A 112,683-nucleotide genomic window follows, 5' to 3' on the forward strand; every position below is an offset into this window, starting at 1 on the left:
CCCCTACAAGTGGGGGGATTACCTTCTGGCTCTCCATCCTCGGGCATGAAGCCGCGCAATTCGGTGTTGGTGCCTTGGTGTACTCGTCCGATGAACTGCGCACCGGTATCGTGAGATCATGGCCGCAGCTCCTGGTCGTATGCGCGGGGCCGGTTTTCACCATGCTGCTCATGACCATGAGTGTGCTGGGTGCGCGGTCGAGCCAGAACGCAACATGGAAGCTGGCGTGGTCGTCTCTGGTCGCAAGCGCAGCGTCGCGGATTGCGATCGTTGGCTACGGCACATTGCGTGGCACGGCAATCAACGACGAGCAAACGATTGGCCGCATCCTCGGGATGTCGCCCCGCGCAATATGGTGCGCGGAGGCTCTGGTGGCCGTGGCATGCATAGTACACGTGGCTCGCATGTGGTCGCCTAATGTGCGGCCGCAGATCCTGCAGTGGATAGCGGTGAGCGTTGTTGTCGGATGGGCCGTAACCTTGGTGGCCGGACCGCTCCTTGGTCTTCCGATATGACGGGCGGTCGGCCTTGCGTCAAATTGGACTGACGGACAACTGAAGTGGATGCTATGTTGGAACGCTGCGGAGCGCGCTCTGCATATGCGTGCGCTAAAGCGATACTTTCTTCCACAGTCGAATAGCGGCAATGCTACCCTTCTTCGAGCAGCCTGTCTGGAGCCTCGGTCCGCTAACCATCCACGCCTTCGGTGTTAGCGTCGCTGTTGCTGCGTGGTACGGGTTGATCGTTGGCCAACGGCGCTTTGGTCGTCTGGCGCTTGATGCTGGCCTTGGTCAGCAGCTTGCGAGTTGGATGCTGCTTGGTGGCATGATCGGGGCGCATCTCTTCTCAGTGCTCTTCTACTTCCCATCAAAGCTTCGGGAAGACCCTTGGCTGCTGCTCCGTTTGTGGGAGGACATCAGCTCGTTCGGCGGGATGGTGGGAGGGTTGGCCGGTGCGCTGCTGTTCTTCGCTACGCGGATGCGAGAGAGCACCTGGACACATCGTCTCGCTTACCTGGATGTCGTGGCGTTTGTCTTCCCTGGGTCACTCGCGATCGGGCGCATCGGCTGCGCACTTGCGCATGATCACCCGGGTTCAATCAGCGCCTTCCCGCTTGCCATCAGCCTTGAGAGCAGAGATGCTCAGGCGTTTTACGCGAGTAGTGGGAAATCACTGCCAGCTGATGCCGCACTGCTGGGCTTCCATGATCTCGGGCTCTACGAACTGCTGTACCTTTCGCTCGTCATACTGCCGCTGTTCTGGTACTTCGATCGCCGTTCCCGACCTGCCGGCTTCTATCTCGCAGCGTTCGGCGCACTTTACTTGCCCGTCCGGTTTGGGTTTGACATGCTTCGTGTTGCCGATGCGCGCTATGCCGGCTTGACGCCGGCGCAGTGGCTGGCGGCGCTTATGCTCTTTGCGCTGCCACTGGTGACCCTCGGCCGTCGCACGCTTGCGTATGCAATTGGCGGTACGGTGCTGCTTACTACGCTTTGGGCGTGCTGGAGCGGCTCCTAGTTCCGTCGCCGGTCTCTCGATCTTGCGGTTTGCCGCGCGCGGCCTCCAATTGAGGCCATCTCAGCAGAACGCCAATGTTCGGCAATTGGTCCCCCATAGATCGGAGCTACAGAGTGTCGTATTCAGCAGTGGCTTTACTCGTCGTGTCCTCGTTCTGGCCGCACACGTTACAGGATCCCCGGCCTTGCGCCAATACCGTCGTGGTGGAGACTGACACCACTGTTCAACGTGCTGGGTCTGACAAGGACACGTTGCTGAGATGGTCATCGGGCGGCACAGGGCCGGAGTATCCCACGCAGCTTCGGTCGCAAGGTCTCATGGGTCGCGTAGTGGCTCGATTTGCCGTGGATACGAACGGGCGGGTCATGCCGGGAACTGCGGCCATCGTCTCTGAAACGCACCGCGAGTTCGGTCAATCGGTGTGTCAGTTTCTCAAGCGAGCGCGGTTTCAACCGGTGCCTGTCGATGGCCGCAAGCGGACTGTGACGGTCGCTGCAGCCCCGTTCGAGTTCTCCATCAGGTAATCGCACGTCGGTCGTGTCGAGTCTGGCACCAACCTGCCCGCCGTATCTCTCCATTCAGCAGAGGATCACACAATGATTTCAGAATCCGTTACCCCCATGACCGAAGGCCGAGTCTTCCGCGTGACGCTCACGCATGGCGACCAGTTCGAGTCGTACCTCGGCGTGTACGTGCGTGTCGACATCGGCAACGGCGTGGTGCACATCTTCAGTCAGGACGCGCAGGCGCACTACCTGACCATCCCACTCGGCCATGCCATCATCGAATGGCAGGATCCCTCGGCGCTGGAGCCGCAACCTCGCGCCTCGCCCTACGGATCCAAAGCGTTCGACGCGATGGAGAAGCAGCTCGAGACCATGTCCAAGGCCATGAGCGAACGCTTTGGTTGACGCAGTGGCGGTAGCCCTCGCTACCGCGACCCCCCGCGCTCAAACACCACCCGCCCGCGCGACACGGTAAGCGCCACACCACCACGCAGCAGCGCGCGTGGCTCGACACGGAACGGATCCACATCCAGCACGGTGATGTCAGCACGCTTGCCAACCGCAATGGCGCCGGCCTCCTGTTCGTCAAACCCCGCCCAGGCGCTCCACACGGTGTAGCCACGCACGGCTTCTTCCGGCGTCATGCGCTGAGCGGGATACCAGCCACCCGGTGGTGCGCCGCTCGTATCCTGACGCGTGATGGCGCTGTACAGGCCGTAGAACGGGCTCCAATCGGAACCGGGCAAGTCCGACGAAAACACGAGCGGCGCGCCAGCCTGTCGCAGCGTGCGCCACGCATACGCACCAGCAATGCGTTCGCTCCCCACGCGAGTCTCCGCCCAGCCCTTGTCCTCCACAGCGTGCGGCGGCTGCACCGAGGCAATCACCCCGAGCGCGGCAAAGCGCGCCATGTCCGCCGGCGACACCACCTGCGCGTGCTCCACACGATGTCGCAGCTCGCGCGCCGAGGGCACCGCGCGTGTGACGGAATCGATGAAGTCGAGTGTCGCACGGTTGCCGGCATCGCCAATGGCATGAATGCCCGCCTGGAATCCGGCACGCATGGCATCGGCCACCAGCCGCTGATCAAAGCCATAGGTACCACCGCTTACGCCACGATGACCGGGGCGGTCCGCGTAGTCGGCCAGCAGTTGCGCACCGCGCGAGCCCAGCGCACCGTCGTAGTAGGCCTTCACGGCGCGCACGCTGAGCATGCCGTTGGCCGACGTGAACGGACCGCGTGCAATCCACTGGCGAACAAGCGCCGAGTCGCGCGCACTCAGCATGGCGTACACACGCAGCGGCAGTGCATCACGCTCGGCGAGCCTCTCGAAGCTGTCCATGACATCGGGCGGCACACCGGCTTCGTGTACGCCCGTGTAGCCGGACGCATTCATCACACGCAGCGCGCGCAGCACCTGTGAGTCGCGCTGCGCCGGCGTGGGCCGCGGCACCGCGTTGTCGAGCAGCGGCACCGCACGATTGAGCACGAGGCCGGTGGGTTCGCCACTCGCATCCTTGCGGATTTCTCCGCCGTTCGGCACGGGGGTGTCGCGGGTGATGCCGGCCAGCGCGAGCGCGCGCGTGTTGGCCCACGACGCGAAGCCATGCAGGCTGCGCAGCACGACGGGGTGATCGGGCACGCGTTCCGACAGCAGGCGCTTGTCGGGATAACGATTGGCCCACGCGCCCTCGTCCCAGCCATAGCCCAGAATCCACTCGCCCTTGGGTGTCTTCGCGGCGCGCTCGGCAATGATATTCACCGCCTCCACCTCGGTGGCGACGCCGGTGAGATTCACGCGCTCGAGCGACTCGCCCAACTCGGCCACGTGCGTGTGCGCGTCAACAAGGCCCGGCAGGACCACGCCGTCGGCGAGATCCACCACGCGTGTGCTCGGACCGCTCAGCGCGAGTGCGCCGGAGTCCGTGCCGACGTAGACAATGCGCCCCTCTCGCACGGCGATGGCCGTGGCGTCATGGTGCCAACCGCTGGCCGAGTCGTAGGGCGCCTCTGGTGAGGGGCGACCATCGGTGGACGGGTCGGGCCACGCGAGGGTGTACACGCGGCCGTGGTGCAAGACGAGGTCGGCTGCGGGCGTGGAGTCAGCACTGGGGGCGCAGGCGGCCAGCAGTGGCAGCGACAGGGCAGCCACGGCGCGTGCACAAAGGCGGGATTGCGTCATGGAACAAGTATAGGCCGTCTCGGCAAAGCCGTCTCGGTCAGGCCGTCTCGGCCTTCACAGCTCGTGCGTGGGTCAGTCGCAGCGCGCTGCGCGAAGCCGTCGGGCAATGTCCTCGGGTGACGGCGCCGCGGCCGGCGCGCGAAACACGGCGAGATACTCGCCGGGCTCCATCTCGATGCGACTCAGGGGCTCGTATCCGACGGCGCGCAGTTCGCAGGTGAGAAGGGTGATGGGTGTGCCGTGTGCATCAGTGGGCGCCTCGCGGTCGAGAATGGCAAGCCGCCCGCCGGGACGCATGGACGTGGACAGCCGCGCGAGGAGTGCAAATGGCTGCGCAATCTCGTGGTACATGTGGATCATGAGTGCCACATCCACCGCAGCAGCAGGAAGCCGCGGGTCATCCTCGGTGCCCAGGACAATTTGCACGTTGCGCCAGCCGGCCCGGCGTGCGCGATTGCGCAACAGGCCCAGGTAATCGTCGCGCACATCCTGACCGTAGATCACCCCGCTGTCGCCGAGCACGGGCACCAGACGCGCGACGTAATAGCCATCGCCGGCCCCAATGTCCGCCACCGCCATGCCGGGAGTGAGCTCGAGGTGTGCAAACACGCGGGTTGCCTCACCCTGCCGGTCCCGGATGCGCTCGTCGGTCCAGCGTGGGGCAACGATGTCGCTGACCGGTCGGCGCGGCGCGGGGTAGCCGGCACTGCTACCTGTCGCTCGTGATGTCTGCGGTGTCTGGGCCGCGCTGCTGCAGCCGGCAATGCCGCTGACCAAGGCGAGGTACGCCAGGCTGCGTGCCAGCAGTGCGGACGAACGCGGGCGGATGGTGTGTGGGCGAGGTGAGGGCATGGCGATACAACGCTCATGACCGGGTAGACTGTGCCCGGGCCCGTCAGCCGTGCCGACGCCGCGACCTACTGCCGCACCACCACCCAATCACCAACTCGCGCGCCCTCGCGCAGCGTCCACCCAGGGGCCAAGGTCAGGGTCCAGCTGCCATTCGAAAGTGACGGCCTGTCCGCTGCTGGTCCGGGCACTACCACTTCGCTGGGCACGCCAGCCCCCTGCTTGAGCAGCACGCCGTTTCGCGCCACACGCAGTGTGCCCCATACGTCGGTGAATTGCCCGCTGCCATACACGGTGCCGTGCCCTGCGAGCGGAAAGGCATCGTTCGGGTTGAACGAGTAGCTGAGACTGTCCGTGGTGGGAATGCGTACCACCGGCTGTTCGACGAGACGCACACGGTGACCACGCTCCGTCTCGGCGCGCCGGGCATCCATCTCGTTTTCTTCGGCGCGGATGAGCAGACCACCATGACGCTCACTGCGCTGCAGCATGCGCGTCGTGTCCACACGCACGGTGGGATAGGCCACACGCAGCAGCTCGGCGAGGTCGCTGCCTGCATTCAGCTGCGGTCGCCACGCCATGCCTGAGCCATCGAGCAGCACGCCGTAGGCCGGGCCCGACGCGTAGGCAAAGCTCCGCACCAGCGACTCTTGTCGTTCGCGCGCCAGCATGGCCAGGGCTACACGACGCGCGAGCAGTGAATCGGCCTCACCACTCGAAGCCCAGCCGTTGTACTCGGCGAGGCCTTCATTGAGTAACAACGCCTGTTCCTCGCTCTGCGCCTGTGGGTATGTGCGCAGGCGCATGGCGCGAAAGGCCAGCGCGTCGCTCAGCGCCTGTACGCGCTGCGTGCCACTCCGCAGCAGCGCTTCAGCCAGGGCGCGCCACTCCAGTCTCGTCCAGATTCGTGCTGCTGTCGTGCCGAGGTGCACGTTGGACGGATTGGCTGCCGGCAACCTCAGTTGGTCTTGCACACGATGAAAGGACTCATGCAACAGCAGACGAACCCGCGCGCCGCGATCGGCAGGCAATGGCCACATCAGCATGGCATAGCGCGTGCCGCCAAGTGTAACGGCCGTATTGGCAATCGGTAGCGCGTCGGGCAGCGTGCCGACAAACAACGCGCCCTGCGCTAAGAGTAGCCCCGCCGAATCGGCCTGGCTGGCAACCACCTGTCGCGTGCGTGGCTCGACAAAGAGCAGCGCCCCAAGGGTGCGGACCTTCCATAACGTGTCCGTGCGCGCGGCCAGTGCCCGCACCTCGCTCACGTACTCACGCGCAAGGGTCGTGTCGATGGCCGATTGTGCGGAAGCGGGGAGTGCCGCAACAAGAAGCGCGGCGACAGGCAGCGCGAGATCACACGTGGTGCGCCCGCGCTGCGAAAGCCGCGACGTACTCATCGCGGGCTGCGTCCCGACCACGCAATGCTATCGCGAGTCGGTACGTGAATGACCAGGTCTTTTCCGTGATTGGCACCGCGCAGCCAGATGCGGTCGTCGTCCTGCGCAATGCGATCAGCGGGCAGGGCCACGCCATCCACTGTGGCGGCGACCACACGGTGCCCGGCAAACTCGAGGGTGAACGCACCGGCTGCGTCGCTGGCCGAGATGGTGAGTGGGGCATGCGACGCCTGCACGCGGTTGATGAGCAGCGCGACAAGAAGCACGCTGGCCACGGTTGTGGTCACGGCAAACGTGCCCGCGCCCTGCCGCCGTCGTCTATGGCAACGCAGCACAACGGACACGAGATGTCGTGTGCTGCTCACACCGCGCTGCGCACGCAGCTCCTCGAGATCACCAAGGATCTCTTCGTGCCAGGCCGGCTCGCACAGCGTGCGGATCACACGCTCCGTCCAGATGCTCATGGCGTCCCCAATTGCGGCCGCAGTGACCAGAGTCGTGCGCGCACGGCGCGCGTCTGCTCGAGGGCACGCCGGCCATCGGCGGTGACACCGTACAGACGTTTGCGTCGTCCGCCGCGTTCCGGTGTGCCTTCGCCAAGGCGCGAGGTCACAAAGCCCTTGCGTTCGAGTCGGTCGAGCGTGGCATACACGGCGCCCAGCGCGACGGCACGTTCGCCCTCGCGCTCCAGCAGGGAGCCGATGGCCACGGCATAGCCCTCGGGGTGCAGAGAGTGCGCGGCGAGCAGCACGAGCTCCTCAAAGCCGCCCAAGCGGAAGTCGTCGTCACGGTCGGTGCGATCCATACAATAGCGAATATAGTGATTGATCCGATTCAGGCAAGACGGGGCGATCGAACCCCTTGGCGAGATGGCGCACCTTGCCAGTTTCCCCAGAGGCGTGGGCGTCACGTTCGCCCGAACGGGCATAACGCTTGCCGTTAATACCGCCTCGCGTTATCATTTCGCATGATCGGCAGCTTCAAGGATCGCGATACTGAGCGCTTGTTCGAGCGACAGCCGGTGCGGCGCTTTCCACCGACATTGCGGCCCCTGATGCTCCGGAAGCTCCTGCTGCTGGATGCGGTCGTCGCGCTCGAGGAACTGCGGGTGCCTCCTGGCAATCGACTGGAGAAGTTGAAGGGCGATCGGGCCGGGCAGTGGAGCATCAGGGTCAACCAGCAGTGGCGCGTCTGTTTTCGCTGGAAGGACGGCGCGGCACATGACGTCGAGATCGTGGACTTTCACTGAGCTGCGCATGGCAACCAAGCTCGCTCCAATCCATCCTGGCGAAATTCTCCTCGCTGAGTTTCTCGAGCCACTGTCGCTGTCGCAGTATCGGCTCGCACAGGACCTGTCGGTGCCGCCACGCCGCATCAATGAGATCGTTCATGGCAAGCGGGCGATCACGGCGGATACAGCCCTGCGGCTGGGGCGGTACTTTGGCACGTCAGCGCAGTTCTGGCTCAACCTGCAGACGCGATTTGATCTGGAAATCGAACGCGATCGATTGGGGCCGCGGCTCGGGGCAGAGGTCTCAGTCTACCAAGCGGCCAGTTGACGCTCTACGCGAATAACTTCAGCGCGCAGTGAGTGCCGGTGCCCTCAACTGGTGGCAGATCATTGCCCTGTTCGGTGTCGTGCAGGGGACCGTCGTGGCCCTCGCGCTCGCGGCCAGACGCCCGCGCCGCACCCCGAACCTCTTGCTCTCTGCGCTGGTGCTCGCCTTTGCGCTGCACCTCGCGTCGGTGGTCTACTACTCCGCCGATCTGGTAGAATGGCTGCCGCACTTTTTCGGTCTGACGCAGCCGCTGCCGCTGGCGTTCGGCCCCCTGCTGTATCTCTACGCCATCACGGCCAGCGGTCAGCAGCATGGATTGCGCCAACGTGACCTGTGGCACGCGCTCCCGTGTGTGGCCTTCTATGTATGGGGCCTGCCCATCTACCTCCAGGGCAGCGAGGGAAAGGTCGCTCTGTACCGCGCCATTCAGGCCGGACAATTGCCGCTGCAATCACGGGTGGCCATTCCGCTGGTGTTGCTCTCCGGTGTCGGCTACACGGTGGCCACACTGGTGGCACTGCGCCGACATCAGGGCGTGGTGGCCGAGAACTACTCGTCGCTCGAACGGGTGAACCTGCAGTGGTTGCGCTGGCTGGCACTCGCCAGCGCAGTGGTCTGGCTGATGGCGCTGCTGTTCGAGGCCGCCGGTTCAGCGCAGTGGGCCGTTTCGCTGCCCGGCGACCTCGTGGTGGCCGTGGGCATCACGCTGGTCATTCACGCGATCGGGTTCTGGGGACTCCGTCAACCGGAAATCTTCCGCTATGTCACGGCCGAACACCTCGTCGTGCCAGCATCGCCCGTGTCAGCATCGCCCGTGTCGGCATTGCCCGTGCAAGCGTCCGACCCGGCGCTACCGCGATACGAGCGCTCTGGCCTCCCGCCGCGGGAAGCCGAGACGCTCAAGGCGCGCCTGCTGGCCCTTATGGAGGAGGAACACCTCTATCGGAGCGCGGAGCTCACGCTTGGCGAACTCGCTGAGCGTTTGGGGACGACGCCCCATCGGCTGTCGGAGGTACTCAATGCCTCGCTTGAGCTGTCTTTCTACGACTTCATCAATGGCTATCGCGTGCGCGAGGTGCAGGCGCGACTGCTTGGGCCCGACGGCGCCAGACTCACCTATCTGGCGCTGGCCCTCGACGCCGGCTTTGCGTCCAAGTCCACGTTCAATGCGGTGTTCAAGAAGCACACGGGCATGACCCCGTCGGAGTACCGGCGCGCAGCACAGGTCTGAACGTCCCGGCCGGTCGGCTCGGACGTACTGCACGAACGGCCCGGTCGAAGCGCCTGCCATCCTCGGCTACGATGCGCCTCGACGCGGGCCGAACTCATCGGCTCCGTCGCGAAACCCGTATCGGAGCATTGGATGTTCGCACGTTGTGTGCTGGCCATGGGCGCCGCGGTCTTGATGGCCTGCGAACCGTGGTCGATGTCGGAGCCGGGGCATCTGGTTCCCCGTACAGTAACCGAAGACCCGAATCTGCCGTCCATCACCATCAACGGCTCGCGTCTTCACGCCGAGACGCGTGGCACGCCCGGCAAGCCGGTGATGATCATGCTGCATGGTGGGCCGGGTGCCGATTACCGCTCGCTCCTGGCGCTGGCCGGTCGCCATGCCGGCTACTCGCTGCCTGATCACTACTACATCGTGTTCTGGGATCAGCGCGGGGCTGGCCTGTCCGAGCGTCACGACCAGGACAAGCTGACCATCGACCAGTACGACGCCGACTTGCTGGCCATTGTGGACCGTTATGCGCCGGGCGGCCAGGTCACCCTGGTGGGGCAGTCGTGGGGCGGGATGTACGGCACTTCATTCATCAACCGGCATCCGACGCGAGTGAAGGAGGCCGTGTTCATTGAAACGGGGCCACTCAAGGGCAGTACGTTCGAGCGTATCAAGGGAGAGTTGTTTGACCTGCACCTGCTGCGCGAATGGCTCAACGACATGGCGTGGACGGCGCAGTTCTTTTCGCCCGACGATCACATCCGGATGGACTACCAGATGACGATCGGCGCGGAGGGATCACAGCCCCGCAACAACACGCGCAAGGGTCCGGGTGCAGAGCCCTTCTGGCGTTTGGGCGCGATGGCCAATCGCTACGTGCAGGAGGACGGACAGGACGCCAAGGGGCGCTTCACCTACGACTTCACCACCAACCTGCAGCAGTACACGGGCCGGGTGCTGCTGATTGCGGGTTCGCGGAGCGAGGTGCTCGGCGCGCCGCTGCAATTGGAGCAGCAGGCTCTGTACCGTCATGCCAGCGTGCAGGTCGTGCAAGGCGGCGGTCACGATGTACACTGGACTCATACGCCTGCGGTACTGGGGCTGATGCGCACGTTCCTCTCCGCCTCCGGCACAGGCGGTGCCCAATGAAGCGCGTGCTCCTGCTTGCTGTGCTGATGCTGCTCTCGGGCCATCAGCGTTTGGCCGCGCAGTGGAACCTGGCCCGTCTTGAACCCGGGGACGGGACCTGGCAGGTAAGCACGGCGCTTGATCCGGCCATCATCACCTCGATTGGTTATCGACAGATGCGGACAGTGTTCGGCGCGCCCACGCAGTTTGGTGTGGAAGCGGGTGTCGTGGCCGGCGACGCCGACCTGAGTGACTACCGAGCGCGAGTCGACGCAGGCGTGCAGGTCTTTCGCCGCGGAACTTTTCGTACCGTTGCCAGCGCGGCGTTCCTGACGCGCGGCACCAGCAACACCGTGTTTCGCGGCACCAACTTCGGTGCGGATATCGGACTCGTCGCCGGGATGTATCGCCCGCGCTGGTTCGTCGCGGCTGAGACGGGCTACGACAAACCCATCGTCACGCATCTGACGCACACCAGCGCGTATCGTTCGCAGTACTACGCCGACGCGCAGGACGGTTGGTACATCGACACGGGAGGAACGCGCCGACTCGGTGTTGTGACCGGCACATCGCTGCGCGGCGTGGAACTGATGCTGCGTGCGGGCGTGGCGCGCACGCGTGGTGGTGAAGCCCTGGTGGCGCCGGGGTATGCGACACTGGGGATGGGGTTTCGGTTCTGAGAGCGGGCAGGTGAAGATACGCTCACAACTAGAACGAAAAGGGAATTGATGGCGCTTTGCGCTCGTCCGCCGCATTGTTGACCGGCCCCGCCGCATGATGCGGCGGCGGCCTCTCATCACGCTGCAGCGCCACACATTCCATATGCCTCAGCCGACACGCGCCCGCCAGATCATTGCTGCTGCACTGCTGGTCGCCTCAGCCTGCGGTTCTCCTCCCGCTGACAAGGCGCCCGCCGAGCAGACCCCTGCTGCAACGCCGCCGGCGCCCACCGTGGAGAAGGGTGTGGTCGCCATCATTGGCACTGGCACTCTCGCCGGCGCGCTTGGGCCGGCGTTGGGTGCGCAGGGGTATCGCGTCATCTACGGCAGCCGCGACCCCAATCGTGAGACGGTGCGCGCGCTGGTGCAGCGCTCCGGGCCCAAGGCCTCGGCGGTCACGCAACCCGAGGCGGCGGCGCAGGCACCGGTGGTCGTGCTCGCGGTCCCCGGTGAAGTGGTGGTTGATGTCGCGGGCACACTCGGCGACTTGAGTGGCAAGGTGGTCATTGACGTGAGCGGTGGCGAAAAGAAGGTGGCGGCCGATGGCTACCAGGAACTCACGTCAGACAGCGCGCGCGCCGAGCTCATTCAGGCGCGGCATCCGACCATTCGCGTGGTGCGCATCAACCTGCCGAACATCGTCTACTTCATGGATCCGCTGCTCACGAAGACGCGGGCCACGGTGTTTGTTGCCGGCAACGACCCCAAGGCACGCGAGACCGTGGCGAACATGCTCTTCGACCTGGGTGTTGACCCATGGGACTCGGGGCCGGTGCGTTTTGCGCGTCTGTTCGACGCGTTCAACACGCTGGCGAATATTCCCGGCCAGCAGCGGCGCCCGGAGGGCTATCAGGTGGTGATGATGCCCACGGTGCCATTCTCGTGCTTCTTCGACATGGTGCAGTTCTTCGGATTTGGCGAGCCCACTGAACTCAAGCAGTTGCCGAAGTTCCCGCGGCGCGAGCCGGCGCCCACCTGCGAAGAATGGATGCGCCGACTTCCGCCCATGGGGGCACCACCACAGGCTCTGTAAGGGTGGCGCCATTCGTTACAGCTACTGCACCCACTCCACCTGTGGTGACGCGTAGAAGTTGATGCCGAGCAGTCGCCAGCGCGGCGCGTGTGCCGCAATGCGCGTGCGGAAGCCCTCCCAACTGCGCTGGGACTGCTCGCTCCACCCCACCTCGGCAATTGCCGGCAGTCGCGGCACGAGCAGATACTGCGCGGCGCCCAGGTTCTTGACGGTCTCGGTCCACAGCGGCGCTTCAACGCCGGCAATGTTGGCCTCGGTCAGCCCCGCGCTGTACGTGGCCGGGTCCCAGTCGTAGGCAGTGCGCAACTCAATGAGACCGGCCCAGCGCAGCCCGAGCTCGGTCTGCGCCGTGTATTTCATGTCGAGGTAGGCGCGCGGACCCGGTGACATGATGAGCTGATTGCCCTGCTTCACGGCCAGCAGCGCGGTGTCGCTGCGCCAGAGCTGCGCGAGGGAGCCGGGGCGCAGCCTGGCCTTGCCCACCTCCTCCCAGCCAATCATGGTCTTGCCGTACTTCTGCACGAGACGCTGCGCGCGCTCCACGAACTGCGCGTACTGCTCGTGGGACAGCACTTCAACCTCGTCGCCGCCAATGTGGATATACGGGCCAGGAGTCATGGCGGCGAGCTCGCGCACCACGTCTTCAACAAAGTGATAGGTGATGGGCTTGTCGGCGCAGAGGGCGCTCCATCCCACGCGAATGCCGGTGTACAATCCGGCGGGCTGCGAGTCAGGACCGAACAGGCTCGGTGTCGCGCGGCTGCATCCGAGCCGCGGATAGGCCGCAATGGCGGAGTTGGTGTGTCCCGGCATGTCCACCTCAGGCACCACGGTGATGTAGCGCGCCGCGGCGTACTGCACGATCTCCCGGTAGTCGGCCTTGGTGTAGAAACCACCCGATGCGCCGCCCACCTCGCTGCGCCCACCCACGGTGGTCAGCAGCGGCCACGACGCGATCTGGATGCGCCAGCCTTGATCGTCCGTCAGGTGCAGGTGCAGCCGGTTGAGCTTGTACAGCGCCATGAGGTCGATGTGCTGCTTCACTTCGTCCACCGTGAAGAAGTGCCGCGCGACATCGAGCATGGAACCGCGCCACGCGAAGCGCGGCGCGTCAACAATACGTCCGGCAGGCACCGATACGGCGGGCGCGTTGCGCGGCGCGCTGTGCTCCATCTCCACGGAGGCGGGCAGTAGCTGGCGCAGGGTTGTGGCGGCAAAAAACAGCCCGGCCGGTGTGCGCGCCACAAGACGTAGCGTGTCGGCCGAAATGTCGATGGTGTACGCCTCGGCGCCTTGCACGGTCATCGTGTCGAGCTGCAGCATGACCACATTGCCGCTGGCCGCCGCCGAGTCGCGTACTGCGCGCGGGCTGCGCGTTGCGCGCCGGTTGCTGACCGGTAACGGCACGGCCGCCGACTTGCGCAGGGTGCGCGCGAAGAACTCGGCGGTGCGTGTCACCTCGCCCGGGCCATCGGCCACGATGCGCGTGCCGGTAGTGAACACAAACGGCGCACCGTTCGACGCCGTGACGCGCGCCGGTAGCGGCACCACGCGATGCGCGTCCAGATTGGCCAGCGGAGAGAACATGGGCGGCGCAGCAGTCGGCGCTGTTTGTGCCAAGGCGGGGGCGGCGAGCAGCACCGCACACGCTGTGGCCAGTCCGCGGTGGAGTCGTGTCATGCGACGAGTTCCGGTGTGTATGCCAAGGTGATCTGATGCGCGGGCCATGAAGTGGCGGGCTGGGACTGTCGGGATTGTCATCGGCTTGTTGCGACGCAGCGAGATGCCGTGACAAAGGTGGCACGTCTCACCGCGTTGGGCGAGCGGTGTTCGTCTGGCGGGTTCGGGGGAATGCCGGTAACGTCATCTCCACGAGGCCGAGCGCGAGCGGCCGGCGGGTTCTCCTCACCAGACGCCAATGACCACGGTCATCAATCCGCTGGACCTGCTGCCGCATCGCTACCCCTTCTTGCTGCTCGATCGTGTCGAGGTGGTGACGCCTGGTCAGGAGGCCCGTGGATGCAAGCTGGTAACCGGATCGGAGTGGCACCTTGTTGGTTCGCGGGATGGCGTGTCGTCCATAGCGATGCCGCACGCGCTGATCGTCGAGGCGTTGGCGCGGGTTGGCGAGGCGGTGCTCGTGAAGGCGGTGCTTACCACGATTGTTCGTCCCGCGGCTGGGCTAAGGGCCTAGCGGCAAGCATCTGCTCATCTCTACAACACCATGATTGACCTGATCCAGTCCGCACTCAACGATAGCGCCAACGCTCTCGATGCCCTGCGGTGCGACGAAGCGGCCCTTGCGGCCATCGCTGCCGCCGGCGAGCTACTGGCCACGTCGCTCAAGGCCGGCGGGCGGGTGTTCAGCTGCGGCAATGGCGGCTCCATGTGTGACGCCATGCACTTCGCCGAGGAGCTCTCCGGTCGATACCGCGAAGACCGGCCTGCCCTCGCAGCGCAGGCCATCAGCGACCCCGGTCACCTGTCCTGCGTGGCCAACGACTACGGCTATGAGCGCGTGTTCGCGCGATATCTGGAGGCGCACGGACGGGCTGGTGACGTGCTGGTAGCCATAAGCACCAGTGGCAGCAGCGCCAATGTGATGCGCGCCGCTGAGGAGGCCCGTGCACGCGGGCTCCAGGTGATTGCGCTCACGGGGCGGTCTGGCTCGCCGACCGGGCGACTGGCGCACGTGGATGTCTGTACACCGGCTGGCCGTTATGCCGACCGGGTGCAGGAGCTGCACATCAAAGTGATCCACATTCTCATCGAGATCATTGAGCGGCGTTTGTTTGCTCAAGGCGTTGTGCCGAATGCTACCGTCCCATGACCTTACAACTTGAGCCGCACCAGTCGCGGGCGCAGCCATTCGGCAAGCGACGCTTCAGAAAGTGAGCCCGCCGCGAGCGCCGTTACCATCTGTACAACCTCTGCTTCTGTTGCGTCGAGGTCCTTGCCGTTCAACCCCAGAAAGATCATGGCCGCGAGAAAAGCGGTGCGCTTGTTGCCGTCGTTGAACGGGTGTGCCCGCGCCAGTCCGAACGCATACGCGGCAGCCAATGTCGCGAGGTCCGAGTCAGGTTCGTAGTGATGCTTCTGCTGGGGACGAGCGAGGGCCGCTTCCAACGCATTCTCATCACGAGTGCCAGGCAGGCCGCCGTGCTCGCGCAATTGATCGAGATGTACGGAGTCCAGTACGAGCCGAGGAACCCAGCGCGGCGTGGCCATGGGCTATTTCGCCAGTTCTCGCAGGGCGTTGCGGAACTTCCTGGCTGCGTGCGCGGCCACCGCAAGACCGGCTTCAACGTCCGGATCGTAGGGCGTCAGCAGAATGCCGCGATCTGTCTCGATGGCCAGTACACGGTCTCCGGCCTCGAGGTGCAGCCGATCAGCCATGTCCTTGGGGATAGTCGCCCCGATCGAGCCACCAACCTGACGCAGTGTGAGTTCGCGTACCATTGCAGCCTCCGTAGCACGGGTATGCTACAAATGTAATACTTTCGTGCTACGCGGCAAGCTGTCCCTGAGGATACATTCCGATGATCGGACAAAGGCGTTCTCCTCTCTGCTCTGACCGAGTCCACATGCGCACATTTCTTGTACTGCTTGCTGCGGCCTTTGCCCACCTGCTCGCGCCCGCCGCGTCTGCCCAGGAACGCGCGCTGCTGTCCGGTGTGGATTTCACCTTTGGTGTGGGCCGCGGTCTCGGTGGACCGCGCGCCAACGAGCGCAATCTGCCGTCGTTTGGCATCACGGCTGCCGTACCGGTGCTCAAGCGCGATCGCGGCATGATCGTGGCGGCGTTGCACGGGTCGCGCAACGGATGGTGGGAAGGCTATGGTTGCACGCTGCTCACGCCGCCCGATCGCTGCTACGGTTACCCCAATGACGAGTCGCTGTCACTGCTGGGAGGATGGGGGTCGCACCGCGGCGGCGGCAATGTGCTGCGCGTGATGCTGGGACCCGCAATCGCCCGCACCAGCGAGGACCGGCGTGGTGCGGCCATGGTGGCGCGCTTCGACATGTCGGCCATTCTCACCTCGCGCACGTCGATTCTGCTTTGGACGCAGTACAACACCATCCCGTCGCGCAACGGGGCGTTTCTCTCGGTGCTGTCGGCCGGCATTGGCATACGCGCGCACGGCGACGCGTCGCCACTCAAGCGATAACGTCGTCGTGGGCGGCTCGCGTCGCATGTACAGCCTGCACCATCAGCCCAAGCTGATGGCGCTGCGGTATGCGCGGCCGCCATGGGCTGACGACACACGCTTTCCGTTCTGCGTGCCGGCCATCGCGTCGCTGCGTGAACTGGACCTCGACGCGTCGGTGGTGTGTTTCGTGGGCGAAAACGGTTCCGGCAAGTCCACGCTGCTCGAGTCCATTGCCATTGCGGCGGCACTTCCCAGTGCAGGTGGGGCAGGGCGCGCCATGGACGATCCTACGCTCAGTGAACAGCGCTGGCTGGCACGAGCCATCAAACTCACGTGGCGCAGTCGCAACAACCGCGGACTGTTTCTGCGCGCCGAGGACTTCTTCAACTATCAGCAGCAACTGGCACGTGAACGCGCAGAGTTCGAAGACACACTCGCGCGCATGGAAGAGGAGTACGCGGATCGCTCGCCGCACGCCAAGGAACTGGCCATGGGACCGCTGCGCGCGAGTATGGCCGACATGGACCGTCGCTACGGCGCCAACCCCGACGCCAAGTCGCACGGCGAGGCGTTCCTCAACTTCTTCCAGGAACGCCTCGTGCCCGGTGGACTCTATCTGCTCGATGAGCCTGAGGCCGCACTCTCACCGCAGCGTCAGCTCACGCTGCTGGCGATGATGTTCGACTGCATTACCGAAGGCGCGCAGTTCATTCTTGCCACACATTCACCGCTGCTGCTGGCCTTCCCCAACGCTCGGCTCTACTCTTTTGACGGCGACGGCGTCGAACCCATTGCCTGGCAGGACACCGAGCACGTGCGTCTCACCCGCGACTTTCTGGCGGACCCGGAACGCTATCTGCGCAATCTGCGCGCGTAGGTCTGCGACGCCACCACCACTCCTGACTTGCATACGGCTGTCATGAAAACTGAGCCCAACCTGCTGCGCATTGCCGGTGCCCAGATTGCGCCGGTCTGGCTCGATCGCGAGGCGACCATCGACAAGGTGGTGGCGTGGGTGCGCAGTGCCGCTGCGAACGGCGCGGGTCTGGTGGCGTTTGGCGAGGCGCTGATTCCCGGCTATCCGTTCTGGATCGAACTCACTGACGGCGCGCGATTCGACAATCCCGTGCAGAAGGCACTGCATGCGCACTATCTCGAGCAGGCGGTGCAGATCGAAGCCGGCCATCTCGACAGGGTGTGTCAGGTGGCCGCCGAGTGCGGCGTGAGGGTGGTGGTGGGCTGCATCGAGCGGCCGCGTGATCGCGGTGGGCACAGTGTGTACGCCAGTCTGGTGCACATCGACGCGCAGGGCGTGATCGAGTCGGTGCATCGCAAGCTCATGCCCACGTACGAGGAGCGGCTCAGCTGGTCGCCCGGCGATGGGCACGGGCTTCGCACCCACGCCTGCGGCCCCTTCACGCTCGGTGCGCTCAACTGTTGGGAGAACTGGATGCCGCTCGCGCGTGCGGCGCTGTATGCCCAGGGCGAGAATCTGCATGTGGCCCTGTGGCCCGGCAGTGTGCGCAACACGGAGCACATCACGCGATTCATCGCGCGCGAGAGTCGCTCGTACGTGCTGTCGGTGTCGGGCCTGCTGCGCCGCACGGACATTGGCGCACACATCCCACACGCCGAGCGCATTCGTGAGGCGGCGCCGGAGATGCTGGCAAACGGCGGCACCGCCATCGCCGGCCCCGACGGCTCATGGATTGTGCCGCCGGTGGCCGACGTGGAGCAACTCGTGTTCGCGGACTGTGACTTGCGCCGAGTGCGTGAGGAACGGCAGAACTTCGACGTCATGGGGCACTATGCCCGGCCCGACGTGCTTCAGTTGCGCGTTGATCGCACGAGGCAGTCGGTGGTGACGTTCAACGACCAGACCAGCGACCCCCACTAGCCGCGGGCAGCGGGCCTGCCGCCCGATGCGATTATTTCGCGCTCGCGACCGCCGGCACCGTGCTGATGTAGGCCCACAAGGCCTGCATCTCGATGTCGGTCATGTTCTTTGCGTACTTGGGCATGAGTGCCATCGGCTCCCGCAGCTTCGTGCCGTCCTTGCGCACGCCTTCGCGCATGGCGCGCTCGAAGTCCGTGTACGTCCAGCCCACCAAGCCGGCGGGTGTGAGATTGGCGGCAGGCGGCCAGTCGGGTGGCCCGCCCACGATGGGGCCACCGGCGAGGCTCGGGAGATGACAGCCCGTACACACCTGGGCGAGGTGTTTGCCGAACTCGGCGTTCGGCGCTTCGGCCGGCGGCAGCACGGCGTGTGTGCCTTCGTGCGCGCTGGGATGCATGTCCGCCGAAAGTTTGAACTGCCCGGTGGCGAGGAGCATCTTGCCCACGGGGCCGAAGGTCGGTGCGGCGACCGTGTTGTCGACCGGTGGCAGCGAGCGAATGTAGGCGACGATATCGGACAGCTCGCGATCGCTCATGGCGAAGTAATCTTCCGACGGCATCACCGCCGGACGACCGTCGGGCTTCACGCCGTGTCGCACCATGCGGTCCCAGTCGACCGGTGTGTATTGCACGGTGCGTGAGCCTGCGCCCATTGTGAGATTGGGCCCAAGCAAGGTACCGATAGCGGGATCGTCGATCATCGTCCCGCCACCGAAGTTGGTGCTGTGGCACTCGACGCACACGTAACGCGCTTCCACGAGATGCTTGCCGCGCGCCACCGCGCTATCGCGCGCGACCTGCTCGCTCTCCGCACTGCGCAGCGAGTCGCTCGTTAGTGGCCAGGGCACGGGAAATGTGCTGGCCTTGATGGTGTAGGTCTTGTCCAGCTTGCTGGTGGCCGCGCTGCCGGCCCAGACATAGGTGCCCGCGCCCGCCACCACGAGTACGCCGATCAGGCCACCAAAGCCGATCGCGATCTTCTTCATGACGCCCATGCGTGCCCCCTCCCTGGTATGACGTCTTCGTATGGGATTAACCTGCGGCCTGGTTCGCGCCGTGTCGAGCGGGTGATTCAAATGGTATACGTACTGGAATGGCTGAACGACCGGCCTTTACCTCAGCGTCTCGCCCCTCGCTTCGCCGCCACGCGTGACGCCGCCATGACCTGCTGCAGCAGCCACGACCGTCCCTCGTCTTCGAGTGCGTCCGGTCGGTGTACCGCCACAAAGGAGAAGGGCGCCACTTCAAAGGGCAGGGCATGCACCGCGAGCTCTGGATCGGGCGCCTGTTCAGCAATGGTGCGTTCGGCAATGGTGAGCAGGAGGTCCGTGCCCAGCACGAGGCGCGGTGCGGGGAGAAAGTGCGGCCACACGGTCACCACGCGCCGTGTGCGACCGATGGCGGCGAGCGCGGTGTCGATCTCGTTCAGTGCATCGCCCCCGTCGAGTCCACGTACGGCCACGAGGGCATGCGGAGCGGCACAATAGCGAGCCAGCGTAAGGCCGCCACGAAAGGCACGATGTCTGCGGTCGCCCACACATACGAAGCGCTCCACGAAGAGGCGTGTGGCGACAACACCCGTGGGTATGACGGGGAAGACGCCGAGCGCCAGATCCAGCATGCCGTCCCGAACGCGCGCGGCCGCTGATTCGCGACTGAGTTGCACGACATCGAGCGTGACGTGGGGCGCCAGGCGACGCATCGCCCGCATCAGGCGAGGGAGCACAACGAGGGTGCCGTAGTCACTCATGGACACCCGGAAATGCCGTCGTGACTCCGACGGCTCGAAGGCCCCCTGGCCCACCACACGACGAGCCAGTGTCAGCGACTCGGTCAACACGGGAGCCAGCGCCACGGCACGCGGCGTCGGGCGCAGTCCACCGGCCGCCCGCTCCAGCAGCGGATCGCCAAGCAGCGTGCGCAAACGTGCGAGGGCGTGGCTGACGGCGGGCTGACTCATGGCCAGGCGCGTGGCCGCGCGGGTCACGTGGCGCTCGGCGAGCAGCGCCTCGAGGACCACCAGCAGGTTGAGATCGATGCCGCGCAGATTATTCATTCCATGCATGATATGCATGACAGGATCGAATTTCCAATAGCAGTTGGCATGGTGCAGAGTGCAGGGCGCAGTCTTCCCTCAGTCCTACAGAGAGCCCCTATGCCGCAATTCTCCACGCACCTGGCTCTGGCCTTCGCCATTGTGGCCGGCATGGTCATTCCCGTACAAGCCGGGGCCAATGGTCGCCTCGGCCGACTGGCCGGGCACCCGCTGTTTGCCGCGCTCACCTCGCTGGGCGTGAGTCTGGTGGTGCTGGCCGTGTTGGCGAGTGCCTTCGCGCCACGTCCCGATCTCACAGCCACTCGTAGCGCGCCACCCTGGGTATGGCTCGGCGGGTTCGCGGGAGCCATTTATGTGCTCACGGCCACCGCATTTGCCCCGCGTCTTGGTGCGGCCACGTTCACCGCGGCGGTAGTGGCGGGTCAGTTGGTGGCGGCGGCGGTGATCGATCACGGGGGGCTGTTCGGCTTCGCGGTCCGTCCTTTGTCCCTGGTGCGAGTGTTGGGTCTCGCGCTGGTGGCGGGTGGTGCTCTGGTGCTGCAGCAGTCGGCCACGAGCAAGTAGCGGACGCGCGCGCATGGCATGCGATGTGGCCCGTGCTACATTGATCCAAACTTCCCTGGAGTCTTGCTGCGCATGGTCGACCCATCATGTACCTTCTGTCGGATTGTGGCCGGCGAACTACCGGTAAGCGTGGTGGCCGACGAACCATTGGCGCTGGCGATCATGGATCTGCGGCAATTCCACGCGGGCCATGTCATCATTATTTCGCGCGCGCACGTGCATGACCTGCGCGACGCCGATGCCGAGACCGTGCGTGCAGTGTTTGATCTCACCGCGCGCATCGCACGCGCGGTTCAGCGCACATTTGACCCCGAAGGCCTCAGCGTATGGCACTCGGCGGGCGAGGCCGCCAATCAGGAAGTGCCGCACTTGCATGTGCATGTGCATCCGCGCGTGATGGGTGACATGGTGCTGGACGTGTATCCGTCACCACCACCGCTGCCGTCGCGCGATGCGTTGGACGCGCTGCGCGACCGGATTGTTGCGCAGGGTATCACGTCGTACCGGTGACGGGTATGTGTGCCACATCCAGATGGTCCGCACGAAGGATCTCGCCGTACCAGCAGCTCTTTTTCATGACAATTGCGATGGGATGGAGCACGCGCAGTCCGCGGATTCGATATCCCGAACTGATTGCCACCTACGGTGGCGATACGCTCTGGGCCGCCATGGTGTACTGGCTGCTCGCCTGGTGGCGTCCGCGCGTGCCATGGCCGGTTCGTGCTCCGGCCGCCCTGTGCATTGCCACGGCGGTGGAGTTCAGTCAGTTGTATCAGGCGCCGTGGATTGTAGCGCTACGCGACAATCCGGTCGCGGCCCTGGTACTGGGGCAGGGTTTTCTGTGGACGGACCTGGTGTGTTATGCCGTCGGCGTCGCCGGTGCGGCGCTTATTGATGCGCTGCTGCTGACGAAGCAGCCGCTTCCTGAGATGGAACACACGTGACAGCAGCACTGCATCGCTGTCATCGTGATGCGCGCGGTACGATGGGCACGAAGACCGTGCTGCCCGGGAAGTCAAACGCCTCATACGGCGCCATGCGCACGCGCAGCGCTAGCCCTTCTTCATTGGGCATGGTGAAGGCCACATCCAGCGTCATGCCGGCGCCAAAGCGTCGTGTGGCTTTGACGGTGCGCTGCTGATTGGCCGGCAGGTCGGCGCCGTCCACCGCGAGCAGTTGCCACTCCTGCACGGCCATCGTGGTGTCGGCACCCCGTTTCACCAGCGACACCTCCACTCGCTCGTTGCTGGGAATGCTCGCAAAGCGCAGACGGTGAGTGGCACCGACATCGAGTGTGAGAGGCTCCGGCTCATGCCTGCCGTTTACGGCCACGCGCCCCAAGTAGCCGGGGCCATGCGTGGCCAGCAGCACCACGTGATCGCGCCGCGGGTTGTACGTGGCGGGATTCTCGAGCACCAACATGGCGCTGTACAGGCCCGACGCCAGTTCATCGCCTGCTTCGTCGTGGGTATGAATCATGAAGGTGCCGGCGCGCGGCGGTGTGAAGCGCACCACAAACGAGTCGCGCGGCGCGATGGGCGCACGCAGGCGAGTGCCCATGCCGCTGAATGAACCCACACCATCGAACCAGCTCTCGAGTTCCATGCCGTGCCAATGCACCGACAGCGGCGACGTGATGCGGTTGTGTACGGCGATGCGCACCGGCTGTCCTCGCGCGAGCAGCAGCGGTTGACTGGGCACGGTGATGGAATCGCGCGCCGGTCGCTGTGCGCCGCGCTGCAGGACAAAGGCAAACCCCGGCGTGCTGTCGAACACGCCGGTGCGGGTCTGCGCAAACAGCGTCAGTCGGCGTTCGTTGGCCGGCGCTGCGCCACGACCCGCCGCGCGGGCTTCCTCGCGCGCCGCCAACGCACCGGGTGCGGCGCGCACCGTGATGCCCATGACGAGACCCGCCATGTTGTGCCCGGCCATACTGTGGCTGGTCATGGCATGCGGCGCCGCCTCGCGTCCGGCGTTGTTGGCCACCGGAAAATCCTGCACCGACGTCATGTGCCGCGTGAGATGACAATGAAACAGCCAGTTGCCCGGGCGCTCGGGCACCCAGGCCATGGTCATGGATTCCCCGGCGGTCAACAGCTCAGTGACCACATCATGCTGCTCGGCCTGCGGCACGTCGCGCCACGACGCCGGGTTGCCCTTGCCGGTAACACGGAAGTAGAACCCGTGCAAATGCATGGGATGCGATGTAAGCGAGGCATTGATGACACGCCATCGCACAGAATCGCCCACAGTGTAAGACAACGGCTCGGTGTTGGGGAAGCTGCCGCCGTTCATGGTGATCTTCCAATCGACCGTGTCCGTGAGGCCGGGCGCGTACTCATCGAGCCAGCGATTGATGACAAAAGTGCGTTCGCGCGGATCGGGGACCGTTCCCTTGGCATCCACCACCAGCGCGCCTAGGAAAGGTCCCTCTTCAGCTTCACCACTCCACATCCAGTCGGGAATGGGCGCCACACGATGCCGTACGGTGGGTGTGGTGCGTCCCCAGTAGAAATGCGCGCCCGGCGCGCCCACCGAGAAGGTGACGGTGGTGTCTCGGCCCGGCAGCACCGCGACCGAGTCTTCCAGGTTGCCCTGCGCACGCCCCGTAAGGCCACGCACCACCATGCGCTTCTCGAGCGTGTTGCGCAGTGTGAGGCGCACCACGCCTCCTTCCACATGTCTGAGCATGGGACCTGGCACTCGCGGTTCCACCCCGGGCTCGGCAAAGGTGAACGCTGCGACATCTGCGTGGCCCGTTCCCTGTGGCTGCCAGCGTACCAACCTCGACTCGAGCGTGACGACAAGCGTGTCGTTCACCACGTGCCCCGCGGCGCGGCGATACTGCTCCGGCGTCGCCAGCGGCACGTCGCTGCCCTTGTGCACCGCCGGACGGAGCGTGAGGTCCGCGTCAGACTGCAGGAGCGTCGTCAGCGCGAACAGGAGCAGAGCGGCCGGCTTGTGGAACATGGCGAAGCGCCTCGGAGTGGTGGTGGCGCGCGAATTTTGCAGGACCAAGCGCGCGCGTGCGTCAGATACTACGCGCAAAACCCGCGCGCCGCGAGCTGAACCGCTGTCCGCCCACTGGCCGGCGTGACGCGAGGCGACTATCCCTCCGCCATGTCTGCGCCGAGTGAGTCTGCGCCGCACCCAGCAGCAGGTGCTGCCCCTGCCACGGACACCGCCCCTCATGGTGGTGCGGGAGCGTCGGCATCGGCGTCGCTCGCCGCAGCGTTGGCCTGCATCTGCTTTGGTGCCTCGGTAGTAGCCACGCGGCACGTCGTGCCTCAGACCACGCCCGTCGTGCTGGCCTTCATGCGCTATGTAATTGGCAGCCTCTGCATGTTGGCTCTGCTCAGGCGTCGGGCACTGGCTCCCATGGCGCGACATGACCGGCTGCAGGTGTTGGCGCTCGGAGTCCTGTTCTTCGGACTCTTTCCGTGGAGCTTCAGCGCGTCGCTGACCTACCTGCCCGCTGCCACGGTTGCGCTGATCCTCGCCACCATTCCACTGGTGACGATGGCATTGTCGCTGCTGCGTGGCACGGAGCGGCCAAGCGTCGGTCTGGTCAGCGGGCAGTTGCTGGCCCTGTTTGGCATCGTGCTGGCCATCAGTCCGGCGTTGTTCGCATCACGAGAGGGAGCTGCGCCGGCGGCGGATACCCCGCACAGCCTGGTGGGATACCTTCTCGCCTTCACCACCGTGTGCTGCGGCGCGGTATACAACGTGTGGTCGCGACCCCTGTTGCTGCGCTATCCCTCGGCCACCATTACCTCATGGGCCATGGTGGCCGGTGCGCTGTCACTGGCGCCGCTGGCGCTGATGCAGGGACTTGCCGCGAACACACGCGACATCACGACAGACGGCTGGCTCACGGTGCTGTTCCTCGGCACGCTGGGTGGGGCCGTGGGATTTGGACTCTGGAGCTATGCGCTGCGCCGCTCCACGCCATCACGCGTGGCCGTGTTTCTCGCGCTCAATCCCATTTCGGCTATCACGCTGGGCGTGTTGCTGCTGGGTGAGCCGGTATCGGCGCGCTTGTTTGTCGCGTTGGCCGCGGTGCTGGCCGGCATTCAACTTGCCACGCGCAGCACGCGTCCCGTGCCATCGCCAGGTCGTTCTCCATTGCGCAGCGACCAGTAGCCGTTCACGACCACGTGCACAATGCCCACGGGATACTGGAACGGATTGGCAAAGGTAGCCGTGTCGGACACGGTGGCCGGATCAAAGACCACGATGTCCGCCGCCATGCCAACGGCCAACAGCCCCCGATCGCTGAGGCGCACACGCGATGCCGGACGTGCAGTCATACGGTGCACCGCCTGCTCCAGTGACAGCGCGCGACGCTCGCGCACATAGCGACCAAGCACGCGCGGAAAGGTGCCAGCGCCACGCGGATGCGGACTGCCACGACGCGTAGGTCCGTCAATGGCAAAGCCGCCGCCATCGGAACACACCATGGAGAACTCGTGTGCCAGCAGCCGGTCGAGATTGTCCTCGCTCATGGCGAAGCCCAGCATGCCGACATCGGTGTTGTTACGCCGCAGCAGTCCAACGACGGCTTCGTACGGGTCCTGCTGCTGCGCGGCGGCCCAGGTGCCCAATCGTTTGCCTTCAGCATCGCGGTCTTCAGCTCGGGCCACCCGTGAGATCTGCACATTGTCCCAGCCACCGATGAGCTCCACCTTGGCGAGCACCTCCTGACGAATGCGTGGGGCAGTCGCCGGGTCCGCGAGGCGCGCAAGAAAGGCGGCGTCACCGCCGTCTCTGGACCAGGTGGGAAAGAGGTTGGTGAGTCCGGTGGCGTAGGCCACATAGGGATACACGTCGAACCAGGCGGCAATGCCTTCGGCTCGCGCGGCGCGCAATCGCGCAAAGCAGGCGTCGATCTTGCTCCAGTTGCGTGTGCCTTGCTGCTTGAGATGTGATACCTGCAGGCCGCAGCGCGCGCCGCGGGCCACGGCAATGGACTCGTCGATGGACTCGAGCAGCTGATCGTCCTCGTTTCGCATGTGTGTGGCGTAACTCAAGCCACGCGCACTCAATGGACGACAGAGTGCCACCAACTCACTCTCGCTGGCAAACGCGCCCGGTGTGTACTCAAGGCCGGAGCTGGCGCCACAGGCGCCCTCGGACACTGCGCGTTCCACCATGGCGGTCATGCGCGCCATCTCGGATGCGCTGGCCCTGCGATCTGACTCGCCCACCACGGCACCACGCACGGTGCCGAGCCCGATCATGCTGGCGATGTTCACCGAGGGGCGCAGCGCGTTGGTGCGTGCTTCCCATGCGGCAAACGAGTTGCCGGCGTCACCGCTGAAACGCGAACTGCCGTCGGCGCCCACCACGATGCTGGTGATGCCCTGACGAATGACACTCTCCATGCGCGGGTCATCGCGCAGCCCACCGTCACCATGCGAATGGATGTCGATGAAGCCGGGCGCCACCGTCATGCCGCGTGCGTCGATTTCCTCGGTCCCGCGATCAGCGACGGCAGGCTGCATGGCCACGATGCGGCCGGCGGTGACGGCGATATCGAGACGACGCGCTGGGGTGCCGCTGCCATCGAGCACCGCACCTCCGCGCAATACGAGGTCGTACGCGCGTCGCGATGGCACGTAGGGCGCACCCGCCAGCAGGATGGATGGAGCTGAAAGCGATGCTGCAGCTATCGCGCCTGCCTTGAGCAGGTCACGGCGCGTGCGATTCGGTTCTGTGCTGCGTTTGTTCACGGCACAATCCTGAGCGGTTGTGCCAACCGGATGGCGCCAATGCCCAGGTCCCAGAGCTGGCGGTTGAGTGCCGGGATGTCGCGGCCAACCAAGGCATCCGATCGAGCCTTGAGTGATTGCCACGTGGTCTGCAGTTCGGTCAGCCGATCACGTGAGGATTGGTTGACGCGCGGCAAGTCGCTCTCGGTGGCATTGACCATGAACATCCAGTTGGCGGTGAACTGCTGTGCGTAGTTCTCCACGTCGTCATAGGCGCGGGTGCGGCGGCTGACCATGGCCGAGTCCCAGGCGGCGAGGCGCGCGGCGAGACTGTCGGCGCTGCGCCTGACACCGGTGTAGCGCTCTTCGGCGGGCAGGGCCGCCAGCATGGTCTTGAGCTGTGTGCGCACATCCTGCAGCCGGTTCACGGTGCTGTGCATGACCGCGAGTTCCGCTTCGGCTCGCGTCATGAACGCGTCGTATTCCGCATAAGTTGCCGCTTCCACGGCGTACAGCGGATTCGGGAGGATGGTGCCGTCCTTCTCAACGGTCTTGTCACCGTGCTTGAGCGTAAAGCGATAACGCCCCGGCACGGCCTTGTGGCCACGGTAGCTGGCCTCGATGTACACGCCCGGTACGCCGGGCAGTGTTTCGTGTCGCATATCCCACACGAAACGGTTGAGCCCCTTGGCTTTGGGCAGCGTGGACGGTGCCGGCGGACCGCCGGCCCAGCTCCTGGCGCTGCTGTCCTTGCGGGAGCTGATCGTACGAATCACACGCCCGGTCGCATCGCGGATTTCAAGTGTGATGTGATTGCTGTCGGGGAGCTCCGGCAACTGGTAGTACAGCACCACGCCATTGGCCGGATTGACACCGGCAAAGGTGTCGGCACCGGTGAAGTCCGCGGCCGGTGCATTGAGGGCGCTGCCGCCGTTCACCAGGTAGGCGTCGGCCGGCTGGTAGAGATGCAGGGCGGGCAGGTCGGGCTTGTGCTGCCGCAGCAGCGTGAGGTCGTCGAGAATCCAGAAGCTGCGTCCCGACGTGGCGGCGATGAGGTTGCCCTGATGCACGCGCAGGTCGGTAATGGGGGTGCGTGGCAGATTGAGCTGGAACGGAATCCAGTTCTTGCCGCCATCCCACGAGAGGAACAGTCCTCGTTCGGTTCCGGCGTACAGCAGGTCACGCCGCACGTCGTCTTCGCGCACCACCCGCGTGAAAGCCTCGGCGGGAATACCCTTGTCGATCTTTGTCCATGTCGCGCCATAATCGGTGGTCTTGTAGAGACCCGGCGCGTGATCGTGGAACTTGTAGCGGGTGGTGGCGATGTAGGCCGTGCCGCGGTCGTGCGGGGAGACCTCAATGGCGTTGATGAGCGTTTCGGGCAGCCCGCGTGGCGTGACGTTCTTCCACGTCGCGCCGTTGTCACGTGTGACGTGTACGAGTCCGTCGTCGCTGCCCGTCCAGATCACCCCGCGCTCGTGCGGCGACTCCATGACATACGACAGGGTGCCATAGTTTTCTGCACCGACTGCCTCGTTGGTGAAGGGCACGCCGGGCCGACCCTGCTTGTCTTTCTCGTTGCGGGTGAGGTCGGGCGAGACTTCGCGCCAGGTGCGACCCATGTCCTGGGTCTTGAGCAGCATCTGCGCCCCGTGATAGTAGGTGGTGGGCTCGTGCCGGCTCCAGATGATGGGCGCGTTCCAGTTGAAGCGGTACTTCATGTCCTTGGCGTCCATGCCCAGGTACTGGATGGGCGCGCCCATGATGCTGGTGGATGCTTTCGCTTCCGTGTCCACCACCTCAATGGTGCCCTGATAGCTGCCGCCCAACACGAAGCGTGGGTTGTCGGGGTCGAATGCCAGGAAGGCACTTTCACCGCCCGCCGAACGCGTCCAACTGGCCGGTGTGATGCTGCCGCTGCCCAGCTCGCGGCTGGCAATCATGACCGAGCTGTTGTCCTGCTGGCCGGCGTAGATGCGATACGGAAACGCATTGTCCACACTGATGCGATAGAGCTGCGCGGTGGGCATGTTGGCCTGCGTGCTCCAGCTCTGACCCTTGTCGAAGGTCACAACCGCGCCGCCATCGTCGGCCAGAATGAAGTTGCTGGAGTTGGCGGGGTTGATCCACATGTCGTGGTAGTCGCCATGCACACCGCGCACTTCACTCCAGGTTCGGCCCCCGTCATCCGAGCGCAGGGCGGGCGCACTCAGTACGTAGACCGTCTGCTCGTTCTGCGGATCGACAAAGAGTTCGATGTAGTACCAGGCGCGCTGCACCAGACGCGGCTCATCGGTGACCTTGGTCCACTTGTCCCCGGCATTCGTGGAAACATAGAGACCACGTTCGTCTTCGTTCGAGTCACTCTCGATGAGCGCGTACACGCGCTCACTGTTGGACCGACTGACGGCCACGGCCATCTTGCCCATCTTCTTGGGCAGACCCGTAGTCATCTTCGTCCAGGTTTCGCCCATGTCGGTGGATTTGTAGAGCGCGCTGCCCGGGCCACCGCTGATGACTTGCCACGGCTTCCGGCCATGCTCCCACATGGCAGCGTAGAGAATGCGCGGGTTGTTGGGGTCCATGGCCAGCTCGGACGCGCCAGTGCGCTCGTCCACGAACAGCACCCGCTTCCAGGTCGCGCCGCCGTCGACCGACTTGTACACGCCGCGCTCGCTGTTGGGGGCATACAGCGCGCCCTGCGCCGCCACCAGCAGCACATCGGGGTTCTTCGGATGCACCACAATGCGTGCAATGTGTCGCGTGGAATCGAGACCGATCTTCTTCCAGGTCTTGCCGGCGTCGGTGGAGCGATACATGCCGTCGCCCGAGTGTGTCATCACCCCGCGCACGGCGTGTTCGCCGCTGCCCACGTATACCACATTGACATCACTCTCGGCTACGGCAATGGCGCCGATGGTGGCGGTGGTGAAGAAGCCATCGGAGATGTTGCGCCAACTGATCCCCATGTTCTCGGTCTTCCACAGGCCGCCACCGGTGGTGCCCATGTAGTAGACCTTGTCGTTGCCCACCACGCCGGACGCGGCGACCGAGCGGCCGCCGCGGAAGGGTCCGATGGAGCGCCACTTGAGGGGCTGATAGGCACTGTCCAGCGCGGAGGGGGCCAGTTGGGCGGGAGCATCCTGCGCCGCGAGCAGGAGGAGGGACAACGGCAGCAGGTGGCGAAGTCGGCGACGGATCATGGCAGGAGGGGAAAGGAGTCGCCGCAAACGTATCCATTCGGTATGGTGACGCGATAGCCTGCGCGAGTCCCCCAGAGGGGCGCCGGCTGCGGCCGTTCCTCCGTCAGCCGGCGCCCCCGCGACACATTCTCAGAACAGGGTGTTCCAGTCGTCGTGCATCTGCTTGAGCAGTGACAGTGTGTCCGCGACGGCTTGCGCACCGATGTGTGTGCCATCCGCGCAGCCATTGGACACGTTCGTCATTGCGGCATACCCGTGATTCTGTCCGGGAAACACCCGCAGTTCGGCGCGACTGCGGCAGTTGTCGCCGTTGTGTTTCACGCAGAAGGAGGTTCCCGATCCCGTGCGTTCCCATCCTGCCCTGGTAAACGTTGATTCGCCGGCATCAGGTCGCTCATGCGACTGGCGCAGCGTGGCATCGTTCACCACCGATTTGGGTTTGCCCGACTCGCTGAGGTTGGCCGTGATGAACCGGGCCATATCTGCATGCGTGGTGTGCACCGCGCCAGCCGGACCGTGGGAGTGAAAGTTCTCCACCAGCTCGATGGCCGCAGCATCCGGTGTGATGACGCCGGTGCTGGGATTGCTGTTGTGTTCCCACACGCCGTCAGGTGTGCTGTTCGTTGCCAAGCGACCCACGCCGGAGCGTGACATGCCCAATGGCGTGAACACCTCATCCTGCATGAGCTGCTCGTATGACTTTCCGGTGAGACGCTCGGCCATGGCTGCGGCAATGATGCAGCCGCCTCCATACACGATGCTGGAGCCGGGAGAGGGCACGGGCTCGTCCTGTAGCGACGTCACCACGTAGTTGTACCGGCGCACGGCAAGCGAGTCCGCCGTCGCGTACTCGGTGCGGAACGCGTCAGAAAGTGCGGTGCGGTTTACCGTCATCTCGAACCCGTTGACGGGCGCGTATGGCAGGTCGGCGCTGTGCGACATGAGCTGCTCGAGCGTCTTGTCGAGATACGATTCCCTGATTCGGTAGCGTGTCCGGAAAGCCTCCGATGTCATTTCCGGAAAGACGTCGCGAATGCGCGTGGTCCAGGCGAAGTCGGACCGTTGCTGAACCAGACGCGCCATGAGATAGCCCGTGAAGGGCTTCGAGACCGATCCGATGCAGAAGCGGTCCGACTGCTGAACGACATTGGCGCTCAGCGTGGCAGCCAGGTCCGACCTTCGCTGGCCGACGGCCAGGCCGATGACGGTGTCACCGCCATCGCGCACGAGCACCGCGGCGAGTGCGGGGACGCCGTGCGTTGTGCGAATGTCGTCGAGTTTGCTGTTGAGATAGGCGGCCGGCGAAAGACGCGGGGTATTGTTGCGGCCGATGGGCGGGCGATTGGGGGTGCGGGAAGCCATGGTCAGTGCCTCATTCAAACGTGCGGTTGCCGATGGGCGACCACGCGACCGCCCAATCCTCACCGCGATTGTAGGATGCAGCCCACCACATACGGCGGTCGGTGCCGGCCCCCACGAGATAGAGCTCGCTGCCGTCCCAGTTAGTCGTAGCGGCTGGGCCGGTATTGAACACACCATGCGGAACCTGCTCCCAACCTCGCCACGTCTGCCCCGTGTCCGTGGAGCGATTCCACCAGCACTTGTTGTCCATGCCCCGTCCGACGACGTAACACGTGCTGCCGTCGGCGGAGAGGGCGACTGCCGGCGCAGACGAGAACGTTCCGGAGCCAATGGCCTCCCATGCGATCTCCCACACGTGTCCGCGGTTCCGGGAACGCGCAAGCCAGAATCGATTGTCGGTACCACGACCCACCACGATGAGGGTCTCGCCATCGGCACTCACGCCGGCGCTGCAGCCGGTTTCGAAGACGCCGGCGCCGATCGCGTTCCACGTCTTCTCCCAGCTGCAACCTTCGTTCTTCGAGCGCACAAACCAACACCGGTTGTCCTGGCCACGAACAAAGACATACAACAGTCGACCATCTCCCGAGCAGGCGATGGTTGGAGCGGAAGTGGCGACCGCGTTGCCGATCTTTCTCCACTCGATGTCCCAATCCTGCATGTAGTCGCAGCTTCGGGTGTAAAAGACACCGGCGTCGCCAAAGACTTCGGACGCGCGTGCGACGATGTGCATCAGGCGTCCGTCTGCCGAACCGCAGACGCCCGGCGAATGCGGGCCGCGTGCAAAGGCTGGCAGACTGGGGATCTTGTGCCAGTCACGCCATTCGGCGCCCCGTCGGTAGCTGGCTGCACGAAGCAGCGGCGCCCCCTGATCAAAGGCAAAGACGTCGAGACGACGCTCGAGCACGAGATGAACTGCAGGGCGAAGCGTCGGCATGCGTGAGTCTCCATGTGCAAGGCGAGTGGACCGGGATCGTGCGTGGGAAGGCGCCCGATATGGCGGACCGCTACACTAGGATTGAACCGCGCATTCGTAAATGCAGCACGTTCGCTGCAGGGGCGAACGACCTATGACAAGGTTTCTTCCGCCGAGTTCGTCGTGATGGTGTGCGACCGCACGGTGATAGATTCCGCCTCTCTCGCCGCATTCGCCGGGCTGCGACATCCGGCGGTGCTCATCTCACCTCTTGCTCGCGTATGAAGCTGTGATCATCGTTCTCAACGGCCCACTTGGTATTGGCAAATCCACACTCGCCGAGGCGCTGCACGAGCAGCTCGAGTCTTCCGTGATGCTCGACGGCGATCACGTCGTGGCGCTCAATCCGCCGCCAGACGACGAGGTGGCTTACCTGCATGACACGCTGGCCCTGCTGATCGCGCATCACCAACGTGCGGGCTACCGGCACGCGGTCATCAATCACTACTGGAGTGCGCCCGAGCAGTTGGACGATTTGCGGAGCCGACTGCGCAGGGTGGACGATGACGCCGAGCTGCGCTGCTTCCTGCTCACGCTGCCTGAAGCGGAGAACCTGCGCCGCATCGCGCGAAGGCAGCAGGCTCGCGCACTCGATGAGGTGGAATTCGAACGCGAAACCGTTGCCGCGGAACGTGCGGTCCTGTACGCACACGCAGGCTCGGGACTGGGCGAGCCGTTCGATGTGTCCGATCCGCCAGAGATGCTGGTGGCCAGACTGCTCGAACTGCTGAATCTGGGCTGACGCCACACGGCAGTTGCCCGCGGTTGCGGGGTGGATGATGTCTGACTAAAGTCAGCTATATGCTCACCCCCGAAGCCCGCTTCCGCCGATTTGCCCGCGCCGTGACCACCGAAGTCGGGGCGCTCGACCAATCCTTCCTTGGCCGTGGCCGCCCGCTGGGCGCCGCCCGCGTACTCAACGCGGTTGGCCACGGCCTCAAAGATGTGGCCGTGCTTCGACAGTATCTGCGCCTCGACTCAGGCCTCATGAGTCGTTTGCTGCGCAGTCTCGAGGATGAGGGTCTGGTTGCCGTAGTGGCCGATGCACAGGACGGTCGCCGGCGCACCGTGGCGCTCACTGCCGCCGGACGGCGCGAGTTCCGCGCCTATGAAACGCTGTCCAATGCCCGCGCGCGGGCCGCCCTCGCGCGCTATCCGCATCGCGAGCGCTTCCTTGCGGCGCTGGATCTGGTGGCGACCGTACTGGCTGCCGATCGGGTGGTCATCGAAACGGCGGATCCGGATGACGAGACGGCGCAATACTGTCTGGCGGAGTATTACGCCGAGGTCAACGCACGATTCGCAAACGGCTTTGATGTGGCGCAGTCCGTGCCGCCGTCCCGTGCGTCCCTCGTTGCGCCGCTGGGCACGTTTCTGGTGGCGATGTCCGACGGCCTGCCGCTCGGTTGTGTATGTGTTGTTGGAGACGGCGGTGCCACCGCGGAGATCAAGCGCCTCTGGGTGGCACCAGCGGCGCGCGGCCTTGGCCTCGGACGCCGTCTCATGGAGCAGGCCGAGGATGCCGCACGCACGCTGGGTATTCACACGCTGCGGCTCGACACCAACGAGGCACTCACCGAGGCCCGGGCGCTGTACGAGCGCAGCGGCTGGGTGCAGATCCCGCGCTACAACGAGAATCCGTACGCGCACTGGTTCTTCGAGAAGACGCTGGCGCGACGCAGTGCACGTCGGGCGAAATGACCGTGTTCAGCCGTTGGGAGCAAGCTCGACCAGCTCCTGCGCGTACTGGCGGAAGTCGCGTGGGGCACGGCCAAGCGCGCGCTGCACCCCGTCGGTCAACGAGGCGTTGCGCCCATCCAGCACGGTCGTGAAGAGATAGCGCATCAACTGACCCAGCTCACTCGGCAGGTTGTCGGCCAGCAAGACCTCTTCAAATGTCGTCATGGGGATGCTGGTGAAGGAAATGTCGCGCCCTGTGGCCTCGGCCAACTCCGAGATGGCGTTGCCGAAGGTGAGAAGACGCGGTCCGGTGAGTTCGTACACCTGGCCCGCATGCATTGACGGATGACGCAGTGTGGCGAGTGCCACATCCGCAATGTCTTCGCAGTCCACGAACGGCTCCTGCACGGCGCCAACGGGCAGATAGACCGCGCCAGCTTCCACCATCGGTGCGATGAAGCTCTCGCTGAAGTTCTGAAAGAACCAGCTGGCCCGCAGGACCGTCCAGGTCAGCCCCGATTGCTGCACCACCTGCTCACACGCCTCGGCTTCCACTTCACCACGTCCGGACAACAGCACCAGTTGCTCCACACCTGCCGAGCGCGCGAGTTCCACGAAGTGTGCGATGTCGCTCAGCGCACCCGGGACGGCCAGGTCCGGTTGATAGGCAATGTACGCGGCCCGCACCCCGGCGAGCGCGGCGGGCCAGGTGCTGCGGTCACTCCAATCGAAGGCCGGAGCGCTGCTGCGTGACGCAGCGCGAACGGGAATGCCTGCGTCCGTCAGACGCTCAGCGATTCGCCGGCCGGTCTTGCCTCGGGCGCTGGTGACCAGAATGGGACGAACGGCACGTTGTGACATGGTATGGGCTCCGTGTGGGGTTGGGATGGACCCCTGCACACTGCAAGGTGACGTAACGTCAACTGCAAGTCCCGCCCGTTTGGGTGCATGTTCCCACCATGTTCACTGTCGGCGAATTCTCCCGCATCGCGCGGGTCTCCAAGCGTCTGCTTCGCTAATACGATCAGATCGGCCTGTTCGAACCGGCGCACAGTGATGTGCGCACCGGACGACGGTTGTATCAGGCGGACCAGTTGTCGGCGCTCAACCGCATTCTCGCGCTCAAGGATCTGGGGCTGTCGCTCAGTGAAGTGCGCCGTCTGCTCGACGAGCGCATTGGCGTGGCGGCGTTGCACGACCTGCTGCAGCAGCGCAAAGCGGAGATCGAACGGCGCATCACGGAGGAGGCGCAGCGGGTGCGCCGCATTGAGGCGCGACTCGATGCCATTCGGGAGAGCGAGTCCGGTCGGCCGCTGCACGTCGTGGTGAAATCGCTGACGGCGCAGCCCGTGCTGGGGGCGCGGGTCACCGTGGCGACGTTCGAAGAGGGATTGTCGCTGCTGCTGCGCATCCGCGCCGCACTGCCAGAGGACCGCCAGCATGGTCTCTGCTACTGCATCTGTCATGCGGCCCACGACAGCCACCGCGCGCTCGATCTCGAGCTGGGCTGCCACACCAGTTCCCTCCGCACGGTCGAGACTGAACTCGCCGACGGTCTGCGACTTGTCCCGCGTCTTCTTCCCGCCGTGGACTCAGCAGCCACCACCGTGATGCGCGGTCCACTGGAGCGCATCATTCTCGGCTATGGGCAGATCGGCGAGTGGGCGGAGCGCAATGGTTATCGTACGCTGGACGGTGCGCGGGAAGTCTCCTTGCATCTTCCCACCGAGCCGGGCGCCGCGGACTACCTCACGGAGATCCAGCAGCCGGTGGAGCAACTGACGGCGACCATCTCGCGCAAACCGCGACGGCGCCGTAACGTGGACGCATGACTGACATCGTTCACTCACAGGCCGTTGACTTCCCGTACCACATGACCACCACGGGCTTTGACCTGCCCGGTTACAAGATCGTGGCGGTGCTCGGTGTGGTGCGTGGGGTGGTGGTGCGTTCACGCTCGGTGTTTGGCACCATCGGCGCGACCATTCAGACCCTGGCTGGCGGCAATATCACACTGTTCACGCAGCTGGCCGAGCGCACGCGGGCCGACGCCTTCAACACCATGTTGGTGCAGGCGGAGATGGCCAACGCCGATGCGGTGATCGGCATTCGCTATGACGCCACCGAGATCATGGGCGGTGTGACCGAGGTCATCTGCTACGGGACGGCGGTGCGGGTGAAGGCGCTGGACGCCGAGACGCACAGCGAGCCGCGGCAGGTCCGCTGAGGTCTACGCCGGAAAGATGCCCGTGCTCAGGTAGCGGTCACCGCGGTCACACACGATGAACACGATGGTGGCGTTCTCCACCTCGGCCGCCATGCGCAACGCAATCACGCAGGCGCCGGCGGCGGAGGGACCACAGAAAATGCCCTCTTCCGCGGCCAGGCGACGGGCCATGTCCTCGGCTTCGGCTTGCGACACCAGCTCGATGCGATCGACACCGGTGGCATCGTAGATCTTCGGCTGATAGGCCGCCGACCACTTGCGGATGCCGGCAATCTGCGAGCCTTCGCTGGGCTGCGCGCCGATGATGTGCACGCCGGCCCGCTGCTCGCGCAGGTACCGCCCCACGCCCATGATGGTGCCGGTGGTGCCCATGGCGCTCACGAAATGCGTGAGTCGCCCGCCGGTGTCGCGCCAGATCTCGGGGCCCGTGCTCTGATAGTGGGCGCGCGGATTGTCCGGGTTGGCAAACTGGTCCAGCACCCGTCCTTCGCCGCGCGCCTGCATCTGCATGGCGAGATCGCGCGCGTACTCCATGCCACCAGCCGACGCCGGTGTGAGAATGAGTTCGGCCCCATACGCCCGCATGGATGCGCGCCGCTCGGCGCTCAGGTTGTCGGGCATGATGAGCGTCATGCGGTAGCCCGTCATGGCCGCGATCATGGCCATGGCAATGCCCGTGTTGCCGCTGGTGGCTTCGATGAGCCGATCACCGGGCCGAATCTCGCCGCGCGCTTCGGCGCCACGAATCATGGACAGCACGGGGCGATCCTTGACGGAGCCGCCGGGGTTGTTGCCTTCAAGTTTGCCCAATACCACGGTGCCATGACCTGCACCGAAGGCAGCAGGGAGGCGCTGTAGTTGCACCAGGGGCGTGTTGCCGATGGTGTGGTCGATGGCCCGGTAGGACGCGGCATGCGGGTTCATGCCATGCACAACGCCATGGGAGCGCGATCCGTTCACAGGCCCTGTGCGGAGCGTGAACTCGCCAAGCGCAGGACGGCCGGATAGCATTGGACATGCCTCGGATCATGCCTTCCGCTCCCGTCATGCTGCTGGCCGTCGTGGCCGCATCAATTCTCGGCGCGCCACTCGCCGCACCGCTCGCCGCACAATCCACGCGACCGACCACTTCGAGCGACCGGCCGCGCCCGCAGTCTGCGCTGGCCCCGGCACTCGCGATGCGCGTGCCCGAGGCCGATGCGCTGCTGCCCTGGTCGGAGCAGATCGCGGTGCGCGAGAGCTGGTTGGGCAAGCGCCACGCGATGCTGCTTCCCATGATGCGGCGGCATGGCATTGCCATGTGGATTGTGGTCAACGAGGAGTTCCACGACGATCCGCTGGTGCATGCCGTGGCGCCGCCGCGCCCCTACACCGGCAATCGGGACATTTTCGTGTTCATCGATGCCGGTGCGCAGGGACTGCGCAAGTTTGCCATTACCGGCTACACCGAAGAGAATCTCGCGCGCTTCTTTGACGCACCGTTCACGGAGCCCCGGCCACCAGCCGCGACGCTGCGTGATCTCTACGCACAGTACCAGCCGGCCACCATTGGCCTCGGCATTCGCGGCACGCGCGGACAGACCCGCACGCTGGGCTACGATGCCTATCGCTTCCTGGCCGAGACGCTCGGACCGGACGCGGAGAAGCGCTTTGTGAGTGCGGGCGAGCTGGTGCAGGAGTATCTCGACACGCGTTTGCCCGAGGAGATGCCGCACTACACGACCGCGGTGCAGGTCACCGAAGCCATCGTGAAGCGGGCGCTTTCCAATGCCGTTATCACGCCGGGGAAGACCACGGTGGGTGATGTGCGGCGTGCATTGTTCGACATGCTCTGGGCGGCCGGTGTTCGCACCTGGTTCCAGCCCGACCTGCGTGTGCAGCGCGCCACGGGCGACGTGGCTACGTCGCGCGGCTTTTTGGCGGTGGCGCCCGAGGCCACCGTGATCCAGCGCGGTGATGTGGTACACATCGACTTTGGGATCAGTTACATGGGCTTCGACACCGACTGGCAGAAGATGGCCTATGTGCTCAAGCCCGGTGAACGCGACGTACCAGCGGGGCTCAAGCAGGCCATGGCCAATTCCAACACGCTGCAGGATGCGCTCATGCGGCGGCATGCTCGGCCCGGGCTGACTGGTGGTACGGTGTTCAACAATACGATGGCTGAGATGAAGGAGCGCGGCATCGAGGCGATGATCTATTCTCATCCCATCGGCAATCAGGGCCACGGTCTCGGCACGTCCATTGATTTCCGCAGCGGTCTGCGCAGCGATACGACAGCACAGAACTCGCGGCTTCGCCTTGGCTCCTATATGTCCATCGAACTCAACACGGCCACGGCCGTGCCGGAGTGGAACGGCAAGAAGGTGTTCGTGATGTTCGAGGATGACGCCTACCTGACCGAGGACGGCTATCGGTTCTTCCGTCCCCGGCAGGAGCAGTTCTACATCATCCGCTGAGGCGGCCGAACCGGGCGCACCTTACAGCGCGCGCACCGCAGCCGTCACGCGGCGCTCCATGTCGTCGAGTGCTGCGCGGTCCAGCCACTGACCGCGCAGCATGGTGCCCTGAATGCGGCGCGCGTTGCTGATATTCTCGAGTGGATTCGCGTCGAGCAGCACGAGGTCAGCCTGCTTGCCCACGGCGATGGTGCCCGTCACCGCGCCGCGCCCCAGATACGTGGCCGGCGTACGGGTGGCGGCCAACAGCGCCTGATAGGGCGTGAGACCGGCCTGCACGAGGGCTTCGAGTTCGCGGTGCAAACCGAAGCCAGGCACCATGAAGAACTGCGATCCGTCGCTGCCGGCCAGCAGCGGCACGCCATGCGCCTGAAGGCGTCGCACCATCATGTCGCGCACGGCGAGATAGCGCTCGCGCGCTGATGTGGGCAGCGGCTGCTGCAGCTGATTGCGGCGCTGCAGGGTCCACTGCTCGAGTGCCTGCCGCGGCGTGAACATGGTGTCAGGTCGCGCCCGGAGGCTCTCCGCTGTTTCGGTGCCGGCAAAGATGCGGAAGAGTGCGAGGGTAGGGCCGTGGTAAATGCCGCGCTGTGCCATGCGACGCGCCAGGGCATCAACGCGCGCGCTGTCCACCTGGGCCAGCACCGCTTCCTCGAAGACGAACTGACCGGGTGGCACCGCCGTGCCCGGCGGGACTGTCGCGGCAATCATGCCGTCGAGATGCTCGATCTGTTGTCCCGCTTCGATGGCGCGTTCGATGCCGAACTCCGGCGTGACGTGACCCGCCAGTGGCAGCTTGGCGGCCTGCGTGGCTTCGACCAGCGCCGTGTAGGGCTCGGGGGACTTCCACATGCCGTGCGTCTTGATGACGTCTGCGCCAAGTGACGCCATCTGCTTCACGAGCGCCGTGACCGCCTCCGGGGTGGCCGCTGACTGGCCATTGATGGACTGTCCGGTGATGAAGAGCTGCGGGCCGAGCAACTGCCCACTGTTCACACGGCGCTTGACCTCGAAGCCCGAGGGCGGCGCGGCGAGTGCGCGCACGGTGGTCACGCCGAAAGCGAGGTACACCGTGAGTTGACGCTGCGCCGCGTCCATGTTCTCACCCGTGCCTTGCGCGAGATGCGCGTGCATGTCGTGCAGGCCAGGCATGAGATACTTGCCGCGGGCATCGATGCGTGTGGCACCAGCGGGCACCTTGACCTGATTGCGGGAACCGATGGCCTCGATGCGCCCGTCGCGCACCAGCACCACCCGGTCGCGGTCGATGGCGTCGCGCTCCATGCTCACCACGTGCACGCCGTCGAAGACGACCGCGGCAGGTTGGACGGTGCGCGCTGACGATGGATCGGCTGTAGGCGACGCAATGGCGAGGCCAAGCAGCGGGACGAGGAGCGGCAGAGACGGCAGCATGCGAGCTCACGATTGATGATGGGAAGTGGTGCAGACTCCTTCCGGACACTGTGGATTCTACGCGCTGTGTCGTGCGTCTGCGCGATTAAATCAACGCAGGCTCGCGCGTTGGCACGCCCTCGTCTGCCGCGATTCTATTTGGTCCCCAATCAACGCGGTCCATCTCTGAGAACGGAGAGTTCGTCCCGCGAAACGGAGTCGCTGTGTGCTACTTCGCGGGCAGTGGCGTGGGCCAACTGAGGCCAATACCTGCCTGCTGCAGTTCCCGCTGATAGTCGGCGGTGTGCGTGGCGTTGGCGTGAATGGCCTCCGGCGTGCGCCGTGAGGTGATCGCGTGCGCCACCAGATGACCAACGGCTTCACCAGCGTTCCACTCGATGGGGTGCAGGCGATAGCAACCGTTGGTGAGGTGCGTGACACCAAAGTTCTTGCAGGCCGGCAGCAGGTTGCGCAGTCGAACGGGAACGAGCGCACCGAGTGGAATCTGAAACGGCACGGTATCGCCGTAGCCGCCACTGTCACCACGCGTGGTGCGGTGCAGGTCCATGGCGTAGTGGCCGATGCCCACGCTGTCGGCGAACGCCGTGGTCTCGGTGCCTGTCGGCAGCAGAGAACGCAGCACATCCTGCTCACGCACGGTTCGCCGCGTGAGCAAACGCCGGCTCTCGCGAACGTATGGCGTCATGGCCAAGCCGCTATCGGTACCCACGATGTCCGGGCGCAGCTTGAGCCCAGGCCATCCGGTGCCCCCGTCAGGGCGTGGGGCTTCGGTCTGCAGCCAGTACAACAGGCTGAGTGACAACGCACCCGCCGCCTGCACATGCGCGGTGGCCTCGCGTTGTGGAACGCCCACCAGTGGACCGTGGTGGTAGTCGTTCTGCCACCAGTTCACGAGCGTGACATCACCGGCGTAGGTGCCCGGTGCAAACAGGGTATGATCGATGATGCGTCGATACGACCAGTAGCCGGTTCGCTTGTCCGGGTCAAATCCAATGCGCTTGTTGGCGGGTTCGTCAAAGCCAAGCAGGGGCCATGCGGTGCCGTTCACGCTCACGGTCTCGCGGCGCCAGCGGGCATAGTCAGCAGGCCGATCGATGACGTGCTGCTCGCCAGGTCGGTACTCCATGGCAAAGACCACGGTGAAGCTCTGCTGGTTGTCCGGCTGGGCTTCGTCCAGTGCATGCGGTTCGCCGGTCATCGCGCGTGACTCGGCGCCCATGACCAGCTCGGCCCCACACAGCGCACTGAGTTCACCAAGTTCCGTGGCGTCCACGACGTACGGTGCTTCGAGCAGCAGTTCACTCCCATCAGCCTGACGCACCCGTACAGAGCGCACAACATCGCGATCCACGTCTGCGGCCACGGCACGTGTGTGATGCAGGACCTGCAACTGCCCCGATGCGAGGTATGGCGCGAGCTGCGCCTCGATGGCTGCCAGCCAGACGCGAGGTTCGGCGCATACGCGGGACACCCATCCGTTGCCCGGGTTGAGTCGCGGGTTCTGGCGGGCTCTGTCCAGCAGACGCGGATTGGCGCGGTAGTGATCGCGCACCGCCGTGCGCAGCTGCCGGTAGGTACGCGTCCCGCCGATGGATTCAATCCACTTGTTCTCATCGGGCGGCACGGCCTGCGCCGTGAACTGGCCCCCAATCCACCCGGACTCCTCCGTCATGACGACGCGGAGTCCGCGGGTGCACGCAGCCAACGCTGCCGCGCAACCGCCCGTGCCGCCACCAATGATGATCAGATCGGCGCGATGCTCGTGTGCACGAATTGGGCGGACCGGTATGGCCTGCGCTGCCCGCAGTGCCGCGCCAAGTGGCGAAACGGCCAGAGAAGTCAGCGTCAAGTGCCGAAGCATGTCACGGCGCGAAGTCATGCGAAGAGTTTAGCGCCACGCGGGAGATTCTGCGCCAGTCAGTGACATGGGCGAATGGCGCCCCCGGCTCGAGTGCTGCAGCTTTCGCCTGTCGCCCATTCACTCACCTCGCCTCCATGTCTTCGCCAAAGTCGCCACGCGAACCAGACGACCTGCCCCCCTTCGTGGCGTTTGCGTCACGCCACAGCGCCGTCATCTTCTTCGTCCTGATGCTGGCTGTGGCCAGCTTCGAGGGTGTGGCACTGTTCGCAGCCAAGCGGCGGGATGCACGCAGTGCGGCTGCCGCGCCGGTTCAGGCCGCTGATGCCGTGTACCGCAACGCGCGGGTGTGGACAGGCGACAGCGCGCAGCCCGCAGCCGAGGCCCTGGTGCTGCGAGACGGGCGATTGCTGTTCGTCGGCTCGTCGGACAGCGCCGCGCGCTACGTCGGGCCCAACACCGTGGTGCTCGACCTCGAGGGTCGGCGTGTTGTGCCGGGTTTCATCGATGCGCATTGGCATCTGTCCACCACCAGCAGCGCGGACCTGAATGGCGCGGGCAGCGTGACGGAGATCGCGTCGCGCCTGGCAGCGTGGGCCGTTGGACGATCGCGCGATGCGTGGATTGTGGGACGCGGATGGACCGCCACGGACTTTCCGGATCGTCAACCGCATCGTCGTCATCTCGACGCCTTGTATGCGGATCGTCCGGTGCTGCTCACCGATCGCGATGGACACCAGGTCGTGGTGAACAGTGCAGCGCTCCGCCTGGCCAACATCACACGCGCGTCGAAGGACCCGGACGGCGGCCGCATTGTGCGAGACGCCGACGGTTCGCCAACGGGTGTGCTGCAGGAATCCGCCGCGTCGCTGGTACGCCGACTGGTGCCGCCGCCGACACCGGCCGATATCGCGCGCCGCATCGATGAACTGTCGCGTGACGCGGCGGCGTTGGGCATCACGATGGTGCAGGAGATGTCGGGCCGCGCGCCACGCGGTCAGGTGTTCGACGCGCTGCGCGAGGCCGCCGCGGCGGACTCGCTTCGCCTGCGCTGGTATGTCTCGGTGCCGTTCAGTCCTGATGTGGCCGATTCCGTGCTGCGGCGCTACGTGACCTTGGCCGATTCACTGCGTGGGCCCTGGCTGCGCTTCTGGGTGGCCAAGGGCATGCTGGACGGCACGGTGGATGCGCGCACGGCGGCCATGCTATCGCCCTATGTGGGGACAACGGATCGCGGTCTGCCCTTCATGACCGACGCGGCACTACGCCGCGGCGTGCAACGCTACGACTCGGCGGGTCTGCAGGTGGCGCTGCATGCCATTGGTGATCGTGCCATCCGTCAGGCGCTTGATGCCTTCGAGGCGGTGCAGCGCACCAAGGGTGTGCGCGACACGCGCCATCGCATTGAACACGTAGAGGTGCCGGACCCGCAGGATGTGCCGCGGTTCCGCACACTCGGTGTCGTGGCCAGCACGCAGGCGCTGTTTGCGACGCCCGATGTCACGACGCTGCAGAACTATGCGCCGCTGCTGGGTCCGGAGCGCGCGGCGCGTTCCAATCACTTCAAGCAGTTTGATGACGCGGGCGTGGTGCAAGCGTTTGGCAGCGATCATCCGGTGTTTCCCATGCACGTCATGCGCGGCATTCACGTGGCGGTTAACCGCACCACGGTGGAAGGCACGCCACGTGGTGGCTGGTATCCGGACGGTCGCATCACACTCGACGCCGCGTTGCGACACTTCACGCGGGACGCGGCCTACGCGGCGTTTCTCGACGCGCAGGTGGGCACGCTGCGCGCCGGGATGCTGGCGGATTTCGTGGTGCTCGATCGCGACCCGTTTGCCTTGCCGACGGATTCGCTGTTCACGGTGCAGGTGGAGCGCACGGTCGTGGGTGGGCGGACCAGCTACCTGCGAGGCGCCAACGTCGGTGCGTCGCCCGCCGGACGTCCTATGCGTCCCAGGTGAGTGTAGCCAAAGGCGTTCGGATATTTGAGTCCGTACCTAAGGGCGCGGTCAAAGCCGATATGTGCCAGCCAGACAATGGCGGCGCTGACCAGGGATGCCTGATGTGACCACAGTCCCAGACCAAGGACGGTGGCCGGCAGCCACTCGGTGTGCGCGAGGTTGTAGGCGAGCGCGCCGACGCGTGCCGACTTGAGATAGCCGAGCATGGCGAGGTCGGGCAGCAGGAATGCGGCGGCGAAGGCGGCCCAGCCCCAGGCAGCGTTTGACCAGGTGGGCAGCCAGGAGTAGGTGGCCGCGGCAGCCACGAGCAAGGCGAGCCCTTCGAGTCGCAGGTGGCGGACGGTCCAGCGCGTGTCGACGGGTGCCGGGGCGGAGGAAGCGTTCGGGTCGATCATCAAAGTCTCCTGAAGGTGTACACTGTACATATTGTACTGGTTTGCTGGTTCGTCAAGATGTACATTGTACATTATGCCATATCCTTCGAAGATTTCTGTCGAGCAGGTCGCCGACGCGGCCACGGCCTTGGCGCGCGAGGGCGGGTTTCCCGCGGTCGGTGTTCGGTCGGTGGCGGAGCGTTTGGGCGTCCGACCAACCGCCTTGTACCGATACTGCACAGATGGTGACGGATTAATGGCACTGGTTGCTGAGCGCGCGGCCTCTCAGCTTGCGGGGCAGGCCAGGGCCGCGGTGGCCGTCGCCGAGCATCGGGCACTCGGCGCCGATGGGGCCTTCAAGGCGCTGGCGACGGCCTATGCTGACTTCGCGGCCGCTGAACCGGGGTTGTATGCAGCTCTCACCACGGACACCAGTGGCTCGACCTGGTCTGCACAGCCCGGGGTTGAGCGCAAGGCATTGTGGAATCTGGTCTTGCAGGTGGTTGGTCGCCTCACGAAAAACCCCGACGATACCGGCGCGGCCGTGGCGGCCTGGAGCTTCCTCCACGGTTTTGCCTCACTGCGTGCGGCGGGCATGTTCGGCAGCAGCGGGCCCCTGGACGGGTTCGAGCGCGGTTTGGCGGCGCTTATTGCAGGCTTGGGGTCGGCTGGGGAAAGCTGACAGCGACCGCTGAGCCGCATTGATCCGTGCTGTTTCCGCTTCAGCCGCGACAACATGCCAACGCGAAGCGCACGATCTGCTCGTTCATCTCTGCATGAAACGCCACGCGATCGAAGCCCGGCGGGTCGATTGCCGGCGCGAAGCCAGGCACGGCCATCTGCGCCGGGAACGGCGACTGAAAGCTGAAGTGGCCGGCATTTGCCACCGGGATCTCCTGGAGCTGCGTCGCCGCAAGGCCGCCCCGCAGGATCTCCGCGTGATATGACGGCGTCACGCGGTCTTCTTCGCCTCGAAAGAGCAGCACCGGCGCAGTTACCCCGGCCAGTCGTGCCGGTGGCATGAACCAGCCCGCAGCGGGAGCCAGCAGCACGAGGCCCACCACACCATCCAGCTTTGCCACATCAAGCTGGGCCGGTGGGTTGTCGGGACTGTCATACGGAGTATTGACCGGCTGCCCACCTGCGGCAGCGAGCACCGTATACGCGCCTATGGAGTGGCCAATGAGGACATGGCGCGTACGGCTCACATGCGGCGACAACAACGCGTCCTGGTGCAGAGCGGCCACGGCATCGCACAGCTGCTGCGGGCGGACTCGCAAGAGCTCCACAGTACCGGTAAGCGACGCTTCGCTGCGGCTGTTGCCTACGTGCTCCGGCAGCAGCACCACAAACCCGGCCTGCGCGAGCGCCATCGCTGTGCCGCGATGCGTGAGCGGTGAGCCGGTGTTGCCATGACTGATAAGCGCCACCGGCCTCAAGCCCTCACCACTCGGCGCGACGGGGGCATCCATCGCTACCGTCATGGTGTACGGACCAAATCGCTGTTCGATTGCCGCGGCGCCAGTCGGAAAGAGTGCCAGCAGTGGCAACGCCGTACCTCCGCTATGCGCATCCAGCCTGCGGGCGCCAACCCGCGCAACGTCAGACGTCATGCTGCGGTTTCTCCTCGATCGGGAGGTGAATGTCTGTCACCACTAAATGCTCCGGTACGTCGGGAAAGAGGCGAACTCGCCGCAACAGCAGCGGAGTCTGGCCAGGAATGACTTCATGCGCAGGACACCAGGTGTGCGTGAGGAAGGTGACGGCAGCTCCGATCTGCGAGTCCGGCCCTTCGAGACGAAGACGCGCGTGACGCCCGCCGCCAATCATGAGCGGCGCGATGCCGGCCGCCCGATCATCGGCGCGCAGTCGCGCCGACGTGGCAACCGCGATGGCCATGGATGGCCCGCTCGATGGCGTGAGTGGCGCAAAAAGCACGTTCCATGTGGCGTGCGTTCGTGGCGAAAGTCCCCCGCGCTGCCGCCGCCAGGAGACAAAGCGCTGTAACGTGTCCTCCAACGCCCCCGAAGCATCTTGAGGATGATGCATCAGGGCCAATGTTCGCTGCGCGGGAAGCCGAACAACTGAAACCAGGCCGGACCACGCGTGTGCGCGCTGTTGCGCAGCGGAGCGACTGCGCGACTCCACGCCCGCATCATGAAAAGCCGGAATGTTCAATGCATGATGAAACGCGCTCCAATCCGGCCGATTCCGAAACGTGCGCGGAGACACACCCAGTGTGCGTTTGAAGGCTCGTGTGAAGGCCTCGTGGCTCTCGTACCCGCTCTGCAGCGCAATGGCGGCGATGGGTTCACCATGACGAAACGCCAGCTTCATGGCCGCGCGGCGCAGTCTGATGCGGCGCGCCACGTCCATGATGCTCAAGCCCAGCACGTGACGCGATGCGCGAATCAACCGGAAGGGTGAGACCTCGAGCGAAGTGGCAAGTGCATGGAGCGTGAGCGGCGACTCCTCCTGGCGCCGTTGGATTTGCCGGAGTGCCGCTTGAACCAACATTGGGCTGCTCCGGCTGTGTGTGATGCGAGAGGGTGACATGCAGAAGAAATAGCCGAGCCCGCGCTGGCTTGCTTGACCAGAATTGCAGTTGACGAATGTCGTACAGCGGTTGACGGCGCCGAATACGAGGGTGCAGAATCGAGGATCCCGCTCCTTCCCGCCGTCGCAGAATCCCACCCATGCCTGACATTCGCCCGAGGCAGCCATGACGTTTCTCTACGTCAACCTCATGTGGGCTATCGTGCTCTTCGGTGTCTTGCTGTGGACCACGGCCTGCGTGGTGCTCAATGCGGCGCTGCGTCGCGGCATGGGCCTGATGGGCCTGGCGCTCAGCTACGGGGTTCTGGTGTGGATGCTGGTGGACCTGCCGTGGCGCGAGGCCGTGGTGACATGGAGCGTGTTTGCAGCGTTTGGTGGCGCGCTCACGGTCCTGTATGAGCTCTGGGCGCGCCGGAAGTACGCTGGCACCGGTCGCGCGCGCCGGCGCCTGGTGCGTCTTGAGGGCATCCTGCTGTGGCCGTCCATGGTGCCGGATGCCGTGGGCCTGATGCTCAACGATGCCGGCATCATTCCGGCTGACGAGCGCAGTGAGACACACGAGGAGGACACGCGGCGCATCACGGCCGAGATGGCCACGCCAACACCGGTCAACTCCGAGGCCGTTCGCCGATGACGTGGAGTGTACCGCTCATTGTCGTTGTTGTGCTTGGAGTCAGTGGCGCGATTTTATGAACGATGTCCCGCACTCCTTGCTGCCCACGTACGATAGTCATTTGGTACGGCGTCCTCTCCGCGTCTGACGAACAGCATGGCATTCGTGACTTGCTGTCGCATGAAAGAAGCCCTCCCAAGAACTCGCCAATTGGAATGGCAGGCACTCTCCTGCCCATAGGGCTTGAACTGGAGGCGGACGATGCAGGTGCAGGGCATGCAGGTAGTGGTGGCGGGTGCAGCGACAGCAGGCGCGGCGACGGCGCTCCTGCTGGCACGGGCCGGTGCTACCGTACACGTGGTAGACCGCGTTTCGCAGGTCCGGCCGGTTGGCGCCGGTATTGCGTTGGCCAGCAATGGCCAGGCGGTGCTCGAGCGCCTGCAGCTCAAGGCTCTCCTTGAGCGAGCGACACGGGTGGCGGGTGCGCGCATTGTGGATGCGAACGGGCGAACACTGCTGGCTCCACCACCTGGCGTCGATGTACGCATCGTCACCCGTGCCGCATTGCAGGCCGCACTGCAGGAGGCCATGCGGAATACGCCGGGCCTCACGCTGGCGTTCGATGCCACGGTTGAGGAGGCCACACCTGACGGTCGCGTGACCGTGCGTCACGGCGCAAGCGGACAACGCGAAGTCATGCAGGCAGATCTCGTAGTTGGCGCCGACGGTGTACACTCGCGAGTGCGGGAACAGGGCAAGTTCGGTGCGTCAGTGCGACGTTCCGGGATTCACTATATGAGAGCCCTCTCACCGGCCGCACCCTCAGCGGCGTTGGAGGCGTTGACGTCGGCCGGTCTCTTCGGCATGCTGCCGCTGGAGCGCGGCAGCTACCTCTATGCCAGTTGCGGGACGCCGGAGTTGGAGCGTGCGATCAAGGCGGCAGACCTCGATGCCTTTCGCATGGCGTGGCAGCGAGCCTTCGCGCCGAGCGCCGCGTTACTTGCTCCGTTGCAACGGTTTGACGAACTGCTGGTGCATGAGGTGATTCGCGTCTCGTGCCGCCAATGGCACGACGGACGGCTGGTGCTGGTTGGCGACGCGGCCCATGCCATGGCCCCCAATCTCGGACAGGGTGGCAATAGCGCGCTGGTGGATGCGGTGGTGCTGGCGGAGTGCCTGAACGCGGCAACCGACCTGCGCGACGCCCTGTCGCAGTACACGGCACGACGAAGGCCCGCGGTAGACAAAGTGGCTGACACCTCGGCGCGACTCGGGCAGATCAGCGAATGGACACAGCCCACGATGCGCTGGATGCGGGACCGCGTGCTCATGCCGCTGGCAAGTCGGGGCGATTCGTCCCGCATGCTGCGGGACATCCTGCAGGAAGATCCGGCCTGGCTGCGGGGGCGGTAGATTCTGCGGTCCCCAACCAGGCCCGGCGGTCGCGAGGTCTGGCCATCGCCCTGCCCGTGTCCGAGATCTGGTCATGTCTGCTGTTCGCCGCGCCGCTGCGTTGTTGTCGTGGATTGTTGCGCCTTCGTTGTTGACGGCACAAGCCGCTCCTGCGGCTTCCCAAAGCTCGCGCAAACCGCTCACGCTGAGTGACTACACGCTCTGGCGCAGCATTGATGCGGCGTCGCTATCGGCAGACGGGCGTTGGGTGGCGTACGGCACGCGGCTCACCAATGTGCTCCCGGCCGATGCGAAGCCCGTTGTGCGCATCCGCGAGGTGACGAGTGGCGCCGAGACCGAGGTGCTGCATGCCTCACAGCCAACGTTCACGCCAGACGGACGGTGGCTGGCCTATCTCGTGGAACCGCCACCACCACCGCGTGGTGCGCGGAGCAACGACAGCAGCAGTGCTGGTGCCGGTATCGGCAATCAGCCTCCGACTGCTCCCCCCACTACTCCGCCGCCTGCCATCGCGCCGGCAGCTGGTGGCACTCCGGCAAGCAACCGCGGCGCACCACCGCGCCGATGGGAGCTGCGTGAGCTGGCCACCGGTACGGTGCGCAGTTGGCAGGATATTCAGTCGGTCGCCTTCTCTCAGAATGGCACCCACGTCCTGCTGCGTCGTCGCGCAGCGGGCGCCGCAAACGGCGGTGCTGCTGCGGCCAGTGCAGGTGGCGCTGCGGCAGGCGCTGGTGGTGCCGCCGCTGCCGCGCGAGCCACCGACGTGCTGCTGCACGAACTCGCCACCGGGCGCACCACATTTCTCGGGTCAGTGGCCGAGGCGCTGTTCAACAAGACCGGATCGTCGCTCGCGTATACGGTCGATGCGCCGGTGCGTGATGGGAATGGCCTCTACGTGGTCGATCTGGCCAGCAACGCCATTCGTGTGCTGGACAACGATACGCTGCGCTACGCGCGACTGACCTGGAATGACAACGGGACCGGGCTCGCCGTGCTCAAGGGACGCGAGGTCGAACGCATGCGGGAGCGCGACAACCGCCTGCTGGTGTTGCCGGATGTCTCAGGTGATCGGCGCGTGCAATTGGAGAGCAAAGCCGTCACACCGGGCTTCATGATCAGCGAACGGTCGCCGCTGGCGTTCAGTGACGACGGTGCCCGTGTGTACTTCGGGCTCATTCCGCAATCCCCCGCGCCGGACACCGCGCGGCGGCGCAGCACCGACTCCATTGCCGACGTGGACATCTGGCGTACCAGCGACGAGCGCATTCAGTCGGCGCAGATGATCCAGGCCGAGCAGGATCGCAATCGCACATTCCGCCAGGCCTTCGATGTTGCCGCCGGCCGCTTCGTGCAGCTCTCCGATAGTACGCTGCGCGACATTGAGCTGCCCGTGTACGGCGTGTACGCCATTGGACGCGACCAACGTGCGTACCAGTCCGACTACGAAGCGGCTTCGGCGGACATCTACCGGGTGGACACGCGGACAGGCCAGCGCACGCTCCTGCTGCGCAAGCAGGTCCTCGGCCGACACATCGCCGGGTTGTCTCCTGATGGTCGGTACTTCCTGTACTGGCGCAACACGCGTTGGAACGCCTGGGACCTGGCGGCGGGCAGCAGCCGTGTGCTGGGCCCCAACGCGCCGAGCTTTCTCGACATGCAGGAGGACAGACCAGGGCCGCGTCCGCCCTACGGCATTGCCGGTTACACGCGCGATTCGAGCGCGGTGGTGGTGCATCACCGATTCGACGAGTGGTTGCTGCCACTTGATGGCAGCGCGGCGCGCAATCTCACCAACGGTCAGGGCACGCGTGATCAGGTGGTGTACCGCTGGATCCGCACCACACCGGTGGACTCGAGTGTCATGCGTGGCGCTCGTGTATTGCGCGAGGTTGACCTTTCGCAGCCGGTGAGCTTCTCGATGTACGGCGAGTTCACGAAGAAGAGTGGCGTGGCCCGTCTTGCCGGTGGCACACTCACCCCGCTGGTGTGGGCCGACGCACAGTTCAGCACCCCGCAGCGCGCGCAGTCCGCTGAGCTGTATCTGTTCACGCGGCAGAGTTATCAGGAGTTTCCCGACTTGCTGGTTGCGGATGCCAGTCTGGCCAATGCGCGCAAGGTGTCGGACGTGAACCCGCAGCAGGCGCAGTACCAGTGGGGACGGCGTCTGCTGTTTGACTACGTCACGCGTCGCGGTGACAAGCTGCAGGGGCTCATTACGCTGCCTGAGGATTATCAGCCGGGGCAGCGTCGACCCACGTTGGTGACGTTCTACGAGAAGAACTCGCAGGGTCTGCATCGCTACCCCATGCCCAGCTACATCACCGGCATGGGCGCCATTCCTGCTGAGGCCACGTCACGTGGCTACGTGACCATGGTGCCCGACATCGCGTTCCATGGCGGCTCGTCGCACAGCGACATGCTGGACGCTGTTGAGGCGGCCACAAAGAAACTCATCGAGCTGGGGTATGCCGATCCCAAGCGCATTGGCGTGCATGGACACAGCTACGGCGGCGAAGGGGCGGCATTCATTGGAACGCGCTCCAAGATGTTTGCCGCCGTGGGCATGGGCGCCGGCGTGACGGATCTGTTCTCCGATTTCAGTCAGAGCTGGGGCTGGAGCTATCAGGTGCAGGGCGGCAGTGGAGAGAACGGCAATGGCTACTACTTGAGCGGTCAGGGCCGCTGGGGCTTCTCGCCATGGGACAAGCCCGAGGTGTATCGCTTCGAGTCCGCGCTGACGCATGTGCCCAACGTGTCGTCGCCGTTTCTCATCATGCATGGCACCGCCGATCCGACGGTGAGCTTCACCGAGGGCATGAACTTCTACAACGCGCTGCGCTACAACCGGAAGGAAGCCGTCATGCTGGCCTATCCGGGTGAAGGCCACGGGCTGCGCGGGCTCGCCAATCGCCGTGACCTGACGTCCCGCTACTTCGATTTCTTCGATCACCATCTCAAGGGCGCGCCGGCACCCAAGTGGATGACGGATGGCGTGCCGTTCATCCTCAAGGATCGTCCGGCCGCGGCGGCGCCGGTGATTCGGCCGTGATGCGCACCACGGGCCACCCCGCGCGCCGGCGTCCGCTGATTCGCCTCGCGCTCTGTGCGGTCACTTTGTTGCTGACGGGCCAGCCGGTGCATGCGCAGCGTTCACCGCAGGCCGATTCGTTCGTGGTGGCCACATACAACATCCGCCACGGCCGCGGCATGGATGGCGTGGTGGACCTGGCGCGCACAGGCCGTGCGATTGGCGCATTGCGCGCCGACGTGATCGCCCTGCAGGAGGTGGATAGACTGGTGACACGATCGGGGCGTGTTGATGAACCGGCGGAGCTCGGCGCGCAACTTGGCATGTCGCACGCCTTTGGTGCGTTCATGCCCTATCAGGGTGGCGAGTATGGTCTGGCGATCCTTTCGCGTTTCCCGATCAGGCGCCAGCGGGCGTTGCGTCTGCCCGACGGCAACGAGCCCCGTGTGGCGCTGCTGGCCGAGGTGGAGCTGCCTTCGCAGCGCCGTGTGCTGGTGGTAAACGTGCATTTCGACTGGGTGGCCAACGACTCGCTGCGATACCGGCAGGTGGAGTCGCTGGCCGCCGTGCTTGATACGGTCTCGCTACCTGTGGTGCTGCTTGGCGACTTCAACGACCAGCCAGGCTCGCGTACCCTCACGCGATGGGCGGACCGGTTCCGCACGGTGCCCAAGCCTGCCAGCGATCGCTTCACCTTTTCGTCCACTGAACCCACGCAGGAGATCGACCACATCCTGCTCGCGCCGCGTTCGGCCTGGACTTCGGACACGGCCCGCGTGGTGACCGACCCCCAGACCTCGGATCATCGGGCGGTCGTGGCGCGGGTGCGACTGGTGGAACGGGCTCGACGCGGGACTCATTAGCCCACTGCGCCTTTCCCTTTCCGAGGCCCAGCATGCACATCGGTCGGCAATACACGTTGGTCGAGTTTCTGTATTGGTCGCGGTACGACAGCTATTGGATTCTCGGCGGCGCGGTGGTGCCGACGGTGGCGCAGCCGATTGTGTGGTTCCGGCAGCCTGATTTGGCCGACCCGTGACGGACGCTCCGGGTGGCCGGGTTTACCTCAGTACCCCCACCTGGAGCTGACCGACCATGGCACCCACCGCCCGTGTGCTGCGCTTCCCGTTCCTCGTCGCGGCAGTGTCGCTGCTTGCCTGTCAGAGTCCCACATCAGACGATCCGCCGGTGAGCGGCCAACCTCGACCGGTTGTTGCCAGTCCGACTGGCCAGCGATTCGACGCGGCGATCATCGACAGTGCGCGCGTTACGCAGGACGTGCTGCAGGTGTTCGTGCAGTACGGTGGCGGATGTCAAACACACAACTTTGCCCTTGTTTCGTCGGGCGTCTTCCTCGAGTCCTATCCGGTTCGGCTCGGCCTGAATCTCGCGCACGATGCCAACGGTGATCGGTGCAAAGCCCTCAAGACGTCAGTGGAGCGCTTTGACTTACGTCCGGTACGCCAGACCTACCTGACCAGCTACGGGCAGGGCGGACCGCTCATCCTCGAGCTGCGTGAGCCGGGCCAGAGCGGCAAGGTCGTTTCGGTGCGCTACGACATACGGTAGGCAGGGCACGTGCGCCAGCGCTCCGAACGCATGGTATCGGAGCGCTGCCGTTGCCGGGGATTAGCGCGCCGGCCGCGCCTCGGGACGTCCACCCGGATGCCACGCCGGCTTGTCACCATCAGCGAGGAGGCGCACCGCCTTGGCAGTGGCGCTGATGACCTGCGCCATATGCGACACGTTCACCGTGCCCGCTTCATCCTTGGGATGGTGATAGGGCGTTGCCAGGTTGAACGAGGACAGTGAATGCGCGGGAATGCCGATGCGCGCGAACGCCGCGTTGTCGCTGCGTGTGAAAAAGCTCTGACCCGGACGCGGATCGGGCATGAGGGGAATGCCGTTGTCGGTCAGGAGGTCGCCCAGTGTGGAGCGCTCGTAGCCCGTGAGCCAGGCGCGGCCGAATCCGCCGGCAATGGAGTCGGGGTGCGCGATCATCTCGATGTTGAGATCGACCACGGTTTGCTCGAGCGGCAGCAGGGGGTGCTGCAGATACCAGCGCGTGCCGATGCCGCCCATCTCCTCACCGGTGATGGAAATGAACAGAATCGTACGCTTGGGCCGCGGCCCGTTCTGCAGGGCACGGGCAATCTCCAGCAACGCCACGTTGCCGGAGGCATCGTCGTCGGCGCCATTATTGATGGAATCGCCATCCACCGCGCGTCCAATGCCGATGTGATCGTAGTGCGCGGTTACCAGCACGACTTCATTGCGCAGCGCGGGATCGCTGCCACGAATGACGCCGGCAATGTTCTGTGTGCGTAGCCGCTGTTCGGCAGGCAGCGCGTTCCACGCCGCCCACGATTCCACCGGCGCCGGACGCGTGCGCCCGGTGGCGTTGGGACCCTGGGCCGCGCGCAGCGGGATGTGCTGGCGATAGCCGCCGGAATCGCCCGCCGGTGCGAGACCCACCGCCCGGTATTCCTGCTCGAGCCAGCGCGCGGCGCGCTCCATACCCGGCGAGCCGGTGAGGCGGCCTTCCATGCTGTCGGCAGCCAGAATGCTGATGGCCCGGCGCACCCGCGCGGTGTCGATGCGATCCAACCAAGTGGCGGCGGCGCTCCTGCTGGCCGCAGCCGCCGTGCGTGGCTGCGATTCGGCCACCATGGCCAGCCACTGACGATTGGGACTCACGGCCAATCGCGAGATGCGCGCTAGATGCGCGAACCCAAAATCGCCAATCTCGCGCCAGGTGCCGCGCGCTGTCCCGCTGCCCATGGTCCACTGCATCAGCTTCGTGTTCTGACCGGTGAGCAGCGTGGTGCTGTCCACCCAGGTCACGTCTTCCGTGCCCTCGGGCAGGGCCACCAGGGTGTCGATGCGATTGCTGTTCACGTCCAATCGCATGACATGCCAAGGCTGAGCGCCCTTCTGCACGAAGCTCACGAAACGTGTGCCGGGAATGCGATGCAGCGAGCGGCCGATGTCGCGCGCGAGAATGCGTGAAGGTGTGGTGCCACCCGTGCGCTGCGTGCGTGTGACCTGCAGCGTGGCCGGGCTGCCGAGCACGAAGGTCACCCAAGTGGAGTCATCGGGCTGCGCGAAGTAGCCGACGGGCTTGAGGTCCGGCAGAATGACGGACGGTGCGCCACTCCCCAATGGCAGGCGCCAGAGTCGCTGCGTGGAATCGGCCTCAACCCGAATGACGGCCAGCGCAGCGGTGTCGCCGAGGATGGGCGCGGCCGAGTACTCGCTTTCGGGTTGCGTGCGACGCAGTGGCGCGCTGAGGCCGGTGGAGAGATCGAGGCGCCAGATGTCCGTGTGTCCGTCGCCGAGGTTGGCGGTGTAGAACACGGCGCGACTGTTGGACGCGAAGACGGGCTGATTGTCGTAGCCGGCGCGTCGGGTGAGGTTGGCGGGCACCCCCGGGCGCACACTGTCGCCGCGCACGGTGAGTGGCACCAGATACACCTCGGCATCGGGAGACGGGGTGTTGGTGCGGGGCACTCCGCGCTGAGCCTGGGCAGCAAACGGTGTGAGCGCGGCGATGAGAAGCGCCGTCGGCAAGGCCGGGGCAGCGTGGTAGCGCATGGGCGTGGGGGAGCGTCGTGGGTGAGGCAGGTCCGGCGATCCCTTCACGTTGCGATACCGGTGCACGGCGCACAACCGGTGGGTCTTACGCGCTGGCGGCCCATTCATCAGTTTGTGTAACACGCCGTGAAACACGAAGCTGCAGCCCGTGTTCCAATGGTGTCCCACCCTTGTTTGTCCCTCCCGTACAACCACTCCCCGCCCTTGGCGGACCTGTGGGGCCCACTTGATTCAGAGTACACCCAAGTCGCAGACCCAGTACGACGTGATTGTCGTGGGGTCCGGTGCCGGCGGCGGCATGGCCGCCTATCAATTGGCCGTAGCCGGTCTCAAGGTGCTCGTGCTCGAAGCCGGTCGCAGTTACGACCCGGTGCGCGAGACACCGATGTTCAAGCTGCCGCGTGAGGCACCGCTGCGTGGCGCGGGTTCTCGCGAGAAGCCGTTTGGCTTCTATGACGCCACGGTGGACGGCGGCTGGGAAGTGCCGGGCGAGCCCTACACCAACGCGCCGGGCACGGACTTCCGGTGGTGGCGCGCGCGCATGATGGGTGGCCGCACGAATCACTGGGGCCGCATCTCGCTGCGCATGGGCGAGTACGACTTCAAGCCCAAGACCCGTGACGGACTGGGCGCCGACTGGCCGCTGTCGTATCAGGATCTTGCGCCGTACTACGACAAGACCGAGATGCTCATTGGCGTGTACGGCGGCGACGACGATCTGGAGAACACGCCGCGTTCGTCGCCCGGTGTGCTGCAGCCGCCGCCGGCACCACGTCCGGTGGAGATGCTGGTCAAGAAGCACGCCACGCCGCTTGGCATTCCGGTCATCCCGGCGCATCTGGCCATCATGACGCAGCGTCAGGATGCCAATCGTCTGCCGCGCCTGCTGCATCCGGGCAACGCGCTGGCGCAGCGCGTGCTGCGGCAGTCCATGTTGCAGCGTCAGGCCTGCTTCTATGCCACGCCCTGCGGCTGGGGCTGCAGCATCAAGGCCAACTTCCAGAGCACCACGGTGCTGCTGCCGCCGGCGCTGGCCACGGGCAATGTGGACATCGTGCCCAATGCCATGGTGCGCGAGGTCACGGTGGGCAAGGACGGTCTGGCCACCGGCGTCAACTACATCGACAAGAACACGCGGCAGGATCGTCATGTGAAGGCGCGTGTGGTGGTGCTGGCGGCCAGCGCCGCCGAAACCGCGCGCATTCTGCTCAACAGCAAGTCCACGCAGAATCCGCAGGGCGTGTCCAACTCGAGCGGCTTGGTGGGCAAGTACCTCATGGACACGGTGGGTGCCGGACTGGGTGGGCAGATCCCGCTGCTCGAGAATCTGCCGCCCTACAACAACGACGGCGCCTCGGGCATGCACGTGTACATCCCCTGGTGGCTGTATAAGGAGCAGATCGGCGGCAAGCTCGACTTCGCGCGTGGCTATCACGTGGAGTTCGGCGGCGGGCGCGGCATGCCGGGCAACGGCTCGTTCAACTTCCTCGAGAATCAGACCGAGGGCGCATACGGCAAGGCCTACAAGGAAGCCGCGCGTCGCTACTACGGCTCGTTCGTGTGGTTCGACGGACGCGGCGAGATGATTCCGAACGAGGACAGCTTCTGCGAGATCGACCCCGAGGTGGTGGATCAGTGGGGCATTCCGGTGCTGCGCTTCCACTGGAAGTGGTCGGACCACGAACTCAAACAGGCTGTGCACATGCAGAAGACCTTCGCCGAGATCATCACGGCGATGGGCGGCAAGGTGAACGGCACGGTGCAGACCGACGGCAGTCGCGCGATCGCGCGCGGTGGACAGATCATTCATGAGGTGGGCACCTGCCGCATGGGTGAAGACCCGCGCACGTCGGTGCTCAATCCGTACTGTCAGTCGTGGGACGTGAAGAACCTGTTTGTCACTGACGGCGCGCCGTTTGTGTCCAACGCGGACAAGAATCCGACGCTGAGCATTCTGGCGTTGGCTTGGCGCACCACCGACTACATCCTCGACCAGATGCAGAAGCGGGAGGTAGGCTGATGGAGGAGAACAGCAAACTGCGACAGCCCGGCGGCCGGGAGCCGGAACTCCAGCAGCCGAGTGACCGGGAGCCTGAGGGGCAGGGGGCTGCGGTCGGGGATGGCACCGTTGAAGCACCGGTGGGCTTGGTTCGTCGCGACGCGCTCAAGGCCATGGCCGCCGTGGCGAGTTTGCCGATCCTGTCGGGGCTTCCGTTGGCTGATGCCGAGGCGCAGACGGCGCCCGCTGCGAAGGCCGGCGCGCCCGCATCGCTGCAGCCGCCTCGTGCTGCGGGCGGTCCGCGTGGTGATGCCTGGGATCCGGACCTGCTGCGTCCCAAGAAGGACTGGCCGCGCAAGCTGACCACGAGTGAGATGGCCACACTGGCTGCGCTGGCGGACATGATCATCCCGGCGGATGACAAGTCGCCCAGTGCGTCGGCCGTGGGGGCGCATCACTACATCAACGAGTATGTGAGTGCGCCGGGTGATGGCAGCGCGCGCGATCTGGTGCGCGTGCGTGGCGGGGTGAGTTGGCTCAACCTCGAGAGTCAGCAGCGCTTCGGCAAACGCTTCACGCAGCTCACCGTGGCGCAGAAGACGGCCATTTGCGATGACATCTGCTACGTGCCGAAGGCCAAGCAAGAGCACAAGGCGGGCGCGCGCTTCTTCTCGCTGGTGCGCAACCTCGTGGCCACGGGCTTCTACACCACCGATGCCGGCATGAAGGACGTGGGCTATGTGGGCAACGTGGCGCTGCCCAAGTGGGATCCGCCTTCGCCGGCTGTGCTCAAGGCGTTGGGGCTCGAATGAGTCGTCATGCGGTGCTTGCCGGTCTTCTCGGCCGGCGAGTACGCGCGGCGTTCGCGGTGTGTGTGCTGGGCGCCGTGTCCGGGTGTGGCTGCCAGTTGGTGGGTTGCATGACGGGCGTGCGAGTGGTGGTGACCAACGCGCCGGCGGGTGGCTACACCGCGTTCGCCCGCTCCGGTAGCGGCAACACGCTGCGAGAGGTGCGGGTGACCTGTCCCGATGGTAAGGGATGCGGGGAACTGCTGTTTCTCGAGGGAATTGACGGAGCACCGGTCGATCTCACGATCAGCACGGCCACCGACACTCGGTATTTTCGTTTGAATCCAAAGTTCAGCAAACAGCAACCGAACGGCGCGAGCTGCGGGCCCACCTGCTTCTATGCCGAGGAGAGTGTGAGTTGGTAGTGAGGTGCTGTTGTCGGTCCTCGTTGCATTGACGAGATCGTCAACAGCTCACGCAGGGAAGGGGAGCTCGCAGAGTCCGCAGAGAACGGCCGTCGGGGTTGATCATTTCGGTCTCGGATTGCAGACGCGGATTCATTCACCGTTTGCGGAGGGTATGTCCAGTGACTTGGCAGTCGAAATCCATCGGTAGGGGTTTGCATCGTGCATTACTCACGCTCGCCGCATGCATTACCCTGGTCATGCCGCAGGCTGCACGAGCGCAAGGCGACTCGGTCTCGTTCTGGTTCCGTTTGGCTCCAGACTCGTCGGTCAGAGCGGACGAGGTGGCCATCATTGACTTCTTTCCTGAGCAGACGCCGCTGGTTCGCGTCCATGCAGGGCTGGCAACCGGTCGGGAGATCGAGAATCTCAAGCGAACCCTGATGATGGTGAGGAGGCAGAACAACGGCACGTTCCCGGTTGGCCGGCGCTTGGTGATTGCTCGCGATCCGAACCGCGCAGCCCCTGATACAAATCGCGCGGATGCCGGGGGGCGTCGCGAGGTGAGGCTGCTGCGCGAAGTCGAGCAGCGCGCCAAAGATGACCCCGGGGTGGTGCCAGTCATCATGACGCTGGTTGTCGACAAGGGAGGCAGAAGGTAGCAGCGTAGGAGTCCGTTGCGTGGCTTCCCTATCCGGCAGCCGCAGTGTCGCGCGCCATGCGGGTGAAAGGAAACCCGTTGCAGCCCTTGCGAGGATTGCTGCGGTCCGCGGGTGGAGTGGCGCGCGCTGAGTCGGCCGAGGGCGCGCGATAGGCCGTGAGGCAGTAGGCCCAGGTGTAGGGCGGCATGCCCGGCAACTCCATCCAGTCGATGCGTGTGTAGAGCCCGCGATCGGCCGGGTTGCTGGCGTCATTGCGGGCAATGAGGAACTGCTCGGCCACGTCCCACGAGAGCACATGGTAGCGGAGGCGCGCGCCCTGACGAAAGAGCGTGTCGCTGATGGCGTAGCGTACGTTGTAGTCATCGCGCCATGCACCGCGGAGCGGCGAGCCTGTGGCGCGTGACTTGGGATGCGCCTTGAAGAAGGCCCAAATGACCTCCGTGGCGTTCATGGCGTTGCCCGGATCATCGCCGCGCGCGCTGCCGCGCTGACCACCGGGCCAGGCATGGCCCACGTTCTTGACTTGATGTACTTCCACGCCGAGGCCCGTGGGGCAGCTCCAGCGCCAGGTGATGGCCAGGCGTGTGTCACTGCTGGCGGGTGTGGCGGTGCAGCCGTTGCTGCGCGCCCAGAAATTGCCCTGATCGACGTTGGGGCGTGCAGGTGTTCCATCCCACTGGCCCTTGGCGGGGCCGCCGGGAGGGCCACCGTTTGCCGGGACGGATTCGTCCAGCAGGCCGTTGATTGCGATGGCCGACACGGGTGATGAGGCGGGCGGTTCGTCGCCAAACACGGCGCCCACGACCGGGGCAATGGCCGCGATCCGATGGGACAGCTCACGCCCAATGCGATGCGACATCATGCCGCCGTTGGACATGCCGGTGACATAAATGCGCGACGCGTCCACGGCATATTCACGCGACACCTTGCTGATGAGCGTGTCGATGAAGGCCACGTCGTTGACCTGATCCTGCATGGCGCTCGCGCAGCAGTGGCCGGCGTTCCAGGTGAGCAGCATGTTGCGCGCCTGTCGGCCCGTCCCGTTGGGATAGGCCACCAGAAGGCGCTCCCGCTCGACGAGGCGCGTGAAACCTGTCATGCGTTCGGCGTTCTCCGCGTTGCCGCCGCCGCCATGCAGCACTATGACCAGTGGCGCCGGTGTGCTGCGCGTGTTGTGGCCGCGCGGCGTCCGCAGTACGTAACTGCGCGTGCGACCGTCCACCTGCAGCGATTGCTCCTGCTCACCGCCGCGATTGCCGAGGCGGTCCCGGATGGGGCGGCGCTGGGCGTTCGCGATCGAGGCTGTGGGCAACAGCGTAGCGGCGAGCACGGCGGCGCACAGCCAGGTCATGGGGCGTATTGTCATGTATTGGGAGACGATAGCGCGATTGTGGCGTTAATGGCGAGACTCTGCAGCACTGGCGCTCGACCATGGTCCAGATCCTGAACAGCTCACGCAGAGGAATGGAGGGCGCAGAGGGCGCAGAGAACCGCGGTCGGAGTTGAACAGCCTTGTCGCGGATGGCGCGGATGGTGCGGAAACAGCACGGATTCAGAAAAGCCTGATGGAGACTACTCCTCTGCGTCCTCTGCGCCCTCCATTCCTCTGCGTGAGCTGTTGCAGGTCCAGCCGTCAGCAACGAAGCCCGCTACAGGGTACCAAGCCGCCGCAGCGGATGAATCGAAACGTTCACCGGCTCCGCGGCGAGCACTGAGACTGGCGGTCCATCCAGCGCGTAGCCGGCGAGCGTGGCGGGGCCGATGTCGAACTGGTCGACACGCGGCACATGCACACGATATGGCGTGTGTGAAACCCGTCCCCGATATAGCCGTCCGGCGCGGTCCACGCTGTAGAGCACGTAACGCTCCACGAGGAACTCCTCGAGTGAGCCAGAGGAGGCCGGACTGCCGGGGCCCGCAGCGTCCCATGCGTAGCGCCAGGCCGGGCCCTGCTGCCCCCGACGTTGGCAGGCATAATGCAGCGCCGATCCCTGTCGCTCGGCGCGCATGATGGCGTGCTCGTAGGGCAGGTGAAAGGCGCGTCGTGCGATCTCGACGGCAATGGGCTGGTTGCAGTCGAGCGAATGAAACCACACGCCGGGTACGCCATTGGCGTCGTGCACATAGGTGCGCACATTGAGCTCGAGAAACCACGACAGCCAGGGCAGCGGCGGCAGGAAACGAGGCCGCACACGGGCCATGGCAAAGGGCACGATGCCCACATAGGCCCGCCCAGCAAAGGTGTGCGCGGTGAGGCCCGGCGGAAGCAGGCGCTGCACCGCATCGGCGTCGACGGCCCAGTGCAGAAAGAGCAGGTCGCGCCAGGTCTGGGCGCCGACGACGGGACCCAGTGCCGCGGGGTCGCGCTGCGCCACGAGCGATTGCAGAGGCGATGTGGTGGCCATCATGTCCATAAGGTAAGTTCTGGCGCGTCGGCAACTGTTCCCGATATCGCAGGAATCGGGATTTCTCCAACCGGACAATTCAATGCCTCAGTGGTTCCCGTCTGCTCTCCGTGTGCCAACGGCCGCGCTTCCACTGGTGCTGTGCACGATGGTCGCAACCGGCGCCTGTAGCCGAGGTGACGCGAGTCGCGCCAGGTACACCACCACGGACTCCGCGGGTGTGCAGATCGTGGAGAATCGCGCCGCCGATGATTCACTGCCGTGGCAATTTGAGCGCATGGCCCAGATCGGTGGCGCGGACAGCGGCGTGCAGGCCTTCGATCAGGTGGGATGGTACAACGTGTCCACCGATGGGCGCGGACGCATTGCCGTGTTTGATCGGGACAACGGCAACCGCGTGCAGGTGTTCGACTCGCTGGGCCGTCATCTGCGTACTATGGGGGCGCGTGGTGGCGGGCCAGGTGAAGTGCAATCCGCCGATGCGGTGTACATGGACGCAGTCGGCACCGTGAGCGTGTATGATCGTTCGAAGGCCGCCATTGTGCGCTGGGCTGCGGACGGCGCGGTGTTGCCGGAGCTGCGCGGGTTCGAGGGGCGCGGACGGATCTGGAGCAAGACACTGGTGCGTGCCGACACCGTATATACGGTCATGGCTCGGTCGGACAGCCTGCATGGCATGCAGGTGATGGAGCGCTGGACTCCGAATGATACGCTTGGCCTGGATTCTCTCGTGCATGTGCGCAAGCCCATGGTCCGATTCAGTTGCGTCGGGCTGGCCATCCCGCCGTTGCTGGAGGGTGCGCTGCATTTTGCCGCGAGTGACAGCGGGCTGGCGCTCACCTCCCAGTCGCAATACACGGTGGATGTCTACCGCGATGGTCGGCGCGTTCGCAGCCTGCGACGCGCCATCACGCCGGTGCCGACCACCATGGATGACGCGTCAAAGCTCTACCCGGACGGCATGCGTGTGCAGTTTGGCGGTTCGAAGGAGTGCGTTGTGCCTGCGCGCGAACTGGCCGAGAAGCTGGGTATGGCGCCCACCGTTCCGTTGTTGCAGGGTTTGGCCTGGGCGCCCGACGGCAGCCTGTGGGTGGAGCGATACACCTTCGAGGGCGACCCACCGCGTACCGATGTCTTCGACCCGCGCGGCGGCTACGTGGGCACGGCGTACGGACGCTCGCTGCCGCTGGGCTTCCTGGGATCGAACGTGGTGCTGTTTGCCGAGCCCAACGCTGATGATGGGTCAAGTCGGGTGGGTGTGTTTCGCATACAACGCGGCCCCTGAGTGCCCACCGGTAGCGATTGGCGTAGCTGGCGCGTAGCGTAGGGCATGTCGACATCCATCCTTTCCACCATGACGCGCCGCGCTGTGGTGCTCGCCATGCTGTTGAGTGCTGCGTCAACCGCTACGTCGCTGGGCGCGCAGGCGGCCACCTCAACGGGCGGGCTCACCGCGGCGGTGGGACATTGGGCGGCCGGCGTGACCAATACCGCGGGCGCCACCGACGCCGGCATTACGGCCAATGGCGAGCGCTGGAGCGGGCGCAGTGATGCTGCTGCGCTCAGCGCGCTGGCGCGTCGCTGGTTTGGCACCGCCGACAGCAGCTTCGTGGCCAACGCCATGTCGAACGGCGCCTTCCCGTACGCGGTGCACGACGCCACCACGCGGTTTGGCGACGGCATGCTGGCTGTGGACTTTCGGCTGGATGGCGGCAAGAGCGACCAGTTTGCCGGCATCATGTTCGGGCTGACGTCGCGTGGGGAGTACTACGCGGGTCGCTACAACACCAAGGACGGCAACGTGGCCATCTGGACCTTTGCCAATGGCGAGCGGCGTGTCCTGGCCAAGGGCGCGGGTGAGAAGCAGCTGCCGATGGGTGCTTGGCACCGGCTGGAGCTGCGCGTTCGCGGGCGCGAAGTGCAGGTGCGTGTGGCGGGGCATCCCGAGCTGACGCTGACCCATCAGTTGGACAGCGCAGTGTCTGGTCGCGTGGGGGTGTGGGTCAAGCGGGATGCGGTGACATCATTTCGCGGCTATACGGTGACGGCGGCGGGGAAGGCCAACTGACGCGCGCTGTCTCTGCGCTCGACCGAATCGCCGCTTCAATACTTGATCCTAACAACTGCCGCTGCGCCGTGAGCCACCCGGGCGGTCGTTTACGCGTGTACAGGTCGCGCGCCGGCGCCAAGGCCGCTGCGCATCCGTATCGGCAACTCGCCACCAGCAACTCGCCACAAGCAACTCGCCAGAGGCAACTCGCGAACAGCCAGATTGCCGAAGATTCGTCAAATGTTCGGAGCCGCCATTCCCATGCTACGATCCCGCTTGCTGTCTGGCATGCATGCCTTGATGGCCTGTACCGTCTTGTTCAGCGCTGCGTGTGGTGGAGGGGCCGGCGACGGTCGTCCTGTGGCTCCGCCTCCACCCGCCGATGCCATCAGCGCCGTCACGGTCACACCATCGAGCATTGCACTCGTTGTTGGCGCATCTGTGACGCTCGTCCCGAATGCCACCACGGCCGGCGCCGGCGTGGTGGTGAACTATACCTACGCATCGAGCGCGCCTGCGGTCGCCACCGTGAGCGCGAGTGGCGCCGTTACTGCCGTTGGCGTGGGCTCGGCTGCCATCACGGTGACCGCCACCGGCAGTGGCAGCGGCTTCGCGACCAGCACTCGGCAGGCGGTGGCGACCATTGCGGTGACGGCGCCGCCACCGGCACTGACGGGGCTGACGGTCAACCCGGATAGCGTAGCGCTTGTCACCGGGAGCAGCACTCCCCTCACCGCGACCGCAACGCCTGGTGGCGCAGGCGTGAATGTGGTGTATGCCTATGCCACGAGTTCTGCCAGTGTGGCGAGCGTAGACAGCCGTGGCGTCGTTTCTGCAGTGAGTCCAGGTACCGCCACGATAACCGTCACCGCCACGGGAACGGGCAGCGGATTCGCTGAAACCAGTTTGCAGGCGCGGACTGTGGTGCGAGTGACCACGCCACCGCCCGCACTGACGGGGCTGACGGTGTCGCCGGACGGCGCACCGCTCCTTACGGGTGACACGCTGCGGCTCACGCCGACGGCCACCACCGCCGCATCTGGCGTAAACGTGACGTACGCCTACGCATCGAGTGCCGCGACCGTGGCCAGTGTGGATAGCCGCGGTGTGATCAGCGCGGTGAGTCCGGGCACAGCGACGATCACCGTTACCGCGACAGGATCGGGTAGCGGCTTCACGACGACCACGCTGCAGGCGCAATCGGTGGTGCAAGTCTTCGCGCCACCACCCGCCCTGTCAGACCTGGCGGTTTCACCAACGAACGCCGCGCTCACCACTGGGGATTCGGTGCGGATTGCCGTGGCCCTGACCACGGCAGGGCAAGACGTGAGCGTGAGCTACACCTACGTCTCCAGCGCGCCTTCGGTTGCAAGCGTGAACAACCGTGGCGTCATCAGCGCCGCGAGTCCAGGCATGGCTTCAATCACCGTACGGGCCACGGGAAGTGGACGCGGTGTCGCCACCAACAGTCTTGAGCGCGTCGTCAGCGTAACGGTCTCGGCGCCGGCGGTGCCACAGTGGCGACGCGTAGCAGGGCATCCCGGGGAATCATGGGCGGCGCGCTGGGGCGACTGGACCGTGGCCGTCGGCCGTCTTTGGGTCGTGGAGAACGAACGGTTGAGCACCAGCGCGCCGCGCATTCATCACTCGGTGGACGGCGTGAGCTGGCAGACACTCGATGCTCGCACCCTTGGTCTGCCGGATCTGCAAATCGGCTCTGACAATTTGGGGTGGCAACACCACGCTGTTGGCTGGCACTGATCGGGAAGTGGTGATCGCGACCACGCTGGTCGCGCCGCTCACCGCCGATGGCAATACGCCGTATCGCACGCATCCTTGGGTGCTTCTGGGCAACCTTGGCAATTGGACGGTACAAGGGCCGGCCAATTCGCCGGGCCTCAATCCTCGGCAGATAGCGGGCGCCGACGGGCTGGAGTTCATCGCAAGCGCGATGACAGGGGCGACGGCGTCGTGGGGCGATCGAGTGGTGCTGCTTCCGCGCGGCATTTGGTGGAGGCCGGGCGCCACCACCGACCAGAGCTTTCTGTCACTCACGAGCGCCGCATCCGGCTCGTGGCAACTGTTCGCTCAGCGGGGCTATCCGTGGGGTGTGGACAGCTTTCAATGGATGACAGGCGCTGCCGGCACGCCCTGGGAATTCTTTGCGGTCGGCCACGTGGGCTTCCAAACCGCCTTCTGGTTTTCGGCCGACGGCCACCGCTGGGACGTGGTGCCGGATCCGGTGCGTCACGTGTGGGTTTCACGTGACGCACAGCGCTGGGTGCGCATTCCCGAGGGACCCACGTTCACGAAGATCATCGGGTTGGACAGCCGGCTGTGGGGATTCCGTGCGGGTGCGGTGTGGGAGCTCGATATTTCGAGTGTGCGCGAATGAACGGACAACACCGTATCACGTCGCCCGAAAGTACTTGCACCCGAAGTCCTGCGCGTGCAGTGCCGCAAACACACCAGACGGCTGCATGATGACGCCCGGAACGAGCATGCTTTTGGCACGCTGCTCGGCCTCCGTCTCGCTCACCTTGTCCTCGCGCGCGACCAACGCCACGAGATCGCCGAATGCGCGGCTGCAGGCCAGTGCAATGCCACCACGCGCCATGAACTGATCGAGCGCCATGGCGTCGAGTTCGGCCGGCTGCTCACCGCGTTTGGAGGACAGCAGGGCCACGTTGCGATCGGTGGGTTGCTCGGTCCACGGGTGCAGTACGCCGCGTGCCTTGCCGATCTGATATTTGTCCCAGAAGGCCTGTGTCATGGCCAGCACAATGGCGTTGTGGCGCAGCACCAGCACCGTGGTCGTGTCACTGGGCGGAACACCCAGCGTCTGCTGATACTCCTGCTGCCACAGCGACGCGCGCCAGACGCCGTAGCCGTTTTCGATTTCTGGCACATCAAACACCACGCGGTGTTTGGTGGTGAGCTTGCGTGTCCAGGTGAGGTCCCAGCGCTGCTGGTCGACACCCACGACGCCCGACACGCCCGACGCATCAGACGGCGCAGCCGACAAGGGCAGCGACAACAATCCGATGGCTCCCGCGGACACACCGAGCTGGCCCAGAAACTCGCGACGAGAAGACGACATGTGGGACCTCCGGCACATTAGGGTGACAGCTAAGTGCCACAGACATAGCTCCGAACCCCACCCCGGTCAAAGAGAACTCGGCACCATGAGCCAAGCTACTCCGTTTGGGGTATGTATAGAGCGGGACGTCATGATCAGTGTTGCAGGATCTGATCACCCCCTTGTCACCTCGGACCCTTGAACAGGAGACTCTGCCAATGTCCCAAGCAAACCCAGCAGTTGTCGAAGCGCTGGCCCAACTGCTGGCCGACAGCTACACGCTGTACCTCAAGACACAGAACTATCACTGGAACGTGACAGGGCCGATGTTCACGACCCTGCACACGCTCTTTGAGACGCAATACACGGAGCTGGCGCTTGCGGTGGACGAAATCGCCGAGCGTCTGCGCGCAGTGGGGGCCTATGCGCCGGGCAGCTACTCCGAGTTTCTGGCGATGAGCACCGTGGAGGAGGCCAGCGGTCACCCGGCCGCCACCGCCATGGTTGAGCAGCTCGTGGCAGATCAGGGCAAGGTTGCCCGCTCGGCCAAGCGCCTCATCGAGGCGGCCGAGCAGGCCAAGGATCAGGTGAGTGCCGATCTTGGCGTACGCCGCGCTCAGGTACACGACAAGAACGCCTGGATGCTGCGCAGTCATCTCGAGTAAGGCGGCACATTCCAATTCGCGGGGGCGGAGTGGACGATCCACCCTGCCCCCGTGTCACATGTGGGGATGGGTGGTGTCTGCTTCATGATGACCGTCTCAAGTATCGGACGCGTGCGTCCGACGCTCTCCTTGAGACTCTCAAGCCGATCACCATTCATGTTCCTGAAACGACTCGACACGCGAGCGCCGAGGCTCCTGTTGACCGCCACCATCATTCTGGCGGTCGGAGCCGTGTTCATGGAGCGCGCGCTGTATTCGACCTCCATTGAAGCGGTGGTGAATGCCCCCCGCGTGGAGCTGGTGGCGCCCATAGAGGGCGTCGTGGATTCCGTTGGAAGCGCGCTGGGCGCTTTTGTATCGCCGGGCGCCGTGCTGGTCCGCATTCGTCGCGATGGGCTCAACGCCGAAGGGTCGCAGTCGCTGGCCACACGTTCCACCTTGCTGGAGAGCCGTGCCAACATCATTGGTACGGAGCTCGAGACACTGATTGCCCTTCAGGAGTCGCTGGTGAAGCGCGAGACGCAGTTTCGCGCCACGCTCATTGAGCGCCTGCAAGCGGAGCTGCGCGCGGCCGAAGGACGGTTGGCGGAACGCCGACTGGTGGCCGAGCAGACCGACGCGCTGGTGGGCGTGAATGGCAGCAGCAAGCTGGATGTGGCGCGCGCCAAGGCCGCGCTGCTGGAGGCTGAGTCGGACCTGGCGCGTCTGCACACCACGTTGCGCGCCGCGAAGGCCAATGTGCTGTCCGATCAGAGCGGACAGGATGTGCCCTATTCGCGTCAGCGCATCGATCAGCTCACGGTGGACATCGCGCGCCTGCGCGCGGAGCGCGACGCGCTGCGCAGCGAGGCACGCACCATCATGGACGGTGTGGCTGTGTCGCCGGCGGACAGTCTGGGCACGGTGGCGGTAAAGGCACCGGCTCAGGGTGCGGTCTGGCAACTGGCGGCGGTACCGGGTGAGCGGGTATTGCGCGGTGCGCCGCTGGCCACGGTGGTGGATTGCTCACGCGTCTATCTCGAAGCCAGCGTGTCGCCACGCGACGCGGACAATATTGACGTAACCAAGCCGGTCATCGTGCGCTTGGCCGGCACCATTGAAGAAGCCCGTGGCACCGTGCGCACAGTGCGCGGTGGTGGTCTGCGGCTCGAGAACGCGTCGGCCGCCGAGCTGCGCTATCAGGATCGGCGCGCCGACAGTCGTGTGATTATTGACGTGGACCTGTCGTCGATGCCGCAGTCGGCGGCCAACTTCTGTCAGGTGGGTCGTCACGCCAAGGTGTTCTTCGACGATCGTGCGCCGCTGCGTCCGCTGCAGTTCGCGAGCCGTCAGGCGAACAAGCTGTTTCACTAGGCTCCGCCCCCTTCGCTCGTGACGTTCGACGCGGCGCCGCTGCCGACCTGGGTGCCCTCGGCACTGGCCATCCTGATCTTCGTGGGGTTGGCACCGATGGTCAGTATGCGGCGCCCCGTACTGCGTGCCGGGGTGGCGGCGCTGGCCATCGTGTTTGCGCTGCGCTACGCCATCTGGCGTACCATGGATACCGTGGTGCCGGTGCCATTCGACGGCTCACTGCAGAACGCCTGGGTGTGGTTGTTCTGGGCCGCGGAGATGCTGTTGCTGTTCGAGGGCGCGGTGTACCTGCTGATGGTGGCCCGTCACCGCGACCGGCATGCGGAGGCCGACGACAACCAGCGTTGGTACCGTCAGCAGAGTGCGGCCACGTTGCCGTCGGTGGACGTTCTGGTGCCGACGTACAACGAAGGCTGGGATGTGTTGCAGAAGACGCTGGTGGGTGCGCTGGCGCTCGACTATCCCAACATCACGGTGTACGTGCTGGATGACGGCGCACGTGACTGGCTGGCGGATGAGTGTCGTGCGCTCAATGTGCAGTATCTGCGCCGCCCCGACCGCGCGCATGCCAAGGCCGGCAATATCAACCACGCGCTCAAGCATACCTCCGGTGACCTGGTGCTGGTGTTTGACGCGGACTTCGTGGCGCAGCGGGATTTCCTGCAGCGCACGGTGGGATTCTTTCGCGACGAGCGTGTCGGGTTGGTGCAGGTGCCGCACCATTTCTTCAATACCGATCCGGTGCAGGCCAATCTGGGGGTGTTCCAGAAGCACGCCGACGATCAGGAGTTCTTCTTCACGGACATCATGGCCTGCCGCGATGGCTGGGGCGTGGCGTTCTCCTGCGGCAGCAACAGTCTGGCACGGCGTTCGGCGCTCGAGGCTGTGGGTGGCATTCCCACCGACTCCATTACCGAGGACATTCTCACCAGCATCGTGCTGCTGCAGCGCGGCTGGCAGACGGTGTATCTGAACGAGCGACTGGCGCGTGGTCTCGCCCCTGAAGGATTGGCTGCGATGTATACGCAGCGTGCACGCTGGGCGCGTGGTGGCATTCAGCTGCTGTTCCTCAAGAACGGACCACTGTTTGCGCCCGGGCTCACGTTCATGCAGCGGCTGTTCTTTCTGCCCATCTCGTGGGTGGCCACCAACCTCTGCCTGCCCCTCATGATTCTGGGGCCGCTGCTGTTCTTGTGGCTCGGCCTGGTGGCGGTGCCGTCGGCCATTGGCGCTGACCTGCTGCAGTTTCAGGTGCCGATGCTGATTGCCATGTGGGGCGGCACGCGGCGTCTGGCGACGGTGCATCGCAACACCATCATTGCCCTGGCGAGCACGGTGTTTGCCAGCTTCCGTCTTACACCGGCCGTGGTGCACAGTCTCTTTCGTCCGTTTGCCGTGGGCTTCAAGGTGACGCCCAAGGGCAAGCTGGCGCAGGGCATGCAGGTGGATGGGCGGGCAGTATTGATTTCGCTGGGCGTGATTGGCGGCATGGTGAGTGGCATGGTGGTGAATCAGTTGCCGAGTTTTGAACGCGTGCCGCCGGATGCGTTTCTCACCCCGAGTCTGTTCTGGGGGACGATGACGGTCGTGGTGATGTTTGCCTGTCTGCTGATGTCATTCGAGTTTGATCGCCGCCGGGGAGAAGAACGCTTCGAGGTGCGCGAGATGCACGAGGCCAGTGTGGACGAGGCTCGGCATCGGGTGGAAGTGATTGATGTCAGTACGACCGGTGTGGCGATGGCCTGGGGTATCGCGCGGCCGGCGGTGGGCACGCCCATCACCCTGCACCTGTCGGACGTGGGCGCGTTACCGGCCGTCGTAACGCGGCATATAGGTGAGGTGGGGCTGGGCGCGCAGTTCGAGGAGCTCGACGCGGTCACGCAGCGGGTGCTGATTGCCAAGATCTTCACGCACGCCTATGAGAATCACGGCAAGGTGGTGAGCGGCACGGCAGATCGTCTCGGGGTTTGGCGTCGCCTGGCGGGCGCGCCACGCAAGCGGGAGGTGCCGGGCTGGGCGCGGCTACCGCGGACGGACACGGCACCGGTTGAGCGCTCAGCGGAGAATGCAGCGGAGCATGCCGCGGGTGGCGTGTACAGCACCGGTGTGCGGCCGGACCTGCGAATCGGACCGGCGGAGGCCTATCCGCGGTTGATGAGCGCGCGGGGACTGCGCAAGGTAGCTTGACGGTGCGCTGAAACCCGCGAATGCCTCCCTCCGTTGGGCTCCGCACATGTCTCCGCCCCTCATCCAGACCTCTGAGCTCACGCGACGCTACGGCGCAGTGACCGCGCTTGATGCGCTCACGGTGACCATCGAGCCGGGTATCACCGGACTGGTGGGCGCCAACGGGGCGGGCAAGAGCACATTGGCCAAGATCCTGCTGGGACTGGTGGCGCCCAGCAGCGGTTCAGCGAGTGTGATGGGTCACGACGTGGTGCAGGGCCGCGCCGAGATTCGCGCGCTGGTGGGCTACATGCCCGAACACGACTGCCTGCCGCCCGAAATGAGTGCCACCGAGTTCGTGGCCTTTCTTGCGCGCTGCAGCGGACTGCCGGCCACTGCTGCCCGAGAGCGCGCCGCCGAAGTGCTGCGTCACGTGGGGCTTTTCGAGGAGCGGTATCGCCCCATGGGAGGCTACTCGACGGGCATGGCCCAGCGCGTCAAGCTGGCGCAGGCGCTGGTGCACGATCCCCGTATTCTCATTCTCGACGAACCCACGAACGGTCTCGACCCTGCCGGCCGCGACGACATGCTCGCCCTGGTGGCGCGTACGGGACACGAGTTTGGCATTTCCGTGTTGGTGTCGTCGCACCTGCTGGGAGAACTCGAACGTATCTGCGAGCGCATCGTGCTCATTGAGCAGGGGCGTCTGCGCCGCGTGGCGAGTGTGGGCAGTCTCACCGAAGCCACCGGCACGCTGGTGGTGGAGCTGGACCGCGATGCCGCCACACTGGAAGCCTTCGTGCAGGCGCTCGGCAGCCGCGGTGTGACGGCGCGTCTCGATCGGCATCATGTCCTGGTGGACGTACCGGCGGCCGAGGCCGCCTCGTACGATGCCTCGACGCCGCATGTTGCGCATCACGCGGAGTACGCCGTGTATGACGCGGTGCGTGATGCGGCACTGCGTCTCGATGCCGGCATCTTGCGTCTCGAACGTCGACGTGGACAACTCGCGGAGCTTTTCCATGAGTCGTGACGCTGGGACGCCTGCCGCCGCGAGCAAAGGCGTGACCAGTGGCGCGAGCAGTGGCGCTGGCGACACATCGGTTATTCACGACCTGGGTTATCGGCGCTATGACGGGGCGCGCGATGGCGCGCGCGGCGCGTTTCACGCGCTCACCTGGCAGGGCATTCGCACCCTGCTGGGTATCGGGCGTCCGCTCAAGGCCAAGGCGGTGCCGGTGTTTGTGGCGGTGGTGACCATGTTGCCGGGACTCGCGTCGCTGGCCGCGGCCGGCGCGTCAGCCGGACAGATCCCACTGCGCTACGGCGCCCTGGTCGCGCCGCAGCTCATCATGTTCGTGCTCATGGCAGCGGCGCAGGCGCCAGAGCTGTTCAGTCGCGATGTCCAGCACAAGGTGCTGCCGCTGCTCTTCACGCGGGACCTGACACGCGATCGCTATGTGGCGGCGCGGTGGCTGGCGCTGTTTACCGTGATGTTCGCGATTGCTCTTGCCCCGCTGCTGCTGCTCTATCTCGGCGAGATCGGCATTGCCAAGGATCCGGCCACCACCTTTGCCAGCATGCGCGGCAAGATCGGCCCGGTGCTGTTGCTTGCCACCTGCACCGGCTGGGTGCTGGCCAGCGTGAGTGCGCTGTTGGCCAGTCTCACGGCGCGACGCGCGTATGCCACGGCATCCATTCTGGCGCTCTTTCTGGTGAGCGCAGCGGTGGTGAGTGGCCTCGAGAAGGTTGCAGGCCTGCCCGAAGGACTGGCGGCGGTGCTGCAGCCCATTGAAGGCTATCGCACGCTGGCGCTGCAACTGTTTGGCGAAACCTCGCGCGCCATGGAGCTCACGCCGCCGCCTGCGGTGTGGGTTTATCTCGTGAGCTACGGGGCCATCGGTGCCCTGGCCATCATCGGCCTGGTGTGGCGCATGCGCCGGATGAGTGTATGAGCGAGAGCGTATGAGCGCGCCCGCGTTGGTGTTCGATCATGTGTCGCACTGGTACGGCGACGTGGTGGCCGTGAATGACATCACGGCCACGGTAGACGCGGGCATCACCGGCCTGCTGGGTCCCAATGGCGCCGGCAAGAGCACGCTGCTGCAGATGGCCGCTGGTCTGTTGGCGCCGTCGAGCGGTACGGTGCGCGTGTATGGGGAGGTGCCGCACGAGCGTCCGCAGATCTTTCATCGTGTGGCACTGGTGCCCGAACGCGAAGCGTTGCCCGGCATGCTGACGGCCCGCGCCTTTGTGGAGGCACGCGCTACCCTGCTTGGTCTGCCCGATGTGCGGCAGGCCGCCGCGCGCGCGCTCGATCACGTGGAGATGGCGTCGGCCGCTGATCGGCCCGTGCAGGAGTTCTCCAAGGGCATGCGTCAGCGCACCAAGCTGGCGGCCGCGCTGGTCCACGAGCCGTCGCTGGTGCTGCTTGACGAGCCGTTCAATGGTCTCGATCCAAGACAGCGCCTGCACATGATGCAGTTGCTCGAGCAGCGCGCCGATGCGGGCGTGGCTGTGCTGCTGTCGAGTCACATTCTCGAGGAAATCGAGGGTGTGGCCGCGCGCATTCTGGTGATGTTGTCGGGACGCCTGGCGGCCAGCGGCGACTATCGCGCGCTGCGTCGCATGATGACCGATCGACCGCACACGGTGCGGGTGCGAGCCAGTGACGCGCGTGCACTCGCGGCCCGTCTGGTGGCAGACCCCATCGTGATTGGCGTGGAAGTGGACGCCGACGCGCTGCTCGTGCGCACGACGGACTACGCCGCGTTTTCGCGGCACGTGCTGCAGGCGGCCCTGGGTGTGCCGCCCGTGTCTCAACCCATCACGTTGCTCGGCATCGAACCCACGGACGAGTCCCTCGAACACGTGTTTGCGTATCTGGTGGAGCAGCGATGAGCACCGGTCAATCGACGAGTCCTGCGATGAGATCCGGGTTGCGTGTGAACTGGCTGGGCAGCGCGCGTGTCCTGGTTCGTCTGGCCTGGGCTCGCACGGGCGGCACATTGCTCGTGACCGGACTGGTGGTGTTGCTGCTGCTACCCATGGTGTTCGCCATGATCTTTGCGTCGCGCGGCAGTCTGAGCGGCGACCCGGTGGAGTTCCTGGTGCGCAGCTATGACAGCCTGCTTGGCGGCATGGCCACACCACTCATTGCGTTGCTGCTGGGGACCAGCGCGTTCAGTGCCGAGTCGGAAGACGGCACGCTGCTCTATCTCGTGACGACCACCACGCCGCGCTGGTGGATTGTGCTGGTGCGTGTGTGTTTCGCTGCCGTGCTGACGGGGGCACTCTCGGCGTTGGCGGTGTGGGGCACCGGCACGCTCGCCGCGGGCAGCAGTGATCCGGAGGGCGTGACGACGGCCTACACGGTGTCGGTGTTCTTTGGTGGCTTCACCTACGCGGCACTGTTCACGGCGCTTGCGTTGTTCACGCGACGCGCGCTGGTGAGCGGGCTGGTGTACGTGCTGTTCTGGGAGGGCGCACTCAGCGACCTGTTCCCGGCGCTGCAGTATCTGAGTGTGCGCCAGTGGATGCGCGGAATCGCGGCGCCGCTCACGACGGCGGACACGCCGGCGGACTTGCCCTCGGTAACCTACGCGCTGGTAGCCGCGAGCCTGCTTGTGCTGATCACGGTGTACGCAGGCGGGCGCAAGCTGCACGCGCCACGGATCTCGAGGATGGGGACCTGAGCTCTCATTTCTCGTGTCTGAGATCTGAGATCTCAGATCTGGGAGTTGGGAGACCAGACACGATATAGAGATGGGAGAACAGCAACCAATGATGTGAGAATCGCGATCGCGTGGGGAAAGGACTGCGGTTGCGGTTGACGTCAGCTGCGGCTGAGACCACGACTGTGGGCCCATGTCGCACACGATCGCAACTCCCAACTCATTGGTTGCTGTTGTCTCATTTCCATATCGCGTCTGATCTCTCAACTCCCAACTCTCAGATCTGAGATCCCAGAGACGAAGCGGTCGACGGGAGACACGAGCATTCAGAGATGGTGTGCTGCCGCGCGGAGCTCGAGGTCTGGTAGTACCCGCCGAATGATCCCATCCACCTGCGCGAGTCGGTTCGACGACCGGCGCTCGGCCAGCAGCGCAGAGCGCTGCATCACGTCGAGGTCGATCATGGCCGCGATGGCCCAGGGCAGATGCGCGGGGGCGTCGGGCAGAGAGGGCGTACTCGCCGGCTGATCGGAGAGACGCTGCACCGCCGATACCACACGGCGGAAATTGGCCGCCAGTTCATCGGCCTGCAGCGCAATGGCGATGGCATTGAGGTCGGGTTCGTCGGGCAGGAGCTCTACCACGCCCTGGCGATACAGCGAGTCGGCCTCGACACTCTCCACGAAGAGCACGCGCTCACGCCCGTGCACGATGATGTTGGCGCGCCCGTCGGGCAGCATCTCCACGTCCGTCACTTCGGCGACACAGCCCACGCGTCCGGTGGGCAGGGTTTCCGTGCGCTCGCCGACATGCAGGGGCATGAGCGCGAAGCGGCTGTCGCCGGCGCGGATGTCCGCCAGCATCTGGCGGTAACGCGGCTCGAAGATGTGCAGGGGCATGGCGGTGCCAGGGAAAAGCACCGTGCCAAGTGGAAACAGCGGGATGGTCGTGCGGGCCATGTGCAGAGTCAAGCGCCTCGACCGACCCGGGGGAAGCGGCACCCCGCAGAGTTGCGGGGTGCCACACGGGCCGTCTCAGACGAAACGCGCGACCCGGTCCACTTCGTGCCTGTGTGAGCGAAATCCGTCTTCCGCGCCATGGCCAAGGGCCACCAGCGCGGTGATGGTGGCGTGGGCCGGCACCCCGAGAATGTCCTTGGTGGCCTCGACATCGAAGCCCAGCATGGGCGAGGTATGGAAACCCTCGGACTCGGCGATGAGCAACAGATAGCCCAGCGCAATGTTGGCCTGGGTGTTGGCCCAGACGCCGCGGGCTTCGGCGGTCATGCCACCAAAGTTGCGCTCGAGCATGGCGATGGTGGCCGCCTTCTTGTCGGCCGGCAGGTCGGGATGCACGACCTCGTCCAGATGGGCCATGGTGTCTTCCATGTCCGCATACATGGCCAACACCACAGGAGCCTCACCCACCTGCTTCTGGCCGTACGCGGCCGCCTGCAGTCGGTCCTTGGTGGCCTGATCGCGGACGACGATGAAGCGCCAGGGCTGGAGGTTGAAGGCCGAGGGCGCCCGGCCCGTGAGCGTCAGCAGCTGCCGCACCTCTTCGTCCGTCACGGGGACGTCGCGATAGGCACGGACGGAGCGGCGCGTGAGGGCCGCTTCGGCAGCGGATCGCCGGGCCTCCGAGGCCGTGCCGCGGGCGCCGGCAATCTCGTGTTCGGTCGTAATGAAGGCGGAGGCGGAGTCGGAGCGGATCATCTCAGTAGGTACCGGTTGTCGTGAGTGTGTCTGTGTAAACAACTATTAGGGCAAAAAAAGGGTTCCCAATCAGCGGTCGGACGATCCGGGACAGGCCTGGCGCAGCTGGTGCAGCACACGCAGCAGGGTGTCCTGATCTTCTGCCGGGATACCCGCAAAAACATGCCGCTCCGCCGAGCAGACGACCGGGCGAACCTGATCCAGCAGTTCGGCACCCTTCGGCGTCATCACCACATGCACGACTCGGCGATCCTTTTCGTCGCGTGAACGCGCCACCAACCCGGCAGCATCGAGCCTGTCAACCATTCTGGTGATATCAGGACCTGGAGCCGCCATCTGCCGACCCAGTTCCGAGCAACCCGCCGCGTCGTTGCGCGCGATGAGCTGCAGCAATTCGAACTGTGCCGCGGTGATCCCGAACGGCTCCAACGCCCGCGCTACCGTAAGCTCCACATGCGCCGCCGCCGCCCGGAGGGCGTGCACGGTGGTGTTGTGGACGGTGCCCGTGTGAAGTGTTTCGGTCTCCGAAGTCATGCTTTGAGGATATCTGTTAAAACAACATTCGTCAAGTGGGATTGTTGAGCAGGGTACCACTCCTTCGGCCGGCGGCATACATTGCGCTTCCCGATGCCGCCGAGTGCGGCACGGGTCTGGGCGCCGTCGCCAAGTGGTAAGGCAGGAGACTGCAAATCTCCCACCGTCGGTTCGATTCCGACCGGCGCCTCCTAGAACTGCGGCTTGGAGTTTTGAGTTGGTGAGTTGTGGGTTGAAGACGAACGCGCCCCGTCCTGACGGACGGGGCGCGTTCTTCCTTTGTGACCACGGCCCCGACTGAAACGCGGTCGGGGTCCTGGTCGGGGTCGGGGTCTTCGTCGGAGTCCGGGTCGCGGTCCGGGTCGCGGTCCGGGTCGTGGTCCGGGTCGTGGTCGCGCCCAGGTCGCCCCTTACCAGTACACCGACAGATCGTAGTGACTCGCGCCGCCCTGTGAGTCATCGATGCGCACGACCGCCGTGTAGTTGTTCCAGGCCGAGGGCTGCTGCACGACGCGCACACTGCCGCGGCCGCTGAGGCGATCGACGTTCACGGTCACCCCGCGATCGGGCAAGCCGCTGCCGCGCACGTTGGACGACACGTTGCTGACACGCGCGCCACTGCGTGTGATGGTCTCCACGCGACGGCCGTTGATGCGAATCTCCACCACATCATCGACGCGCCCGCTCCAGCGCAGCATGCCGTTGTCGCGTCCGCCGCGATCGTCCCAGCCGCCTCGGTCATCGCGATCGTTGCGGTCGTTCCGATCATTGCGGCCCGGCACGGGGAACGGCGGGCCCCAGCCACCGCCGCGCCCGTTGGAGCCCTGACGGTTCTCCCAACGATCGTCGCGGCGGTCATCACGCCGGTCATCGCGGCGATCATCCCGACGGTCGTCCCGCCTATCATCACGCCGGTCATCGAAACGATCATCACCGCTCCAGTACGCGATGAGCCGGTAGTTGTCGGCGCCGCTGCGCGGATCGCGAATGCGAATGGTCGTGCTGTAGCCGTTACGTGCCGAGGGCTGCTCGATGATGTCCACATCACCGCGTCCATCCTGCAAACGCACGATCACATCACCGCGTCCACGCGGCAGAGCGCCACTGACCTGTGCGCGATTGCCGAGTCGCGCGTCTTCACCTGAGGTGCGCAGGTTGCGGTCACGCATGGTGATGTAGACCTCGCGATCGACTCGGCCACTCCAGGTGAAGAGCGTGCGGTCCACACGATCCACCCGGTGTGCCGCCTCCGTCGGAAGCGCCCGCGCCTCTCGCGCGGACAGTGCGTTGATGACCAACGCACTCAACACTGTGACGAGCGTCACGGTGCCGGCCGACACGAGCGGCGAACCGTGCGATGACGTGGAGATGGTTGCCGTGCGCGACGGCGAGACAGAGCGAAAACGGATCGAACGACGCAGCGACATGTTGTCCTCTCGGGTGACTGACACCCGCCATACAGCGCATTGAAAGTGCCAGCGCGCCACGCGCGCCTCATCGCATGTGGTCACCACCTCGCAAGTGCTTGTCACGTGATGTGTTGCCGCGCCTTGTGGGAACACGGCATGCGCTCGTATGATGCCAGTGACGCCTGTCCCGCTGTCCTGCATTGTGGACAGCCTGTGTGAACGCCAGCGGACGCTCATGACCACACCACTTCTTCTCATTCTCGTGGCCGCTGTGGCGTTTCTCGCCACCCACGTGGTGTATGAGTGGCTGGCCAAGCGCCTGCTCATTGTGTCGGGCGCCGAGTATCTCGTGCTGGGTGTGTTGCTGGGGCCGCAGGTGACGGGTCTCTTCACGCCGGCGGCCATTGAGGCCTTTCAACCCATCATCATTCTCGGTATCGGCTGGATGGGGGTGGCGGTGGCCATGCCGCTGCGGCTGCAGCGCCTGGTGCGCATTCCGGCCGTGCCCTATCGCACCGCGCTCGTGGAGAGCCTGCTCACCTTTGGTGTGGTGACGGCGGGCGCGACCTCGGCCATTGCGTACGCCTATCAGGTGCCATGGCGTGAGGTGCTGGCGGCGGGCGGCATTCTGGGTGCGATTGCCGTGGCGTCCACACCGGCCGGCCTCGACGTGGCCTTTGGTGAACGCGGCAAGGACGCCGCGCGACGGGCGCCGGTGCTGTTGCAGATCGAGGTGGCCAACCACCTCAACGCGGTGGTGAGTGTGGTGGTGTTCGGCATCATTCTCGCGGTGATGCACGACACCGTGCCGCTGATGGTGCGCGCGCTCACCACGACCGAATGGGTGGTCGTGACCCTCGGCATTGGCGTGGTGGGCGGTACGGTGTTTCATCTGTTCCTCGGTGGGGAGCAGAGTGCCGACCGACTCGTCATATCGCTGGGCGGCGCCATCATTCTCGCCAGCGGCGCGGCGGCGTATCTCGAGCTCTCGCCCACCCTCGCGCTGTTTGCCATGGGCGTGGTGCTGGTCAACTCCATGCGCAATCCGGGCGCGGTGCAGGACGTGCTGCGCGCTGGTGAGCGGCCGCTCTACTATGCGCTGCTGCTGCTGGCAGGCGCATCATGGCGTCCGGATTCGAACATCGGGTGGTGGCTGGTCATCATGCACTACGTGGTGCTGCGCACGCTCACCAAGCTCTGGGGCACCGGCATTGTGACCTGGGTGAACGGCGCGCAACAATCGGTGGGTCTGGACTGGGGGCGGGCGCTCATCGGGCAGGGCCGTCTGACCATCGCGCTGGCCTTCGACTATTCGCGACGCGGCCTGCCATATGGCGACGTGATCTTCACCTGCGCCGCGGTGTCGGTGCTGTTTACCGAGTTCTTCGCGGCGCGCTTTGTGCGCGCCGCCGCGGCACCACTCATCGCGCCGCTCGAGTCCATCTCGGCCACCACCGGCGCCGTGCTCGACACGGTCACGGAAACCGTGACGCATGCCTTGCCGAGTTTTCTGCAGCCCAGCGAGGACGGGTCAGCGGATCGGCCGGCCGACGTGTCAGAGCCGAAGCCTGCACCACCGGGAGATCGCTGAGTGCGTCGCCTCGTCATTCTGCTGATTCTCTTTGCCGTGATGCGCGGCGTGTTCGTGCTGGGCGGCCCCACGAGCGGCATTCCCACGCTGATGCTGTTTGGCTTCCTCATCCTTGCCGCGTACAGCGTGGGCGAGCTGGTGAAGCCGTTTGGCATTCCCAAGATCGTGGGCTATCTGATTGCCGGCATTCTATTCGGGCCACCGGGACTGGCGTACGTCAGCAAACCGGCACTCACCGAGCTGACTCCGGTGAGCAACCTGGCCATCGCGCTCATCGCGTTTCTGGCCGGCGCCGAACTGCAGTTGTCGGAAATCCGCGAGCGCGGTGCGGCCATTCTCAAGATGGTGTCGAGCGAACTGGTTCTGACCTTTGCGGCCATTGCGGGCACGATGGTGCTCCTGCGCAGTCAGCTCCCCATTCTCGCCAATGCACCCGCCGCGGAAGTGGTGGCCTTTTCGCTGCTGTTTGCGAGTGTGGCGGTGGTGCACTCGCCGGCGGTGACGATGGCGCTTCTCACCGAAACGCGGGCCAATGGGCCGGTGGCTCGCTACACGCTGGGTGTGGTGCTGGTGATGGACGTGGCGGTGGTGCTGCTGTTCTCGCTGGTGTTGGCGGTGGCGCGCAGCTTGGCCCCGCCGGCGGGTGGCGCCGAGGGCGTGCAGGCCGGCGCGGTGCTGTGGGAGATCGGTGGTTCGGTGCTGGTGGGCGCGGTGCTGGGGGCCTGCATTGCGCTCTATCTGCGCTTCATCAGCCGTGAGCTGTTCATCTTCGGCTTGCTGATGGCGCTGTTGGGCAGTGAAGTCGCGCGCATTCTGCACGTCGAGACACTGCTCACCTTGCTGGTGGCGGGCTTTGTGGCGGAGAACGCGGGTGGCGGACGCGGTGAAGACCTGCGGCACGCCATGGAACGTGCGGCGGCGCCGGTGTTCGTGGTGTTCTTTGCGCTGGCCGGTGCGAAGATCGATCCGCGCGCGGTGCTGCCGTTGTTGCCCATTGTGATTCCCGTGGTGCTCGTGCGCATGGCGGGCATCTACAGTGGCATGCGCCTGGGCGGCAAGTGGGCGGGTCTGCCCACGCAGGTGACGGGCAATGCCTGGTTGGGTCTCGTGTCGCAGGCGGGTGTGGCCATCGGCCTCGCGACGGTGGTGGCCGATGTGTATCCGTCACGTGGCGCGCCGCTGCGGGCGTTGCTCATGGCCACCATCGCCATCAACGAGACCATTGGCCCGATCATGTTCCGTCTTGGTCTCAAGCGCGCGGGAGAGCTGACACCGTCCGAGGCGAACGCCGGCCAATCGGTGGGCAGTCCACCAACGGCCGGCGCGCATTGATTGCAAGGCGCAAATACTCCTCTGCGCCCGCATTTCAACGCTGCGTGAGCTGTTCGCGATCTCGCGATGGCAACGAATGTCGATGCAGACGCCGGATCGTCAACCGCTCACGCAGAGAACTGCAAGAGAACATCGGAGAACGCAGAGGAACGGATCGTTCTTGATGGATCCTCATTTCTGATCCGTGTGGTTTCCGCTCAATCCGCGTCCTCCGCGGCAAGGCAGGTCGACTTTGACCGCCTTTCTCCGCGTGCTCTCTTCCTCCGCGTTCTCTGCGTGAGCTGTTAGCGAACTTTCGGATGCAACGAGTGCTGCTGCGGCGGCCGCACGAGCCGTCAGGCCATGGTCTGTGGCTGCAGGTTCTCTCGCCTTCCCAGCACGGCGCGACCGATGCGCTTCATCCATCCGCTGTGCTTCGGCGCCGGCGGTTCGAGCGGTGCGATGTCGTCGAACACACTGCGATAGGGCACGATGGCCGCTTCGGCGTGCGCGATGACGCTCCGCACCTGCTGCTCGTTGAAGGTTTCGAACGGCTTGAAATGGAAGGGATGCTGGCGCGCGGTTTCTGCGAACGCGTGAATGGCCGGGAACTCGCGCGAGAGCCGCGGCATGAGTTCCAGCACGCTGGCCAGCAGCAGCTTGGGGCTGGGCTGCTCACCAAAGGAGTACTGCAGGTAACGGTCCTGTGCGAGTCGCCAGAACGCATCGGTGGCCTCGTTGATGGCCACCGCGTCGTACTCGAGCGCGGTGCACATGAGGCCCCAGAGCACATGCTGTTCGCGGCCCGACATGTTGCGAGTGGGGGACTCGGGCGCCTTGTGCCAGTGCCGCAGAAAGGCGTGGTCGAGGATGTAGCCGGTGGGAATGCCGTGCCGCCACATGCGGAGATTGAACTCCGTCCACTCGCCCCAGAACTGTCGACGCGGGTTGAACCCGCCAATGTCCGCGAAAAGTCGACGGTAGCCGGCCACGAGCATGCCCTGCACCGGCATGTAGCGGATGCCGTCCACGTTCACATACGGCGTGGACTCACGCGGCTTGAAGCGGGTGTCGGTGTCTTCTTCGTACGACGGGAGACCGACGATGCCCAGCGGATGCGCGCGCAGGGTCTGCTCGATGGCGCCCAGAATGTCGCCGTGCAGTGTGAGGTCGTCGTCGATGAAGGCCACGAGCGGTGTGCGACACACGGAGAGTTGCACACGCCGGCCGCCACCGATGGTGGGGTCGGTGGCGTTGACGTAGACACGAATGGGCAGCGATGGCGCGAGCGCGCGGATGCGTGCCTCGACGGCCATGGGCTCTTCTTCCGTGGCCGTGTTGTACACGATCACCACCTCGAACGGCGTGCGCCTGGGCAGCTCGGCCATGGACCGCAGCAGCTTGCCCAGAAACTCCACCCGTGAGGGGATGGTGAGCATGGTGAAGGTCCAGCGCGGGGCCCCGGCCACACCGGCCTGGGAATGAGACGGCGTGGTGGCCGTCCTCATGTGCGCGCCCCCGAACTGCGGCGCGTCGACGCATGCTGCGCTGACGCGTACTGCGCCAACAGATCGAGCATCTGCATCCAACCTCCTGGCCCTTCCGCCTCGAGGACGATGGCCTCGGGCAGGGCGGCAAGCGCCGGGTGTGGTCCCCGGTGCGGATTGCGAATCACGAAGCGCAGGTCGGCTTCAGCGAGCAGGGAGACGTCGTTCTCCTCGTTGCCGATCGCGGCAATCAGGGGAGATACCCCGTCGACGGTGAAATGGTGCCGTAGCGCACAGAGCGCCGGCCCTTTTCCACCTGCTGATGTGAGCGTGAACCAACGGCCTCCGCGCCGAAGTTGCAAGCCTCGTTGCTCACTTGTTTCCCGAATATGGTCGAGCTCACTTGGTGAAATCGCGAGTGGATCGACCAGCACGCTGTTGCGGCGGGCATGCAGGGCTCGGCGTGCCGAGGCCGGCGTGCGAAAGCCCAGCTCGCGGAGGGCGGCCATGGAGCGCTGACGGGTGTCAGCCCTGGTGAACGGCTCAAGCCCTGCCATGTGCTGCCTGAGTGTCTCTGCAGTGGCGGCAATATGGCGCGCCTTCAAGCGTCTGCGGCCGTGCTGCTCGACGTCGGAGTGGTCGGCTGAATCACGGGTTGCCGCCGAGTCGACGGCCCATAGGGCTCCGTCTTCGGCAATGCAGGGGCCGGGAATGCCGAGGGCCCGCTGCAGCACCGTGAGCTCGCGGAGCGTGCGGCTGGAGGCGAGGCCCAACTGCACCGGCGCTCCCCAGTCCGTTTCGAGCTGGGAGAGACCACGGCGCAGCACGGCCGGGGTGACCGGCAGCCCCTCCTCACCCAGCAGCGTGCCGTCGACGTCGCTGAGAATGAGGAGGGGGCGCTCCGTCGCGGGGTGCCCTGTCGCGGGGTGCCCTGTCGCAGGATGCCCTGCCGGGGGGCGGCGCGCGGCGGGGCGCGGCCCGGTCACGGGGCCGAGGGGAGTGCCGACGGCGTGGGTCGGCGTGCAAAGGACAGCAGGACCGCTCCGCCAATACCAGTGATGAGCGATCCGCTCAGCACACCAATCTTGGCGGCGTCGAGCTGGGCGTTTTCGCCAAAGGCCAGGGCGGCGATGAACAGCGACATGGTGAAGCCGATGCCGCCCAGCGTGGCCACGCCGAATACGCGGTACCAGTCGGCGTCGGCGGGGAGATCGGCCCACCGGAATCGGACGGCCAGCCAGGCGGCGCCAAAAATGCCGAGCGGTTTGCCGACGATGAGGCCGAGGGCCGCGGCACTGACGGCCGGCTGTCGGGCGAAGCTGGCCAGGTCGTCGGGCAGCGTCACCCCCGCATTGGCGAGCGCAAAGAGCGGGATGATGAGATACGTGACCGGCCAGTTGAGATAGTGCTCGAGTCGCTCCTGCACGCAGTCGGGCCCCTTGGAGGGCACGGTGAAGGCCAGCAGCACGCCAGCGATGCTGGCATGGATTCCCGACTTGAAGACGGCGAACCAGAGGGCTATGCCCAGCAGGGCATAGGGCCAGATGGCCCCGACGCGGCGGCGATTGAGCTCGAGCAGCGCCAGCAGCAGCAGCACCGTGACGCCAAGGGCGCGCGCACTCACGGTGGGGGTGTAGAAGAAGGCGATGACGAGCACGGCGCCGATGTCATCGGCAATGGCCAGGGCGGCCAGAAAGATGCGAAGCCCCGAGGGAACGCGGTTGCCCAGCAGGGCCACGATGCCAAGGGCAAAGGCAATGTCGGTGGCCATGGGAATGCCCCAGCCGGCGTGCGCGTCCGTGCCGCCCGCCACCAACAAATAGATGGAGGCCGGCAATACCATGCCACCCACGGCGCCGACTACGGGCAGGGCGGCCTTTCGTATGCTGGAGAGGGCCCCGTCCTGGATTTCGTGCTTGATCTCGAGACCGACCACGAGAAAGAACACGGCCATCAGGGCGTCGTTGATGAAGTGCTGCAACGACAGCCCGGCCACCGGCAGGTGATTGAGGGCGTGGTAGGTCTCCCGCCAGGGCGAGTTGGCCCAGATGAGCGCCAGCAGGGCGCAGCCCAACAGCAGCAGTCCGCTGAGGGCCTGGCTTGGCGGTGGGGCCTTCTCGTCGATCAGCCCGTCTTCGATTGGATCGGCGTATTGTGGCGTAGGTTCCATATTTGACGGATCACCCGGCGAATGCGTGTAGTATGTAGGTAACCCCATGGCCCAGCGGATGCGACCGTTGCGCTTCGCGGAATTTGGGGTTCGACCGGACGTATCGAGGGCCGCAGGATGTCGTCGCCGTCTCCAACTCCACGCCGTGCCAGCCGACGGACAACGCGTCGGGCGCTGTGGCTTGTGCCCCTGGTGGCCGGCAGCGTGGGGGCGGCGTTTGTGACGGGGCGCTGGTATGAGCGGCGCTTCGTGGAGGCGCGCAGTGAGTGGGCGGGCGTGCAACTGCTCTCCTCGGCCATCGATTCCGTGCGAGCCAATGCGCTCGACTCGCTGCCCAGCGATGAACTCATCCGCCGTGCCGTGACCGGCATGCTACGCGAGCTGCAGGACCCCTATGCGGCGATGCTGCAGTCGGACGGCATGCAGCGTTATCGCGGGACCTTGCTGGGTGAGGGGCATGGGCTGGGTCTGACCATGCGCCGCCATGCCGATGGGGCGAGTATCGCCCGCGTGGCCCTTGGGTCGCCGGCCATGTTGTCGGGCATCCGCGCCGGCGACCGCCTGCTTGCGGTGGATGGCGTGCCGGTAGAGGCCGACGGCAGTTGGGGAAAGAACAGCGACAGTACCGCAACATCTCCAGATCAACATCTGGTCACTTTATGGCGCGCGCCGCTCGGTGACACGGTTCGGGTGGTGGTGCGGCGCAGCGCCTGGCGCATGCCGGCCGTGTCGGATGCCGCCCTGTTGAATGACAGCTTGGGCTATGTCCGGCTGGCGTCCATGACGGCGCATTCGGCGGAAGAGGTGGAGCGCGCCGTGGCCGTGCTGGTGCAGCGCGGCGCACGCTCGCTGGTGCTGGACCTGCGTGGCAACAGCGGCGGGCTGTTCGAAGAGGGCGTCAAGGTCGCGTCGCTGTTCCTGCCGCGTGGTGTGGTGGTGGCTTCGCTGGCGGGACGAGGCGGCGACGCCGTGCAGCCGCACGAGGCGCGCGGCTCGCGCTGGTCCAACTTGCCGATGACCGTGCTGGTGGACCGCCAGACCGCCTCGGCGGCCGAGGTGATTGCGGCGGCGCTGCGCGAGCACGACCGGGCGCTGCTGGTGGGTGAGCCGACATACGGCAAAGGCGTGGTGCAGCGGGTGGTGAACCTGTCCCCCGACATTGCGTTGCGGCTTACGACGGCGCGTTGGCTGACGCCGTCGGGGCGGGCGCTCGAGCGGAATGCGGTGCGCGGCGGCGGATTCACCGGCGGGTTGATTCCTGATGTGGTGGTGGACCAGCCGGGCCGGCGAGACCTGGCGGCAGTGCCGCGCGAGTGGACCGGTGACGCGGCGCGTCGCATGGACCAGCTGGCCGACTCCTTGGCGGTGCATGCGCTGCGGGCCGGTTGGGCCACGCGCCCGCTGGCGGTGTTCGAGGCGCGGTTGCGGGCGTCACTGGCCCAGCTCACGCCGGGCGCGCTCACGTCGCCTTTGCTGCGTGCCGACTGGGTGACGCAGGCCACGCGTCTGGCGCTCGTCCGGCACCTGGAGATCGAGGGCGAGCGGGAAACCATTCTGCGGTACGCCGTACGTGATGATGCCGCCCTGCGGGCCGGCGCCGAGGTGCTGCTGCCGGGTGAAGACCTGGCGCAGGTTATTCCCGCGCCCTTGCCGGCGCCCCTGCCTGCTTCGGTAACGGGCTCCGCGTTTACGCCGTGAGCCAGTCACCGAGCGCCGGTCACCGTGAGTCGGTCACTGTGAGTCAGTGTCTGTGAGTCGGTTTCCGTGACTGGATGGCGTGGCGTGGCCTGGATGGCGTTTGGGCTGTCTCTGCTGCCAGTGATTGCCGGCGCGCAGCCCACGCCGCTCGACACGTGGATCGTGCGACGCTACCGGGGCGCGCAGCTGGTGCCGGATTCGCAGCCAGCGCGAGGCGCTTCGGCGACGCCCGTGGCCCGTGTGGCCGCGGCCCCGCGCATTGAGCAGACGCGGCGTGGCACCACTCGCGACACGCTCTGGGCGGTGCACTTTGCGGCCGGGCCGGAATTGGCTGGGCTCTCGGTGGGAACGCGCACCACCCTGACGGGTCCCACGGGTACCATGACGCCGGTGGTGGCGCGGGTGGTGGCGCGTCGCCCGTTTCGCGCGCCGCGGAGCCCCGGCTCGGCGCTGCGCCCCGACTCCAATTGGCGTCATGCCTGGGCCTATCTTGTCGTGATGCCACACCTCAACGAATCCGCCATCTCGCGTTATCGCGGCTGGCTGCTGGTGGAAACACCCGACCGTCCGGCCACGCGATGAACGCTGGTGGTGTGATGTGGACACAACGTGTGTTGCGTGGCGTGTTGGGTGGTGTGTTGCCCTCTGCTCCACGTGGTGTGTTGCTGGGCCGTGCCCTGCTCGCCGTCGTCCTCGTGGTCAGCGCGCCGGCGGAGGCCTCCGCGCAATCGAACGACGCCCCCACCTCGGCCTGGCGACACGCCGGCGCCGACTCGCTGGTGACGCGCGCCATCGCGCGGCGTGGTCTGCAACTGGCCGACAGTACCCTGCTCAGCTACACCGCCAGCGCGCATGGCTTTCTGGCCTTCCTCGCGCAGTTGGGCGAAGGCCAGGTCATTCCGCCGCGCGTGGTGCAGAGTGAAGAGTTGGCGCTGCAGGTATCGTGGTGGGCGCCAGGCCGCAGTGCGCAGCGACTGGTGGGTCGGCGTGACACCACACTGCTGCCTGCCGACGTGGGCTACTATCGCGATCGCTATGGTGTGGTGCTCGACAATCTGCCCGATCGCATTCGACTGGGTGATGGACAGGATGTGCGCGATGTACCACATCCGCTCGCGGCCAATGCGCTGTCTCTCTACGAGTATGCACTCGGTCGTCCGCTGACCATTCGCATTCCGGGCCGCGAGATTCTCGTGGACGAGGTCAAGTTCCGTCCACGTGATGCCCAGAAGCCCGGCGCGATCGGCTCGGTGTATCTCGACCATGAAAGTGGTGCGGTGGTGCGGTTGTCCATGACCTTCACGCGCGCGGCCATCATCGACAAGCGCATTGAAACGCTGGTGGTGACGCTCGAGAACGGACTGGTGCAGGAGAAGTACTGGTTGCCGCGGCGACAGGAAGTGGAGGTGTCGCGTGGCAGCACCTGGCTGGACCTGCCGGTACGTGGCATCGTGCGTGGGCGCTGGGAAATTGCGGGCTACACGGTCAACGAACGTGTGCCGGCGGCCACCATGTTGCTGCCGCGCTGGAGTTCGGCGCCGCGCGACTCGCTGCGCGCGCATGCGTTCGAGGGGCGCGTGGTGGATGTGCTGCCGCCCGAGATTCAAATGGCCAGCAGCGAAGAGGTGGTGCAGGCGCGTGTGCAGGCGGAAGCGGCGGTGCGGTCGGCCATGCTGGCGCGACCGGCCACGGCCTCAATCACCGGGCGTGGCATCAGTGATCTGGCGCGGTTCACCCGCGCGGAAGGTTTGGCGCTGGGGTTTGGCGCATCGCACACGAGCAGTGCCGGCTTCGTGTTGCGCGCGCGGGCGCGCTACGGATTTGGCGATGAGGAGGTCAAGGCCCACGTTGCACTGGGCCCGTCGCCGGCGTTCGGTCGTTCGCCTACGCTGCAGGTCTTTGCCGAACGCGACTATCGCGATCTGGGCTTTGCCGAGCGGGCGGGTGTGACCAACTCGATGGGCGCGGCCTTGTTCGGCAGTGACTACACCACGGTGGTGGATACGCGCGCGGTGGGCGTGCTCTGGCGGCGCGCGCCCACAAGCGCGTTCGCGTGGCGCCTGGCGTATGAGCGGGACGACCCGGTGTTCACGGCGGGACGTTCGCTGCGCGGTGTGTTGGCGCCTTCGCTGGCCGCGTGGCGTGTGGAAGGTGTGCGCGCGGAGCTGCGTGGCAGCGGCGGCTGGGTTCCGAGTGATGCCATGGCGCGTCGTGGTGTGTGGAACGTGATGATGGATGCCGGCGCGATGCATGGGCGGGGGACGCCGCCCACGGGCCTTAACGACATCGCACAGGATACGCTGGGTGTTCTGCTCAACGGCCCGCGTGTGCGGCCGCTGAGTGCGCGGATCCAGGGCCAATTGCAGATCACGCAGCCACTGGCCAACGATCGCGCACTCGTGTGGCACACGGTGGCCGGTGTGGCTGGCGGACGCGACCTGGCACCACAGAGTCTGATCTTTGGCGGCGGGCCGTGGTCAGGTCCGGGGTATGCGTGGCATGCCTTTGCGTCCAAGGCCATGCTTTCATCGCGTCTCGAGTGGCGCACACCGCTGCCGGCGCCGTCCATCCCGCTGGGACGCTTTGGCAAGTCGCCGCCGCATGTGACCCTGGCACCCTACGTGCAGGCGCTGGCTACGGCGTCTGGCCGCGTGCCGGTATCGCCGATTGGGCTTCGTGCGGATACGCCTGGTGCGCGCAACCTGTCGATTGAGCAGCGCACGGTTGGCGGTGTGTATCCGTCGGTGGGCACGGGAGTGTTGCTGTTCTACGATCTGCTGCGCGTGGATGTGGCGTACGGATTGCGCCGTGATCGGGTCGCCGGACCGGCTGGTGGCGGATGGCGCTTCGCCATCGACATCGATCGTGCGTTCTGGGGCATGCTGTGAGTTACGACCCGCACGCGCGCTACGATCAGGCGTACTTCGACAAGTGGTATCGTCACCCGACCCATCGGGTGAAGTCGCCGTCCGAGCTGTCGCGTCAGGTGGCGTTTGTGCTGCGTGCGGCCGAGTTTGTGCTGGGTCGCCCCGTGCGCAGCGTGCTGGATGTAGGCTGCGGTGAGGGAAACTGGCGGGCGCCGCTCAAGGCGCTGCGGCCGCGCGTAGCTTACACGGGCGTGGATCCGAGCACGTATGCGGTGGAACGCTTTGGCGCGCGACGCGGGCTCATGCAGGGCAGCATTGACGCGCTCGATAGCTTGCCTTTACGGTCCGCGTACGATCTGGTCGTGTGTTGTGGCATGCTCAACTATCTCGCGACCGACGTGCTGATGCGCGGGTTGACACAGGTGGCGGCGCGCACTGGTGGCGTGGCGTATCTGGAGTTGTTCACGCGGGAAGACCGATTCGAAGGTGATACGCAGTGGCCGCCACCCCGGGCGGCTTCGTGGTATCGCGAGCGCATGCACGAGGCGGGACTGTGGCCCATCGGGATGCAGATGTACGTAACGACGGACTCACGCGAGCGGGTGTCGGCACTGGAACGGCTGTAGGCGCGGCTGAGTCCGCTGCCGAGTCGTGGAGCGCGTTTTTGGCCACGCTGCGCGCGCAGCGGGCCGCTGAAGACCGGTCGTATCCGTTGCGCAGTCAGGCCGAGGCGGTGGTGACGCGTCTGCTGGGGCTGCTCTTCCCTCCGTTTGCCCGGCAGCCCTGTGGTGGTCCCGATGCCGTGGATGCCGAGGCCGCCGATCTGGTGACGTTGCTGCGCGCGGCATTGACTCCGCTGGTGCCCAACGCCGACGAGGTGGTGGCGGTGCTCACGTCCCGTCTGCCCGCGGTGCAGACCGCGCTGCAACTCGACGCGGAAACCATTGCCAGCGGCGATCCGGCGGCGGGCAGTGTGGAAGAAGTCATTGCCGCCTATCCCGGGTTTCTGGCCATGGCGGTGCATCGTGTGGCGCACGAACTCTATGCACTCGGCGTGCCGATGTTCCCGCGCGTGCTGTCGGAGTGGGCGCACCGGGAGACGGGTATCGACATTCATCCTGGCGCGCAGATCGGTGCGGCCTTTGCCATCGATCATGGCACCGGCGTGGTGATCGGCGAGACGAGTGTCATTGGCGATCGGGTGCGCATCTACCAGGGCGTGACTCTGGGCGCGCTGGCGGTGAGCAAGAAGCTGGCCAATCGCAAACGTCATCCCACGATTGGCAACGACGTGGTCATTTACGCCAACGCCACCATTCTGGGTGGCAATACGGTGGTGGGCGACGGGTCGATCATTGGTGGCAACGTCTGGCTGACGTCGTCGGTGCCGCCGCGTTCGGTGGTGCAGTTTGCCAGTCGCGTAGAGCAGCGCGGCGACGACGGGATCGAGTTTCATATCTGATCATTCACTCGGGGGAGTCATGCGGGCACGTTCCATTCTCGACACCATTGGTCAGACGCCGCACGTGCAATTGTCGCGGCTGTTCGGTTCACGTCTCACCGTGTGGATGAAGCTCGAGCGCGCCAATCCGGGTGGCAGCATCAAGGACCGTATTGCGCTGGCCATGATCGAGGACGCCGAGTCGCGCGGTCTGCTGAACAAAGACAGCGTGATCATCGAACCCACGTCGGGCAACACCGGCATCGGCTTGGCCATGGTGGCGGCGGTGAAGGGCTACAAGCTGGTGCTGGTCATGCCGGAGTCGATGTCCGTGGAGCGGCGGCGTGTGATGGCGGCGTATGGCGCATCGTTTGATCTCACGCCACGCGAGCTGGGCATGAAGGGCGCCATTGCGCGCGCGCAGGAACTGGTGGCGAGCACCCCCGGCGCGTGGATGCCGTCGCAGTTCGACAACCCGGCCAACATTTCGGCACATGTGCAGAGCACGGCGCGCGAGATTCTCGCTGATTTTCCGGAGGGGCTCGACGTCCTGATTACCGGTGTTGGCACGGGCGGTCACATCACGGCGGTGAGTGAGGTGCTCAAGGCCCAGTGGCCGGCGCTGCGCACGTATGCGGTGGAGCCGCTCAAGTCGCCGGTGATTGGAGGCGGCGCCCCCAGTCCGCACAAGATCCAGGGCATTGGCGCGGGCTTCGTGCCGGCCAACCTGCACGTGGACACGCTCGACGGGACCATTGCGGTGACGGAGGAAGACGCCTTTGCGTATGCGCAGCGTTCGGCGCGTGAGGAAGGCATTTTCATCGGCATCTCGAGCGGTGCGTCGCTGGCGGCGGTGGCGCAGAAGGCGCCGGAGTTGCCGGATGGGGCGCGCGTGATGACGTTCTGCTACGACACGGGGGAGCGGTATCTGTCGATCGATGGACTATTCCCTTTGCCGTAGGTTTGGGTGTGGTCCGCTGGATCGTTGAACAGAAGGTGTGAGGAATGGAGGATCCGGGGATTGGAGGGGCGGGCCATGGAGGCACATCGAGCTCGCGTGCCTCCGTGGCCCGCCTCTCAGATCCTCAGATCCTCTTATCCTCACACCTTCTGTTTCCCCGCCATCCAACTCGATGCATGGATATCGCGACCGTCACCCCAATCCTCGTTGCAGGCCTCGTCGGCGCAGTCACCGCATGGCTCTGGCAGCAGCAGCGGCGTATACGAGCGGAGCGCGAGGCCCGCGAGCGGGAAGGTGCGCTGCGCGAGGTCGTGGCCCGACTCGAGGGTGAGGCGGCGGCGCTGAGTCGACAGGGCAATGTGGGGGAGTTGCTGGCCCCCATTCGCGAGACTCTCTCGCGCACCGATGCCGCGCTGACACGAATGGGCCACACGCAGGCGGAAGTGGCGGGCAAGATCGGTGAACGACTGGACGCCGTGTTGCGCGGCGGCGAGGCGCTCGCGCGTGAGACGCAGCAACTTTCCCAGGCCTTGCGTGCGCCCGCAGTGCGCGGGCAGTGGGGCGAACTGCAACTGCGGCGGGTGTGCGAGCTGGCGGGCATGCTGGCCTACTGTGATTTCGAACCGACGGTGACGGTGCGCGCCGGGCAGTCGGTGCAGCGCCCCGATCTGGTGGTGCGCCTGCCGGGTGATCGGCGTTTGGTGGTGGATGCCAAAGCGCCGCTGACCGCCTATCTCGAAGCGCTCAACGCTCCCGACGAACGCACGCGCAAGGCACGCATGACCGAGCACGCGCAGCAGGTGAAGTCACACGTGCAGCAGTTGTCCGCGCGGCGCTACTGGGCGCAGTTCGACGATGCGCCGGATTTTGTGGTGCTCTTTCTGCCGGGTGAGGCCTTCTTTGCTGCGGCGCTGGACGCCGACCCGTCGCTGCTCGAGTCCGCGCTCGAGGACAAGGTGCTGCTGGCCACCCCCACGACACTGATTGCCTTGCTCAAGGCGGCGGCCTACGGCTGGCGGCAGGAGCGTGTGGCCGCCGACGCGCAGCAGGTCGCGCTGCTGGGCCGCGAACTGCACGAGCGACTGGCCGCATTCGACGAACAGCTTGGTGATGTGGGGCGGCATCTGCAACGCGCGGCGCAGTCGTACAATCGCGCGGTGGCCAGTCTCGACAGCCGGGTGCGGGTGAGTGCGCGGCGGCTCGGGGAGCATGTGGGGGTGGAGACGGGGGAGGGGCCGGCTCCATTGCCGCTGGATCAGTGAAGCGGCGGCATCGTTGAACTGAAGGTGTGAGGATTGGAGGATCTGGGGATAAGAGGGCGGGCGTCGGGGGACTCTTTCCTGTAGAGTCCTCCGACGCCCGCCTCTCCAATCCTCAAATCCTCTGATCCTCACACCTTCAGTTCAACGATCTCGCCGCATCACAAGGACCCCAGCAGATCATCGATCGCCTTCTTGTCCGCATCCTCCAGCGACTCGGCGCCATGGATGATGCGTTGCAGGATGTCCACCGCCTCCGCCGCGAGATCATCGGGATGCTTGCGGTCCTTCTCGAAGCGCACGATGTGGCCGAGCAGGATGGTCTCGAACGGCGTCTCTTCCTCGTCGTCCTCGTCCTCCTCGTCATCGTCGTCGTTATCAGCGCCGAGTGCGGATTCGTAGCTGGGTACGCTGGCCTTCCAGGGCTCGGCGTTGTGGGCTTCTGCCTCCAGCAGGGCGCGTGGCACGAGGGCAAAGAGCCGGCACTGGAGACCCGGTTCTTCTTCGTAGGCAAAGAGGCCGAGGGGCACGGGCTCTTCGAACAGGCGGAGATCAATGAGGCGCGCGATGGCTTCGGCGGGCATGGCGCTGCGTGCCACCATGCGGCCGTCGATGTAGGCGGCCAGCGCAGAGGATTCCGGGGCGCGGGGATCGTCAAGCTGCGCGATCTGCACCGTCACCGGCTCCCGCGTGGTCACGAAGACGGCGGGCTTGGCCTCCCCGTCATCAGGCGCGGGGCTGTCATCGGTCGGATCGAATTCGTCGGACATGATACTCGCAGGTTAGGCAAAAACCGCAGCCACCGAAAGGGTGGCGGGGCCAGTCGCTCTGTTACAGTCGGTGTTTTGCTACCCGTCTGTGATCAGAGCGAAGCAGCCACGTCGTTGACGTCGGTGTTTTCGAAGACGGTGCCCAGCCAGCGCAGCACGGGCCACAGCTGCAGCGCAATGACGAGGCTGGCCAGCGTGGTGGCCAGGAGCAGGGACCAGCCGCCCCAGTCATTGGTGAGCCAGAGCACGAGCAGCGCCGCGCCCACGGGAAACACCAGACCGACGGCAGCCACGAAGGCCGTGGCGCCCGTGGTGAGCAGGTTCTGTCCCATGGTTTCGAATCCGCGGGCTTCGGTGCCGAGTCGCACCCACGCAGGAAACAGCAGGGCCACGCCGTTGTGAATGGTGAACATCAGCGCGTTGAACGCCGGCACGCCCACGGCAATGGCCGCCAGAATGGGAATGGTGGCGCCGGTGGCTTCGAACAGTGTGGGGTCCTGAATGAGCAACACCAGCGGCACCACCATGAGCGACCACACGGTGATGGAGTGCAGCAGGGTGACGGCTGCAATCTGCGCGGTGACGATGCGCCAACCGGCCAGTGGCATGGTCTTGAGCATGGCCAGGCGAGGCAGGTCGAGACGCAGGTCGAAGCGCATCCAGAGGGGGCCTATGAAGAGCAGCATGGCCCCCCAACCAATGGAGACGCCCACGAACATGTCGGCCGCGTTGCGTGAGGTGCTGCGCGCGAGGGTGGCGAGCAGCGCGAGGCCGACGACAAAGCTCACCAGCTGGGTCTTCCATGAGCCGCCACGCAGGGCGGCGGCCACGTTCTTCCATGCAATGGCCACTTCCGGCCGGCCGGTGAGGGCGAGACGCGGCACCTTGACCAGCTTGCCCTTCTTGGAGCGCGCTTCGCCCATTTGTGAGCTGCGGAAGCGCTGCATGACTTCGGCGCGGTAGCGCGTGTGGTCGAGGGCGGCTTCCTCGAATGCGGTGTCGAGACGCACGAGCCAGGTGTAATGCAGCATCAGCACGCCAACGGCCAGCAAGGCCTCGCGTGCCCAGACGGCGGTGCCGGTGTGCAGCACCGGGGCAATGAGCACACGCACCGGCCAGAGTGCGGCGTGGGGCACCGGGGCTTCGAGCGCCGCGCTTACGGCACGCAGAAAGGCGCGCAGCCCCTGGTCACTGGCGGCGCGCAGTTCCGGGAGCGCCGTGATCAAGCCAAAGGCGACACCGGCAAACATGGCACCGAACACCACGCCAGACACCAGCACGCGTCGCCAGCCGGCGCGGCCGTGTTCAATGGCGGCGCTGCGCACCATGGACGCGCCCAGTCGATGCATGGCGAGTGTGGAGAACAGGAGCCACCAGCCCGTGGCGCGTTGCCAGCTGACCAGCGAGGTGGCATCGCCGCGAAAGATGACGGTGAAGACGAAGGTGTTGAGCAGAATGGCCAGCTGCATGCGCAGCAGCTTGGCGTGAATGAGTCCGCGGCGGCTGATGGGCGCCGGGAAGAGGAATTGCACTTCGGCCGGTGTGAAGGCCAGGGCACTGCGGTCACTGCCAAAGAGCCACCAGCGTGCCGAGGTGATGAGCAGCAGGGCGCTCGCAATGAGCAGCGTCGTGGGCGACTGCAGCAGGGTGGAGAAGGGCGCGTCGGCGCCGCGGGTGTTGCGGAACAGCGCCCACCAGAGATAGAACGCGCCGAGTGCCACGGCCACGAGATAACGTGGATTGCGGGCGCGCGCGGCCTGGGCACGCAGGCGATTGCGGAACGCGTGCCAGTAGAGGAAGAGCATGGCCCGCAGCGGGGCCGGTGTGCGTGCAGTGCTCATGGGTCGACCTTCACGCGTCAGCCCGTGAGCGCGATAAACATTTCTTCGAGCGTGCGTCCTTCGAGGTCGGGCCGCGCGGTGACCACGTCGTCAATGGTGCCGAAGGCCACGGCTTCGCCGCGGCGAATGACCAGCAGACGGGTGCAGAGTTCTTCCACCAGATGCAGCAGATGGGAGCTGAGGACCACGGCGGTGCCTTCACGCGCGCGCGCCTGAATGGTCTCCTTCATGCGCCGGATGCCCACCGGGTCGAGACCGGTGAGCGGTTCGTCGAGCAGGAGCACACGCGGTTGATGCAGCAAGCCACAGGCGATGGCGAGCTTCTGCTTCATGCCGCGCGAAAGTTCGGTAGGCAGCGCGTCGCGCTTGGCGGTGAGCTCCAGCTCCTCCAGCAGCCCCGGAATGCGCGACTCGGCATCAGCCACCCCATACAAGCGGGCCACGAAGCGCAGATGCTCCTCGACTGTGAGGTAGTCGAAGAGCGCCGGTTCATCGGGAATGAAGGCGAGCCTGGATTTCGCGGCCACCGGGTCCTGCTGCATGTCCACACCGGCAATGCGAATGCTCCCCGACGTGGGCTGGAGGATGCCGGCCAGCGCGCGCAGGGTTGTGGTCTTGCCGGCGCCATTGGGGCCCACGAGACCCAGGACATCGCCGGGTGCTACTGTGAAAGACAGGGAATTCACGGCGAGGGTGTCGCCGTACTGCTTGGAATAGCCGGAGACTTCGATCACGGCGTCGCGGGTGAGAGCACGAGAGGGGCGGTGAGGGTGGCGCTGAGTGTGACGCCGGCGGGCAGGCAGCGTTCGGTGACCTTGTTGCGGGCGGCCGCTACCGTGCCGGCCGCTGCGCCACCGGCCGCACCGATGACGGTGCCGCGATTGCCGCCGCCAATGACACGACCCAGGATGGCGCCGATGACCGCTCCCGTGGCCACCTTGCCGGCGTCGCCACCCTTGGAGACCTGCTTCTCTGTCAGCGTCGCGCTGCCTACGTCCACCGTGCCCTGGGCCGGTATGAAGACCCCATCCCGCTGAATGCCACGCAGACGGAACGTGAAGACGCCCTCGGCGGTTGCCGAGGCCAGTTCCACCAGCACCGGGGTACCGGCCGGCAGCATGGCGCCGTCATTGCCCTGCACGGCCTGACCCAGCGAGACCACGAAGCGGTCGCCCGGCTTGTTGGCCAGCGAGCAGATCTCGGCGTTGGTGGCGCCGGCCAGAATGAGGCCCGTTCCCAGCGACGGGGCTCGGCCGGCCGGTCCGGATCCGGCGCCGGTGTTGGCCGGTGCAGTTTCCGGGCTCGCTGCGCTGCTGCTGCTGCTGGCGGGCGGGCCTGCTGGTGCAGGCGCTGGTGCTTCAGTGGCTGGTATTGGCGCTGCTGCCGGGTTGGTGCTGGGTTTAGGGCGCGATGATGTCGTACGAGGGGCGACCGTTTTGGTGGCCGTCGGGCGACTTGACGTTGGGGCGGACGCCGGCGCCGGCGTGGCCACCGGCTCTGGCGAGGCGAGGGCCGTGTCGGCGGGGATGGCCGTGGAGGTGGCGGACGACGCGAGGGTGAGGTCGCGGGCGAGGGCAGAGTCCACGGCTGCGGATTGCTTGCGGTCGCCGCCGCAGGCCAACAGGGCGGCAGCGCCGGCCAGCTTGAGGCCGCGCGAGGTCCGGGAAGTCCGCGCCGAACGAGTCCACTGAAGTTGCGCCATACGCTGGACGATAGTCGGAGAGAGGAGCGTCGTGCCACCCGGTGCGCCGCGCCACCCTGTTCTACGAATCGTACCGCCCGCTTCGGTCGGCGTTCCCCTGCCCGTTCGCCCTGCATGCCCGTTTCCGATGTCGACGTGACGCCGCCACCGACGGCGCAACACGTATTCATCGCTCGTCAGCCCATCTTCGACGCACGCAACAAGCGTGTGGCGTACGAGCTGTTGTACCGGGCCAATCAGGAGGCCACACACGCCGGCACCGATGTCTCACCGGCTCTCATGTGTGGTGACACGGCGCTGCATGCCCTGCTGTCCATCGGTCTGGATCGGCTCACCGGTGGCACGACCGCGTTCGTGAATGTGACCGAAGAGCACCTCACGGGCGAGCTGTACAAGATTTTCGATCCGAAGGCGGTGGTGCTGGAGCTGCTCGAGTCCATCGATGGCACGCCGGCGGTGGTGGATGCCTGCGCCCGCGCCGTGGCCGATGGCTATGTGTTGGCCCTCGATGACTATGACGGGCGTGGGTCGCTGGATGCGCTGTTGCCCTATGTGTCGATCGTGAAGGTGGACGTGCTGCCGGTGCCCGATGTGCGCGTGATGCGCGACATGGTGCAGCGCCTGCGCGCGCATGAGATCACGGTGCTGGCCGAGCGGGTGGAAACGCCCGAGGTGCTGCAGGCCGCACGGGACGTGGGCTTCGAGCTGTTCCAGGGCTATGTGTTCAGCAAGCCGGAGACACTCGACGGCCGCGCGGTGAATGTGCAGCAGGCCACGGTGTTTCACATCATGGCGCTGCTCAATGAGCCCGATGCCACCGACACGATGGTGGAGGAGGCGTTCCGCAGCCATCCGTCGCTGAGTCTTTCGTTGCTGCGCATTGTGAACTCGGCCTCGTTCGGCGGGCGTGGTGTGGATTCCATTCCCTACGCCATTCGCCTGGTGGGACGTGAGGCGCTGTCTCGCTGGATGCTCATCATGCTGGTGGCCAGCGTGGGGTCGCGCAGCGCGGTGGCGCACGAGGCGGTGGTGGAAGCGCTGGTGCGTGGACGTTTCTGCGAGGTGGTCACGGCACACGGTGCGCACGGTGACCCGGCGGCGCGCTTCCTGGTGGGCCTGCTCTCGCGCATGGACCGCCTGCTGGGCCTGCCCATGGAGCAGGTGCTGGAGCGTCTGCCGGTGAGCGACGACGTGCGCGATGCGCTGCTGCATGCACGCGGGCCGCACGCCACGGTGCTGCTGCTGGCGGATGCCTACGAGAACGCCGACTGGCCGCTGGTGGACACGCTGTCGGGCAACATGGAGCTGCCGTCGCTGTATGCCGAGGCGGTGCAGTGGGCCAACACGCGACTGGCGGCGGTGACGGCGCGGTAGGAGGAGCCAGCGGCCGATCGTTGGCATGAGTAAGTTGGATGCGGAGCTGCCGAAAGGTGCCGATCACGCGACCGGGAGCAGCGTAGCATCGAGACTCGAAATCATGACGCGCCGACGCGCCCTGGGCATCGTTCGTCAATGTCTGATATCTGCAGGACTCTTGGGATGCACCACGGTGGTGGTGAATGCTCAGGGTTCTATTCGTGTGGTCCAGCCACAGGAGTACAAGAAGGAAGCAAGGGCGACTCCACCGGACGGCGCGTCGTGGTTTCTCACCGCCATCAATGATCTCGCCGTGGACAGCGCAGGTCGGATCTATGTTCTGGAGCGGTCCGACCAGACCATTCGTGTCTTCAGTCCTTCTGGCAAGCACCTGAAGGCGCTCGGTCGTCGCGGAGATGGTCCAGGCGAGTTTCGCAATGCTCGGGCGCTTGTCGTTCGCTCGGGTTCATTGTGGGTGCTGGATTACGGCAACTCGCGCGTAACGGCATTTGGTCTTGCGGGTACCACCGTTCGCACGTTCTCACTGAATCCGGCGGTTCGTGGCGTTGCGTCCGTTGCCGGCGTTACAGCTCGTGGCTTTCTGGTCTACGTCAACAATCAGGGAGCAGCGGAGGCCACTTCTCAGGCGCTTGGTGGTCAAGCTCCAGCCTTGTTCGTCAGCACTGATTCGCGTGGACAGGTACTCGACACGGTTGCCACGTCCTGGGAAAGGAGACAAACGCTTCGCTTCAGCGTCATTCCAGCTGACATCAAGACAACACGCAGTGCCGGGCAGGTGAATCGCGCGCAGCCGTTTGTCCAACAAGCCCACTGGGTAATGAGCGGAGATGGAGTAGCTCTTGTCACCCTTGGTCCAGTCTCGTTCAGAGGGCTCGGTTCCGAGGAGCTCCGGCTCAGCTATCTGTCGCTGACCGGTGACACACTCAAGTCCAAACGTGTCGATCTCCCGCGCTTTCCGCTAACTGATCGTGATGTCAACAAGCTCGTCGATTCACTGGCAATGCCGTTTCTCATCAAGGGGAATATTCGCGTGCAGGGTGACCGACGCATGATTCGAGACTCTCTGGTGCGTACCAGCTATTGGCCATCAACTTCCAGCATGCTGATGGGCGAAGACGGCTCGCTGTGGCTCAAGTCGCCGCGGCCGAGCGGCGAGGGCGGTGACACCTATTGGGTGCTCAGCAAAGAGGGCGAGACCGAGGCCCGTGTGACATTGCCCAAGGGATTCCGCCTGGTTCGCGCGTCTCGCGCTGAAGCATGGGGCTGGAGTACAGATGAGGACGGTTCTCCAGTAGTCGAGCGCTATCGCTTGTCGAAGCCAATTGAAGCCGCCGCATCACGAAGGTAGTGAGTCTGTGACTCAGCAGTCGCTCAATAGCACTTCCGCAGCGGCTGCGCGATGGTGTAGACGAGCGAGTCCGCCTTTTGAGCCGCGAAGGCTTCCTCGTGGGCTGTACGCCACCGTGCTGCTGCTGGCCGATGCTTACGAGAATGCCGACTGGCCGCTGGTGGACACGCTATCGGGCAACATGGAGCTTCCGTCGCTGTATGCCGAGGCGGTGCACTGGGCCAATACGCGACTGGCGGCGGTGACGGCGCGGTAGGAAATCTCGAGGAGAATGAAGTGAAAGGGCCGGATGCGTCCTGTAAGGGCCGACTAAGGACTTGCGCGGATAGGCTGGGAAGAGCTAGCCTGGCCCTACTGGCCTTGTGACCAGCTTCACTTGGCAATTGTGGACCTATTCAACGAGGTAAAGTAGATGGCCACCCGAGTTTGGCTACTGATTGCACTACTGGTGAGTGGGTCTGCCGCGTGCTTCGATAACGCGGAGATCACCCGACCGCCCCTCAGCAATCCAGGCGAATTGACTTCAGCTCACACCACAGTCACATGTGACAGCGGGTGGGTAGAAAACGGAAGTGGTGGATCAATTTGCAACGGTACCGTTGAGATGTGCTCTGACGGGTGGTACAACTTCCACGGAACGTGTGAAGGATATGATCCTGGAGTTGATCCATGCTTTCCGTATGAGTGCGGTGGAGGCGGGACGGGAGGTGGTGGGGGTGGCGCGCCCGCATGCAACGATGAACGAGATACGATGATCGGTGAATACAACAGCATGGCGCCTGGGCTCCCAACGCCTTCCTGCGGATCGTTTACTCGCACATCGTCAAATCCCTACTATGGATACTCGCAACTGACGGTTAACAGTCCACACAGTTGGGCAATCATTAGGAGCCCGTTGCAGATAGGTTCTAACGCGACCTACGGACTGGCTCGGTGGATTGTCGAGATCGATGGAGTTCCCCGCACCCTCAACAGCGTATATCGATGCCCGCACAAGAACGCGCAGGTTGGTGGTGCTCCGAGCAGCCGGCACATGGCTGGTGATGCCGTAGACCTTGACGTTTCGAGCAACGGGTACGACGAGTGGAAGGTGTATGCTGACGCAGCGTGGCGAGCAGGGGCATCCTATGTTGAACCTACCAACCTACCTTGCGGAACCAACTGTACCCATGCCGACTGGAGAAATCGATGATGCTTACCCTATCCAGCCGTGCTGCGTACGCAGTTCTGGTATCACTTCTTCTGGCTGCAACTGCACAGTCGCAGAACACAAGTGCCAAGCTGGACGGTAGATCGACCCGTTCCCTTTCCGTGAGTCTGTTGGTTGACCAGTTCAGCAGCAGCAAGCAGAGCACGCGAATCCATGCATTCTACACCTTGCTTGGAGCCGGCGCCTTTAGTGGTCCGGGTGCGCCGGAAGCCGCATGGAGAGCGGCGATGGCGCGTGCGCCTGAAGAAGAGCGGCGAGCGCGCGAGGCGGTTGTATCCCTTCTGAGTCGGGAACAGCGCTTTGTACGTGACACAAAAGTCCGCATCCAGTCGGAAATCTTCAGCAACTACTTCGGGGATCTGATCTGGATGGTGGCGGAGCTGCGGGAGCCGATCGCCGTGGATGTTTTGCTTGATGCACTTCCAACTGGCCATAACGCGGCTGTTGGGCTCGCACGGCTGGGCGAGCCCGCGCTCAATCGACTGCTCACCCTGAGTCGCTCCAATTCGGCGCCAGACAGAGAAAGGTCAGCTCAGGGACTGGCAGTGATGGCTTCAGAGGACGGTCGCAAGTGGATCCCCGCACTGCGACAGGTAGACGTTCGTGCGACCCTGCTTCGTTTGGGGACAGACGCAAACCCTTCGACGAGGCTCTTTGCCGCAACTGGCCTGGAGACTTATCGTGATGGGGAAGTGCGCGCTCTGTTCGCGCAGCTTGCCGCAGATTCCACCGATTGCACATCTGTTCAAGGGCGCCGCGTCTGTCCAGTACAGCGTCTTGCTCGGATTTGGCTGGAAAAGAATCGGTGATCTGCTGACCCATGTATAGATTGGCAGCTCGCTTTGCAGTGACGTTCAGTTGCTGTGGGGCGGGCTGTCCTCCCCTCAGTATCCCCTGTGCAGCGGCTGCGCGATGTTGGCGATGAGCGAGTCGGCCTTCTCCGCCGCGTCGCTACAGTGGGCCAATACGCGATTGGCGGCGGTGACGGCGCGATAGGGGCCGGCTTGAGTGGTACACACGGTCGCGGGCACGGCACTCTCAGCCCGGTGAAGGGTATCAGCGACTCTGCGTCAACCGCGACAAAGCCGGATCGTCAACCAACGACACCATGAATTGCTCCGATCGACTTCTATATGCGGCTGCGATGCTCGCCTCAGTGTCGGCTGCCGAGGCTCAACCAGGCGGCGGGCTGGCTCTTGGCGTTGGCATGCATCGAACGCGGGGCGGAACGTTTGAGGATCCGAACGGCATTTTGTTGGACGTTCTCGCCACCCGCGGTATCGTTCGCAAGCAGAATGTGTCGCTGACGCTTGGCGCAGGCGGAACACAGGTATTTGGCGATACCGCACCAGAATGTCTCATCACCGCCAGTGGGGGCTGCGCCCCAGACGGCGATACCCGCGGCCTCAACGCGCTACTTGGCGTGGCGGCCTTCGCAGGGCCAACAGAACTCAACATCGCCGTAGGCCCCGCCTGGTACTGGAACGACGGCGCGGCGCAGCGCGGCTCTCAATTCCGGTTTGACGTCCTGGACAAGGATGAGAAGATCGCGCTCGGCGCCATGGCGCGCGTGACGCTCATTCCCAGGAGTCAGGGTGTCCGCCGCGATATGTACGCCTTCGGGCTGTACCTGCGGTTCAGGTAGCCCGCTTCAGTACCCTTTCCGCAGCGGCTGGGCGATGTTGGCGATGAGCGAATCAGCCTTCTGCGCCGCGAGGGATTCCGCGTTGGGCGCCGTTTCCGGCGTGGCAGTGAAGGGCAGCAGAATGGAGATGCGGCGGTTGGCCGGGGCCATGGGGTCATTGAGCACACGCGGCTTGGTGTCGGCGTAGCCACGCACTTCCACCACACGATTGGCGGCCACACCGGTGCTTTGCAGCACGCGCCGCGCCGCATTGGCACGGTCGGTGGACAGCTCCCAGTTGCCGTACGCACCGTCGCTGCCATACCGAGCCCCGTCGGTGTGGCCTTCCAGCACGATCTTGTTCTCCATCTCGCGCAGCTCGGCGCCCACCAGCTGCAGGGTGAGCATGGTGGCGGCGTTCATCTTGGCCGAACCAATGGGAAAGTACACGTCGCCCTTGCCCGACTCGATGAGCTCGATGCGCAGCCCCTCGTTGGTGACCTGCACATCCACCACCGCATTGAGCTTCTTCAGCGAATCGTTCTCGGCCAGCTTGTCGAGAATGCTGCGGCGCAGCGTCTCGAAGGTGCGCTGCTCGGTGGTGCGCACGATCATGCGCATGGGTGTCTTCTGGATGGCTGACGGCGAGCTGCCGCTGGACAGCGGGCTCGAACCGGCGCCAAAGCCCTTCTTGTAGCCCACGGGATTGGCGAAGTAGCCCTCGATGGCCTGCTTGGTCTTGTCGTCCATGCCGAGGATCCACATCACCATGAAGAAGGCCATCATGGCCGTCACGAAGTCGGCGTAGGCCACCTTCCAGGAGCCACCATGATGGCCCCCGCCGCCCACGATCTTCTTCTTGACGATGACGACCTTCTTGCCGCCGCGAGCCGCCATGACTTAGGCCGCCTTCTTGCGCGTGAGTTCCTCGAGCTCACTGAAGCTCGGACGCTCGTGCGGCTCGATGTTGCGGCGCGAGAACTCCACGGCCGTCATGGGCGCATCACCACGCGCAAACGACAGCAGCGCGGTGCGGATGCAGAGCATGTAGTCGTGTTCGGCGTGCAGACGGGTCTCCATGGCCTTGGCCAGGGGACCGAACACGCCATAGGCGAGCAAAATGCCGAGGAAGGTACCGACGAGGGCGGCAGCCACCTTTTCGCCGATTTCGGAGGCTGCGCCACCGATCGAGCCCATGGTGATGATCACGCCGAGCACGGCGGCCACGATGCCGAAACCGGGCATGGCGTCACCCACCGTGGTGATGGCGTGCGGCGCCAGCATGGCCTCGTGGTGGTGCTTCTCGAGATCGACATCGAGGATGTCGGCCAGATTGTGGTCTTCCACCGTGCCGGTGAGCAGCACCTTGAGCGTGTCGCAGAGCAGCGAGACGGCGTGGTGGTTGGCCATGAACGACGGGTACTTCTGGAAGATGTCGCTGGACTCGGGATTCTCGATGTGCGCCTCGAGGCCCACGAGGCCGTCCTTGCGGGCCTTCTGGAAGACCTCGTAGAGTACCTGCAGCAGCTCGGCGTAGGCCTTGGCTCCGTAGGGGTTGGGCTTGAGCAGGCCGAGCATCTGACTGACACAGGCCTTCAGCACCGCCGGGGGGTTGCCGATGATGAGCGTGCCCAGGGCCGCGCCGCCGAGGATGATGAACTCGTTCGGCTGGATGAGCACGGCGATCTTGCCATGGTGCATGACATAGCCACCGATGACAGATCCAAAGACGACGACGAGGCCGATGATGACAAACACGCGAGAGGATCCCGGGTGCGGGTGAACGAATCAGTGAGTGCCGATGCGGCGCGTGGCGCGCAGGGCGGCTTCGCGAGGCAAAGCCGCACCACGGCGGCCGGCGTACGTCGCTGGCTCTCCGTGCATGACGAGTTGCTGGGTGGCGTGGCACATACCCTCAGCAACCGGCTGGGCACCCTCGAGGCGCTCATCGGACTGCTTGATGCAGGTATCATGCCGGACCAACGGCTGGTGGGCGGTCTGCGTGACGATGCCGTGCAACTCGACGGCCTGCTGCAGACCCTTCGGCAGCTGCCCCAACGGGACGAAGCCGGCGTGGAGCCCATGCTGCTCGGTGACGCTGTCGATCTGGCCCGGCATCTGGTGCGGGAGCACCCGCGTTTCCGGCCCGGCGACCTGCATGGCGAACTGCGTGTCGAGGCCCGCGGTGATGTGCTGCCCGTGCGTGCTGACCCGCAGGCGGTCGCTCATGCCGCCGTTGTTGCCGTCCTGGCGGCAGGACGTGCCGGGGGACCGGTCGTGGTGACGCTCGAGACGGTCGGCGACACGGTGCAACTGCGTGTCGACATCGGGGCAATTCCGGAGCACACGCAGGACGGCCTCGAGCGGGCTGAGCCCGATGTCGAGACCGAGGCCGAGACCGGAATCGAAGCCGATGTCGCGGCGATCGCGTGGCTGCTGGAGTCCAGCAACGGGCAAGTCTTGCGCGAGGGCAGGATGTTGGGCTTCGCGCTCCCAACCCTGGCGGCCAGTCGACGCGCCCGCTGAGGGCTCCGGCATCATCAGGCGCTCGGCTTGACGGGTGCGCCGAGGCCGAGCGACGCCATGAACTCGGGGCTCACCGGCGCCGTGGCGGCCCGCTGGTTCTCCTTGGCCACCTGATCGGCGATCTCGCCACGCAGGATCTTGACCGACCCCGGCGCTTCGATGCCGATGCGCACGCCGCCGCGGTCGCAGGAGACCACGACAATGCGAATGCCGCCGTCGATGAGAATGGATTCGCCTTCGCGGCGTCCGAGAATGAGCATCGCGATCAGACCAGGTTGAGCAGCGTGTCGAGCATTTCTTCGGCGGCCTTGATGAGCTTCGTGGCCGCCTGATAGGACTGCTGCACGCGCAGCATATTGACCAGTTCTTCGTCGGTACTGACGCCGCTGACCGATTGGCGACGACGCTCCGCCTGTTCCACGAGCGTGGCGGTCACGCCCGCCTGGTCGGTGGCCGACTGCGTCTGGATGCCGACGCGTGTGACCAGGCCGCGGAAGAAAGTCGAGAAGGAACCCGTTTCGGTGGCACCGTTCGGGCCCGTGTAGGTGACGGTGTTGGGGCTGATGCGCAGCGACGCGAGCCCCTGCGCGACCGTGTTGTCCGACGGGCCACTGATGGAGCCGCTGGCCGAGATGTTGCGCGGGTCGGCCAGGATATCGGCGTGCAGGCGCAGGTTGGACGCGCGCACTGGTACCGCAACCGTGGCCGGTTGAAAGAAGTTGCCGGCGGCGGTGCCCGGCACGGTGCCTGTCGGAAACAGGTAGCCCGTGCTGTGCACGTTATTCACGGCCGTCACCAACTGATCGGCCATGGCATCGAGCCGTGTGCGCGAGGCCGGGATTTCGGTGTTGAGGAAATCGACCATCGCGCCCAGTTCACCGCTCAAGGGCGCGAGTCGGTCGGGATTCGAGCCCAACCGGATGCGCACCGGCACGTCCGTGACCGGGAAGGTCGGCGTCGGGGTGATGGTCTCGTAGTTCACCGACAGCGGCGTGGCCGAGTCGCCTTCGACCAGCACCGAGTTGCCGATCTGCACGGTGACGCTACCGTTGGCCTGGTTGATGACCCGCGTCCCCGCCACGCGCGAGAGTTCGTCGAGCTTGAGGTCGCGCATGTCGCGGAGATCGTTGGCCATATTGCCATTCGATTCCGACGACACGATGCGCACGTTGAGCTCGGCCACCTGCTGGGCCAGCGAGTTGATATTGCCGACCGCGTTGCTGAGTCGCTCGAGATTCGACGTGCGCAGCGTGGTGAGCTGCGTATCGAAGTCGTTGAACATCTGCGAAAGCTGTCGGCCGCGCTGCTGCACGACGGCGCGTGCGGCAAGACTGCCGGGCTGCGCCGACAGGTCGCTCCAGCTGTTCCAGAACTGATCGAGCGCGTTGGCCATGCCCGCATCATTGGGCTCGCCGAACACGGCCTCGAGCTGCGAGAGCAGATCGCGACGCATGCCGGCATCGCCGTCGAGTCCTGTCGCCGAGCGGAAGGCGTCGTCGAGCAGGATGTCGCGCTTGCGGATGATGTTGGTGACACTCACGCCGGTGCCGACGGCCCCGTACGTGAAGTTGACCGGGGTGTTGGCAGCGAGCTGTGCTTCCTGGCGCGAGTAGCCCGGCGTCTCCGCGTTGGCGATGTTCTGCGAGATCGTCTGGAGCGCGGTCTGATGCACGAGCAGGGCCGAGCGGGCGACGCTGAACACTCCGGCGTTCATGTCACACCGCCCGGTTGAAGAGCACGCCGCGCGGCGCGCCCGGCGTGGTCGGGGCAAGCCCCTCGGCGCCATAGGTGGAGGGCGCCACGGGTGCGCCAACGAGCGTGCGCACGTGCTGATCCGTGTTGGACAGCGCTTCGCGCAGCAGCTTGCGGTTCATGCCCACTTCGCGTGTGAGCACGTCGGCGGCCTGCTGGAGGCGCACACGGGCGTCGCGGAAGCGGTCGTCCACCTGCGCACCGAGGAGTTCTTCGAGCTCGCGCAGTGTGCAGTCTTCACTGCCACCCAGCAGCACGTTGAGCTGGCGGCGGCGCTGACGCGCCTGGCCGAGCGTGGCGAGAATGCGATGCGTGGCGAAGGTGCTGTCGTCGACACCCTGGATGTCGTCGCTGGCCACGGCCGCGCGCTGGCGACGCATCTGCGCGATGAGATCATCGAGCAGTCGCCGCTCGCTGACGAGCGCGTCGTGGAGTGTGTCGAGCAACGCCGTGGATGGCACGGCGGGGCGGGACACGGATTCTGGAGCGTAGAGTGTCGTCGGCGACATCAGCGGGATTCGGAAACGGGGGGCGACACGGTGGACGAAGCGGCCGGCAGGCGGCCGCGCAACTGACGGTACAGCGCCTCCGCCATGCCGCCCTCCCACTGCGTGGGAGTTTCGGCAGCTAGGTGCTGATCCATGAGGCTTGTGAACATTTCTTCGCCGGCCCCGCCTGAAACGATTCCTTCCTGCTGCGGAACAGTTTCACGCATGACCTTGAACAGTTGCTGCACAAAGAGCCCTTCGAGCTGCTTCGCGGACTGGCGGAGCTTCTCGTCTTCGCTCTGGGCCGGGCCGGGCTGCGTGCCCGACATCGGCCCGGCAACGGGTCGGTTGGCGATGGGGGAGATCACCGAACGATGACCTCGGCGGTGAGGGCGCCGACTTCGCGCAGTGCGGCGAAGATGGCGGCGATCTCGTTGGCGGGCGTCTGCACAGCGTGCAGGGCCGTGGCCACGCGCTGCACCGGAATGCCGGCGGGCAGTCGCACGCTGCCGGGAATGGCGGCGGTGTCATCATCGGCGAGCTTGCCGATGGACAGCGTGATGGCGCCGTGGCTCACGGTCGCGGCGCCGACAATCATGTCGCCGCCGGCCACCACGGTGCCGTCCTTGCCATCGATGATGAGACGGGCGCGCGATTCCGGTGCAATGCCCAGGTCTCGAATGCGCGCCATGGCCACGGGCTTCTGCACCGAGTCGGCCAGCGTCACGAGCACCGAGCCTTCGTCTTCCACCACCGCGGTCTTTTCGCCCATGGTGGCGTTGATGGCGGTGGCGATCTTGGTGGCGGTGCCCAGGTCGGGCTCCCGCAGGAAGAGGCGCGACGTGGCGGCCATGGTGGGGCGCGGCAGGTCAGCCTCGAGCACGCCGCCCGTAGGAATGCGGCCGTTGGTCTCGTGCGAGGGCATGTAGCGCGTGGCCGTGCCCCCGTCGCTGATCATGAGCGTGCCCTGGGCACTGGCGAGCGGCGGGCCATTGGGGTCGGCCACGAGCGGCGTCATGAACAGCTGGCCGCCGCGCAGCGAACGCGCGTCACCGATGCTGGAGACATGCACTTCGAAGCGGCCGCCCGGTCGCAGATAGGGCGAGACTTCCGCGGTGACGAGCACCGCCGCCACGTTGCGCATGCGGATGAGATCCGCCGGTACTTCAATGTTGAAGCGACGCAGGATGTTGACCACGCTCTGCACCGTGGGGCCGGCGGACTGGCCGCCGATGGCGCGATCGCCGGTGTTGTCGAGACCGATGGCGAGGCCGTAGCCCACGAGGCGCACCGGGAGGGCACCCTCAGGCGAGGTGAGGTCGCGAATCTTGACGTCGTTCTGTGCGAACGAGGTGGTGGGCAGCAGGAGCAGCAGCAGCGCGGCGATGGCGAGTGCGCGCAGCGCGGGCGCGGCGAACCGGTATGCAATCGCGTTCACGGCCAGATGGCTCCGATGATCTTGGTGATGAGGCCCTGCTTGGGCTTGCCCAGCGGGCCGGGTGAGGCGTAGCCCAGCTGCGCGTCAGCGACTCGGCTCGATTCGATGACGTTGGTGACGGACACATCCTGCGCGCGCACCCAGCCGGTGAAGACGATGTCCTGCTTGGCCTTGTCGACGTCGATGACCTTGGTGCCCTTGATCTGCAGCAGACCGTTCTGACCGAGGGCCACGATGCGTACGCTCATTTCGTTCTGAAAACGATTTTCACGGCGCGCCTGACCCCGCTGCTGTTGATCGGCGCTGTTGCGTGTGTCGAGGCCGACGCTCTGCGACTCGCCGGGGGTGCGGACATTGGCGCCGAGACCGCGGGTGCGGTTGTCGGTGGCAATGTTCTCCTTGACGGCGGTGGAAATGGTGTAGTCGTCGATGAGCACCGTGATGATGTCGCCCACCGCGAACTGCCGGCGATCCGAGACCCAGGACGTGCGAGCGGGCGTGGCCGGCGCGTTGCTGCTGCCGTTCGCCGCGCTCTGCTGCGTGCTCTGCTGTGTGCCCGTGGCGGGCTGCGCGGGCAGCCAGCTTGGCGTGGCCAGCACGGCGGCCATGCCCATGAGCCAGAGGGCGGCACCGGCAAGCAGCGGTCGGGATGTGGATGCAGACATCATGTGTGGACTCTCGAGAAAAGACTCAGCGGAGACGAACGAGATTGGGGCCGACGGCCACCCCATCGAGGCGACGTGAGCGATCGATGCGGACGCCGACGGTGCTGCCAAGGGCGGCGGTGTTGGTGGCCACACCCGTGAGCACAAGGCGCAGGGCACCGTCCTGCCAGATGGCGGTGACGGGCTGGCCACCGGTGATGGCGGCCGGCGGCGACACGGCGGGCGCGCGCAGTACTTCGCCCATGGCAATGGGACGGCGTGTCACCCAGCCCGGCTGCGCCGGCGTCGTGTCGGGCGCCGCACTCCATCGCCAGGTGATGACGGTGTCGAGCCGCGCGATGTCTTCGGCGCGCAGGGCTTCCCCGCGGGCAATCGCGCGCGTGGCCACCGTGTAGGTGACGCGGCGCTGATCGCGGGCCAGAGGTGCGCTGTCGCGAACGCTGTCGCGTACGATGTCGCCAGCGGCTGCCGTCGGATTCTGCGCGCGCAGCACTGCCGCGCTGCCGAGCAGCAGCGCGAGCAGGATGAACGAACGGGAAGCCAGGAGCAGCACGGGCGACATGATGACGCGACTCAGCGGGTGATGTTGTTGGCGATCTGACCCATCTCGTCGGCCGTCTTGATGGCCTTGGAGTTGATTTCGTAGGCACGCATGGCGGCGATCATCTCCACCATTTCCTGCACGATCTCGACGTTCGAGCCTTCGAGACTGCCCTGCTGCAGGCGGCCCATGCCGTCTTCGTTGGGGAAGCCGATGACCGGCTGACCCGAGGCCGTGGTGGGCGCGAGCAGGTTCTGCCCGAGATTGAGCATGCCCGACGGATTGGCGAAGCGCGCCAGCTCGAGGCGGCCGACTTCCGTCGGCAGCAGATCGGTGCCGCGCTTGACGCTCACCACACCGGAGACGGAGATGGTGAGTTCCGACGAGTCGACAGGAATGCGAATGGGCGGCTGCACCGTCTGGCCGCCGCTCGTCACGAGCACGCCCTGATCGGAAATCTGCAGGCTGCCGTCACGCGTGTAGGCCATCTGTCCGGTGGGCAGCTGGACCTGCAGGAATCCGTCGCCTTCGATGGCGATGTCGAGGTTGCGTCCCGTCTGTTCGATGGGACCCTGCTCGTGCAGGCGCTGGACGCTGGCGAGCCGCGTGCCACGTCCGACCTGAATGGCGGGCAGCGTTTCGGCTTCGGTGCCACCGATGATCTGCGTGCCCTGCACGGTCTGATACAACAAGTCCTCGAAGTGCGCACGGCTCCGCTTGAAGCCGGAGGTGTTCACGTTCGCGAGGTTGTTGGCGATGATTTCGGTGCGCGTGGTCTGCGCCTTCATGCCGGAGGCGGCTGCGCGAAGTGCTGGATCCATGGTCGTGTTTCCTGTTGGCCTTAGACGGGACGAGCGAGGTCGGTCACGGCGATTTCGCGTGCCGCGTCGAGGTTGGTGAGGACCTTCTGCGCGGCGCTGTAGCGGTGCAGCACGCTGATCATGTCGGTCATGGCCGAGAGCGTGTTGACGTTCGACTCCTCAACGAAGCCCTGCTTGACGCTGCGTTCGTTGGCGGGCACGACCTGGCGCGAGGCGTCGGGCACGAAGTGCGTGCCGCCCTCGTGCTGGAGGTCGCTGCCGGGCGCGACGCGCTCGACCTTGAGGCGCTGCAGCGGCTTGCCATTCACACTCACCTGCCCGCTGGCGTCGATTTCGAGCTGGCCGGTGGGGATGGTGATGCCGTTGCCGTCTTCGCCGAGCACGAGGTTGCCCTTGGCGTCGACGAGCTGGCGATCGGGGTTGAGCTGGAAGGTGCCGTTGCGCACGAAGCGCTCACCGCCGGGGGTGCGGACCACGAAGAACCCGTCGCCCTCGATGGCGAGGTCGAGCGGGTTGTGGGTCTGCGTGAAGGATCCCGCCTCGAGATTGACGGCAGTGTCGGTGGCGGCGAGGGCGTTGTCCCTGAGCCGCGCAAACGCCACCTCGGCTTTGAAGCCGCGGGTGGAGGCGTTGGCGAGGTTGTTGGCGAGCACGGCCTGGCGGCGTTCCAGCATCTGGAGCGCGGCGGCGGCGGAACTCATACCGTTGGATTGGACGGGACCTGGCATGTCGGGACCGGAAAAGGGACACGAACTCGCCAGCGTTAAAAGCATTGGTCGTGCCACGGTGGCGCGGCGCGCTCAGAAATTCACAAGGTGTTATATTTCAATGACTTGGGCGTTTAGCCGGCAAATCGTGCCTGCTCCGGCGGTCCGGCGATTGGCGGAAAATGATGCCGGGCGGGGGGGTGGGCGGTCGGAGTTGCCGCGAGCGTCCGTATCTTAGTTCAATCCACCGCCCGTTGGTCCGTTTCCTTTAAGGGCTTGTATGGTCCGGCTTCCCTTGCGTGCTGTGGTCAGCGTCGCCCTTGCCGCCTGCAGTACCGGTGCCGATCCCGCTCTGCGTGACCCATGGACCTGGCGCGACCTGCCGGAGCCCACGCCGGTTTCGCTTAGCACGGCCGGCTCCCTGAAGGTGACACCCCTCGGAACCTTTGGTTCGGATGCCGGGGCTGGAATGCTTGGGGCGATAACGGCTGTGGCTGCGACCGACCACGAGTTGTTCGTATTCGATCGGTCGACGTGTGAAGTGGTGGTGTTCGCGCGATCAACACGCACGGTGACGCGTCGCTTCGGCCAGTGTGGGCGCGGGCCGACCGATATGGAGTTCGCGACTTCCATGACTATTGTGAACGACACGTTAATACTGGCAGATAGGCAAGGTTTATCTCTGAGCTTGTGGAGTACTGCAGGCAACCCCCTGCGTACAAGTCGGTTCTCCCTCTCCGATTCTGCGTCGTCGCGCACGATCTCCGTCTCACCGGTTGGACCTGACAGGCTTGGCATCACTGTTGAAATCCTGCCGAACGGTGGTAGTCGAAACGGGCGGATCTATCGTGCGCAAGGTGCCGCGCACTTTCGCGTGATCGACTACTTCGGTCGACAGGTTGAGCCAGGGCTGTTCGTGGACGGAGACGGCCCCGAAAGGCAGACACAAGGACTATTCCGCTCTCTC

112 protein-coding genes, 1 tRNA gene and 1 pseudogene are annotated in these 112,683 nt (G+C 65.4%); 65 read left to right on the forward strand and 49 right to left on the reverse strand.

Translation table 11 applies throughout. The features are described from left to right. From B2747_RS14045 to B2747_RS14055, 4 genes are all read left to right on the forward strand, one after another. The coding region (locus B2747_RS14045; protein WP_291162171.1) for a hypothetical protein at positions 1-515 on the forward strand (515 nt) is incomplete at its 5' end. Positions 516-645: 130 nt separating this feature from the next. Next, positions 646-1,518 (forward strand): prolipoprotein diacylglyceryl transferase, encoded by an 873-nt coding sequence (locus B2747_RS14050; protein WP_291162173.1) that lies wholly within the window; start codon positions 646-648, stop codon positions 1,516-1,518. A 74-nt stretch (positions 1,519-1,592) separates the two neighbouring features. Next, a complete protein-coding gene (locus B2747_RS20265) occupies positions 1,593-2,042 on the forward strand; it encodes an energy transducer TonB (RefSeq protein ID WP_414652198.1) in 450 nt (149 codons plus the stop codon). 96 nt (positions 2,043-2,138) lie between these two features. Continuing rightward, positions 2,139-2,429, forward strand: a complete 291-nt coding sequence (locus B2747_RS14055; protein ID WP_291162174.1) for a hypothetical protein — start codon at positions 2,139-2,141, stop codon at positions 2,427-2,429. A 20-nt stretch (positions 2,430-2,449) separates the two neighbouring features. On the opposite strand, the gene B2747_RS14060 is transcribed toward B2747_RS14055, so the two are convergent. The 5 genes from B2747_RS14060 to B2747_RS14080 all read right to left on the reverse strand — a co-directional run bounded on the left by B2747_RS14060 (position 2,450) and on the right by B2747_RS14080 (position 7,261). Beyond that, the gene (locus B2747_RS14060; protein ID WP_291162176.1) at positions 2,450-4,207 is read right to left on the reverse strand and encodes an amidohydrolase; all 1,758 of its coding nucleotides are present in this window, start codon (positions 4,205-4,207) and stop codon (positions 2,450-2,452) included. 72 nt (positions 4,208-4,279) lie between these two features. Further along, complete coding sequence (locus B2747_RS14065) at positions 4,280-5,059, reverse strand: class I SAM-dependent methyltransferase (protein WP_291162179.1); 780 nt, start codon at positions 5,057-5,059, stop codon at positions 4,280-4,282. 65 nt (positions 5,060-5,124) lie between these two features. Next, on the reverse strand, positions 5,125-6,456 hold the full coding sequence (locus B2747_RS14070; protein ID WP_291162182.1) for a hypothetical protein: 1,332 nt from the start codon (positions 6,454-6,456) through the stop codon (positions 5,125-5,127). Continuing rightward, on the reverse strand, positions 6,453-6,920 hold the full coding sequence (locus B2747_RS14075) for a hypothetical protein (protein WP_291162185.1): 468 nt from the start codon (positions 6,918-6,920) through the stop codon (positions 6,453-6,455). The genes B2747_RS14070 and B2747_RS14075 overlap by 4 nt, the downstream gene beginning before the upstream one ends. After that, positions 6,917-7,261 carry a PadR family transcriptional regulator gene (locus tag B2747_RS14080; protein ID WP_291162188.1) on the reverse strand — a complete coding sequence of 115 codons (345 nt, stop codon included), beginning with the start codon at positions 7,259-7,261 and terminating at the stop codon, positions 6,917-6,919. Before B2747_RS14080 ends, B2747_RS14075 begins: the two co-directional genes overlap by 4 nt. 162 nt (positions 7,262-7,423) lie before the next feature. On the opposite strand from B2747_RS14080, the gene B2747_RS14085 reads away from it, so the two are divergent. The 6 genes from B2747_RS14085 (at position 7,424) to B2747_RS14110 (ending at position 12,117) form a co-directional block, all read left to right on the forward strand. Then, a complete protein-coding gene (locus tag B2747_RS14085; RefSeq protein ID WP_291162191.1) occupies positions 7,424-7,705 on the forward strand; it encodes a type II toxin-antitoxin system RelE/ParE family toxin in 282 nt (93 codons plus the stop codon). A gap of 7 nt (positions 7,706-7,712) precedes the next feature. Beyond that, positions 7,713-8,015 carry a HigA family addiction module antitoxin gene (locus B2747_RS14090; RefSeq protein WP_291162194.1) on the forward strand — a complete coding sequence of 101 codons (303 nt, stop codon included), beginning with the start codon at positions 7,713-7,715 and terminating at the stop codon, positions 8,013-8,015. A 28-nt stretch (positions 8,016-8,043) separates the two neighbouring features. Continuing rightward, positions 8,044-9,246, forward strand: coding sequence for an AraC family transcriptional regulator (locus tag B2747_RS14095; RefSeq protein ID WP_291162197.1), 1,203 nt, complete (start codon positions 8,044-8,046; stop codon positions 9,244-9,246). A 132-nt stretch (positions 9,247-9,378) separates the two neighbouring features. Continuing rightward, on the forward strand, positions 9,379-10,386 hold the full coding sequence (locus B2747_RS14100; protein WP_291162200.1) for an alpha/beta fold hydrolase: 1,008 nt from the start codon (positions 9,379-9,381) through the stop codon (positions 10,384-10,386). Then, positions 10,383-11,045: a hypothetical protein gene (locus B2747_RS14105; protein WP_291162203.1), complete on the forward strand. Its 663-nt coding sequence runs from the start codon at positions 10,383-10,385 to the stop codon at positions 11,043-11,045. The genes B2747_RS14100 and B2747_RS14105 overlap by 4 nt, the downstream gene beginning before the upstream one ends. A gap of 142 nt (positions 11,046-11,187) precedes the next feature. Then, positions 11,188-12,117 carry an NADPH-dependent F420 reductase gene (locus tag B2747_RS14110; protein WP_291162205.1) on the forward strand — a complete coding sequence of 310 codons (930 nt, stop codon included), beginning with the start codon at positions 11,188-11,190 and terminating at the stop codon, positions 12,115-12,117. A gap of 21 nt (positions 12,118-12,138) precedes the next feature. Here the strand turns inward: B2747_RS14110 and B2747_RS14115 are convergent, their stop codons facing one another. Then, positions 12,139-13,797 carry a beta-N-acetylhexosaminidase gene (locus B2747_RS14115; RefSeq protein ID WP_291162207.1) on the reverse strand — a complete coding sequence of 553 codons (1,659 nt, stop codon included), beginning with the start codon at positions 13,795-13,797 and terminating at the stop codon, positions 12,139-12,141. A 238-nt stretch (positions 13,798-14,035) separates the two neighbouring features. Here B2747_RS14115 and B2747_RS14120 point away from each other — a divergent pair, with 238 nt between their 5' ends. Together B2747_RS14120 and B2747_RS14125 are read left to right on the forward strand one after the other, a co-directional pair. Further along, the gene (locus B2747_RS14120; protein ID WP_291162210.1) at positions 14,036-14,311 is read left to right on the forward strand and encodes a 3-hydroxyacyl-ACP dehydratase FabZ family protein; all 276 of its coding nucleotides are present in this window, start codon (positions 14,036-14,038) and stop codon (positions 14,309-14,311) included. Between the two features lie 30 nt (positions 14,312-14,341). After that, positions 14,342-14,947: an SIS domain-containing protein gene (locus B2747_RS14125; RefSeq protein WP_291162213.1), complete on the forward strand. Its 606-nt coding sequence runs from the start codon at positions 14,342-14,344 to the stop codon at positions 14,945-14,947. A gap of 2 nt (positions 14,948-14,949) precedes the next feature. Here the strand turns inward: B2747_RS14125 and B2747_RS14130 are convergent, their stop codons facing one another. Both B2747_RS14130 and B2747_RS14135 read right to left on the reverse strand, forming a co-directional pair. Continuing rightward, positions 14,950-15,345: a type II toxin-antitoxin system death-on-curing family toxin gene (locus tag B2747_RS14130; protein WP_291162216.1), complete on the reverse strand. Its 396-nt coding sequence runs from the start codon at positions 15,343-15,345 to the stop codon at positions 14,950-14,952. A 3-nt stretch (positions 15,346-15,348) separates the two neighbouring features. Beyond that, positions 15,349-15,576, reverse strand: coding sequence for an AbrB/MazE/SpoVT family DNA-binding domain-containing protein (locus B2747_RS14135; protein WP_291162220.1), 228 nt, complete (start codon positions 15,574-15,576; stop codon positions 15,349-15,351). Positions 15,577-15,701: 125 nt separating this feature from the next. On the opposite strand from B2747_RS14135, the gene B2747_RS14140 reads away from it, so the two are divergent. Genes B2747_RS14140 through B2747_RS14150 form a run of 3 tightly spaced genes read left to right on the forward strand, consistent with a single transcriptional unit; the run spans position 15,702 to position 18,165 of the window. Beyond that, positions 15,702-16,286, forward strand: a complete 585-nt coding sequence (locus B2747_RS14140) for a hypothetical protein (protein WP_291162222.1) — start codon at positions 15,702-15,704, stop codon at positions 16,284-16,286. Positions 16,287-16,311: 25 nt separating this feature from the next. Continuing rightward, positions 16,312-17,145, forward strand: a complete 834-nt coding sequence (locus B2747_RS14145) for an AAA family ATPase (protein WP_291162225.1) — start codon at positions 16,312-16,314, stop codon at positions 17,143-17,145. Positions 17,146-17,187: 42 nt separating this feature from the next. Then, on the forward strand, positions 17,188-18,165 hold the full coding sequence (locus B2747_RS14150; RefSeq protein ID WP_291162228.1) for a carbon-nitrogen hydrolase family protein: 978 nt from the start codon (positions 17,188-17,190) through the stop codon (positions 18,163-18,165). 31 nt (positions 18,166-18,196) lie between these two features. On the opposite strand, the gene B2747_RS14155 is transcribed toward B2747_RS14150, so the two are convergent. Together B2747_RS14155 and B2747_RS14160 are read right to left on the reverse strand one after the other, a co-directional pair. Continuing rightward, on the reverse strand, positions 18,197-19,150 hold the full coding sequence (locus B2747_RS14155) for a cytochrome c (RefSeq protein WP_291162231.1): 954 nt from the start codon (positions 19,148-19,150) through the stop codon (positions 18,197-18,199). Positions 19,151-19,281: 131 nt separating this feature from the next. Further along, positions 19,282-20,229 (reverse strand): LysR family transcriptional regulator, encoded by a 948-nt coding sequence (locus B2747_RS14160; protein WP_414652199.1) that lies wholly within the window; start codon positions 20,227-20,229, stop codon positions 19,282-19,284. A 90-nt stretch (positions 20,230-20,319) separates the two neighbouring features. Here B2747_RS14160 and B2747_RS14165 point away from each other — a divergent pair, with 90 nt between their 5' ends. The 3 genes from B2747_RS14165 (at position 20,320) to B2747_RS14175 (ending at position 21,728) form a co-directional block, all read left to right on the forward strand. Continuing rightward, positions 20,320-20,784, forward strand: coding sequence for a DMT family transporter (locus tag B2747_RS14165; RefSeq protein WP_291162237.1), 465 nt, complete (start codon positions 20,320-20,322; stop codon positions 20,782-20,784). 72 nt (positions 20,785-20,856) lie between these two features. Continuing rightward, entirely contained in the window at positions 20,857-21,294 is a 438-nt protein-coding gene (locus tag B2747_RS14170; protein WP_291162242.1) for an HIT family protein, read from the forward strand. Between the two features lie 65 nt (positions 21,295-21,359). Further along, positions 21,360-21,728, forward strand: a complete 369-nt coding sequence (locus B2747_RS14175; RefSeq protein ID WP_291162245.1) for a DUF2809 domain-containing protein — start codon at positions 21,360-21,362, stop codon at positions 21,726-21,728. A 19-nt stretch (positions 21,729-21,747) separates the two neighbouring features. On the opposite strand, the gene B2747_RS14180 is transcribed toward B2747_RS14175, so the two are convergent. Continuing rightward, entirely contained in the window at positions 21,748-23,754 is a 2,007-nt protein-coding gene (locus B2747_RS14180) for a multicopper oxidase domain-containing protein (RefSeq protein ID WP_291162248.1), read from the reverse strand. Between the two features lie 150 nt (positions 23,755-23,904). On the opposite strand from B2747_RS14180, the gene B2747_RS14185 reads away from it, so the two are divergent. Further along, on the forward strand, positions 23,905-24,927 hold the full coding sequence (locus B2747_RS14185) for a DMT family transporter (RefSeq protein ID WP_291162251.1): 1,023 nt from the start codon (positions 23,905-23,907) through the stop codon (positions 24,925-24,927). Here B2747_RS14185 and B2747_RS14190 read toward each other — a convergent pair. From B2747_RS14190 to B2747_RS14205, 4 genes are all read right to left on the reverse strand, one after another. Further along, positions 24,858-26,516, reverse strand: a complete 1,659-nt coding sequence (locus B2747_RS14190; protein ID WP_291162254.1) for an N-acyl-D-amino-acid deacylase family protein — start codon at positions 26,514-26,516, stop codon at positions 24,858-24,860. The genes B2747_RS14185 and B2747_RS14190 overlap by 70 nt on opposite strands. Beyond that, positions 26,513-29,698: a WD40/YVTN/BNR-like repeat-containing protein gene (locus B2747_RS14195; RefSeq protein ID WP_291162257.1), complete on the reverse strand. Its 3,186-nt coding sequence runs from the start codon at positions 29,696-29,698 to the stop codon at positions 26,513-26,515. Before B2747_RS14195 ends, B2747_RS14190 begins: the two co-directional genes overlap by 4 nt. Positions 29,699-29,827: 129 nt before the next feature. Then, positions 29,828-31,060, reverse strand: coding sequence for a serine hydrolase domain-containing protein (locus B2747_RS14200; protein ID WP_291162259.1), 1,233 nt, complete (start codon positions 31,058-31,060; stop codon positions 29,828-29,830). Positions 31,061-31,070: 10 nt separating this feature from the next. Continuing rightward, positions 31,071-31,997 carry a hypothetical protein gene (locus B2747_RS14205; RefSeq protein WP_291162262.1) on the reverse strand — a complete coding sequence of 309 codons (927 nt, stop codon included), beginning with the start codon at positions 31,995-31,997 and terminating at the stop codon, positions 31,071-31,073. Positions 31,998-32,265: 268 nt separating this feature from the next. Between B2747_RS14205 and B2747_RS14210 the strand changes: the two genes are divergently transcribed. Both B2747_RS14210 and B2747_RS14215 read left to right on the forward strand, forming a co-directional pair. Next, positions 32,266-32,778, forward strand: coding sequence for a Gar/GrdA family gentamicin resistance ATP-binding protein (locus tag B2747_RS14210; RefSeq protein WP_291162265.1), 513 nt, complete (start codon positions 32,266-32,268; stop codon positions 32,776-32,778). A 59-nt stretch (positions 32,779-32,837) separates the two neighbouring features. Then, positions 32,838-33,737, forward strand: a complete 900-nt coding sequence (locus B2747_RS14215) for a bifunctional helix-turn-helix transcriptional regulator/GNAT family N-acetyltransferase (RefSeq protein ID WP_291162267.1) — start codon at positions 32,838-32,840, stop codon at positions 33,735-33,737. Positions 33,738-33,743: 6 nt separating this feature from the next. Here B2747_RS14215 and B2747_RS14220 read toward each other — a convergent pair whose 3' ends face one another. After that, positions 33,744-34,577, reverse strand: coding sequence for an NAD(P)H-binding protein (locus B2747_RS14220; RefSeq protein ID WP_291162270.1), 834 nt, complete (start codon positions 34,575-34,577; stop codon positions 33,744-33,746). 167 nt (positions 34,578-34,744) lie between these two features. Here B2747_RS14220 and B2747_RS14225 point away from each other — a divergent pair, with 167 nt between their 5' ends. Next, positions 34,745-35,548 carry a MerR family transcriptional regulator gene (locus B2747_RS14225; protein WP_291162948.1) on the forward strand — a complete coding sequence of 268 codons (804 nt, stop codon included), beginning with the start codon at positions 34,745-34,747 and terminating at the stop codon, positions 35,546-35,548. Next, positions 35,545-35,943 carry a YbjQ family protein gene (locus B2747_RS14230; protein ID WP_291162273.1) on the forward strand — a complete coding sequence of 133 codons (399 nt, stop codon included), beginning with the start codon at positions 35,545-35,547 and terminating at the stop codon, positions 35,941-35,943. The genes B2747_RS14225 and B2747_RS14230 overlap by 4 nt, the downstream gene beginning before the upstream one ends. 3 nt (positions 35,944-35,946) lie before the next feature. Here the strand turns inward: B2747_RS14230 and cysM are convergent, their stop codons facing one another. Beyond that, positions 35,947-36,867, reverse strand: a complete 921-nt coding sequence (gene cysM, locus B2747_RS14235; RefSeq protein ID WP_291162276.1) for a cysteine synthase CysM — start codon at positions 36,865-36,867, stop codon at positions 35,947-35,949. 104 nt (positions 36,868-36,971) lie between these two features. Here cysM and B2747_RS14240 point away from each other — a divergent pair, with 104 nt between their 5' ends. Next, the gene (locus B2747_RS14240; protein WP_291162279.1) at positions 36,972-38,402 is read left to right on the forward strand and encodes a M24 family metallopeptidase; all 1,431 of its coding nucleotides are present in this window, start codon (positions 36,972-36,974) and stop codon (positions 38,400-38,402) included. 21 nt (positions 38,403-38,423) lie between these two features. On the opposite strand, the gene B2747_RS14245 is transcribed toward B2747_RS14240, so the two are convergent. Both B2747_RS14245 and B2747_RS14250 read right to left on the reverse strand, forming a co-directional pair. Further along, positions 38,424-39,815 (reverse strand): amidohydrolase family protein, encoded by a 1,392-nt coding sequence (locus B2747_RS14245; RefSeq protein WP_291162281.1) that lies wholly within the window; start codon positions 39,813-39,815, stop codon positions 38,424-38,426. Positions 39,816-40,023: 208 nt separating this feature from the next. Next, entirely contained in the window at positions 40,024-41,694 is a 1,671-nt protein-coding gene (locus B2747_RS14250; RefSeq protein WP_291162283.1) for an FAD-dependent oxidoreductase, read from the reverse strand. Between the two features lie 116 nt (positions 41,695-41,810). On the opposite strand from B2747_RS14250, the gene B2747_RS14255 reads away from it, so the two are divergent. Beyond that, entirely contained in the window at positions 41,811-43,640 is a 1,830-nt protein-coding gene (locus B2747_RS14255; protein WP_291162285.1) for an amidohydrolase, read from the forward strand. On the opposite strand, the gene B2747_RS14260 is transcribed toward B2747_RS14255, so the two are convergent. After that, a complete protein-coding gene (locus tag B2747_RS14260) occupies positions 43,580-44,035 on the reverse strand; it encodes a DUF4260 family protein (protein WP_291162286.1) in 456 nt (151 codons plus the stop codon). The genes B2747_RS14255 and B2747_RS14260 overlap by 61 nt on opposite strands. A gap of 73 nt (positions 44,036-44,108) precedes the next feature. On the opposite strand from B2747_RS14260, the pseudogene B2747_RS20270 reads away from it, so the two are divergent. Then, positions 44,109-44,237, forward strand: a pseudogene (locus B2747_RS20270) (TetR family transcriptional regulator); the annotation flags it as partial. A 33-nt stretch (positions 44,238-44,270) separates the two neighbouring features. After that, positions 44,271-44,696: a TetR-like C-terminal domain-containing protein gene (locus B2747_RS14265; RefSeq protein WP_291162288.1), complete on the forward strand. Its 426-nt coding sequence runs from the start codon at positions 44,271-44,273 to the stop codon at positions 44,694-44,696. A 40-nt stretch (positions 44,697-44,736) separates the two neighbouring features. Here B2747_RS14265 and B2747_RS14270 read toward each other — a convergent pair whose 3' ends face one another. Both B2747_RS14270 and B2747_RS14275 read right to left on the reverse strand, forming a co-directional pair. Further along, positions 44,737-45,627 carry an alpha/beta hydrolase family protein gene (locus B2747_RS14270; RefSeq protein WP_291162291.1) on the reverse strand — a complete coding sequence of 297 codons (891 nt, stop codon included), beginning with the start codon at positions 45,625-45,627 and terminating at the stop codon, positions 44,737-44,739. Further along, complete coding sequence (locus tag B2747_RS14275) at positions 45,617-46,570, reverse strand: AraC family transcriptional regulator (protein ID WP_291162293.1); 954 nt, start codon at positions 46,568-46,570, stop codon at positions 45,617-45,619. Before B2747_RS14275 ends, B2747_RS14270 begins: the two co-directional genes overlap by 11 nt. A gap of 166 nt (positions 46,571-46,736) precedes the next feature. Between B2747_RS14275 and B2747_RS14280 the strand changes: the two genes are divergently transcribed. From B2747_RS14280 to B2747_RS14305, 6 genes are all read left to right on the forward strand, one after another. After that, positions 46,737-47,204, forward strand: coding sequence for a hypothetical protein (locus B2747_RS14280; protein WP_291162296.1), 468 nt, complete (start codon positions 46,737-46,739; stop codon positions 47,202-47,204). A 240-nt stretch (positions 47,205-47,444) separates the two neighbouring features. Beyond that, complete coding sequence (locus tag B2747_RS14285) at positions 47,445-48,596, forward strand: FAD-dependent oxidoreductase (RefSeq protein WP_291162299.1); 1,152 nt, start codon at positions 47,445-47,447, stop codon at positions 48,594-48,596. A gap of 73 nt (positions 48,597-48,669) precedes the next feature. After that, entirely contained in the window at positions 48,670-51,645 is a 2,976-nt protein-coding gene (locus B2747_RS14290; protein WP_291162302.1) for a S9 family peptidase, read from the forward strand. Next, a complete protein-coding gene (locus tag B2747_RS14295; RefSeq protein ID WP_291162950.1) occupies positions 51,645-52,487 on the forward strand; it encodes an endonuclease/exonuclease/phosphatase family protein in 843 nt (280 codons plus the stop codon). The genes B2747_RS14290 and B2747_RS14295 overlap by 1 nt, the downstream gene beginning before the upstream one ends. A gap of 32 nt (positions 52,488-52,519) precedes the next feature. Next, the gene (locus B2747_RS14300) at positions 52,520-52,663 is read left to right on the forward strand and encodes a hypothetical protein (RefSeq protein ID WP_291162304.1); all 144 of its coding nucleotides are present in this window, start codon (positions 52,520-52,522) and stop codon (positions 52,661-52,663) included. Positions 52,664-52,719: 56 nt separating this feature from the next. After that, positions 52,720-53,193, forward strand: coding sequence for a hypothetical protein (locus B2747_RS14305; protein WP_291162306.1), 474 nt, complete (start codon positions 52,720-52,722; stop codon positions 53,191-53,193). A gap of 60 nt (positions 53,194-53,253) precedes the next feature. On the opposite strand, the gene B2747_RS14310 is transcribed toward B2747_RS14305, so the two are convergent. Beyond that, positions 53,254-55,218, reverse strand: coding sequence for a M20/M25/M40 family metallo-hydrolase (locus B2747_RS14310; protein ID WP_291162308.1), 1,965 nt, complete (start codon positions 55,216-55,218; stop codon positions 53,254-53,256). Positions 55,219-55,516: 298 nt separating this feature from the next. Between B2747_RS14310 and B2747_RS14315 the strand changes: the two genes are divergently transcribed. The 4 genes from B2747_RS14315 (at position 55,517) to B2747_RS14330 (ending at position 59,071) form a co-directional block, all read left to right on the forward strand. Continuing rightward, entirely contained in the window at positions 55,517-57,238 is a 1,722-nt protein-coding gene (locus tag B2747_RS14315) for a GMC family oxidoreductase (protein WP_414652200.1), read from the forward strand. Beyond that, positions 57,238-58,029 (forward strand): gluconate 2-dehydrogenase subunit 3 family protein, encoded by a 792-nt coding sequence (locus tag B2747_RS14320; protein WP_291162312.1) that lies wholly within the window; start codon positions 57,238-57,240, stop codon positions 58,027-58,029. Before B2747_RS14315 ends, B2747_RS14320 begins: the two co-directional genes overlap by 1 nt. Further along, positions 58,026-58,430 (forward strand): hypothetical protein, encoded by a 405-nt coding sequence (locus B2747_RS14325; RefSeq protein ID WP_291162315.1) that lies wholly within the window; start codon positions 58,026-58,028, stop codon positions 58,428-58,430. Before B2747_RS14320 ends, B2747_RS14325 begins: the two co-directional genes overlap by 4 nt. Positions 58,431-58,591: 161 nt before the next feature. Further along, positions 58,592-59,071: a hypothetical protein gene (locus B2747_RS14330; RefSeq protein ID WP_291162318.1), complete on the forward strand. Its 480-nt coding sequence runs from the start codon at positions 58,592-58,594 to the stop codon at positions 59,069-59,071. Between the two features lie 28 nt (positions 59,072-59,099). Here B2747_RS14330 and B2747_RS14335 read toward each other — a convergent pair whose 3' ends face one another. Both B2747_RS14335 and B2747_RS14340 read right to left on the reverse strand, forming a co-directional pair. Next, positions 59,100-60,437: an alpha/beta hydrolase family esterase gene (locus B2747_RS14335; protein WP_291162320.1), complete on the reverse strand. Its 1,338-nt coding sequence runs from the start codon at positions 60,435-60,437 to the stop codon at positions 59,100-59,102. 283 nt (positions 60,438-60,720) lie between these two features. Next, the gene (locus B2747_RS14340; RefSeq protein WP_291162322.1) at positions 60,721-61,479 is read right to left on the reverse strand and encodes a YqjF family protein; all 759 of its coding nucleotides are present in this window, start codon (positions 61,477-61,479) and stop codon (positions 60,721-60,723) included. Positions 61,480-61,558: 79 nt separating this feature from the next. Here B2747_RS14340 and B2747_RS14345 point away from each other — a divergent pair, with 79 nt between their 5' ends. From B2747_RS14345 to B2747_RS14360, 4 genes are all read left to right on the forward strand, one after another. After that, complete coding sequence (locus B2747_RS14345) at positions 61,559-62,761, forward strand: 6-bladed beta-propeller (protein ID WP_291162325.1); 1,203 nt, start codon at positions 61,559-61,561, stop codon at positions 62,759-62,761. Positions 62,762-62,806: 45 nt separating this feature from the next. Beyond that, the gene (locus tag B2747_RS14350; protein WP_291162328.1) at positions 62,807-63,544 is read left to right on the forward strand and encodes a hypothetical protein; all 738 of its coding nucleotides are present in this window, start codon (positions 62,807-62,809) and stop codon (positions 63,542-63,544) included. A gap of 243 nt (positions 63,545-63,787) precedes the next feature. Further along, positions 63,788-65,287 (forward strand): Ig-like domain-containing protein, encoded by a 1,500-nt coding sequence (locus B2747_RS14355; RefSeq protein ID WP_291162331.1) that lies wholly within the window; start codon positions 63,788-63,790, stop codon positions 65,285-65,287. Beyond that, on the forward strand, positions 65,274-65,921 hold the full coding sequence (locus tag B2747_RS14360; RefSeq protein ID WP_291162334.1) for a hypothetical protein: 648 nt from the start codon (positions 65,274-65,276) through the stop codon (positions 65,919-65,921). The genes B2747_RS14355 and B2747_RS14360 overlap by 14 nt, the downstream gene beginning before the upstream one ends. Positions 65,922-65,936: 15 nt before the next feature. On the opposite strand, the gene B2747_RS14365 is transcribed toward B2747_RS14360, so the two are convergent. Beyond that, positions 65,937-66,626 carry a twin-arginine translocation signal domain-containing protein gene (locus B2747_RS14365; RefSeq protein WP_291162337.1) on the reverse strand — a complete coding sequence of 230 codons (690 nt, stop codon included), beginning with the start codon at positions 66,624-66,626 and terminating at the stop codon, positions 65,937-65,939. 197 nt (positions 66,627-66,823) lie between these two features. Between B2747_RS14365 and B2747_RS14370 the strand changes: the two genes are divergently transcribed. The 7 genes from B2747_RS14370 to B2747_RS14400 all read left to right on the forward strand — a co-directional run bounded on the left by B2747_RS14370 (position 66,824) and on the right by B2747_RS14400 (position 74,484). Further along, on the forward strand, positions 66,824-67,270 hold the full coding sequence (locus B2747_RS14370; protein ID WP_291162340.1) for a Dps family protein: 447 nt from the start codon (positions 66,824-66,826) through the stop codon (positions 67,268-67,270). Between the two features lie 198 nt (positions 67,271-67,468). Then, a complete protein-coding gene (locus B2747_RS14375) occupies positions 67,469-68,623 on the forward strand; it encodes an HlyD family secretion protein (protein ID WP_291162343.1) in 1,155 nt (384 codons plus the stop codon). Positions 68,624-68,641: 18 nt separating this feature from the next. Further along, positions 68,642-70,810, forward strand: a complete 2,169-nt coding sequence (locus tag B2747_RS14380) for a glycosyltransferase (RefSeq protein ID WP_291162346.1) — start codon at positions 68,642-68,644, stop codon at positions 70,808-70,810. A 46-nt stretch (positions 70,811-70,856) separates the two neighbouring features. Then, on the forward strand, positions 70,857-71,822 hold the full coding sequence (locus B2747_RS14385; RefSeq protein WP_291162349.1) for an ABC transporter ATP-binding protein: 966 nt from the start codon (positions 70,857-70,859) through the stop codon (positions 71,820-71,822). Then, on the forward strand, positions 71,812-72,744 hold the full coding sequence (locus tag B2747_RS14390; RefSeq protein WP_291162352.1) for an ABC transporter permease subunit: 933 nt from the start codon (positions 71,812-71,814) through the stop codon (positions 72,742-72,744). Before B2747_RS14385 ends, B2747_RS14390 begins: the two co-directional genes overlap by 11 nt. Positions 72,745-72,754: 10 nt before the next feature. Beyond that, positions 72,755-73,690, forward strand: a complete 936-nt coding sequence (locus B2747_RS14395) for an ABC transporter ATP-binding protein (RefSeq protein WP_291162355.1) — start codon at positions 72,755-72,757, stop codon at positions 73,688-73,690. Between the two features lie 26 nt (positions 73,691-73,716). Continuing rightward, positions 73,717-74,484 (forward strand): hypothetical protein, encoded by a 768-nt coding sequence (locus B2747_RS14400; protein WP_291162358.1) that lies wholly within the window; start codon positions 73,717-73,719, stop codon positions 74,482-74,484. A gap of 305 nt (positions 74,485-74,789) precedes the next feature. Here B2747_RS14400 and B2747_RS14405 read toward each other — a convergent pair whose 3' ends face one another. The 3 genes from B2747_RS14405 to B2747_RS14415 all read right to left on the reverse strand — a co-directional run bounded on the left by B2747_RS14405 (position 74,790) and on the right by B2747_RS14415 (position 76,712). Then, positions 74,790-75,422, reverse strand: a complete 633-nt coding sequence (locus tag B2747_RS14405; protein ID WP_291162360.1) for an LON peptidase substrate-binding domain-containing protein — start codon at positions 75,420-75,422, stop codon at positions 74,790-74,792. A gap of 75 nt (positions 75,423-75,497) precedes the next feature. Continuing rightward, on the reverse strand, positions 75,498-76,178 hold the full coding sequence (locus tag B2747_RS14410) for a nitroreductase family protein (RefSeq protein WP_291162362.1): 681 nt from the start codon (positions 76,176-76,178) through the stop codon (positions 75,498-75,500). A 69-nt stretch (positions 76,179-76,247) separates the two neighbouring features. Further along, entirely contained in the window at positions 76,248-76,712 is a 465-nt protein-coding gene (locus B2747_RS14415; protein ID WP_291162364.1) for a MarR family winged helix-turn-helix transcriptional regulator, read from the reverse strand. Between the two features lie 119 nt (positions 76,713-76,831). Between B2747_RS14415 and B2747_RS14420 the strand changes: the two genes are divergently transcribed. After that, positions 76,832-76,902 (forward strand) — tRNA-Cys (locus tag B2747_RS14420). 220 nt (positions 76,903-77,122) lie between these two features. Here B2747_RS14420 and B2747_RS14425 read toward each other — a convergent pair. Further along, on the reverse strand, positions 77,123-78,139 hold the full coding sequence (locus B2747_RS14425; protein ID WP_291162365.1) for a hypothetical protein: 1,017 nt from the start codon (positions 78,137-78,139) through the stop codon (positions 77,123-77,125). 217 nt (positions 78,140-78,356) lie between these two features. On the opposite strand from B2747_RS14425, the gene B2747_RS14430 reads away from it, so the two are divergent. Beyond that, complete coding sequence (locus B2747_RS14430; protein ID WP_291162367.1) at positions 78,357-79,712, forward strand: cation:proton antiporter; 1,356 nt, start codon at positions 78,357-78,359, stop codon at positions 79,710-79,712. Beyond that, complete coding sequence (locus tag B2747_RS14435) at positions 79,713-81,044, forward strand: cation:proton antiporter (RefSeq protein WP_291162369.1); 1,332 nt, start codon at positions 79,713-79,715, stop codon at positions 81,042-81,044. Positions 81,045-81,379: 335 nt separating this feature from the next. Here B2747_RS14435 and B2747_RS14440 read toward each other — a convergent pair whose 3' ends face one another. From B2747_RS14440 to nhaA, 3 genes are read right to left on the reverse strand one after another with little or no spacing between them, the layout of a single operon-like run. Then, positions 81,380-82,531, reverse strand: a complete 1,152-nt coding sequence (locus tag B2747_RS14440; protein ID WP_291162371.1) for a glycosyltransferase family 2 protein — start codon at positions 82,529-82,531, stop codon at positions 81,380-81,382. Further along, positions 82,528-83,496, reverse strand: coding sequence for a hypothetical protein (locus B2747_RS14445; protein ID WP_291162373.1), 969 nt, complete (start codon positions 83,494-83,496; stop codon positions 82,528-82,530). The genes B2747_RS14440 and B2747_RS14445 overlap by 4 nt, the downstream gene beginning before the upstream one ends. Continuing rightward, positions 83,493-84,680 (reverse strand): Na+/H+ antiporter NhaA, encoded by a 1,188-nt coding sequence (gene nhaA / locus B2747_RS14450; protein WP_291162375.1) that lies wholly within the window; start codon positions 84,678-84,680, stop codon positions 83,493-83,495. The genes B2747_RS14445 and nhaA overlap by 4 nt, the downstream gene beginning before the upstream one ends. A 117-nt stretch (positions 84,681-84,797) precedes the next feature. On the opposite strand from nhaA, the gene B2747_RS14455 reads away from it, so the two are divergent. The 7 genes from B2747_RS14455 to B2747_RS14485 all read left to right on the forward strand — a co-directional run bounded on the left by B2747_RS14455 (position 84,798) and on the right by B2747_RS14485 (position 92,909). Then, complete coding sequence (locus B2747_RS14455) at positions 84,798-86,378, forward strand: S41 family peptidase (RefSeq protein WP_291162377.1); 1,581 nt, start codon at positions 84,798-84,800, stop codon at positions 86,376-86,378. 66 nt (positions 86,379-86,444) lie between these two features. After that, positions 86,445-86,960, forward strand: coding sequence for a hypothetical protein (locus tag B2747_RS14460; RefSeq protein ID WP_291162379.1), 516 nt, complete (start codon positions 86,445-86,447; stop codon positions 86,958-86,960). 14 nt (positions 86,961-86,974) lie between these two features. Continuing rightward, positions 86,975-89,266: a hypothetical protein gene (locus tag B2747_RS14465; RefSeq protein WP_291162380.1), complete on the forward strand. Its 2,292-nt coding sequence runs from the start codon at positions 86,975-86,977 to the stop codon at positions 89,264-89,266. Beyond that, positions 89,263-89,871 carry a class I SAM-dependent DNA methyltransferase gene (locus tag B2747_RS14470; RefSeq protein ID WP_291162382.1) on the forward strand — a complete coding sequence of 203 codons (609 nt, stop codon included), beginning with the start codon at positions 89,263-89,265 and terminating at the stop codon, positions 89,869-89,871. Before B2747_RS14465 ends, B2747_RS14470 begins: the two co-directional genes overlap by 4 nt. A gap of 38 nt (positions 89,872-89,909) precedes the next feature. Further along, positions 89,910-90,707, forward strand: a complete 798-nt coding sequence (locus B2747_RS14475; protein WP_291162384.1) for a serine O-acetyltransferase — start codon at positions 89,910-89,912, stop codon at positions 90,705-90,707. A 19-nt stretch (positions 90,708-90,726) separates the two neighbouring features. Beyond that, positions 90,727-91,647, forward strand: a complete 921-nt coding sequence (gene cysK / locus B2747_RS14480) for a cysteine synthase A (protein ID WP_291162386.1) — start codon at positions 90,727-90,729, stop codon at positions 91,645-91,647. Between the two features lie 176 nt (positions 91,648-91,823). Beyond that, positions 91,824-92,909: a DNA recombination protein RmuC gene (locus B2747_RS14485; protein ID WP_291162388.1), complete on the forward strand. Its 1,086-nt coding sequence runs from the start codon at positions 91,824-91,826 to the stop codon at positions 92,907-92,909. 158 nt (positions 92,910-93,067) lie between these two features. Here the strand turns inward: B2747_RS14485 and B2747_RS14490 are convergent, their stop codons facing one another. The 4 genes from B2747_RS14490 to B2747_RS14505 form a co-directional block, all read right to left on the reverse strand. Continuing rightward, positions 93,068-93,676 (reverse strand): hypothetical protein, encoded by a 609-nt coding sequence (locus tag B2747_RS14490; RefSeq protein WP_291162390.1) that lies wholly within the window; start codon positions 93,674-93,676, stop codon positions 93,068-93,070. A gap of 92 nt (positions 93,677-93,768) precedes the next feature. Beyond that, positions 93,769-95,517: a putative ABC exporter domain-containing protein gene (locus B2747_RS14495; RefSeq protein WP_291162391.1), complete on the reverse strand. Its 1,749-nt coding sequence runs from the start codon at positions 95,515-95,517 to the stop codon at positions 93,769-93,771. Between the two features lie 17 nt (positions 95,518-95,534). Continuing rightward, the gene (locus tag B2747_RS14500) at positions 95,535-96,251 is read right to left on the reverse strand and encodes an ABC transporter ATP-binding protein (RefSeq protein WP_291162394.1); all 717 of its coding nucleotides are present in this window, start codon (positions 96,249-96,251) and stop codon (positions 95,535-95,537) included. Beyond that, the gene (locus B2747_RS14505; RefSeq protein ID WP_291162396.1) at positions 96,248-97,102 is read right to left on the reverse strand and encodes a hypothetical protein; all 855 of its coding nucleotides are present in this window, start codon (positions 97,100-97,102) and stop codon (positions 96,248-96,250) included. The genes B2747_RS14500 and B2747_RS14505 overlap by 4 nt, the downstream gene beginning before the upstream one ends. A gap of 231 nt (positions 97,103-97,333) precedes the next feature. Here B2747_RS14505 and B2747_RS14510 point away from each other — a divergent pair, with 231 nt between their 5' ends. The 5 genes from B2747_RS14510 (at position 97,334) to B2747_RS14525 (ending at position 101,963) form a co-directional block, all read left to right on the forward strand. Continuing rightward, positions 97,334-98,593: an EAL and HDOD domain-containing protein gene (locus B2747_RS14510; protein WP_291162397.1), complete on the forward strand. Its 1,260-nt coding sequence runs from the start codon at positions 97,334-97,336 to the stop codon at positions 98,591-98,593. A 25-nt stretch (positions 98,594-98,618) separates the two neighbouring features. Then, the gene (locus tag B2747_RS14515; protein ID WP_291162399.1) at positions 98,619-99,944 is read left to right on the forward strand and encodes a 6-bladed beta-propeller; all 1,326 of its coding nucleotides are present in this window, start codon (positions 98,619-98,621) and stop codon (positions 99,942-99,944) included. Between the two features lie 115 nt (positions 99,945-100,059). Then, the gene (locus B2747_RS14520) at positions 100,060-100,200 is read left to right on the forward strand and encodes a hypothetical protein (protein WP_291162403.1); all 141 of its coding nucleotides are present in this window, start codon (positions 100,060-100,062) and stop codon (positions 100,198-100,200) included. 516 nt (positions 100,201-100,716) lie between these two features. Beyond that, a complete protein-coding gene (locus B2747_RS20160; protein WP_343125908.1) occupies positions 100,717-101,136 on the forward strand; it encodes a D-Ala-D-Ala carboxypeptidase family metallohydrolase in 420 nt (139 codons plus the stop codon). Further along, positions 101,133-101,963 (forward strand): hypothetical protein, encoded by an 831-nt coding sequence (locus tag B2747_RS14525; RefSeq protein ID WP_291162406.1) that lies wholly within the window; start codon positions 101,133-101,135, stop codon positions 101,961-101,963. Before B2747_RS20160 ends, B2747_RS14525 begins: the two co-directional genes overlap by 4 nt. Before the next feature lie 75 nt (positions 101,964-102,038). On the opposite strand, the gene B2747_RS14530 is transcribed toward B2747_RS14525, so the two are convergent. Further along, a complete protein-coding gene (locus B2747_RS14530; RefSeq protein ID WP_291162409.1) occupies positions 102,039-102,185 on the reverse strand; it encodes a hypothetical protein in 147 nt (48 codons plus the stop codon). A 113-nt stretch (positions 102,186-102,298) separates the two neighbouring features. On the opposite strand from B2747_RS14530, the gene B2747_RS14535 reads away from it, so the two are divergent. After that, complete coding sequence (locus B2747_RS14535; protein ID WP_291162412.1) at positions 102,299-102,799, forward strand: hypothetical protein; 501 nt, start codon at positions 102,299-102,301, stop codon at positions 102,797-102,799. A gap of 6 nt (positions 102,800-102,805) precedes the next feature. On the opposite strand, the gene B2747_RS14540 is transcribed toward B2747_RS14535, so the two are convergent. Both B2747_RS14540 and motA read right to left on the reverse strand, forming a co-directional pair. Beyond that, positions 102,806-103,675 (reverse strand): flagellar motor protein MotB, encoded by an 870-nt coding sequence (locus B2747_RS14540; RefSeq protein WP_291162415.1) that lies wholly within the window; start codon positions 103,673-103,675, stop codon positions 102,806-102,808. Between the two features lie 3 nt (positions 103,676-103,678). Beyond that, on the reverse strand, positions 103,679-104,536 hold the full coding sequence (gene motA, locus B2747_RS14545) for a flagellar motor stator protein MotA (RefSeq protein WP_291162417.1): 858 nt from the start codon (positions 104,534-104,536) through the stop codon (positions 103,679-103,681). A 21-nt stretch (positions 104,537-104,557) separates the two neighbouring features. On the opposite strand from motA, the gene B2747_RS14550 reads away from it, so the two are divergent. Next, positions 104,558-105,304 carry a hypothetical protein gene (locus B2747_RS14550; RefSeq protein ID WP_291162421.1) on the forward strand — a complete coding sequence of 249 codons (747 nt, stop codon included), beginning with the start codon at positions 104,558-104,560 and terminating at the stop codon, positions 105,302-105,304. Positions 105,305-105,318: 14 nt separating this feature from the next. Here the strand turns inward: B2747_RS14550 and B2747_RS14555 are convergent, their stop codons facing one another. From B2747_RS14555 to B2747_RS14595, 9 genes are read right to left on the reverse strand one after another with little or no spacing between them, the layout of a single operon-like run. Then, positions 105,319-105,564, reverse strand: a complete 246-nt coding sequence (locus B2747_RS14555) for a carbon storage regulator (protein WP_291162423.1) — start codon at positions 105,562-105,564, stop codon at positions 105,319-105,321. A gap of 5 nt (positions 105,565-105,569) precedes the next feature. Next, positions 105,570-107,018, reverse strand: coding sequence for a flagellar hook-associated protein FlgK (flgK, locus tag B2747_RS14560; RefSeq protein WP_291162425.1), 1,449 nt, complete (start codon positions 107,016-107,018; stop codon positions 105,570-105,572). Position 107,019: 1 nt separating this feature from the next. Further along, a complete protein-coding gene (locus B2747_RS14565; protein ID WP_291162428.1) occupies positions 107,020-107,532 on the reverse strand; it encodes a flagellar protein FlgN in 513 nt (170 codons plus the stop codon). A 32-nt stretch (positions 107,533-107,564) separates the two neighbouring features. Beyond that, the gene (locus B2747_RS14570; RefSeq protein ID WP_291162431.1) at positions 107,565-107,912 is read right to left on the reverse strand and encodes a rod-binding protein; all 348 of its coding nucleotides are present in this window, start codon (positions 107,910-107,912) and stop codon (positions 107,565-107,567) included. After that, positions 107,909-108,982 carry a flagellar basal body P-ring protein FlgI gene (locus B2747_RS14575; RefSeq protein ID WP_291162434.1) on the reverse strand — a complete coding sequence of 358 codons (1,074 nt, stop codon included), beginning with the start codon at positions 108,980-108,982 and terminating at the stop codon, positions 107,909-107,911. Before B2747_RS14575 ends, B2747_RS14570 begins: the two co-directional genes overlap by 4 nt. Then, the gene (locus B2747_RS14580; RefSeq protein ID WP_291162436.1) at positions 108,979-109,650 is read right to left on the reverse strand and encodes a flagellar basal body L-ring protein FlgH; all 672 of its coding nucleotides are present in this window, start codon (positions 109,648-109,650) and stop codon (positions 108,979-108,981) included. The genes B2747_RS14575 and B2747_RS14580 overlap by 4 nt, the downstream gene beginning before the upstream one ends. A gap of 22 nt (positions 109,651-109,672) precedes the next feature. Beyond that, complete coding sequence (gene flgA, locus B2747_RS14585) at positions 109,673-110,209, reverse strand: flagellar basal body P-ring formation chaperone FlgA (RefSeq protein ID WP_291162438.1); 537 nt, start codon at positions 110,207-110,209, stop codon at positions 109,673-109,675. 11 nt (positions 110,210-110,220) lie between these two features. Then, positions 110,221-111,009, reverse strand: a complete 789-nt coding sequence (gene flgG / locus B2747_RS14590; protein ID WP_291162441.1) for a flagellar basal-body rod protein FlgG — start codon at positions 111,007-111,009, stop codon at positions 110,221-110,223. Positions 111,010-111,029: 20 nt separating this feature from the next. Beyond that, positions 111,030-111,710, reverse strand: coding sequence for a flagellar hook-basal body protein (locus B2747_RS14595; protein ID WP_291162443.1), 681 nt, complete (start codon positions 111,708-111,710; stop codon positions 111,030-111,032). Positions 111,711-112,683: the final 973 nt, after the last annotated feature.

Source organism: Gemmatimonas sp. UBA7669 (genome assembly GCF_002483225.1).
Classification (GTDB): Bacteria; Gemmatimonadota; Gemmatimonadetes; order Gemmatimonadales; family Gemmatimonadaceae; genus Gemmatimonas.

Coding starts and splice junctions, on each gene's coding strand:
- B2747_RS14540 (WP_291162415.1), bottom strand. CDS start 103,675: ATGGCGGCTCGCGGCGGCAAGAAGGTCGTCATCGTCAAGAAGAAGATC.
- B2747_RS14415 (WP_291162364.1), bottom strand. CDS start 76,712: ATGACTTCGGAGACCGAAACACTTCACACGGGCACCGTCCACAACACC.
- B2747_RS14290 (WP_291162302.1), top strand. CDS start 48,670: ATGTCTGCTGTTCGCCGCGCCGCTGCGTTGTTGTCGTGGATTGTTGCG.
- flgA (WP_291162438.1), bottom strand. CDS start 110,209: ATGTCGCCCGTGCTGCTCCTGGCTTCCCGTTCGTTCATCCTGCTCGCG.
- B2747_RS14525 (WP_291162406.1), top strand. CDS start 101,133: ATGATGCTTACCCTATCCAGCCGTGCTGCGTACGCAGTTCTGGTATCA.
- cysM (WP_291162276.1), bottom strand. CDS start 36,867: ATGAACCCGCATGCCGCGTCCTACCGGGCCATCGACCACACCATCGGC.
- B2747_RS14180 (WP_291162248.1), bottom strand. CDS start 23,754: ATGTTCCACAAGCCGGCCGCTCTGCTCCTGTTCGCGCTGACGACGCTC.
- B2747_RS14155 (WP_291162231.1), bottom strand. CDS start 19,150: ATGAAGAAGATCGCGATCGGCTTTGGTGGCCTGATCGGCGTACTCGTG.
- B2747_RS14275 (WP_291162293.1), bottom strand. CDS start 46,570: ATGTCACCCTCTCGCATCACACACAGCCGGAGCAGCCCAATGTTGGTT.
- B2747_RS14410 (WP_291162362.1), bottom strand. CDS start 76,178: ATGATCCGCTCCGACTCCGCCTCCGCCTTCATTACGACCGAACACGAG.
- B2747_RS14165 (WP_291162237.1), top strand. CDS start 20,320: ATGCCGCAATTCTCCACGCACCTGGCTCTGGCCTTCGCCATTGTGGCC.
- B2747_RS14140 (WP_291162222.1), top strand. CDS start 15,702: ATGCGCACATTTCTTGTACTGCTTGCTGCGGCCTTTGCCCACCTGCTC.
- B2747_RS14230 (WP_291162273.1), top strand. CDS start 35,545: ATGACTGACATCGTTCACTCACAGGCCGTTGACTTCCCGTACCACATG.
- B2747_RS14310 (WP_291162308.1), bottom strand. CDS start 55,218: ATGCGCTACCACGCTGCCCCGGCCTTGCCGACGGCGCTTCTCATCGCC.
- B2747_RS14115 (WP_291162207.1), bottom strand. CDS start 13,797: ATGACACGACTCCACCGCGGACTGGCCACAGCGTGTGCGGTGCTGCTC.
- B2747_RS14295 (WP_291162950.1), top strand. CDS start 51,645: ATGCGCACCACGGGCCACCCCGCGCGCCGGCGTCCGCTGATTCGCCTC.
- B2747_RS14300 (WP_291162304.1), top strand. CDS start 52,520: ATGCACATCGGTCGGCAATACACGTTGGTCGAGTTTCTGTATTGGTCG.
- B2747_RS14425 (WP_291162365.1), bottom strand. CDS start 78,139: ATGTCGCTGCGTCGTTCGATCCGTTTTCGCTCTGTCTCGCCGTCGCGC.
- B2747_RS14485 (WP_291162388.1), top strand. CDS start 91,824: ATGGATATCGCGACCGTCACCCCAATCCTCGTTGCAGGCCTCGTCGGC.
- B2747_RS14405 (WP_291162360.1), bottom strand. CDS start 75,422: ATGGCCCGCACGACCATCCCGCTGTTTCCACTTGGCACGGTGCTTTTC.
- B2747_RS14490 (WP_291162390.1), bottom strand. CDS start 93,676: ATGTCCGACGAATTCGATCCGACCGATGACAGCCCCGCGCCTGATGAC.
- B2747_RS14370 (WP_291162340.1), top strand. CDS start 66,824: ATGTCCCAAGCAAACCCAGCAGTTGTCGAAGCGCTGGCCCAACTGCTG.
- B2747_RS14125 (WP_291162213.1), top strand. CDS start 14,342: ATGATTGACCTGATCCAGTCCGCACTCAACGATAGCGCCAACGCTCTC.
- B2747_RS14240 (WP_291162279.1), top strand. CDS start 36,972: ATGCCTTCCGCTCCCGTCATGCTGCTGGCCGTCGTGGCCGCATCAATT.
- cysK (WP_291162386.1), top strand. CDS start 90,727: ATGCGGGCACGTTCCATTCTCGACACCATTGGTCAGACGCCGCACGTG.
- B2747_RS14535 (WP_291162412.1), top strand. CDS start 102,299: ATGCTCGCCTCAGTGTCGGCTGCCGAGGCTCAACCAGGCGGCGGGCTG.
- B2747_RS14060 (WP_291162176.1), bottom strand. CDS start 4,207: ATGACGCAATCCCGCCTTTGTGCACGCGCCGTGGCTGCCCTGTCGCTG.
- flgK (WP_291162425.1), bottom strand. CDS start 107,018: ATGAACGCCGGAGTGTTCAGCGTCGCCCGCTCGGCCCTGCTCGTGCAT.
- B2747_RS14315 (WP_414652200.1), top strand. CDS start 55,517: ATGGCCGCCTATCAATTGGCCGTAGCCGGTCTCAAGGTGCTCGTGCTC.
- B2747_RS14050 (WP_291162173.1), top strand. CDS start 646: ATGCTACCCTTCTTCGAGCAGCCTGTCTGGAGCCTCGGTCCGCTAACC.
- B2747_RS14270 (WP_291162291.1), bottom strand. CDS start 45,627: ATGACGTCTGACGTTGCGCGGGTTGGCGCCCGCAGGCTGGATGCGCAT.
- B2747_RS14195 (WP_291162257.1), bottom strand. CDS start 29,698: ATGATCCGTCGCCGACTTCGCCACCTGCTGCCGTTGTCCCTCCTCCTG.
- B2747_RS14110 (WP_291162205.1), top strand. CDS start 11,188: ATGCCTCAGCCGACACGCGCCCGCCAGATCATTGCTGCTGCACTGCTG.
- B2747_RS14170 (WP_291162242.1), top strand. CDS start 20,857: ATGGTCGACCCATCATGTACCTTCTGTCGGATTGTGGCCGGCGAACTA.
- B2747_RS20265 (WP_414652198.1), top strand. CDS start 1,593: ATGTTCGGCAATTGGTCCCCCATAGATCGGAGCTACAGAGTGTCGTAT.
- B2747_RS14245 (WP_291162281.1), bottom strand. CDS start 39,815: ATGCTGCCGTCTCTGCCGCTCCTCGTCCCGCTGCTTGGCCTCGCCATT.
- B2747_RS14320 (WP_291162312.1), top strand. CDS start 57,238: ATGGAGGAGAACAGCAAACTGCGACAGCCCGGCGGCCGGGAGCCGGAA.
- B2747_RS14135 (WP_291162220.1), bottom strand. CDS start 15,576: ATGGTACGCGAACTCACACTGCGTCAGGTTGGTGGCTCGATCGGGGCG.
- B2747_RS14340 (WP_291162322.1), bottom strand. CDS start 61,479: ATGATGGCCACCACATCGCCTCTGCAATCGCTCGTGGCGCAGCGCGAC.
- B2747_RS14285 (WP_291162299.1), top strand. CDS start 47,445: ATGCAGGTGCAGGGCATGCAGGTAGTGGTGGCGGGTGCAGCGACAGCA.
- B2747_RS14280 (WP_291162296.1), top strand. CDS start 46,737: ATGACGTTTCTCTACGTCAACCTCATGTGGGCTATCGTGCTCTTCGGT.
- B2747_RS14555 (WP_291162423.1), bottom strand. CDS start 105,564: ATGCTCATTCTCGGACGCCGCGAAGGCGAATCCATTCTCATCGACGGC.
- nhaA (WP_291162375.1), bottom strand. CDS start 84,680: ATGGAACCTACGCCACAATACGCCGATCCAATCGAAGACGGGCTGATC.
- B2747_RS14265 (WP_291162288.1), top strand. CDS start 44,271: ATGGCACTGGTTGCTGAGCGCGCGGCCTCTCAGCTTGCGGGGCAGGCC.
- B2747_RS14305 (WP_291162306.1), top strand. CDS start 52,720: ATGGCACCCACCGCCCGTGTGCTGCGCTTCCCGTTCCTCGTCGCGGCA.
- B2747_RS14175 (WP_291162245.1), top strand. CDS start 21,360: ATGACAATTGCGATGGGATGGAGCACGCGCAGTCCGCGGATTCGATAT.
- B2747_RS14220 (WP_291162270.1), bottom strand. CDS start 34,577: ATGTCACAACGTGCCGTTCGTCCCATTCTGGTCACCAGCGCCCGAGGC.
- B2747_RS14075 (WP_291162185.1), bottom strand. CDS start 6,920: ATGAGCATCTGGACGGAGCGTGTGATCCGCACGCTGTGCGAGCCGGCC.
- B2747_RS14355 (WP_291162331.1), top strand. CDS start 63,788: ATGCTACGATCCCGCTTGCTGTCTGGCATGCATGCCTTGATGGCCTGT.
- B2747_RS14090 (WP_291162194.1), top strand. CDS start 7,713: ATGGCAACCAAGCTCGCTCCAATCCATCCTGGCGAAATTCTCCTCGCT.
- B2747_RS14515 (WP_291162399.1), top strand. CDS start 98,619: ATGAGTAAGTTGGATGCGGAGCTGCCGAAAGGTGCCGATCACGCGACC.
- B2747_RS14390 (WP_291162352.1), top strand. CDS start 71,812: ATGAGTCGTGACGCTGGGACGCCTGCCGCCGCGAGCAAAGGCGTGACC.
- B2747_RS14055 (WP_291162174.1), top strand. CDS start 2,139: ATGACCGAAGGCCGAGTCTTCCGCGTGACGCTCACGCATGGCGACCAG.
- B2747_RS14260 (WP_291162286.1), bottom strand. CDS start 44,035: ATGATCGACCCGAACGCTTCCTCCGCCCCGGCACCCGTCGACACGCGC.
- B2747_RS14385 (WP_291162349.1), top strand. CDS start 70,857: ATGTCTCCGCCCCTCATCCAGACCTCTGAGCTCACGCGACGCTACGGC.
- B2747_RS14465 (WP_291162380.1), top strand. CDS start 86,975: ATGTGGACACAACGTGTGTTGCGTGGCGTGTTGGGTGGTGTGTTGCCC.
- B2747_RS14145 (WP_291162225.1), top strand. CDS start 16,312: ATGTACAGCCTGCACCATCAGCCCAAGCTGATGGCGCTGCGGTATGCG.
- B2747_RS14350 (WP_291162328.1), top strand. CDS start 62,807: ATGTCGACATCCATCCTTTCCACCATGACGCGCCGCGCTGTGGTGCTC.
- B2747_RS14580 (WP_291162436.1), bottom strand. CDS start 109,650: ATGATGTCTGCATCCACATCCCGACCGCTGCTTGCCGGTGCCGCCCTC.
- B2747_RS14085 (WP_291162191.1), top strand. CDS start 7,424: ATGATCGGCAGCTTCAAGGATCGCGATACTGAGCGCTTGTTCGAGCGA.
- B2747_RS14335 (WP_291162320.1), bottom strand. CDS start 60,437: ATGACAATACGCCCCATGACCTGGCTGTGCGCCGCCGTGCTCGCCGCT.
- B2747_RS14105 (WP_291162203.1), top strand. CDS start 10,383: ATGAAGCGCGTGCTCCTGCTTGCTGTGCTGATGCTGCTCTCGGGCCAT.
- B2747_RS14250 (WP_291162283.1), bottom strand. CDS start 41,694: ATGACTTCGCGCCGTGACATGCTTCGGCACTTGACGCTGACTTCTCTG.
- B2747_RS14510 (WP_291162397.1), top strand. CDS start 97,334: ATGCCCGTTTCCGATGTCGACGTGACGCCGCCACCGACGGCGCAACAC.
- B2747_RS14215 (WP_291162267.1), top strand. CDS start 32,838: ATGCTCACCCCCGAAGCCCGCTTCCGCCGATTTGCCCGCGCCGTGACC.
- B2747_RS14120 (WP_291162210.1), top strand. CDS start 14,036: ATGACCACGGTCATCAATCCGCTGGACCTGCTGCCGCATCGCTACCCC.
- B2747_RS14160 (WP_414652199.1), bottom strand. CDS start 20,229: ATGCATGGAATGAATAATCTGCGCGGCATCGATCTCAACCTGCTGGTG.
- B2747_RS14345 (WP_291162325.1), top strand. CDS start 61,559: ATGCCTCAGTGGTTCCCGTCTGCTCTCCGTGTGCCAACGGCCGCGCTT.
- B2747_RS20160 (WP_343125908.1), top strand. CDS start 100,717: ATGGCGCCTGGGCTCCCAACGCCTTCCTGCGGATCGTTTACTCGCACA.
- B2747_RS14100 (WP_291162200.1), top strand. CDS start 9,379: ATGTTCGCACGTTGTGTGCTGGCCATGGGCGCCGCGGTCTTGATGGCC.
- B2747_RS14400 (WP_291162358.1), top strand. CDS start 73,717: ATGAGATCCGGGTTGCGTGTGAACTGGCTGGGCAGCGCGCGTGTCCTG.
- B2747_RS14325 (WP_291162315.1), top strand. CDS start 58,026: ATGAGTCGTCATGCGGTGCTTGCCGGTCTTCTCGGCCGGCGAGTACGC.
- B2747_RS14440 (WP_291162371.1), bottom strand. CDS start 82,531: ATGAGGACGGCCACCACGCCGTCTCATTCCCAGGCCGGTGTGGCCGGG.
- B2747_RS14185 (WP_291162251.1), top strand. CDS start 23,905: ATGTCTGCGCCGAGTGAGTCTGCGCCGCACCCAGCAGCAGGTGCTGCC.
- B2747_RS14495 (WP_291162391.1), bottom strand. CDS start 95,517: ATGAGCACTGCACGCACACCGGCCCCGCTGCGGGCCATGCTCTTCCTC.
- B2747_RS14205 (WP_291162262.1), bottom strand. CDS start 31,997: ATGCCGACGCTTCGCCCTGCAGTTCATCTCGTGCTCGAGCGTCGTCTC.
- B2747_RS14595 (WP_291162443.1), bottom strand. CDS start 111,710: ATGAGTTCCGCCGCCGCCGCGCTCCAGATGCTGGAACGCCGCCAGGCC.
- B2747_RS14065 (WP_291162179.1), bottom strand. CDS start 5,059: ATGCCCTCACCTCGCCCACACACCATCCGCCCGCGTTCGTCCGCACTG.
- B2747_RS14395 (WP_291162355.1), top strand. CDS start 72,755: ATGAGCGCGCCCGCGTTGGTGTTCGATCATGTGTCGCACTGGTACGGC.
- B2747_RS14455 (WP_291162377.1), top strand. CDS start 84,798: ATGTCGTCGCCGTCTCCAACTCCACGCCGTGCCAGCCGACGGACAACG.
- B2747_RS14130 (WP_291162216.1), bottom strand. CDS start 15,345: ATGGCCACGCCGCGCTGGGTTCCTCGGCTCGTACTGGACTCCGTACAT.
- B2747_RS14200 (WP_291162259.1), bottom strand. CDS start 31,060: ATGGCTTCCCGCACCCCCAATCGCCCGCCCATCGGCCGCAACAATACC.
- B2747_RS14430 (WP_291162367.1), top strand. CDS start 78,357: ATGACCACACCACTTCTTCTCATTCTCGTGGCCGCTGTGGCGTTTCTC.
- B2747_RS14365 (WP_291162337.1), bottom strand. CDS start 66,626: ATGTCGTCTTCTCGTCGCGAGTTTCTGGGCCAGCTCGGTGTGTCCGCG.
- flgG (WP_291162441.1), bottom strand. CDS start 111,009: ATGGATCCAGCACTTCGCGCAGCCGCCTCCGGCATGAAGGCGCAGACC.
- B2747_RS14080 (WP_291162188.1), bottom strand. CDS start 7,261: ATGGATCGCACCGACCGTGACGACGACTTCCGCTTGGGCGGCTTTGAG.
- B2747_RS14150 (WP_291162228.1), top strand. CDS start 17,188: ATGAAAACTGAGCCCAACCTGCTGCGCATTGCCGGTGCCCAGATTGCG.
- B2747_RS14070 (WP_291162182.1), bottom strand. CDS start 6,456: ATGAGTACGTCGCGGCTTTCGCAGCGCGGGCGCACCACGTGTGATCTC.
- B2747_RS14255 (WP_291162285.1), top strand. CDS start 41,811: ATGTCTTCGCCAAAGTCGCCACGCGAACCAGACGACCTGCCCCCCTTC.